Origin of the sequence: Petroclostridium xylanilyticum (genome assembly GCF_002252565.1) — a bacterium.
In the GTDB taxonomy this organism is placed as follows: domain Bacteria; phylum Bacillota; class Clostridia; order SK-Y3; family SK-Y3; genus Petroclostridium; species Petroclostridium xylanilyticum.
On record NZ_NPML01000011.1, the window covers coordinates 1 to 115343 of the forward strand.

General features: G+C 36.2%; 95 protein-coding genes, 19 tRNA genes, 4 rRNA genes, 1 pseudogene, 1 riboswitch and 1 other annotated feature (1 of these 121 running past the window's edge). Of the genes and pseudogenes, 17 read left to right on the forward strand and 102 right to left on the reverse strand.

Annotated elements, in window-relative coordinates; translation table 11 throughout:
- Positions 1–86 (reverse strand): 16S ribosomal RNA (locus tag CIB29_RS18865); the annotation flags it as partial.
- A gap of 949 nt (positions 87–1035) precedes the next feature.
- Positions 1036–1122: riboswitch (cyclic di-GMP riboswitch) on the forward strand.
- A gap of 222 nt (positions 1123–1344) precedes the next feature.
- Here CIB29_RS18865 and CIB29_RS05690 point away from each other — a divergent pair.
- Entirely contained in the window at positions 1345–3231 is a 1887-nt protein-coding gene (locus CIB29_RS05690) for a putative bifunctional diguanylate cyclase/phosphodiesterase (protein ID WP_094547681.1), read from the forward strand.
- A gap of 86 nt (positions 3232–3317) precedes the next feature.
- Here the strand turns inward: CIB29_RS05690 and CIB29_RS05695 are convergent.
- Positions 3318–3394: transfer RNA gene (locus tag CIB29_RS05695), tRNA-Arg, on the reverse strand.
- A 309-nt stretch (positions 3395–3703) separates the two neighbouring features.
- Between CIB29_RS05695 and CIB29_RS05700 the strand changes: the two genes are divergently transcribed.
- Positions 3704–5452, forward strand: a complete 1749-nt coding sequence (locus CIB29_RS05700) for an IS1634 family transposase (RefSeq protein WP_094547683.1) — start codon at positions 3704–3706, stop codon at positions 5450–5452.
- A gap of 156 nt (positions 5453–5608) precedes the next feature.
- Here the strand turns inward: CIB29_RS05700 and mtaB are convergent, their stop codons facing one another.
- On the reverse strand, positions 5609–6919 hold the full coding sequence (gene mtaB / locus CIB29_RS05705; RefSeq protein ID WP_094547685.1) for a tRNA (N(6)-L-threonylcarbamoyladenosine(37)-C(2))-methylthiotransferase MtaB: 1311 nt from the start codon (positions 6917–6919) through the stop codon (positions 5609–5611).
- 296 nt (positions 6920–7215) lie between these two features.
- On the opposite strand from mtaB, the gene CIB29_RS05710 reads away from it, so the two are divergent.
- On the forward strand, positions 7216–7443 hold the full coding sequence (locus CIB29_RS05710) for an HPr family phosphocarrier protein (RefSeq protein ID WP_094547687.1): 228 nt from the start codon (positions 7216–7218) through the stop codon (positions 7441–7443).
- Positions 7444–7494: 51 nt separating this feature from the next.
- On the opposite strand, the gene CIB29_RS05715 is transcribed toward CIB29_RS05710, so the two are convergent.
- Together CIB29_RS05715 and CIB29_RS05720 are read right to left on the reverse strand one after the other, a co-directional pair.
- On the reverse strand, positions 7495–8616 hold the full coding sequence (locus CIB29_RS05715) for a polysaccharide deacetylase family protein (RefSeq protein ID WP_094547689.1): 1122 nt from the start codon (positions 8614–8616) through the stop codon (positions 7495–7497).
- 5 nt (positions 8617–8621) lie between these two features.
- Entirely contained in the window at positions 8622–9275 is a 654-nt protein-coding gene (locus tag CIB29_RS05720) for a transporter associated domain-containing protein (RefSeq protein ID WP_094547691.1), read from the reverse strand.
- Positions 9276–9589: 314 nt separating this feature from the next.
- Between CIB29_RS05720 and CIB29_RS05725 the strand changes: the two genes are divergently transcribed.
- A complete protein-coding gene (locus tag CIB29_RS05725; RefSeq protein WP_094547683.1) occupies positions 9590–11338 on the forward strand; it encodes an IS1634 family transposase in 1749 nt (582 codons plus the stop codon).
- Positions 11339–11533: 195 nt separating this feature from the next.
- Positions 11534–11785 carry a hypothetical protein gene (locus CIB29_RS05730; protein WP_094547692.1) on the forward strand — a complete coding sequence of 84 codons (252 nt, stop codon included), beginning with the start codon at positions 11534–11536 and terminating at the stop codon, positions 11783–11785.
- Between the two features lie 25 nt (positions 11786–11810).
- Here the strand turns inward: CIB29_RS05730 and CIB29_RS05735 are convergent, their stop codons facing one another.
- Positions 11811–12539: a 4Fe-4S double cluster binding domain-containing protein gene (locus tag CIB29_RS05735; RefSeq protein WP_242965071.1), complete on the reverse strand. Its 729-nt coding sequence runs from the start codon at positions 12537–12539 to the stop codon at positions 11811–11813.
- Between the two features lie 103 nt (positions 12540–12642).
- Here CIB29_RS05735 and CIB29_RS05740 point away from each other — a divergent pair, with 103 nt between their 5' ends.
- Positions 12643–13185, forward strand: a complete 543-nt coding sequence (locus CIB29_RS05740) for a DUF4364 family protein (protein WP_157910219.1) — start codon at positions 12643–12645, stop codon at positions 13183–13185.
- Positions 13186–13221: 36 nt separating this feature from the next.
- On the opposite strand, the gene CIB29_RS05745 is transcribed toward CIB29_RS05740, so the two are convergent.
- The 5 genes from CIB29_RS05745 to CIB29_RS05765 form a co-directional block, all read right to left on the reverse strand.
- Positions 13222–13464 (reverse strand): hypothetical protein, encoded by a 243-nt coding sequence (locus CIB29_RS05745; RefSeq protein ID WP_094547698.1) that lies wholly within the window; start codon positions 13462–13464, stop codon positions 13222–13224.
- 56 nt (positions 13465–13520) lie between these two features.
- On the reverse strand, positions 13521–14726 hold the full coding sequence (ilvA, locus tag CIB29_RS05750) for a threonine ammonia-lyase (protein WP_094547700.1): 1206 nt from the start codon (positions 14724–14726) through the stop codon (positions 13521–13523).
- A 115-nt stretch (positions 14727–14841) separates the two neighbouring features.
- Positions 14842–14915, reverse strand: a tRNA-Gly gene (locus CIB29_RS05755).
- A 9-nt stretch (positions 14916–14924) separates the two neighbouring features.
- Positions 14925–14999: transfer RNA gene (locus CIB29_RS05760), tRNA-Gly, on the reverse strand.
- Positions 15000–15004: 5 nt separating this feature from the next.
- Positions 15005–15088, reverse strand: a tRNA-Leu gene (locus CIB29_RS05765).
- 295 nt (positions 15089–15383) lie between these two features.
- Here CIB29_RS05765 and CIB29_RS05770 point away from each other — a divergent pair.
- A complete protein-coding gene (locus CIB29_RS05770) occupies positions 15384–17132 on the forward strand; it encodes an IS1634 family transposase (RefSeq protein ID WP_094547683.1) in 1749 nt (582 codons plus the stop codon).
- 246 nt (positions 17133–17378) lie between these two features.
- On the opposite strand, the gene CIB29_RS05775 is transcribed toward CIB29_RS05770, so the two are convergent.
- From CIB29_RS05775 to modA, 4 genes are all read right to left on the reverse strand, one after another.
- Positions 17379–18137 carry an REP-associated tyrosine transposase gene (locus tag CIB29_RS05775; RefSeq protein ID WP_094547701.1) on the reverse strand — a complete coding sequence of 253 codons (759 nt, stop codon included), beginning with the start codon at positions 18135–18137 and terminating at the stop codon, positions 17379–17381.
- Between the two features lie 113 nt (positions 18138–18250).
- Complete coding sequence (locus CIB29_RS05780) at positions 18251–19333, reverse strand: sulfate/molybdate ABC transporter ATP-binding protein (protein WP_094547703.1); 1083 nt, start codon at positions 19331–19333, stop codon at positions 18251–18253.
- A gap of 6 nt (positions 19334–19339) precedes the next feature.
- The gene (gene modB / locus CIB29_RS05785) at positions 19340–20011 is read right to left on the reverse strand and encodes a molybdate ABC transporter permease subunit (protein WP_094547705.1); all 672 of its coding nucleotides are present in this window, start codon (positions 20009–20011) and stop codon (positions 19340–19342) included.
- The gene (modA, locus tag CIB29_RS05790; RefSeq protein ID WP_242965072.1) at positions 20012–20878 is read right to left on the reverse strand and encodes a molybdate ABC transporter substrate-binding protein; all 867 of its coding nucleotides are present in this window, start codon (positions 20876–20878) and stop codon (positions 20012–20014) included.
- A gap of 655 nt (positions 20879–21533) precedes the next feature.
- On the opposite strand from modA, the gene CIB29_RS05795 reads away from it, so the two are divergent.
- Entirely contained in the window at positions 21534–22490 is a 957-nt protein-coding gene (locus tag CIB29_RS05795) for a substrate-binding domain-containing protein (RefSeq protein ID WP_094547707.1), read from the forward strand.
- A gap of 329 nt (positions 22491–22819) precedes the next feature.
- On the opposite strand, the gene CIB29_RS05800 is transcribed toward CIB29_RS05795, so the two are convergent.
- The 5 genes from CIB29_RS05800 to prmA all read right to left on the reverse strand — a co-directional run bounded on the left by CIB29_RS05800 (position 22820) and on the right by prmA (position 25517).
- Positions 22820–22895, reverse strand: a tRNA-Ala gene (locus CIB29_RS05800).
- Between the two features lie 87 nt (positions 22896–22982).
- Complete coding sequence (locus tag CIB29_RS05805; RefSeq protein ID WP_094547709.1) at positions 22983–23360, reverse strand: hypothetical protein; 378 nt, start codon at positions 23358–23360, stop codon at positions 22983–22985.
- A gap of 30 nt (positions 23361–23390) precedes the next feature.
- The gene (locus CIB29_RS05810; protein WP_198543769.1) at positions 23391–23783 is read right to left on the reverse strand and encodes a response regulator; all 393 of its coding nucleotides are present in this window, start codon (positions 23781–23783) and stop codon (positions 23391–23393) included.
- Entirely contained in the window at positions 23764–24504 is a 741-nt protein-coding gene (locus CIB29_RS05815; protein ID WP_094547713.1) for a 16S rRNA (uracil(1498)-N(3))-methyltransferase, read from the reverse strand. Before CIB29_RS05815 ends, CIB29_RS05810 begins: the two co-directional genes overlap by 20 nt.
- A gap of 71 nt (positions 24505–24575) precedes the next feature.
- Positions 24576–25517, reverse strand: a complete 942-nt coding sequence (gene prmA, locus CIB29_RS05820; RefSeq protein WP_094547715.1) for a 50S ribosomal protein L11 methyltransferase — start codon at positions 25515–25517, stop codon at positions 24576–24578.
- A gap of 286 nt (positions 25518–25803) precedes the next feature.
- Between prmA and CIB29_RS05825 the strand changes: the two genes are divergently transcribed.
- On the forward strand, positions 25804–26997 hold the full coding sequence (locus CIB29_RS05825; RefSeq protein ID WP_094545964.1) for an IS4 family transposase: 1194 nt from the start codon (positions 25804–25806) through the stop codon (positions 26995–26997).
- 151 nt (positions 26998–27148) lie between these two features.
- On the opposite strand, the gene dnaJ is transcribed toward CIB29_RS05825, so the two are convergent.
- The 9 genes from dnaJ to gpr all read right to left on the reverse strand — a co-directional run bounded on the left by dnaJ (position 27149) and on the right by gpr (position 38317).
- Positions 27149–28285: a molecular chaperone DnaJ gene (dnaJ, locus tag CIB29_RS05830; protein ID WP_094547717.1), complete on the reverse strand. Its 1137-nt coding sequence runs from the start codon at positions 28283–28285 to the stop codon at positions 27149–27151.
- A 164-nt stretch (positions 28286–28449) separates the two neighbouring features.
- Positions 28450–30297 (reverse strand): molecular chaperone DnaK, encoded by a 1848-nt coding sequence (gene dnaK / locus CIB29_RS05835; RefSeq protein WP_094547719.1) that lies wholly within the window; start codon positions 30295–30297, stop codon positions 28450–28452.
- Between the two features lie 128 nt (positions 30298–30425).
- Positions 30426–31019: a nucleotide exchange factor GrpE gene (gene grpE / locus CIB29_RS05840; protein ID WP_242965074.1), complete on the reverse strand. Its 594-nt coding sequence runs from the start codon at positions 31017–31019 to the stop codon at positions 30426–30428.
- 22 nt (positions 31020–31041) lie between these two features.
- Positions 31042–32091 carry a heat-inducible transcriptional repressor HrcA gene (gene hrcA, locus CIB29_RS05845; protein ID WP_094547723.1) on the reverse strand — a complete coding sequence of 350 codons (1050 nt, stop codon included), beginning with the start codon at positions 32089–32091 and terminating at the stop codon, positions 31042–31044.
- Between the two features lie 106 nt (positions 32092–32197).
- The gene (gene hemW / locus CIB29_RS05850; protein ID WP_094547725.1) at positions 32198–33331 is read right to left on the reverse strand and encodes a radical SAM family heme chaperone HemW; all 1134 of its coding nucleotides are present in this window, start codon (positions 33329–33331) and stop codon (positions 32198–32200) included.
- Between the two features lie 182 nt (positions 33332–33513).
- Positions 33514–35322, reverse strand: coding sequence for a translation elongation factor 4 (gene lepA, locus CIB29_RS05855; protein WP_094547727.1), 1809 nt, complete (start codon positions 35320–35322; stop codon positions 33514–33516).
- A gap of 185 nt (positions 35323–35507) precedes the next feature.
- Positions 35508–35852 carry a hypothetical protein gene (locus tag CIB29_RS05860; RefSeq protein WP_094547729.1) on the reverse strand — a complete coding sequence of 115 codons (345 nt, stop codon included), beginning with the start codon at positions 35850–35852 and terminating at the stop codon, positions 35508–35510.
- A gap of 104 nt (positions 35853–35956) precedes the next feature.
- A complete protein-coding gene (spoIIP, locus tag CIB29_RS05865; RefSeq protein ID WP_157910220.1) occupies positions 35957–37267 on the reverse strand; it encodes a stage II sporulation protein P in 1311 nt (436 codons plus the stop codon).
- 69 nt (positions 37268–37336) lie between these two features.
- Positions 37337–38317 carry a GPR endopeptidase gene (gene gpr / locus CIB29_RS05870; RefSeq protein ID WP_094547733.1) on the reverse strand — a complete coding sequence of 327 codons (981 nt, stop codon included), beginning with the start codon at positions 38315–38317 and terminating at the stop codon, positions 37337–37339.
- A gap of 143 nt (positions 38318–38460) precedes the next feature.
- Between gpr and rpsT the strand changes: the two genes are divergently transcribed.
- Positions 38461–38727 (forward strand): 30S ribosomal protein S20, encoded by a 267-nt coding sequence (rpsT, locus tag CIB29_RS05875; RefSeq protein WP_094547735.1) that lies wholly within the window; start codon positions 38461–38463, stop codon positions 38725–38727.
- A gap of 28 nt (positions 38728–38755) precedes the next feature.
- On the opposite strand, the gene holA is transcribed toward rpsT, so the two are convergent.
- The 65 genes from holA to CIB29_RS06195 all read right to left on the reverse strand — a co-directional run bounded on the left by holA (position 38756) and on the right by CIB29_RS06195 (position 101371).
- Positions 38756–39769 (reverse strand): DNA polymerase III subunit delta, encoded by a 1014-nt coding sequence (holA, locus tag CIB29_RS05880; protein ID WP_157910221.1) that lies wholly within the window; start codon positions 39767–39769, stop codon positions 38756–38758.
- 3 nt (positions 39770–39772) lie between these two features.
- Positions 39773–42139 (reverse strand): DNA internalization-related competence protein ComEC/Rec2, encoded by a 2367-nt coding sequence (locus CIB29_RS05885; protein WP_094547739.1) that lies wholly within the window; start codon positions 42137–42139, stop codon positions 39773–39775.
- Between the two features lie 293 nt (positions 42140–42432).
- Entirely contained in the window at positions 42433–43137 is a 705-nt protein-coding gene (locus CIB29_RS05890) for a C40 family peptidase (RefSeq protein WP_198543770.1), read from the reverse strand.
- Between the two features lie 340 nt (positions 43138–43477).
- Positions 43478–44002 carry a GNAT family N-acetyltransferase gene (locus tag CIB29_RS05895; RefSeq protein ID WP_094547743.1) on the reverse strand — a complete coding sequence of 175 codons (525 nt, stop codon included), beginning with the start codon at positions 44000–44002 and terminating at the stop codon, positions 43478–43480.
- Positions 44003–44361: 359 nt separating this feature from the next.
- The gene (locus tag CIB29_RS05900) at positions 44362–44670 is read right to left on the reverse strand and encodes a hypothetical protein (protein ID WP_094547744.1); all 309 of its coding nucleotides are present in this window, start codon (positions 44668–44670) and stop codon (positions 44362–44364) included.
- A 236-nt stretch (positions 44671–44906) separates the two neighbouring features.
- Positions 44907–44982, reverse strand: a tRNA-Lys gene (locus CIB29_RS05905).
- Positions 44983–44987: 5 nt separating this feature from the next.
- Positions 44988–45064: transfer RNA gene (locus tag CIB29_RS05910), tRNA-Gln, on the reverse strand.
- A 176-nt stretch (positions 45065–45240) separates the two neighbouring features.
- Positions 45241–45317, reverse strand: a tRNA-His gene (locus CIB29_RS05915).
- A gap of 6 nt (positions 45318–45323) precedes the next feature.
- Positions 45324–45400, reverse strand: a tRNA-Arg gene (locus CIB29_RS05920).
- A 4-nt stretch (positions 45401–45404) separates the two neighbouring features.
- Positions 45405–45478, reverse strand: a tRNA-Gly gene (locus CIB29_RS05925).
- A 436-nt stretch (positions 45479–45914) separates the two neighbouring features.
- Complete coding sequence (locus CIB29_RS05930; protein ID WP_094547746.1) at positions 45915–48203, reverse strand: ATP-dependent Clp protease ATP-binding subunit; 2289 nt, start codon at positions 48201–48203, stop codon at positions 45915–45917.
- Positions 48204–48553: 350 nt separating this feature from the next.
- Positions 48554–49117: a stage V sporulation protein SpoVABEA gene (gene spoVAEA, locus CIB29_RS05940; RefSeq protein ID WP_094547751.1), complete on the reverse strand. Its 564-nt coding sequence runs from the start codon at positions 49115–49117 to the stop codon at positions 48554–48556.
- Positions 49118–49206: 89 nt separating this feature from the next.
- Complete coding sequence (gene spoVAE / locus CIB29_RS05945) at positions 49207–49560, reverse strand: stage V sporulation protein AE (protein WP_094547753.1); 354 nt, start codon at positions 49558–49560, stop codon at positions 49207–49209.
- A gap of 6 nt (positions 49561–49566) precedes the next feature.
- A complete protein-coding gene (spoVAD, locus tag CIB29_RS05950) occupies positions 49567–50589 on the reverse strand; it encodes a stage V sporulation protein AD (RefSeq protein ID WP_094547755.1) in 1023 nt (340 codons plus the stop codon).
- Between the two features lie 16 nt (positions 50590–50605).
- Complete coding sequence (gene spoVAC / locus CIB29_RS05955; RefSeq protein ID WP_094547757.1) at positions 50606–51055, reverse strand: stage V sporulation protein AC; 450 nt, start codon at positions 51053–51055, stop codon at positions 50606–50608.
- Positions 51056–51115: 60 nt separating this feature from the next.
- Complete coding sequence (locus tag CIB29_RS18500) at positions 51116–51271, reverse strand: hypothetical protein (RefSeq protein WP_157910222.1); 156 nt, start codon at positions 51269–51271, stop codon at positions 51116–51118.
- A 203-nt stretch (positions 51272–51474) separates the two neighbouring features.
- Positions 51475–52212 carry an RNA polymerase sporulation sigma factor SigF gene (sigF, locus tag CIB29_RS05960; RefSeq protein WP_423241291.1) on the reverse strand — a complete coding sequence of 246 codons (738 nt, stop codon included), beginning with the start codon at positions 52210–52212 and terminating at the stop codon, positions 51475–51477.
- A 36-nt stretch (positions 52213–52248) separates the two neighbouring features.
- Positions 52249–52680 (reverse strand): anti-sigma F factor, encoded by a 432-nt coding sequence (spoIIAB, locus tag CIB29_RS05965; protein WP_094547759.1) that lies wholly within the window; start codon positions 52678–52680, stop codon positions 52249–52251.
- Between the two features lie 14 nt (positions 52681–52694).
- Positions 52695–53030 carry an anti-sigma F factor antagonist gene (gene spoIIAA / locus CIB29_RS05970; RefSeq protein WP_094547761.1) on the reverse strand — a complete coding sequence of 112 codons (336 nt, stop codon included), beginning with the start codon at positions 53028–53030 and terminating at the stop codon, positions 52695–52697.
- Positions 53031–53179: 149 nt separating this feature from the next.
- A complete protein-coding gene (locus CIB29_RS05975) occupies positions 53180–55327 on the reverse strand; it encodes a methyl-accepting chemotaxis protein (RefSeq protein ID WP_094547763.1) in 2148 nt (715 codons plus the stop codon).
- A gap of 172 nt (positions 55328–55499) precedes the next feature.
- Positions 55500–56588 carry a tetratricopeptide repeat protein gene (locus CIB29_RS05980; RefSeq protein ID WP_094547765.1) on the reverse strand — a complete coding sequence of 363 codons (1089 nt, stop codon included), beginning with the start codon at positions 56586–56588 and terminating at the stop codon, positions 55500–55502.
- A 70-nt stretch (positions 56589–56658) separates the two neighbouring features.
- Entirely contained in the window at positions 56659–57951 is a 1293-nt protein-coding gene (locus CIB29_RS05985; protein ID WP_094547767.1) for a bifunctional folylpolyglutamate synthase/dihydrofolate synthase, read from the reverse strand.
- A 99-nt stretch (positions 57952–58050) separates the two neighbouring features.
- Entirely contained in the window at positions 58051–60687 is a 2637-nt protein-coding gene (locus tag CIB29_RS05990) for a valine--tRNA ligase (protein ID WP_094547769.1), read from the reverse strand.
- A gap of 12 nt (positions 60688–60699) precedes the next feature.
- A complete protein-coding gene (locus CIB29_RS05995) occupies positions 60700–60882 on the reverse strand; it encodes a hypothetical protein (RefSeq protein WP_094547771.1) in 183 nt (60 codons plus the stop codon).
- 39 nt (positions 60883–60921) lie between these two features.
- Positions 60922–61190, reverse strand: a binding site (T-box leader).
- Between the two features lie 84 nt (positions 61191–61274).
- Positions 61275–61352 (reverse strand) — tRNA-Pro (locus CIB29_RS06000).
- A gap of 114 nt (positions 61353–61466) precedes the next feature.
- A complete protein-coding gene (gene pgsA, locus CIB29_RS06005) occupies positions 61467–62033 on the reverse strand; it encodes a CDP-diacylglycerol--glycerol-3-phosphate 3-phosphatidyltransferase (RefSeq protein ID WP_094547773.1) in 567 nt (188 codons plus the stop codon).
- A 265-nt stretch (positions 62034–62298) separates the two neighbouring features.
- Entirely contained in the window at positions 62299–62724 is a 426-nt protein-coding gene (locus CIB29_RS06010) for an acyl-CoA thioesterase (RefSeq protein WP_094547775.1), read from the reverse strand.
- A 93-nt stretch (positions 62725–62817) separates the two neighbouring features.
- Complete coding sequence (pyk, locus tag CIB29_RS06015) at positions 62818–64572, reverse strand: pyruvate kinase (protein ID WP_094547777.1); 1755 nt, start codon at positions 64570–64572, stop codon at positions 62818–62820.
- A gap of 80 nt (positions 64573–64652) precedes the next feature.
- On the reverse strand, positions 64653–65615 hold the full coding sequence (gene pfkA / locus CIB29_RS06020) for a 6-phosphofructokinase (protein WP_479724519.1): 963 nt from the start codon (positions 65613–65615) through the stop codon (positions 64653–64655).
- A 63-nt stretch (positions 65616–65678) separates the two neighbouring features.
- Positions 65679–65876, reverse strand: a complete 198-nt coding sequence (locus CIB29_RS06025; protein ID WP_094547781.1) for a hypothetical protein — start codon at positions 65874–65876, stop codon at positions 65679–65681.
- A 45-nt stretch (positions 65877–65921) separates the two neighbouring features.
- Positions 65922–66155: a trp RNA-binding attenuation protein MtrB gene (gene mtrB / locus CIB29_RS06030; RefSeq protein WP_094547783.1), complete on the reverse strand. Its 234-nt coding sequence runs from the start codon at positions 66153–66155 to the stop codon at positions 65922–65924.
- Positions 66156–66348: 193 nt separating this feature from the next.
- Positions 66349–69843 carry a DNA polymerase III subunit alpha gene (locus tag CIB29_RS06035; protein ID WP_198543785.1) on the reverse strand — a complete coding sequence of 1165 codons (3495 nt, stop codon included), beginning with the start codon at positions 69841–69843 and terminating at the stop codon, positions 66349–66351.
- A gap of 233 nt (positions 69844–70076) precedes the next feature.
- A complete protein-coding gene (locus tag CIB29_RS06040; protein ID WP_094547787.1) occupies positions 70077–71141 on the reverse strand; it encodes an HD-GYP domain-containing protein in 1065 nt (354 codons plus the stop codon).
- A 201-nt stretch (positions 71142–71342) separates the two neighbouring features.
- Positions 71343–72299, reverse strand: a complete 957-nt coding sequence (gene whiA / locus CIB29_RS06045) for a DNA-binding protein WhiA (protein WP_094547789.1) — start codon at positions 72297–72299, stop codon at positions 71343–71345.
- 53 nt (positions 72300–72352) lie between these two features.
- Positions 72353–74335 carry an amylo-alpha-1,6-glucosidase gene (locus CIB29_RS06050; protein WP_094547791.1) on the reverse strand — a complete coding sequence of 661 codons (1983 nt, stop codon included), beginning with the start codon at positions 74333–74335 and terminating at the stop codon, positions 72353–72355.
- Positions 74336–74418: 83 nt separating this feature from the next.
- Entirely contained in the window at positions 74419–75597 is a 1179-nt protein-coding gene (locus CIB29_RS06055) for a gluconeogenesis factor YvcK family protein (RefSeq protein WP_242965076.1), read from the reverse strand.
- Positions 75597–76469: an RNase adapter RapZ gene (gene rapZ, locus CIB29_RS06060; protein WP_094547795.1), complete on the reverse strand. Its 873-nt coding sequence runs from the start codon at positions 76467–76469 to the stop codon at positions 75597–75599. Before rapZ ends, CIB29_RS06055 begins: the two co-directional genes overlap by 1 nt.
- 4 nt (positions 76470–76473) lie before the next feature.
- A complete protein-coding gene (gene murB / locus CIB29_RS06065; protein WP_242965077.1) occupies positions 76474–77391 on the reverse strand; it encodes a UDP-N-acetylmuramate dehydrogenase in 918 nt (305 codons plus the stop codon).
- Between the two features lie 206 nt (positions 77392–77597).
- On the reverse strand, positions 77598–78539 hold the full coding sequence (locus CIB29_RS06070) for an ROK family protein (protein ID WP_094547797.1): 942 nt from the start codon (positions 78537–78539) through the stop codon (positions 77598–77600).
- A gap of 13 nt (positions 78540–78552) precedes the next feature.
- Entirely contained in the window at positions 78553–79272 is a 720-nt protein-coding gene (locus CIB29_RS06075) for a phosphatase (protein WP_094547798.1), read from the reverse strand.
- Positions 79273–79387: 115 nt separating this feature from the next.
- Positions 79388–80329 (reverse strand): HPr(Ser) kinase/phosphatase, encoded by a 942-nt coding sequence (hprK, locus tag CIB29_RS06080; RefSeq protein WP_094547800.1) that lies wholly within the window; start codon positions 80327–80329, stop codon positions 79388–79390.
- A gap of 168 nt (positions 80330–80497) precedes the next feature.
- Positions 80498–80573 (reverse strand) — tRNA-Lys (locus CIB29_RS06085).
- Positions 80574–80587: 14 nt separating this feature from the next.
- A tRNA-Arg gene (locus CIB29_RS06090) sits at positions 80588–80664 on the reverse strand.
- A gap of 42 nt (positions 80665–80706) precedes the next feature.
- A tRNA-Thr gene (locus CIB29_RS06095) sits at positions 80707–80783 on the reverse strand.
- A gap of 7 nt (positions 80784–80790) precedes the next feature.
- A tRNA-Asp gene (locus CIB29_RS06100) sits at positions 80791–80867 on the reverse strand.
- 5 nt (positions 80868–80872) lie between these two features.
- Positions 80873–80948, reverse strand: a tRNA-Trp gene (locus CIB29_RS06105).
- Between the two features lie 151 nt (positions 80949–81099).
- Positions 81100–81176 (reverse strand) — tRNA-Ile (locus CIB29_RS06110).
- A gap of 8 nt (positions 81177–81184) precedes the next feature.
- Positions 81185–81259: transfer RNA gene (locus tag CIB29_RS06115), tRNA-Glu, on the reverse strand.
- Positions 81260–81264: 5 nt separating this feature from the next.
- Positions 81265–81340: transfer RNA gene (locus CIB29_RS06120), tRNA-Asn, on the reverse strand.
- Positions 81341–81347: 7 nt separating this feature from the next.
- Positions 81348–81464: ribosomal RNA gene (rrf, locus tag CIB29_RS06125) — 5S ribosomal RNA — on the reverse strand.
- Positions 81465–81749: 285 nt separating this feature from the next.
- A 23S ribosomal RNA gene (locus CIB29_RS06130) occupies positions 81750–84593 on the reverse strand.
- Between the two features lie 495 nt (positions 84594–85088).
- Positions 85089–86607, reverse strand: a 16S ribosomal RNA gene (locus tag CIB29_RS06135).
- 644 nt (positions 86608–87251) lie between these two features.
- Positions 87252–89123 (reverse strand): excinuclease ABC subunit UvrC, encoded by a 1872-nt coding sequence (uvrC, locus tag CIB29_RS06140; protein WP_094547802.1) that lies wholly within the window; start codon positions 89121–89123, stop codon positions 87252–87254.
- Positions 89124–89360: 237 nt separating this feature from the next.
- A complete protein-coding gene (locus CIB29_RS06145) occupies positions 89361–89624 on the reverse strand; it encodes an HPr family phosphocarrier protein (RefSeq protein ID WP_094547804.1) in 264 nt (87 codons plus the stop codon).
- A gap of 142 nt (positions 89625–89766) precedes the next feature.
- Entirely contained in the window at positions 89767–91035 is a 1269-nt protein-coding gene (locus CIB29_RS06150; protein WP_198543771.1) for a PDZ domain-containing protein, read from the reverse strand.
- 111 nt (positions 91036–91146) lie between these two features.
- Positions 91147–91746: an ECF transporter S component gene (locus tag CIB29_RS06155; RefSeq protein WP_094547808.1), complete on the reverse strand. Its 600-nt coding sequence runs from the start codon at positions 91744–91746 to the stop codon at positions 91147–91149.
- Between the two features lie 209 nt (positions 91747–91955).
- A complete protein-coding gene (locus tag CIB29_RS06160; protein WP_094547809.1) occupies positions 91956–92552 on the reverse strand; it encodes an XTP/dITP diphosphatase in 597 nt (198 codons plus the stop codon).
- 134 nt (positions 92553–92686) lie between these two features.
- Complete coding sequence (gene rph, locus CIB29_RS06165; protein WP_094547811.1) at positions 92687–93448, reverse strand: ribonuclease PH; 762 nt, start codon at positions 93446–93448, stop codon at positions 92687–92689.
- A 121-nt stretch (positions 93449–93569) separates the two neighbouring features.
- The gene (locus CIB29_RS06170) at positions 93570–94676 is read right to left on the reverse strand and encodes a GerMN domain-containing protein (RefSeq protein WP_198543773.1); all 1107 of its coding nucleotides are present in this window, start codon (positions 94674–94676) and stop codon (positions 93570–93572) included.
- Positions 94677–94878: 202 nt separating this feature from the next.
- Positions 94879–95865: a UDP-glucose 4-epimerase GalE gene (galE, locus tag CIB29_RS06175; RefSeq protein ID WP_094547814.1), complete on the reverse strand. Its 987-nt coding sequence runs from the start codon at positions 95863–95865 to the stop codon at positions 94879–94881.
- Positions 95866–95883: 18 nt separating this feature from the next.
- Positions 95884–97068 (reverse strand): galactokinase, encoded by a 1185-nt coding sequence (locus CIB29_RS06180; protein ID WP_094547816.1) that lies wholly within the window; start codon positions 97066–97068, stop codon positions 95884–95886.
- Between the two features lie 90 nt (positions 97069–97158).
- A complete protein-coding gene (gene galT, locus CIB29_RS06185) occupies positions 97159–98127 on the reverse strand; it encodes a galactose-1-phosphate uridylyltransferase (RefSeq protein ID WP_094547818.1) in 969 nt (322 codons plus the stop codon).
- A 97-nt stretch (positions 98128–98224) separates the two neighbouring features.
- Positions 98225–100129, reverse strand: coding sequence for an ABC-F family ATP-binding cassette domain-containing protein (locus CIB29_RS06190; RefSeq protein ID WP_094547820.1), 1905 nt, complete (start codon positions 100127–100129; stop codon positions 98225–98227).
- Positions 100130–100188: 59 nt separating this feature from the next.
- Positions 100189–100341, reverse strand: coding sequence for a hypothetical protein (locus CIB29_RS18505; RefSeq protein ID WP_157910223.1), 153 nt, complete (start codon positions 100339–100341; stop codon positions 100189–100191).
- Positions 100342–100465: 124 nt separating this feature from the next.
- Positions 100466–101371, reverse strand: a complete 906-nt coding sequence (locus CIB29_RS06195) for a LysR family transcriptional regulator (RefSeq protein WP_094547821.1) — start codon at positions 101369–101371, stop codon at positions 100466–100468.
- 151 nt (positions 101372–101522) lie between these two features.
- Here CIB29_RS06195 and CIB29_RS06200 point away from each other — a divergent pair, with 151 nt between their 5' ends.
- From CIB29_RS06200 to CIB29_RS18870, 3 genes are all read left to right on the forward strand, one after another.
- Positions 101523–102224 carry a TerC family protein gene (locus tag CIB29_RS06200; RefSeq protein ID WP_094547823.1) on the forward strand — a complete coding sequence of 234 codons (702 nt, stop codon included), beginning with the start codon at positions 101523–101525 and terminating at the stop codon, positions 102222–102224.
- A 244-nt stretch (positions 102225–102468) separates the two neighbouring features.
- Positions 102469–103623, forward strand: a complete 1155-nt coding sequence (locus CIB29_RS06205) for a sodium ion-translocating decarboxylase subunit beta (RefSeq protein ID WP_094547825.1) — start codon at positions 102469–102471, stop codon at positions 103621–103623.
- 12 nt (positions 103624–103635) lie between these two features.
- Positions 103636–103773, forward strand: coding sequence for an OadG family protein (locus tag CIB29_RS18870; RefSeq protein WP_094547827.1), 138 nt, complete (start codon positions 103636–103638; stop codon positions 103771–103773).
- Positions 103774–103970: 197 nt separating this feature from the next.
- On the opposite strand, the gene CIB29_RS06215 is transcribed toward CIB29_RS18870, so the two are convergent.
- The 5 genes and pseudogenes from CIB29_RS06215 to CIB29_RS06235 form a co-directional block, all read right to left on the reverse strand.
- Positions 103971–105587 (reverse strand): S-layer homology domain-containing protein, encoded by a 1617-nt coding sequence (locus tag CIB29_RS06215; RefSeq protein WP_094547829.1) that lies wholly within the window; start codon positions 105585–105587, stop codon positions 103971–103973.
- A gap of 283 nt (positions 105588–105870) precedes the next feature.
- On the reverse strand, positions 105871–106056 hold the full coding sequence (locus CIB29_RS06220) for a hypothetical protein (RefSeq protein WP_094547831.1): 186 nt from the start codon (positions 106054–106056) through the stop codon (positions 105871–105873).
- Positions 106057–106147: 91 nt separating this feature from the next.
- On the reverse strand, positions 106148–107680 hold the full coding sequence (locus CIB29_RS06225) for a YifB family Mg chelatase-like AAA ATPase (protein ID WP_094547833.1): 1533 nt from the start codon (positions 107678–107680) through the stop codon (positions 106148–106150).
- A gap of 174 nt (positions 107681–107854) precedes the next feature.
- A complete protein-coding gene (locus tag CIB29_RS06230) occupies positions 107855–109069 on the reverse strand; it encodes an RNA-guided endonuclease InsQ/TnpB family protein (RefSeq protein ID WP_094546563.1) in 1215 nt (404 codons plus the stop codon).
- Positions 109053–109424: pseudogene (locus tag CIB29_RS06235) on the reverse strand (MerR family DNA-binding transcriptional regulator). The gene CIB29_RS06230 and the pseudogene CIB29_RS06235 overlap by 17 nt, the downstream one beginning before the upstream one ends.
- A gap of 290 nt (positions 109425–109714) precedes the next feature.
- Between CIB29_RS06235 and CIB29_RS06240 the strand changes: the two are divergent.
- The 4 genes from CIB29_RS06240 (at position 109715) to CIB29_RS19635 (ending at position 112811) form a co-directional block, all read left to right on the forward strand.
- The gene (locus tag CIB29_RS06240; RefSeq protein ID WP_094547834.1) at positions 109715–110023 is read left to right on the forward strand and encodes a carbohydrate-binding protein; all 309 of its coding nucleotides are present in this window, start codon (positions 109715–109717) and stop codon (positions 110021–110023) included.
- Between the two features lie 152 nt (positions 110024–110175).
- Entirely contained in the window at positions 110176–110835 is a 660-nt protein-coding gene (locus CIB29_RS06245; RefSeq protein ID WP_341444383.1) for a DUF4397 domain-containing protein, read from the forward strand.
- A 144-nt stretch (positions 110836–110979) separates the two neighbouring features.
- Positions 110980–111978, forward strand: a complete 999-nt coding sequence (locus CIB29_RS06250; RefSeq protein ID WP_094547838.1) for a Na/Pi cotransporter family protein — start codon at positions 110980–110982, stop codon at positions 111976–111978.
- Between the two features lie 725 nt (positions 111979–112703).
- Entirely contained in the window at positions 112704–112811 is a 108-nt protein-coding gene (locus CIB29_RS19635) for an FMN-binding protein (protein ID WP_423241293.1), read from the forward strand.
- A gap of 75 nt (positions 112812–112886) precedes the next feature.
- Here CIB29_RS19635 and CIB29_RS06260 read toward each other — a convergent pair whose 3' ends face one another.
- The 3 genes from CIB29_RS06260 to CIB29_RS06270 form a co-directional block, all read right to left on the reverse strand.
- On the reverse strand, positions 112887–113810 hold the full coding sequence (locus CIB29_RS06260) for an SPFH domain-containing protein (RefSeq protein ID WP_094547841.1): 924 nt from the start codon (positions 113808–113810) through the stop codon (positions 112887–112889).
- A 12-nt stretch (positions 113811–113822) separates the two neighbouring features.
- Positions 113823–114269: an NfeD family protein gene (locus tag CIB29_RS06265; RefSeq protein WP_094547843.1), complete on the reverse strand. Its 447-nt coding sequence runs from the start codon at positions 114267–114269 to the stop codon at positions 113823–113825.
- Positions 114270–114778: 509 nt separating this feature from the next.
- On the reverse strand, positions 114779–115343 hold the 3' portion of the coding sequence (locus CIB29_RS06270) for a carbohydrate ABC transporter permease (protein WP_094547845.1). It continues 263 nt past the right edge of the window; the window shows 565 of its 828 coding nt (coding positions 264–828); its start codon lies beyond the right edge, outside the window — the gene reads right to left on this strand; it ends in the stop codon at positions 114779–114781.

Sequence of the window (115343 nt, forward strand, 5' to 3'; positions counted from 1 at the left end):
GTTTCCCTTCAATACCTCCGCTCGACTTGCATGTGTTAGGCACGCCGCCAGCGTTCGTCCTGAGCCAGGATCAAACTCTCAATATATGTTCACGGTTCACAGGTCACGGTTCACTGTTCACTGAACCTCTTCTGTCAACCCAATCTGTTCCCCGTTATATATTAATCGTTCAATTTAGCTCATAAACTATTACTAACTTACTTTATTAAGTACGCTAGGTTTACTCATTTTTTGTTCACACTTTCACTCTCACCGCTCACTTCTGTGAACTGTGAACCGTGAACTGTGAACTATAATCAACGAGAACCTCTTACGCTGTTTACTTTTCAAAGACCAATTCCTTTACCGCTCTCTCAAGCGACGAAATTTATGATAACATTTTATGTCGTCTTTGTCAATACTTTTTTTACTGGTATTTTATGGTTGATTATTGCATCCTTTTTCACTATATCTATTGATACTTATCATGGTTGTAATTATTTTATACCGGTTCAATTATCAAATCTAATTTTAATGACGTTTACATTATGATTATAAAGGCTGGTTAAACTATAAATCAAAAAGAACTTTAGTAAGGAGATGAGTAAGGAGATGGTTAACACGAAAAGATTGACTGTTGATTCAGACAAAATAAAAAGTGCAGGTTATGACATTGCTACAAGAACTTTAGAAATATATAGTTCACAGCAGTAAACGATTTAATAGTTTTTACTGTGAACTGTGAACCGTGAACTTATTGACTTTATCTGCCATGTAAAATCATTATCAGTAAATATATAATGCCAAAGATGATTACTTTAACTCCATTTTTCAAGAAGGTCCCTACCTTCGAAAAATCATAAAATGAATCTAACAGCATAATAAGGTCTAGGTAATAATAGAAAAAATGAAATGCATGTAAAAAAAGCAGGATTTTTTAGAATGGTGTCGAATAATTAAAAATTAGGACTACAGAATCAACTAATCTTAACTTATAATACTGAGATCCTATAAATCAAACCATGCAAATTAAAACTTTAAAAAGTTAATATAATATGTCGATAATAGCACACTTATCGAAAGATAGGGCCGCAAAGCTATGGGTCTAAAGAAAAATCTTTCTATGATTGCCAGGCTGCCGAAACATAGATCATCGTATTATTTAATACATGAAGGCACCTGTACCCACAGGTGCCTTCATTATATTGCTTAATATTACTTACATTTAATATAACTAGGACTATAAAAATATAACAGTAAATTTGAGCCAGCTATGAAGAGAGTTTACAGAAGATTTCTGTTGGTATAAGAAGCATTGACAAAAGGAAAAAGAGATAGTAGAAGACAATAAGAGGTGCGAGACTAATGGAAATATACGAAAAGATTAAGTCGAATCCAGTAGTGAAATATTTATTAATTTACATATCGAATTATTTACTTGATACCGGTATTTTAGTAATAACATTTAACCTTATATATAAAAATTCTAATCATTTAGGACTGATCAGCGGCATATTATTCGGCGCATTGTTAATTGCAGCACATCACTACCGCCGTCATTCACCTGTAAAATATGCTCTAGCAGCAATGGCTTTTATTTCTTTTATTTTATCAATATTGTTATCGAATTTTGCTGTTGAACAGCTCACAACGTTTATTTATTATATACCTATCTTGTATGCTTTCTTATTAAATGATATGCTTTCTGCCAGCATAGTTGGAATAACAATAAGTTGCATACTTGTACGGCATCCTCATGAATTGATACCATACAGGCTGCAAATTGATATGGCTCTGGAGATGGTTTTTATCTCAATTGCAACAAGCATTATTATTTATTTGATACGTAACTTAATTAAAGAACGTAATAATTACATAAAGATTAATGCTGAACTTGAAGAGGCAAATGAGAAGTTACAGCATAGTGTTTTTCATGATTCTCTCACAGGGCTGCCCAATAGGACTTTCTTTATTAATAGATTGGAGGATACTATTGCAGTTCAAAAAGCACATAATAATTATTTGTTTGCGGTCGCTTTTGTTGAGCTTGACCGTTTTAAGATTATCAATGATACTTTAGGACATAACAATGGAGATGAGTTATTATTTGAAATAGCACGAAGACTGAAAAAATGCTTGAGGAGTACAGATACTGTTGCCCGCCTGGGGGGTGATGAATTTGTAATACTGCTAGATGATATTAAAGATGTACGCGATGTTACTCATATGGTCGGTCGAATCATGAAAGAATTGGAGAATCCTTTTGATCTTTGCAGCCATAAAGTAATTATTACTGCTAGCATCGGTATTGTTTTGAGCAACAACGACTATAACCGGCCGGAAGAATACCTTCGTGATGCTGATATCGCTATGTACCATGCCAAAGCCCTTGGCAGAAACCGGTATGAAATCTTTGATTTGACCATGAGTCAGAATGTTCAAAGGTATTTAAAGATAGAGAATGAGCTTAGATGCGCGATTGAGCACCATGAGCTTCAAATTTATTATCAACCCATTATCTCCCTGCAAACAGAGAAAATTACCGGTTTTGAAGCATTGTTGCGTTGGCAACATCCTGAAATCGGAATGATTTCTCCAGCAGAATTTATCCCAGTGGCAGAAGAAACTGGATTAATCGTTTCTATTGGCAAATGGGTGCTTTATGAAGCTTGCCGTCAGATTAAAGAATGGCAAAAGCAAATATCTATGGATCCACCATTAACAATCAGTGTTAATTTTTCTGCTATACAATTAATGCAACCAGACCTTATCGAGCAAATAAAAAAAGTTTTACAAGATACAAATCTTGACCCTGGTAGTCTGAATTTAGAAATTACAGAAAGCGTAATCATAAATGACATTAATACTGCACAATCAGTCCTTAATCAGATAAGGAATTTGGGTGTTGGGATACATATAGACGACTTTGGCACAGGATATTCATCATTAAGTTATCTATATCAATTGCCTTTTGATGCGGTAAAGGTTGACAGATCCTTCATCAACCAATTTAATGATAACAACAAAAAAAGAGAATTGGTAAAGAGCATTATAAGTATGACTCATGGGTTAGGCATGAAAGTAATTGCAGAAGGAATAGAATCAATAGAACAAGCAGCACAACTTAGAGAACTTGAATGCGACGTCGGACAAGGATACTATTTCTATAAGCCTATGGATAGTAAGGCGGCTGAAAATTTACTTCGAGAATACTTAGATATTGCTACGCAATTTCAAACAAATCCGCAATGATCAAAATAGCCGTCTGCATTTCATATAGTCTGTCAGCAAACAGGGAAAATAAAAAAGTATCAAGGGATTACAGCCCTTGATACTACTGGCGCGCCCTGAGGGACTCGAACCCCCGACCAACTGATTCGAAGTCAGCGACTCTATCCGACTGAGCTAAAGGCGCATGAAGCTATCCATCAGATAGCTTATATATTTTAACAAATTTTTTGTCATTTGTAAAGTATTATTTTTTTCCAATGCGTGTATTTTCTTAATTATTTTTTACAATTGTGCCTGCAATAAAACCTTCTTTTCTCTCCTTCAATTGAACTTTCATAATCTGACCTTCTATGTCCGGGTCTTTGACAGTTGAATAAAGAAAAAATTCCTGAAAGCCTTGAAATAGGCTTATTTTTTTGTCAATTTTTTTATTTTTGTATATCGCACTTTCTCGCACTGTGTTATAATATAAGTATAGGAGGCGATATTATAAATGAGACTTAAGGTTACAAAATCTAAAAATTCTGCTTCGCTTTATGTTATTAAATCTATTTATAACAGCAAAACTCAATCAAATTCCTCCAAGATTGTAGAAAAGCTTGGTACAGAAGCTGAACTAAGAGAAAAACTCAATGGCGCAGATCCGTATGAATGGGCTAAAGAATATATTAGAAAATTAAATGAAAAGGAAAAAAAACAAACCCGAAAAATACTTGTTCCTTTTCAGCAGTCTAAAATTATTCCAAAAGAAGAGCAACGCTCTTTTAACGGTGGTTATCTATTTCTTCAAAAAATATATCACGAACTTGGACTTCACAAGATTTGCAAGGAGATTTCACGAAAGTATAAATTTGATTTTGACTTGGATTCAATACTTTCCAGGTTAATCTACGGTAGAGTGATCTTTCCATCCTCTAAACTTGCTACATATGAGCTTTCTAAAAAATTTATCGAGCAGCCGAATTTTGATTTGCATCAAATATACAGAGCTCTTGAATTCCTTGCTAAGGAGACAGATTTTATCCAGTCCTCCTTGTATGAAAACAGCCTGAAGGTTTCCAAAAGAAATACCGGTATTCTTTACTATGATTGCACCAATTACTTTTTTGAAATTGAACAGGAGGATGGCAACAAGCAATATGGTCCTTCTAAAGATCACAAACCCAATCCGATCATTCAAATGGGACTGTTTATGGACGGAGATGGAATCCCTCTGGCTTTCAGCATTAACAAAGGGAATATGAATGAACAACTGACTTTAAAGCCATTAGAAAAGAAAATTATTTCTGACTTTGAACTTTCTAAGTTTATTGTTTGCACAGATGCAGGCCTTGCTTCTGAAGATAATCGAAAGTTTAACGACAAGGATGGCCGGGCATTTATTACAACACAGTCTATCAAAAAATTAAAGGAACATTTAAAAAAATGGGCTCTTGCTCCAAATGGCTGGAAACTCCCGGGCAGCGATAAAACCTATGACATTTCCAAACTTGATGAAATGATAGATAAAGCTGCTCCTGAAGATAAAACGAAAATAAGGGCAAAAGTATTTTATAAGGAGCGCTGGATTAAAGAAAAAGATTTTGAACAAAGGCTGATTATAACGTATTCTATCAAATACAGGGATTATCAGCGTAAAATCCGCAACTCTCAAATAGAAAGAGCTCAAAAGGCAATAGAAAACAACCCGACAAAAATCAAGAAATGCAATGCTAACGATTACAAAAGGTTTATTACCAAAACAAGCTGTACTGCTGATGGAGAAGTTGCAGAAAACGAGATATACAGCATTGATTCTGCTCTAATCCAGAAGGAAGAAGCTTTTGATGGTTTTTATGGGGTTTGCACAAACCTTGAGGATGATGTATCTGAAATAATCAAGGTTAATCACAGAAGATGGGAGATTGAAGAATGCTTTAGAATTATGAAAAGCGAATTCAAAGCAAGACCTGTGTATTTAAGCAATGATGACAGGATTGAAGCACATTTTATTACTTGCTTTATATCTCTGATTATTTACAGGTTGCTTGAAAAGCGTCTGCATGAGGAGTTTACTTGTCATGAGATTATCTCCGGACTTCGAAATATAGAATTCTATAATACTCAATGTGAAGGCTATATTCCAACCTATACAAGAACTGATTTTACTGATGCTTTACATGATGCTTTTGGTTTTCGTACAGATTATCAAATTATTAGTACAAGTATGATGAAAAAAATTTTAAAAGAAACAAAAAAATAAAAAAAGTACGCACTTTTTGAACACGTGAAGAAAGCTTGAAACTTAGTTTTTTCAACCAGTTACAAGCTTTTTTTGTTTTCCAACTGTCAAACTTGGGATTTTAACAAATTTTTTGTCATTTGTAAAGTATTATTTTTTTCCAATGCGTGTATTTTCTTAATTATTTTTTACAATTGTGCCTGCAATAAAACCTTCTTTTCTCTCCTTCAATTGAACTTTCATAATCTGACCTTCTATGTCCTCGTCAGAGTGAGCCACTACTCTAATATAGTTTGGAGTCAACCCTTCATAGTACCCGTCTTGCTCTTTTACCTGCTGCTCAAATAAGACTTCCATCTCTCTGCCGATAAATTTATCACAAAACCGCTTCTCACTATTTGCCGACAGTTCGATCATAATCTTGCTTCTTCTCTCCTTTTCTTCAGGAGATACCTGGTTCGGGAAAGTTACTGAAGGAGTTCCCTTACGCGGCGAATATTTAAACACATGAACCTGCGCAAAGCTTATCTCATCAACGAATCGCTTAGATTCCTCAAATTCTTGTTCTGTCTCTCCCGGGAACCCAACCATCACATCGGTTGTAATAGCAACATCCGGGAAATTTGCCCTTAATCTATTAACAACCTCTCTATATTCTGCTGTTGTATATTTTCTGTTCATTCTCTTTAGCGTCGCATCACATCCGCTTTGGAGTGATATATGATAATGAGGGCATAATTTGGGTAATCGTGCAGCATTCTCCACAAATTCTTCTGTGAGGATCATCGGTTCAATAGAGCTTAGCCGCAGCCGTTCTATTCCCTCTATATCGTGCACCCGTTTAATAATGTCCAGCAAATTTGTATTCTTTAAATCTTTTCCATAAGAAGCAACATGTATTCCTGCAAATACAATTTCTTTAAACCCATTTTGTGCTAATTGCTGGACTTCTTCTACTATATCTTCGGGTTTTCTACTTCTCACCGGGCCTCTGGCATAAGGTATAATACAGTAAGAACAGAACTGGTTACACCCTTCTTGAATTTTTAAAAATGCCCGGGTTCTTTCTTTATATGCTGTTACTTTCATATCTTCAAATTCTCTGGTAGTCATGATATCCTGTACAACATTGATTTGTTCTTCCTGCTCTTTTATCTGGTTAATCAATTCAACAATCCTTGACCTGTCTTTTGTGCCAATAATAAGGTTAACTCCTTTAATCTTGCTTATTTCCTCCGCTGCCGTTTGCGCATAGCATCCTACAACGGCAACAATAGAATGCTTATTAAGTTTCTTTGCCCTTCTAATCATTTGCCGAGACTTTCTATCCCCAAGGTTGGTAACCGTACACGTGTTAATTACATACACGTCTGCATACTGGTCAAAGTCTGTTATCTCATAGCCTTCTTTCTCAAAAAGCTCAGTCATGGCTTCAGTTTCATATTGATTAACTTTACACCCAAGGGTATAAAATGCAACTTTTTTCATCATAGTACCTCTCATTTTTTGTAATAATATTGTTGCTATCATCGTAACGGTATAGAATTAACATTTTACATCTATCATGCCGTTACGATTTTATACTTTTCTACCTCCAAAAAATAATTTTTAATTAGTGAAAAGTATATATTTAGTATAATTAAATATCTTAATTATATTAAATTTTCATAAAGTTAACAATACACGATTGACTAATGTTTCAGAAAAAGGTATTATTAAAATTAAGATAAGTTTCCAATACATAACAAAAACAACAAAAATAAAATATGAAGGGAGGGCTTGGGATGAAAACTTTTAATATTATGTTACATTCCATTAATGATGTAAAAAATTTTGTAAATGTAGTAAACAAGTATGATTTTGATGTGGACCTTACATCTGGCAGATATGTTGTTGATGCTAAGTCAATTATGGGTATATTTAGCTTGGATTTAAGCAAGCCTATCAAAGTAGAAGTGCATAGTGATAACTGTGATGCATTTATAGAAGAAATTAAATCTTTTATCATCTGACTACAAAACAGCAAAAAGCTCGAACTAATTCGAGCTTTTATTTATTTTATCCTAATAAGTTATTACTTTTTTATTGCCTATCCGTTCAGGATTTAAATTGTTTTTTAATTTCTCAGGAAAGGATATCGTATTTTTATCTCCATCACTAATATATCTTTTATCCGGATTCTTATCAAAATAATCTAAATAATAATACATATCGTATTCCGAACCTTCACCAGCCCTCACTCTTAACATTTTCAACGGGTTGAAATCCTTATGTACCGGCGAAGGTGATGGCTTCCATCCAACCAACAGTATAGCATCATTTTTATATTCCACACCTTCATATTGCCCTTTTACAATATAATTGAAAGTGGAGTTAGCGTATGCACCAAAGGGCAAAGCAAGTGTATTTTGCGGATAGTTAGGAAAATACTCTTTCATTTTTTTAACATGTTTTCCTATCATTTTTTGAATGGTTGCAGGGTCTGCCTTACCTAAATTTGTATGCCCAAAAGTGTGATTACCTATATCCATTCCCAAATTCAGGAGATACTGCAACCGTTCTTTTTCGGTTCCCTTGCTTCCTGCAAAAGCAACATCATTAATATAAAATGTCCCTTCAAGACCAAAGTCAGGATACTGTTTATAAAACTCCTGCATAATCCCCACTGCTGAATTAGGATTTACAACCAGCTTTCCGTCTTGCTCTATCAAATTAAATTCACTGGCAGGCCCATCATCAAAAGTGAAAACAATAGGTGTAGTCCCGGCCGGGACATTAATATTATTTGTAATAAAATCATTCAGACTGATTAGACGGTATCCTTTTTCATATAGAACCTTTAGGTCTTTTCTAAAATTATCAAAAGTTCTGGTAAACTCTTGCTCCTTGTCCCCAAAATAATGATACATAATGACCATAATTTCGCCCAGTTCATTAGGAGGCTTTACTTTTTCATTGTCAACTTTTTGTGTTTCTTCAGGTTGTTCTACGACTTCCTTCTTTTCCTGAGCTTGGCTTTCTGTGGCACCCCTATTGCTATCTATATTCGTATCATTCTTTTCTGGTTCCTCCACTTTTGGGTTAGGAGTGACAGCCGGAAGAGATTGTGTTGTCTTACATGCTGATAAAGAAAATATTATAATTATAGCTGCTAATAAAATTTCAAATTTTTTCATATATAACATTCCGGTCACTCCTGAACATTCGTACTTTTTTTATTATTTGTAGGAATAACTTGAACTTTATCAATTGACCCATCTCTCATGCTGTAAATCCTAAGTGTTACTCCATCCAGGGCGACCGATGCCCTTTCAGATAGCTTTTTCCCTAATTTTTTCAATTCATTCGCCATAACTCCCGCAATAGTATTACCTAATTCATCGGGAATATTAACCGATGCAATTAAATTTACCTGTCTTACCGGAGTCGCTCCGCTGATTACATAACCTTCTTCATGGGTAAAACTTGAAGTATACAGAAATTTCTTTATACCAAAAAGAATAGCAATTGCAATGATACCTAATAATAGATCAAAACTGGTAGAATGGTCTACAATAAGTTTTCTTGCTATTGCAAATAATAAAACCTCTATCGCGCTGCCAGGTGTGTGCTTTGCGAGCATCTTGACAAACTCAATACCAATGATCAGCTGTAAAGCATATCCCAGGAAATCTTCATAACGAAATTCTACAGTTTCATTAAATATGCTTCCTGAAAGAATAACCAGATCTCTTACTAAACTGATAGAGGATATTACTATTCCTGCTAATATTAATACCGAAATATATATTTCGATAAAGCTGGAACAGGTAGAAACCCTGCTTCTCAGGTATTGCTTCATCATTCCTCCTCAACCTCCTTAATACAATTATGTTAACTTTAGCATTTATGTTATTTTTATTATATATAATGAAACTTTTAATTGTCCAGTACTAAAATTCAAATTTTAAGAGAAAATAATAATGTGGCAAAAATAATATTTATGGAGTGATTTAAAATGGCTGATGATATCTTTAGAAACGGGTCTTTGACAGTTGAATAAAGAAAAAATTCCTGAAAGCCTTGAAATAGGCTTATTTTTTTGTCAATTTTTTTATTTTTGTATATCGCACTTTCTCGCACTGTGTTATAATATAAGTATAGGAGGCGATATTATAAATGAGACTTAAGGTTACAAAATCTAAAAATTCTGCTTCGCTTTATGTTATTAAATCTATTTATAACAGCAAAACTCAATCAAATTCCTCCAAGATTGTAGAAAAGCTTGGTACAGAAGCTGAACTAAGAGAAAAACTCAATGGCGCAGATCCGTATGAATGGGCTAAAGAATATATTAGAAAATTAAATGAAAAGGAAAAAAAACAAACCCGAAAAATACTTGTTCCTTTTCAGCAGTCTAAAATTATTCCAAAAGAAGAGCAACGCTCTTTTAACGGTGGTTATCTATTTCTTCAAAAAATATATCACGAACTTGGACTTCACAAGATTTGCAAGGAGATTTCACGAAAGTATAAATTTGATTTTGACTTGGATTCAATACTTTCCAGGTTAATCTACGGTAGAGTGATCTTTCCATCCTCTAAACTTGCTACATATGAGCTTTCTAAAAAATTTATCGAGCAGCCGAATTTTGATTTGCATCAAATATACAGAGCTCTTGAATTCCTTGCTAAGGAGACAGATTTTATCCAGTCCTCCTTGTATGAAAACAGCCTGAAGGTTTCCAAAAGAAATACCGGTATTCTTTACTATGATTGCACCAATTACTTTTTTGAAATTGAACAGGAGGATGGCAACAAGCAATATGGTCCTTCTAAAGATCACAAACCCAATCCGATCATTCAAATGGGACTGTTTATGGACGGAGATGGAATCCCTCTGGCTTTCAGCATTAACAAAGGGAATATGAATGAACAACTGACTTTAAAGCCATTAGAAAAGAAAATTATTTCTGACTTTGAACTTTCTAAGTTTATTGTTTGCACAGATGCAGGCCTTGCTTCTGAAGATAATCGAAAGTTTAACGACAAGGATGGCCGGGCATTTATTACAACACAGTCTATCAAAAAATTAAAGGAACATTTAAAAAAATGGGCTCTTGCTCCAAATGGCTGGAAACTCCCGGGCAGCGATAAAACCTATGACATTTCCAAACTTGATGAAATGATAGATAAAGCTGCTCCTGAAGATAAAACGAAAATAAGGGCAAAAGTATTTTATAAGGAGCGCTGGATTAAAGAAAAAGATTTTGAACAAAGGCTGATTATAACGTATTCTATCAAATACAGGGATTATCAGCGTAAAATCCGCAACTCTCAAATAGAAAGAGCTCAAAAGGCAATAGAAAACAACCCGACAAAAATCAAGAAATGCAATGCTAACGATTACAAAAGGTTTATTACCAAAACAAGCTGTACTGCTGATGGAGAAGTTGCAGAAAACGAGATATACAGCATTGATTCTGCTCTAATCCAGAAGGAAGAAGCTTTTGATGGTTTTTATGGGGTTTGCACAAACCTTGAGGATGATGTATCTGAAATAATCAAGGTTAATCACAGAAGATGGGAGATTGAAGAATGCTTTAGAATTATGAAAAGCGAATTCAAAGCAAGACCTGTGTATTTAAGCAATGATGACAGGATTGAAGCACATTTTATTACTTGCTTTATATCTCTGATTATTTACAGGTTGCTTGAAAAGCGTCTGCATGAGGAGTTTACTTGTCATGAGATTATCTCCGGACTTCGAAATATAGAATTCTATAATACTCAATGTGAAGGCTATATTCCAACCTATACAAGAACTGATTTTACTGATGCTTTACATGATGCTTTTGGTTTTCGTACAGATTATCAAATTATTAGTACAAGTATGATGAAAAAAATTTTAAAAGAAACAAAAAAATAAAAAAAGTACGCACTTTTTGAACACGTGAAGAAAGCTTGAAACTTAGTTTTTTCAACCAGTTACAAGCTTTTTTTGTTTTCCAACTGTCAAACTTGGGATTATATATAATGAAACTTTTAATTGTCCAGTACTAAAATTCAAATTTTAAGAGAAAATAATAATGTGGCAAAAATAATATTTATGGAGTGATTTAAAATGGCTGATGATATCTTTAGAAATAAAAAAGATTTTGCACGCGCAGAATTTACAACTGAAGTATCGCCTCCAATGAGACCTTATATTAGTCCTCGAGAAGCAAAATCACAGAAGGCTCAATATGAAAGCGGTGGTGGCCCTGGACTTAGGAAAGATGTTAAAATTCCTATAAAATATAAAACAACAAGTAAACGCGCTCATGGTCAATGTATGCATAATCATGAAAAACACAGGTCCGACAGATTTGAATAATGTTTTTAAAACTATCCCCGAAAATTTAGGGGATATTCTTATTTTTTCTTTTATCTCCTTTGGGACATACTTTAATACAGACTCCACACACCGAACCTCTCCCTATATGTTGAAATTTTTCTTTCATATATTGGCTGCAGGCATGGGCATCTACGATATGTTCTCTTCCTTTTTCCAATTCCCACTCATTACCCCTGATTGCCATAGCCGGACACGCCAAACTGCATAAGTTGCAATTTTTACAGCTATTATCCTTACTTACAGATGAAATTGGCAGCGGCATATCTGTTAATATAGTTCCCAATCGTATTCTTGGGCCATAATCATGAGTAACAAGTAATCCGCTCTTTCCTATCCATCCCAGCCCGGCTAAAACAGCAGCTGTCTTATGCGGAAAAATACCCGAATAGCTTTCGGCAGCATCTTTAACGGTTTGTGATGCAGGTACGGCAATATACTGATATCCCCAATCTTGAAGCAGCAGGCCCGTCCTTATTGTAATCTGGTCTATAAGAGCATTTACAGTCCTATAGTGATGAAAATAAGTATAGGTAGGCATATTATCAATTTCATCTATAATCCTGTCCGAAAGCCTTACAGCAATGGAAATAGCATAAGGCAAATCTCTATATTTTTCATCGATACATTTGCTTATGTCCGCAAAACCTATTATTGAGGCACCCCAACTATGAATTTTATCCTTTAATACTTCTATTCTATCCATGACAACACCTTCCAATCTAATATTATCCAAAATTAAGCTAATTATAGACAGCTTGTTCAAAATATATTATAACATAAAATATTTTACTGTTATTACCAATCCATTTGTGTTATAATATTCTAGGGTGATGAAATTGATAAAAAATGATGTACATGATATAACAGAAAATAAATTAATATTGCTATTTATTCTTGATAAAATTAATATACCCTTAACAAACAGTCAAATAACCGAACTTGTTATGAAAGATTCTCTTATGAATTACTTCATTTTGCAGCAATATCTTTCTGAACTTATTAATGCAGCACAAATAATAACTTATGAAGAAAAAGATAAACAGTTTTATAAATTAACTCCCGGAGGGCGGATGACTTTAAGTTACTTCGAAAACAGGATACCCTTCAGTATAAGGGAAAAAATCCTCCAAACGATTTCGGAAAAGAAAAAAGATTTTAAACAATCTGCTGAAATAATCAGCAATTATACCCCTCGAAATGAGAATGAGTATATTGTTGAGTGCAAGATTATTGAAAATAGAACTCCTTTGATAGAGTTAAAGCTTAATGTAGGTACAAAAAAACAAGCCAAGCACATATGCGAGCACTGGAAAAAAAACTCTGAGCAAATTTACTCCCAGATTATTTCTGCCCTTACATTAGAACAAAATAAACAATAATTAGAAAGCCTGTGAATCTATTTAGTCACAGGCTTCTTAATTGAATAACAGTTTAGCTATGCACTTGTCTTCATCTGCAACCTTCAATCCTCTTGCCTTCACTTCCTTTAGAAGCTTTAGATATTCATGCTTTGCAAACTCAAACTTAAGTTTTGCAATTTTTATCTTGCCGTAGTCATCATTAACATCTTCCAGGTACATCTGAAACAATTTACATTCTTTTACTGACCTATCCAGCTTTGATAATAATTCTTCATCTGAAAGCAAACTGTCTTGCATATTAGTTCCCTCCTTCCATTACACACTTATTCATTATATGCAGCTAACCCTAAAAATTATACAATTATTTTGTAACCTTTTTCCTTAAGAACGTTTTGTACTTTCATTGCATGCTCCCTATCCCTTGTTTCCAGGATCATATCCACCTCTGCGTCCCCCAGTTCCAATCCTTCTTTTTCCCGGTTATGAACAATGGATACGATATTTACTTTCAGCTGCTCTAATATACTGATCATTCCCCTTAACTGCCCTGGTTTATCTTGCAGTATTGTTTTAAGCTCAACCTTTCTACCACTCTTTACAAGACCTTTATCGATAATCATCGAAACAAGATTTGTATCGATGTTTCCCCCGGTAGCAATCACTACTATTTTTTTACCCTGCAAATTAATTTTTTTATGAATTACTGCAGCTAAAGACGCCGCCCCTGCACCTTCGACAATGTATTTGGCACGTTCCAGGTATAACAGTATTGCATGGGCAATTTCATCTTCAGTAACCACCTCAATATCATCTACATACTTACTAACAATATCAAAAGTAATACTTCCGGGTGTTTTCACTGCAATACCGTCAGCTATTGTACTGGCTGTGTCAGTTGTAATGATTTTTCCCGCTTCTATAGAGCGCCGCATTGAATCAAAGTTCTTTACTTCTACCCCGATAATTTTTACCTTAGGGTTAATATTCTTAGCTGCAATGGCAACCCCGGAAATTATTCCTCCCCCTCCTATTGGAACAACGATTGCATCTACATCGTGCATATCTTCAAATATTTCTAATCCTATGGTACCTTGCCCTGCAATGATATGGGGATCATTAAATGCATGGATAAATGATAAACCTTCTTCCTGTTGCATTTGTTTAGCTCTTTCAAAAGCATCATCATAAGTAATGCCATGCAAAACAATTCGAGCACCATAATTTTTAGTCGCTGTAACCTTAGCTAGGGGGGTAGGTTCTGGCATAACAACCGTGGATGAAATTCCGAATTTACTTGCAGCTAGAGCTACACCTTGCGCATGATTCCCTGCAGATGCTGCTATAACTCCATATTTTCTCTCTTGTTCCCCAAAACTTGAAATTTTATTATAAGCACCCCTGATTTTAAAAGAACCCGTCTTTTGCAGGTGTTCGGGTTTAATATAAATATCGTTACCGCTTATTTCACTAAAAGTTCTGCTGGAGACAAGATCGGTTCTATGTACAATTCCTTTCAGCTTTTCTTGAGCTTCTTTAATCATTTGAAATGTTACTTCCATACTATCCTCCCCATGCCGGCCTAAATTTACTAACTATTTATCTATCAATATATGCAAAAATTCAAGGAATTAAACCCAAAACAAAAAAAACTCCGTTACCACTAACGAAGTTTAATGGAGCGGGTGATGGGAATCGAACCCACGCGATCAGCTTGGAAGGCTGAGATTCTACCATTGAACTACACCCGCGTATTCAATTGGAGCGGAAGACGGGATTCGAACCCGCGACGTTCACCTTGGCAAGGTGACGCTCTACCACTGAGCCACTCCCGCTTATTTGGTGCGGGCGGAGGGACTTGAACCCCCACGCCGGTGGCACTAGATCCTAAGTCTAGCGCGTCTGCCAATTCCGCCACGCCCGCATTACAGTATTGTTTTCATCGCTGTAATCTCTAGCGACAAAGATTATTATACACGGATCCATATTAGTTGTCAATATTTTTTTTAATTTTTTTTTTAAGGAAAGGAAATTATAAATTTTAAAGTGTTCAGGCAAACAAAGGGACAGCAAACAAAGCACGGGTCTTTGACAGTTGAATAAAGAAAAAATTCCTGAAAGCCTTGAAATAGGCTTATTTTTTTGTCAATTTTTTTATTTTTGTATATCGCACTTTCTCGCACTGTGTTATAATATAAGTATAGGAGGCGATATTATAAATGAGACTTAAGGTTACAAAATCTAAAAATTCTGCTTCGCTTTATGTTATTAAATCTATTTATAACAGCAAAACTCAATCAAATTCCTCCAAGATTGTAGAAAAGCTTGGTACAGAAGCTGAACTAAGAGAAAAACTCAATGGCGCAGATCCGTATGAATGGGCTAAAGAATATATTAGAAAATTAAATGAAAAGGAAAAAAAACAAACCCGAAAAATACTTGTTCCTTTTCAGCAGTCTAAAATTATTCCAAAAGAAGAGCAACGCTCTTTTAACGGTGGTTATCTATTTCTTCAAAAAATATATCACGAACTTGGACTTCACAAGATTTGCAAGGAGATTTCACGAAAGTATAAATTTGATTTTGACTTGGATTCAATACTTTCCAGGTTAATCTACGGTAGAGTGATCTTTCCATCCTCTAAACTTGCTACATATGAGCTTTCTAAAAAATTTATCGAGCAGCCGAATTTTGATTTGCATCAAATATACAGAGCTCTTGAATTCCTTGCTAAGGAGACAGATTTTATCCAGTCCTCCTTGTATGAAAACAGCCTGAAGGTTTCCAAAAGAAATACCGGTATTCTTTACTATGATTGCACCAATTACTTTTTTGAAATTGAACAGGAGGATGGCAACAAGCAATATGGTCCTTCTAAAGATCACAAACCCAATCCGATCATTCAAATGGGACTGTTTATGGACGGAGATGGAATCCCTCTGGCTTTCAGCATTAACAAAGGGAATATGAATGAACAACTGACTTTAAAGCCATTAGAAAAGAAAATTATTTCTGACTTTGAACTTTCTAAGTTTATTGTTTGCACAGATGCAGGCCTTGCTTCTGAAGATAATCGAAAGTTTAACGACAAGGATGGCCGGGCATTTATTACAACACAGTCTATCAAAAAATTAAAGGAACATTTAAAAAAATGGGCTCTTGCTCCAAATGGCTGGAAACTCCCGGGCAGCGATAAAACCTATGACATTTCCAAACTTGATGAAATGATAGATAAAGCTGCTCCTGAAGATAAAACGAAAATAAGGGCAAAAGTATTTTATAAGGAGCGCTGGATTAAAGAAAAAGATTTTGAACAAAGGCTGATTATAACGTATTCTATCAAATACAGGGATTATCAGCGTAAAATCCGCAACTCTCAAATAGAAAGAGCTCAAAAGGCAATAGAAAACAACCCGACAAAAATCAAGAAATGCAATGCTAACGATTACAAAAGGTTTATTACCAAAACAAGCTGTACTGCTGATGGAGAAGTTGCAGAAAACGAGATATACAGCATTGATTCTGCTCTAATCCAGAAGGAAGAAGCTTTTGATGGTTTTTATGGGGTTTGCACAAACCTTGAGGATGATGTATCTGAAATAATCAAGGTTAATCACAGAAGATGGGAGATTGAAGAATGCTTTAGAATTATGAAAAGCGAATTCAAAGCAAGACCTGTGTATTTAAGCAATGATGACAGGATTGAAGCACATTTTATTACTTGCTTTATATCTCTGATTATTTACAGGTTGCTTGAAAAGCGTCTGCATGAGGAGTTTACTTGTCATGAGATTATCTCCGGACTTCGAAATATAGAATTCTATAATACTCAATGTGAAGGCTATATTCCAACCTATACAAGAACTGATTTTACTGATGCTTTACATGATGCTTTTGGTTTTCGTACAGATTATCAAATTATTAGTACAAGTATGATGAAAAAAATTTTAAAAGAAACAAAAAAATAAAAAAAGTACGCACTTTTTGAACACGTGAAGAAAGCTTGAAACTTAGTTTTTTCAACCAGTTACAAGCTTTTTTTGTTTTCCAACTGTCAAACTTGGGATTATACACGGATCCATATTAGTTGTCAATATTTTTTTTAATTTTTTTTTTAAGGAAAGGAAATTATAAATTTTAAAGTGTTCAGGCAAACAAAGGGACAGCAAACAAAGCACAAAAAAGCAAACAAAGGGACAGGTAACATGTTTGGTTTATGCTTTGAATATTTTATGAACTGTCAAACCAGTAATTCTTGAGATTTGTCGCAAGCTTACGCCATCATGCTCTTTTAATTCCTTTAAAATCCGAAGTTGTGTTTGTTCGTTTTCGTTTTGTATTTGTATAGCATCAATCCCATATTTGTTTTTTACTATCGCCCTTAACTCTTCATCCGAAACTCTGCCAGGTTTCTCTTCCATTTCCATACAAACATCATTATTTGTTTCGTTAGTGAACCTGATAAAAGATTCAATTTTATTATTATTTCCTGAAATAAGTTCTAATCCAAATTCAATGTCTACTATTCTACATTCCTTGGTATACTCATGATAACTGCTCCATTTGTATTCTTCAAGAGACTTTACAAGTCCCGCTTTCAAAGGATTTTGGTGTATATATCGTAATACTGTTAAAAAATAATTGTCATCTTCTACAGGCTCGCTTTTAAATCGTTCCTGAAATAAGTGCCCACATCTTTCATATTTCCAATTATACCAGTAAACATATGACGAACTAATTCTCTTCATAATTTGTGAAAGTGCTTCCTGCTTTTCTTTGAGCAAGATATGCACATGGTTACCCATCAAACAATACGCATATATTTCGTATCCGCATTTTTTCTTATATTGTCCCATTACTTGAATAAACTTTTCCTTATCCTCATCATCTTCAAAAATGCTTTGACGATTTATGCCGCGTAAAATGATGTGATATATTCCGCTCTCGCTTTTTAATCTTGCTGTTCGTGGCATATAAAATCACCCCGAATTTAACGTATCAGAAATCCAGGGATTTGTCAAACATATTACCTGTCCCTTTGTTTGCATTTCATGGATTTCTTTTTATCCATAAGCTTATTTCCCCTTTAATTACACTCATTTTGCTCGCTATTTACCAAAAAAATTCTATCTGCTGGTATATGTAACATGAGCTTTTTGCATTTACAGTTTGTTAAATGAGGACAATTATATTTTGATACTTCTACCTGAAAAATGTTGCCTCGACAATTCACGATTATAGTTGTTGAGAAAATTCCCTCTATTTTCTCAATAACTTCACATTCAAAAGTATTCGGCTCATTTGTAAATTTCGAGGATATTCGTAAATCATGTGCACGGACTCCGGCGACCATTTTAGGTTGAAGTTCTGTTGCCGTTTTTCTGGCTCGCAGCACAAGTTCCTTAGATTTTATAACCAGGTATCCATCTTCTTCCCCAAGCAAATCCACATTTAAAAAATTCTTACAGCCCGTTATTCTTGCAGCCGTTAAGCTCGATGGAGAACGGATAATTTCTTCCTTTTGTCCTATTTGAAGCGTTTTCCCTTTATCAATAATCAATATTCTATCGCAAAGCCGGTATGCTTCTTCGATATTATGCGTAACAAGCAGCACAATCCCGTGATAATTGTTACGAATAATGCTTAATAATTCGTCTTCTAGTAAATATTTTGTATTACTGTCAATGGCTGAAAAAGGCTCGTCCAAAAGCAGCAATTCCGGCTCGGTTATTAATGTCCTGGCAAGGGCGACCCTTTGCTGCTGTCCTCCCGATAATTGCGAAGGATAATGGTTTTCAAGGCCGGAAAGCTGCATTTTACCAATCATTTCAACAATCTTGTCATAACGTGTTTTTTTATCCAGGTGCTTAACACCATAAGCAATGTTTTTATATACCGTCAAGTGTGGGAATAGTGCATAATTTTGAAACACATAACCGATATTCCTTTTTCGTGGAGGTATATTGACTTTTGCATCAGAATTAAACAACTCTTTTCCGTTAAGCTTAATCTGTCCTTTATCTGGACTATATAGTCCGGCAATGCACTTTAGGGTCAAACTTTTGCCACAACCGGACGAACCAAGTATCCCCAAGACTCCCCTATCGCTGGAAAAAGAAGATTGTAACGTAAAATTACCCATCGTTTTATCAAAAGATACTTCAAGCATTTGCCATCACCCCTTCTTCATTTTCTTTTCCAGTCGATTGACAATATATAAGACAACGATAGAAACACTTGTCATAACGATTACTAGCAGATTTGCCATATCCTTGTTTCCTGCCTGTAATGCATCGTAAATAGCAATCGGCATTGTTAAGGTTTTATCGGGAATACTTCCGGCTACCATCAGTGTTGTACCAAAATCCCCCAAAGCCCTGACAAAAGACATAGTAATTCCTGAAATAATCCCTCGCCAGGCAATCGGTATCATAATGGTTAAAAATATGTTCAGTTCGTTTCTTCCCAATAGTCTTGCGGCATTCAAAAAGTCTTCGTTTATTTCCGACAAAGCGGTTTTGGAAGCTTTTATCAAATACGGTATGGACACAACTGTAGATGCAATAATTGCCCCCGTAGGTGTAAACACTATCATAATATCAAACTGCTCTTCGAGAAATTTACCGACCCAGGACTGCCGACCAAGCAGCACCAGCAAATAATAGCCTAGTACCGTTGGTGGCAATACAACAGGTAAATTCGTCAATGTATCAAAAAAGTCCGATATTTTTCCTTGCTTACGGCTTAAAAAATATGCTATTGGCAAACCGAATAGGATGCTGATACAGGTTGCTGTAACCGCTACACGAAACGATAAAAACAACGGAAAGAGATTAACATTACTCATCTACTTTATCTCTCCAGGTAGAACAAAACCATATTTTTTCATGATTTCCCTTCCCTGCTCTCCATTAACAAATTTAATAAAATTCCGGGCTTCTTTCTCCAGTTTCGTTCCTTTTACAACAGCCATAGCCTGTTTTAGCGGTTGATGCATCTTATCGTCAATAAGTAGAAAATTTACTTCATCTTTATTGACAACCGATAATGAAATAAATCCAGCCTCAACGTTACCTGATTTTATCAATGTTAATGTATCCTGAATATCCTTGCCATAGACCATTTTATCCTTTAACTTTTCCCATAAGCCCAATGATTCCAGAGCCTGTTTTGCAGCCAAACCGTAAGGTGCATGTTCTGGATTCGCCATTGCAATTTTTTTAAAATCCGTCTTTAACAAATCACTAACTTCTTTGACTTGTAGAGGGCTTCCAACCTTTGTCGCTACACCAACACGGCCGATCGCGTATAATTCTTTAGTATCAGCAATTATTTTATCTTTCTCTATTAAATCGTCCACGAACTTAATGTTTGCAGAAGCATATACGTCATAAGGTGCACCGTTTTCAATCTGTTCTCTCGCAGTCCCAGACGATGAAAATATCAACTTTAATTTATCGCCTGTATTTTTTTCATAAAGGTCTCCAATTTCTTTAAATGCGATTACTAAATCGGCAGCAGCAGCAATCGTGAGTTCTGTTTTGTTATCTTGTGTTGTGTTGTTTGTACTTTTTTCAGGCTGCATCGTACTTGTTTGATTTTTCGTTGAGTCAGTATTTTTTGTAGAGGTAGTCGCTGACGAACCACACCCACTAAATAATACAGATAAAGAAAACAAGCAAGCAAAAATTGAAACAATAGACTTTCTTAACATAATTGACCACTCCTTATAATTTATTATCGTGTCGCTATATTACAAAATACACGACATTGAAAGTATGGGTATTTACTTTATAAGGCAATTACGAAAGTTAATAGTAAAATCTTTTTTACGTTTCTCATTGTAAGCCCTCCCGAAAATTTAAAATTCTAAAATTTCATATAAAAAAATGATGAAATCATGACACCCATTACAAGGAATGCTATAATCTCATCATTGAGGTTTCTTTATGCATACTGTCCAGACTTCATCTGAACATAACAAAGTTTTACATGACATTTTTTATTAAGTTGTAACGTTTTGTTCTGTTTTGTTATGTTTTATTATATACAATTTAAAGTGGAAAGTCAATAGAATATGAATAAAAAAAATCAAAAACTTTCATAATTTTTAATTAATAAACTTTCAACATTGGCATACCTTTGCTTTTTTGGTTAACTTGCGTTTTAGTTATCATCTTTAAATATTAAATCGGCACGAATATACATTGTTACTTGCATATATAATTCCCTCTTCATTAAATTATTTGCTTTTATCATTCTTAAAGTATATAATATATGTACGAACACCACGTAATATATTGTAATACAATTTTATATAATATTGTATCTATTTATATCAGTTTATGTATAACGAGAGGAGAATGATTATGAATGATAGTTCAGCATTAACACCTCAAGAAGTAGCAGATAGATTGAAAATTGCAAAAAATACGGTTTATGAACTCATTAAACGAGGCGAATTGAATGCATACAAAGTTGGCAAAAAGCTAAGAATAGACGCAAAAGATGTTGATGAATATAAAAATAAAACAAAAAGCATTAAAAGCAATCGTTCATCGGACACGACTCACGATAAGCCAAGGGTAAACTTCTTATTCTGTGAAGAGCCGACTCGAACCAGCGGTTTTGTAATATGCGGTCAGGATATCATGCTGGATATTTTATCTCGATATCTCCAGTTTCATCCTAACGGTGTACAGGCATTACGATCCTATATAGGAAGCTATAATGGCCTTTATGCGTTATACCATGGCAATGTTCAAATAGCTGCTGTCCATTTATGGGATGGAGACACGGGACAATACAATGTTCCTTTTGTCAGAAGAATGCTTCCGGGAGTTCCTGCAGTAATCATCCATCTCGCTTGCCGACTGCAAGGTTTTTATGTTGCCAAGGGTAATCCCAAAGGAATAAAAGGTTGGGAAGATCTGCAAAGAAAGGATATAACCATTATTAACCGTGAAAAAGGAAGTGGAACAAGAATCTTGTTAGACGAGCACTTGAGAAAGCTTGGAATTCCATCCAATAATATCAAAGGGTATGAACGCCAAAGTACATCTCATCTTGCTATTGCCAGCATCGTTGCCCGAGGAGGTGCAGATATCGGGATTGGAAACGAGAAGTCGGCATTGCAAGTAAAAGATATTGATTTTATTCCTCTTCAAACCGAAAGATATGAGCTGGTAATAAAAAAGGAGGACATGGGAACCCCCCCTTTTGATGCTGTCGTCGAAATACTCCGTTCCCAAGAGTTCAAGATGGAACTGGAAGGAATAGGTGGGTATGACCTAACAGAAATCGGTAAAATCGTTGCAGAAACATAGTCAGAATTATATACTAAAACATTGTTTGCCTTTGTAGCCATAGTGGTTCTTGTAAAATTTCGCAACAGTAATGCCAATAAAAAGCCAAAGTGCAATCGGTTTAAAAAAAGAGCCTAGAATGCGTATCAGGCTCTTTTCCTCATGGAATAATATATTAACGTTATATTCAGCTTAACTACAATCCATGCAACCAGTACATCTAACAAACAAAGGGACATAACAAACAAAGGGACAGGTAACGCGTTTGATTTAAAATCACCCGGATTTAATCTATCATATAAATCTTAAAGTGTTGTCAAACACATCACCTGTCCCTTTGTTTGGCTGCATGGTGGAGATAAGGGGATTCGAACCCCTGACCCCAACACTGCCAGTGTTGTGCGCTCCCAACTGCGCTATATCCCCAAACACAATAAATATATTACCATAAAACAAACTTTTTTTCAATACCCCGTTAATTTTTTTAGTACACAGAATAAAAAATATAAAAAATTATTTTGCATTTATCTTATAAAGGTTGTATGCAAAAGTTACAACTAAATATGCCGCGATAAGTATCCATAAAACATATATTGCATAAATTACATAAAAATAAATGGCAATACTACTTAAAGAGACTATTAAGGAAAATATAATATAGGGTAAAAGATTATTAAGTAAACTTCTATTGGTATAAATCTTCCAGCCAAGCACAGCAGTCACAACAACACCAATAATACAAATTGCTATCATGATCTTGGGCATTGCTAATATATAGCTGGTATGCATATATCCGTTAAAAATGAACCATAATACGATAGATGCTAGAATTGAAAATGCAGTCACAAACAATAGCCTATTAATAATTGCATCTTTTTCTCTTTTTTTCACTGAAACCTCTCCTTTATCTGTCTCATGAATCTAAAGGGACAATACATTTTTTATTGCTTGTAATACTCTAGACTTTTCAAATGGCTTTACAATAAAGTCCCTGGCACCACTCTTTATAGCATCAATAACTATGGATTGCTGTCCCATTGCTGATACCATGATAATCTTTACACCGGGACAAACTGCAAGTATTTCTTTAACGGCTGTTATCCCATCCATATCCGGCATAGTAATATCCATCGTTATAATATCAGGGTTATGTTTTTTAGCTTGTTGAATTGCTTCATAGCCGTTTCTAGCTTCGCCTACCACTTTATAATTCTCTTCTTCCTCTATCATTCTTTTAAGAAGTGTTCTCATAAAAATTGCATCATCAACGATTACAAACCTTACCTCATTCAAGTCACATGCCTCCCAGTTCATACATCAATATTGCCAAGACAGCTGCCCCAGCAGTCTCGGTTCGCAATATTCTTGGTCCTAAACTTACTATGTTTAAATTTGCCTCTTGAGATTTTCTAACTTCATCATCATCAAATCCACCTTCAGGACCAATAAAAATTCCAATATTTTGTCCCTCGGTACAAACTTTTAATATATTTTTTAAAGAATTAGAATATTCTTTTTCATAAGGCATTAATTTTATATCCATGGTTGACATCTGTTTGATAGCTTCTTCAAAATTAATTGGATAAGCAATGTGAGGAACTTTCCCTCTATTACTTTGCTTTGCAGCTTCATAGGCTATTTTTTGCCATCGTTCAACTTTATTCTGTTCACTCTTTTTATCTTCAATTTTAACAACCGTCCTCCGAGTAATAACAGGTACAATTTTACCAATCCCTAGCTCGGTCGTTTTTTGAATGATGTATTCCATTTTGCCCGCTTTAGGAATCCCCTGATATAGCGTAACATAAACAGGCGGTTCACTAATAGAATCAGAACTATCCAGAATTTTTGTTTTAATTTCCTTTTTGCCTACTTCTTCAATGCGTGCTGTATAATCTTTTCCATTTCCATCACAAATAATTATAATATCATTTTGGTCCAATCTCAATACTTTTGTTATATGATTTACATCTTCGCCATGAATAAAAATATTATTACCTTTAATCTTTTCAGGTTCAACAAAAAATTTAGGCATACAATCACCACTCTTAATTCTGCATAACAAGCCTTTAATTCAAATAATAACCCTAAGAACAGGCTATTGTACTATTTGTCATACGTTACTGCTACGGCTGTCCATTCACCCATAGATAATTCTTGGTTTAGGACAAAACCATTATTCAATAAACTGCTCTTTACTTCTTCATATCTATCTCTGATAATACCGGAAGCAATAAATACTCCACCCTCTTTTAAGTACGGAATAACAATATCAGATAGTGATATAATTGCATCAGCTATAATATTTGCAACAATAATATCAAACTTTCCTGATACAACATCTAATAGATTTCCATTCTTTACTACTATTTTTTCACTTACTCCATTGAGTTTTGCATTTTCTTTCGTAACTTTTATTGCATTCTCATCAATGTCCACAGCGGTACATGACTTCGCTCCCAATTTTAAAGCCGTAATTCCCAGGATCCCACTTCCACAGCCGACATCCAATATGTCCATATCTATATTAACATATTTTTCTAGTATTTGTATACACATTTTCGTAGTTTCATGTGTTCCCGTTCCAAAAGCCATTCCGGGATTCATTTCAATGATAATATCCTTCACATCTTGCTGTTTATATTCTTCCCAGGTAGGCTTGATTACCACTTTATTACCGATTTTTACAGGTTTATAATACTTTTTCCAGTTATTGGCCCAGTCTTTTTCAAAAACTTCGGAGAGTTCTATTGTACCCTTTCCAACATCAAAATACCTAGCAGTATTTTTTAACTTTTCACTTAATAATGCCAATTTCTCATGATAGTTAGTTTCTTCTGATAAATATGCCCTAATAGTCACTTGATTTGGATCAACATTTTTTAACGTTTCATCCATATAATCCCAATCAGTTGGCTGCCTGTTGTTTTCCATTAGATCTCTAGGGTCTTCAATATACAGACCTCCTACACCCATGTCATACATCAACCCTGCTACTGCTTCACTTGCTTCGGGTGTAGTTGTAACTTTTACTTCTATCCACTTCAAGTCATAACGCCCCCATTTAAATGAATTAACAATTGATAATTGAGAATTGACAATTACGTTTCTCGAATTCTAACATCTCAAACACAACATACTTTATACTGTTTCTAATTGCCAACAAAATATACAATTCTAATTCTCAATTCTCAATTCTTATCAGTATTGTTGCATAAAATTTTTTAGCAAAAATCAACGGTAATAAATACCTGTTGGTAAAATGAAAACTCCTTGTTAATATTAGTGGTAGTACCCAACCAACCACATTCTATTAACGAAGGAGTTAACAAACATGAATGATTGTACTACAGTTTTTGAAACTTTAAAAGGCTTTTTACCAATGAACTTACTGGAAAAAGCCGTTGACGAAACCGATGCAGACCACGGAACCAAGAAATTTACTGTTCTTCGGCAACTGAATACTATGATGTATGCACACTTGGTCCAGAAAGACAGCCTTAGGGATATTGTTACAGGTATTATGGCTGACCAGAAACTCCAGAAATATACTGGCACAATAAGTTTTTCACAGCTATCCCGCAAAAACAGCGACCGTGATCCGGATGTTTTTAGAAGGATATTTGAAGCTGTTCTTGCTAAACTTAAAAAGCATCACGGTATACGTATCATACCTGGTAGCTGGGGCACGCTAAAGATACTGGACGCTACTATAATAAGGCTTTGTATCTCTCTCTTTCCCTGGGCTGACTATCGGGAAACTAAAGCTGCAGTCAAGGTGCATACCCTGTACGATGTTCTTTTAGGTTACCCGGATCAGATTATAGTGACAGAGGGTATTATACATGACAAAGAGAAGATGGATTCCCTTATTACCAAACCCAACATCACATATATATTTGACCGCGGCTATTTAGACTACAAAGAGTTTGACAGGTACTGCAAGGAGGATATATTCTTTATCACAAGGCTTAAAAAGAATGCTGTAATGGAGTTAGTTAGTATAAACTCAATATCCCAGGGAGGCCCTGTACTATCTGATAAAGAAGTAATTCTCGGTGGCTTTTATACAAAGATGCAGCACTCCTTGAGAGTTGTGGAAGTAATCGACTCTTCTACAGGTGAGCCCTTTTATATAGCCACAAACCGCTTTGACCTTACAGGTGAGGAAATAGCTGAAATCTACCGTCTAAGATGGCAGATAGAGCTATTCTTTAAGTGGATAAAGCAGCATCTTAAAATCAAGAAGTTTTATGGTACCAGTTTTAATGCAGTCTTAAACCAGATTTACACGGCATTGATTCTGTTTTGCTTGTTAAAACTCATGCATATTCTGGTGGGTACCAATCATAACTTCTTGGAGATGGTAAGACTCATTGCAGGCGGACTGTGGAATACCATTGCCTACCTTAAAAAGTCTCTATCCACTGTAAAACCTCCAGGTCGCAAACGAAAGCGGTTTAATTGGAAGAGAGAGTACGTTGATTTCTACATCCAGTGTATGTTTGGTAAGGTTTCGTCATATTAAGTTTTTAAATTTAATATTGTTAGGCTTAGGTGGTCACTCCCCTTTTCTCTAACGTTAACCATAATTTTCTTATGGGTGCAGGTTATACCTGTAAATTATTACTATTGATTTTTGCTAAACTTTTATTTGCAACAATACTGAATTCTTATAATTATATTCCCAACACGCCCTTCATCTTCTCAAAAAAGCCTTTTCTTTGTTCATGGGTGTCTTCGCTTTCGAGTTCAGCAAATTGTCTTAGAAGTTCTTTTTGTTTTTCACTGAGATTTTTTGGTACTTCTACAAGCACTTTCACGTACTGGTCTCCCCGTCCATAACCTCTGATGTGAGGAATTCCTTTGCCCTTTAATCTAAATATCGTACCTGATTGGGTAGCTTCAGGAATAGAATATTTTACTTTTCCGTCTAAGGTTGGTACTTCTAATTCCGCCCCCAGAGCGGCTTGAACAAAAGTGATAGGAATCTCACATATTACATCCGTACCCTGACGTTGGAATAGAGGATGTGGCCTTACCTTTATGGAAATATACAAATCTCCTGAAGGGCCGCCTTTTACTCCTGGGTCTCCCTCTCCCCTTAAAGAAATAGTCTGTCCGTCATCTATCCCCGCAGGAATATTCACCTTTATTTTTCTTGATTTACGAATTGCACCTTTCCCATGGCACACGGTACATGGGTTTGAAATAATTTTCCCCTCGCCATTACAGTGATCACAAGTTCTTACATTTACAAACTGTCCAAAAGGTGTCCGCTGTTTATATTGTACCTGACCGGTCCCCTTGCATACGGAACAAGTTATTGGACTTGTTCCCGGCTTGGCTCCGGTTCCATGGCACACGTCGCAATTTTCCATCCTGAATATATTAATTTCTTTCTCCACGCCAAAAGCTGCTTCCTCAAAAGATATTTCCAGGCTGCTCTTTATGTCTCTACCCTTCTGGGGGCCATTTCTTCTGGCAGAAGTTCCAAACCCGGTCCCGCCAAAAAAGCTTTCAAAAATATCGCCCAAATCAAAATCGCCAAAGCCTCCACCGAATCCGCCACCTCCAAAACCATTTGGATCGGTTCCCGCATGGCCGAACTGGTCATATCTAGCCCTCTTTTGCGAATCACTTAAAACTTCATAAGCTTCATTGACTTCTTTAAATTTTGCTTCTGCTTCCTTATTTCCAGGATTTACATCGGGATGGTATTTTTTTGCCAGTTTTCTATATGCTTTTTTTATCTCATCGTCAGATGCACCTCTACTTACACCCAAAACCTCATAATAATCCCTTTTTTCAGCCATTTTTACCACCTTTCAAAAAATCACTATAAAACAACAACTATCACCCATTATCAGCTCTACGTTATTATACCATAATGTTATCTAGGCAATCAAAAGGACTAAAGCCAATGAATGGCTTCAGCCCTGCATAATTTAACAAGCAAAGAATTTAAGTAGCTGTTTTATTATTTATCGTCATCCACAACTTTATAATCTGCATCGTAAACATTTTCGCCATTAGGTCCCTGGTGAGCTTGGCCTTGAGCTCCCGGATTAAAGCCTGCCCCCTGCTGAGGTCCGCCATGCTGTTGGTATAGCTTTGCAGAAATTTCGTAGAATTTTTGAGTTAAGGCTTCGGTTGCTTTCTTTATTTTCTCAGTGTCCGTTCCTTTTAATGCTTCTTTTACTTTATCAACTTCAGCCTGTATTTGAGATTTTTCTGCCTCGCCTATCTTGTCCCCTAAATCCTTTAAAGTCTTTTCAGTTTGATATACGATAGAATCGGCATTATTTCTAATATCAACCTCTTCTTTTCTCTTCTTATCTTCTGCAGCATATTTTTCTGCTTCTTTTACCGCTTTTTCAATTTCTTCATCACTCAGGTTAGTACTTGCGGTAATGGTAATCTTCTGTTCATTACCGGTCCCTAAATCCTTAGCTGATACATGAACAATACCATTCGCATCAATATCAAAAGTAACTTCGATTTGAGGTACTCCTCTTGGTGCCGGCGGAATTCCGGTAAGGTGGAATCTACCTAACGTTTTATTATACGCCGCCATTTCTCTTTCTCCCTGTAGAACGTGGATTTCTACACTTGTCTGACCATCGGCAGCAGTGGAGAAGATCTGGCTCTTCTTAGTAGGAATAGTTGTATTTCTTTCAATTAATTTTGTAAATACTCCTCCAAGCGTTTCAATACCTAATGAAAGCGGAGTTACATCCAGCAGCAATAGGTCTTTAACTTCCCCGCCCAGTACACCTGCCTGGATAGCTGCACCTATTGCAACACATTCATCAGGATTAATTCCTTTATGTGGTTCTTTATTGATCAATCTTTTAACCGCATCCTGTACAGCAGGAATTCTTGTAGAACCTCCTACCAATAACACTTTGTCAATTTTATCAGGAGACAAGCCTGCATCTTGAAGTGCTCTTCTTGTAGGTTCCATCGTTTTCTCTACAAGGTCAGCAGTCAGTTCATTAAATTTCGCCCTTGTTAAGGTAATATCCAGGTGTTTTGGTCCGCTGGCATCTGCAGTGATAAACGGCAGGTTGATGTTGGAAGTTGTAACACCGGAAAGCTCAATTTTAGCTTTTTCTGCCGCTTCCTTCAATCTTTGAAGGGCCATTTTGTCATTTCTTAAATCTATACCATGTTCTTTTTTAAACTCTTCAGCAAGATAATCTATTATTCTTTGGTCGAAATCGTCTCCTCCCAGACGGTTGTTACCGCTGGTTGCCAGAACTTCAAAAACGCCATCTCCTATTTCCAGTATAGATACGTCAAAAGTACCTCCACCAAGGTCATAAACCATTATCTTCTGGTCATGGTCCTTATCTAATCCGTAAGCCAACGCCGCTGCAGTAGGCTCGTTGATAATTCTTAATACTTCCAGACCCGCAATTTTACCAGCATCTTTTGTTGCCTGCCTTTGAGAGTCACTAAAATAAGCAGGAACGGTAATAACAGCCTGGGTTACAGGCTCACCTAAGTAGCTTTCCGCATCTGCTTTTAACTTCTGCAAAATCATTGCAGAAATTTCCTGAGGCGTATATTTTTTATCATCAATTTGTACTCTTCTATCGGTACCCATATCCCTTTTAATTGATATAATAGTTCTATCAGGGTTTGTAATTGCCTGTCTCTTTGCTACCTGACCTACCAATCTTTCTCCAGATTTTGTAAATGCTACAACAGAGGGAGTTGTTCTTGCACCTTCGGCATTTGGAATAACTACAGGTTCTCCACCTTCCATAACTGCAACACAAGAGTTGGTTGTTCCTAAGTCAATACCTATTATTTTTCCCATGTCTATTTACCTCCTAAAGTAAAATTATTAGAATCAAAAATATTCTTTAATGTTTATTTAGCGTTCGCGGTTCACAGAAGCCCAAAAGCAACCACCTGCGAACCATGAACCGTGAACTGTGAACTGTTTTAATTTGCCACCTTGACCATACTATGGCGAATAACCTTATCTTTTATCTTGTAGCCCTTTTGAAACTCCTCGACAATGATATTTTCACCAACTGACTCATCCTCTATATGCATAACCGCATTATGAAGTTCAGGGTTAAAAATTTCGCCTTTTGCCTTAATTTCTTCTACCCCTAGCTTCGAAAGGGAGTCATTAAACTGCTTTAATACCATTTCTACCCCTTCTAGAAGCTTGGCAGAATCCACACCTTCTTTACAAGAATTAACAGCCCTTTCCAGGTTGTCTAAAACAGGAAGCAGTTGAGAAATCGTATCACCTACAGCATCACTATAGATGTTTTCTTTTTCCTTTACCGTTCTTTTCTTATAGTTATCGAACTCAGCCATAGTGCGCTGCAATATACCAAAATACTCTTCACTTTTTTTTGTCTGATCTTCAAGTTGAGCTTTTAATGCCTCGATGTCTTCATTTTCTTGAGAGGCTGTCTTTTCACATGTTTCAGTATTTTCAGCTTTATCCACCTCTTCTTCATTCATATTTTCCTCTGTGCTCTCTAAGTTTTGATTTTCAACATCTGCTGTCTTTTTATTCATTATTCCCCATCCTTTGCTATTTTTAGTCAGACTTGCCTTCATAGAATAATTTCATTAGGATACGATTAAAATTCTCAGTTAAATATTCTAATGAAGAAATTGTTTTGGCATATTCCATCCTGGTAGGACCTATAATGCCAATCACGCCCACAACCTTGTCACCTATGGAATAAGTAGATGTGACCAGGCTGCATTCCTTCATTTCCGAAAATTCATTTTCCCTGCCTATCATGATATTTATTTTATTGCCGTTATAAGTGCTGCTAAGAAGTTTATGCAGATTTTTCTTTTGCTCAATAAAACTGAAGAATTCCTTTGCTTTTTCAATATCATTATATTCTGGGAAATTAAAAATATTGGTAGTGCCTCCCAGATATATATCAGAACGATCTATAGCTGCAATGGTATCAGAAATATGATCCAGAATGGGCATGAGCATCTCTTCATTAGAACGCATCTCTTTTCTAATTTCCTGAATTTTTTGCAAATTAATTTGCTCTATCGTTAAACCTGCTAATTTATCATTTAAAATAGCAGTAAGCTTATTTAAAAAATCAACACCAACCCCATTTGAAATCTTAATAGTCTGATTCTTAACAACTCCGGTATTCGTAATGATAACCAGCAATGCACTAAAAGAATCTATTGGTATAAGCTGTAAATGCTTAATTGAACTTCTTTTCATCTGAGGTGTTGAGACAACAGTGGTATACTGAGTAAGCTTGGAAATTACATAAGATGCCTGCTGAATAACCTGGTTCAGTTCCTGGATCTTTAATTCCATAGCATGTTGAATTTTTTGAATTTCAGACACTGTAAGTTGATATTTTTTCATAAGCTGGTCTACATATAATCTATATCCTAAATCAGAAGGTACTCTACCTGCTGAGGTATGCGGTTGCTCAAGATATCCCATCTCCTCAAGGTCTGCCATCTCATTGCGGATTGTAGCAGAACTAAGACCTAACTCATGCTTTTTTGCAATAGTACGAGATCCAACCGGTTCAGCAGTACTAATGTAGTCATCGATAATTGCTTGAAGTATTTTTCTTTTTCTTTCTCCTAATTCCACTATAATCACCTCAACTTTGTTAGCACTCTAATGCAATGAGTGCTAAAATCTATTTTTAAAATATCACTTGTGTTTTCCTTTGTCAAGAGTATTTTTTATTTTCATCCTAAATAAATTCTACAAAAATTTGATTGGACACATCTAATCCCCGCCTGGTCAACCTGTATTTGTCGCCTTGCTGTTCCACTAAGCCTAATCGGACAAATTTATTTAACTGGTTTCCAAATACAGAATTCAAGTCTATATTGAACCGTTCCAAAAATTCTTGTGCACTAATCCCCTCTAATAATCGAAGACCAAGAAACATGTATTCAGACATCTTATCTTCAATGTTTAATTGTATTTTTTCCGCTATAGGAAAATTATTTTGTCCTGTCTGTTTAATATATTCCTGCGGAGAATTTATGTTAGAATATCGCTCTCCATTGAGGTAAGAGTGTGCACCGGCACCTATGCCTATATATTCTTTAGCTTTCCAGTATATCAAGTTATGCCTGCATTCGAAACCCTTTTTTGCAAAGTTTGATATTTCATAATGATTATAGCTGTGATGAGTTAACATCTGTACTGCTTTATCATACATACTCCGGTCTGTTTCTTCATCGGGTAGGTGAAGCCTGTTATTGTGATAATCATCATAAAATTTTGTACCCTCTTCTATTTTAAGCGCATAACAGGAAACATGCTCCGGGCCTAATTGTATTACATTATTCAGGGTAACTTGCCATTGCTCCAGGTCCTGTCCAGGCAAGGAAAACATTAAATCGATATTAATGTTATGAAATCCCTCCTGCCTGGCAGTATAATAATTCTCTAAAAACTGATTTTTGGAATGTATCCGCCCAAGTGCTTTTAATTGCATATCATCCCACGACTGCAAACCTATACTTAAACGGTTTACACCGCACTGTTTCAATACCCTTAACTTTTTCCTGGAAAGGGTTCCGGGGTTGGACTCTATAGACACTTCACAATTAGCATTAATTTTAAACGTATCAAAGCAATTCCTTAATATATTTTCCAATTGTGTTTCTTCCAGGCATGTAGGAGTACCTCCGCCTATATAAACGGTATCTACTATAATATTATCCAGCTTATCTTTATAAAGATACATTTCTTTGATAAGACAATCTACATAATCGCCTTTTACATATTCAAGTCCTGAATAGGAATTAAAATCACAATAATAACATTTTTGAATACAAAAAGGGATATGAATATATAATCCTAATCTTTTCATAATTTTTCCCACGACATTAGTCAAATTCTATATCTATATATTTACTGATAATGATTTTACATGGCAGATAAAGTCAATAAGTTCACAGTTCACGGTTCACAGCAAAAGCTATTAAATCGTTTATTACTGTTAACTGTTAACTGTTAACTGTTAACTGTGAACTGTGAACCATATATAATATCTTAGTCTAACTTTAATACTGACATAAATGCTTCCTGAGGGACTTCAACCGTACCTACCTGCCTCATTCTCTTCTTTCCTTCCTTTTGCTTTTCCAGCAGTTTCTTCTTCCTGGTGATATCCCCGCCATAACATTTTGCCAGCACATCTTTACGCAATGCTTTTACCGTTTCCCGTGCAATTACTTTATTGCCTATAGCAGCCTGTATAGGTATTTCGAAAAGCTGCCTTGGGATGGATTCCTTTAGTTTTTCCGCAATTCTTCTGCCCCTGGTGTATGCTTTTTCACTGTGCACAATAAAAGATAATGCGTCTACTACCTCACCATTTAACAGTATATCCAATTTTACAAGGTCAGATTTTTTATATCCCAGCAATTCATAATCAAAAGAAGCATAACCTTTTGTCCTGGATTTTAAAGCATCAAAAAAGTCATAGATAATCTCATTTAACGGAAGCTCATAGGTTAGTACGGCCCTGCCCTCGTCAATATAACTCATATCTTTATAAATTCCCCGGCGTTCCTGGCATAATTCCATAATATTACCTACATATTCAGTAGGTACCATAATAGAGGCTTTTACTATGGGCTCTTCCATATAATCAATTTCAGTTGGAGGAGGAAGGTTGGTAGGATTATCTACATTAATTATTTCTCCATTTTTCTTAATTACTTTATAGATTACACTGGGCGCCGTAGTGACAAGGTCGAGGTTGTACTCCCTCTCTAACCGTTCCTGGATAATCTCCATATGCAAAAGTCCCAGGAACCCACACCGGAAACCAAATCCCAACGCTATAGATGTCTCAGCTTCAAAAGTGAGGGAAGCATCGTTTAATTGGAGTTTTTCAAGGGCATCCCGCAAATCATCATACCTTGCTCCATCTGCCGGATAAATTCCGCAAAACACCATGGAATTAACCTTTTTATATCCAGGCAAAGGTTCAGCGGCAGGATTTTGTACTGTGGTTATGGTATCTCCCACTCTTGTATCTTTTACGTTTTTAATACTGGCTGCAATAAATCCTACCTCTCCTGCTAAAAGCTCGTTAGAATTATGCAATCCATTTGGCTTAAGATAACCTACCTCCGTCACCTCAAACTCTTTACCGGTAGCCATCATCCTTATCTTTGTTCCCGGGGATATACGGCCTTCTTTTATCCTTACATATGCGATGACCCCTTTATAGCTGTCATAATAGGAATCAAAGATTAGTGCCCTTAAAGGCGCGTCTTCCGCTCCCCGCGGTGCCGGGATTTTTTTTACGATTTGTTCCAGAACATCATCGATTCCTATACCTTGCTTGGCTGAAATCAAAGGAGCATCCTCTGCAACAATCCCTATGATATCCTCTATCTCCTTTTTTACAAAGTCAGGACGGGCACTGGGCAAATCAATCTTATTGATTACAGGGACAATTTCCAGGTCATGGTCCAATGCCAGATAAGTATTGGCCAGCGTCTGGGCTTCTATTCCCTGCGCGGCATCTACTACTAAAATTGCTCCTTCACAGGCGGCCAAACTTCTTGAAACCTCATAATTAAAATCCACATGCCCCGGTGTATCAATCAGATTGAGTATATACTCTTCTCCATCCTGAGCTTTGTATACTAATCTAACTGCACGAGCCTTGATAGTGATTCCTCTTTCCCTTTCCAGTTCCATGTTGTCCAGTACCTGTTCTTCCATTTCTCTTTCAGTAAGAACCCCGGTCCTCTCAAGCAATCTATCCGCTAAAGTTGATTTACCATGATCTATATGAGCTATAATTGAAAAATTTCTGATTTTATCTTGTCTATTATCAGCCATGAGTAGAAAATTCCTCCTTTAAACGATAACAAAAATCTCAATTTAGTCCAGTATATCCGAAAATATATTTCAATGCAATATTATAGCATATCAGCATTATTTTTGTCAGTAACAACCTTAATTACCACAGCTTTAAAAATTAAATTAAAAAGCTGTTAAACAACAAAAAAGGTGCATTATAGCACCTATTGAGTGTTTGTGACTGCCTTTGTACAATCATTTAATCCTGACACGAATTTTTCAACTCTTTTGTAAGAATTATCAACCCATATGGATAAACTTTTAAAATCTTTTTTTAAATAGCTAAGATTAACCTCCATTGGATAATTCATAAAATTTAATATATATATTGAATCAGCTGTTTTTACCAAACTGACGATTTTTAATTCATCCTCTACTCCCAACATTGAATTAACAGCATGGTCAACTGTTACTAATCCAACAACTAATATTGCAAGGCTAGCAAGAATTGCAAGAAACAACAAGCGTTTATTCCGTCTTCTCCGCCTGTACAATTCCAGCCTGTTCATATGTGCACCTCCAAAAATTTGTCCTTGGTCATATTTTTCCCTTTATGGCATATGTAATACAATAGTAGTTATGGTAACACAGGAATTTATTACCCAAAATTAAGTCACTTGATTTCTCTAATCACTTCAGCAACAGTTTTAGCTATATATTTGCTGCTGGCAAGTGCCTCCTCTAAAGTATTACCATTGCTTCCGACTTCTATAATGATAGAACCTGTTGTTGTATGCTGGTTATACCTGTATGGTGCTAAGTTAATCGGCCTTGCTAATCCAGGATATAGTTTTTGAAATTTGTCCTGTAATCTTAATGCAAACTTAAGATTTTCTTTCCAATTAGGATGTTTTAATCCTCCCTGGTCTGTCCCTACTACCAACATCACCTGCGCAACTTTTTGTTTCTCAACCTCAGCCGTTACTTTCAGTTTTTTACCATCCGGGAAAATTAATGCATCTCTATGAATATCCAACACAATCTTTATTGAAGGATTTTTCTTCAGTTGAGACTCTATCGTTTCCAGTGCCTTTCTATAAGAACCGTTATAGGAAGGATAATCATGGACCGTTTTATCATGAATTACCGATATACCGGCAGCTTTAAGATTTTTAGCTATTTCTTCGCCCACCCTTACAATATTATACCTGGAATTCTCTGTCCGGTCAGGATCGCTTGGAGTATAGTTATTTTGTTTTGTTGGAGTAAATGCTTCTGAGGTGTGTGTATGTATAATCAGTACATGCGGACCCTTGCCCGATATTTTCATTTTTAAATCTTCTTTCAACAATTCCGAAATATCAATTTTTTGATTTGCTTCATTCTTTACATATATACCATCTGAAAATTCATATCCCTTTTTATCAGGAGAACTGATATTTACATCAGTAATATTCCTTCCTTCTTCTTCTCCCTTGTCCTCACTGTCAGAAGTATCTGCCGTGGATGGAATGTCATCATTCTTTTCTTTAGGATTAGGTGCTTGCGCCGGTTCAAGTACTTCTTTTTTCGATGGCAAATTAAAAAAAGAGCTCTCATTACTGGTAAATGCCGCAGCAATAATCTGGGGTTCATGTTTCTTCATCATTAAAATTTGACCACTGATAATGGTTATAGGATTTTTAATGTCAAAGCCTGTAACAAACTCTGTAAACCATCTTATATCTCTATCATCAGTAATAATGCTTTTTTCTTTGTCACAGGTTACTTTAATAATAGGCAATACGTTATTAATATGCGATTTCAGAAAGTCTCCCTCTACTAACTTTGAGGATTTTATTTCTTTTAGAACCAACTGCTTATTTATATAAAAATTAATTTTATTGGTGATGATCAATGCGTTTGAAAACAAATAGAATGCAATTATCGTTAATATTATAGTAACTGTCAATCTTGTTTTATTTACTGTTCTTATCCTTATCATATTTTTCCCCCGCTTTTGTACACCCATTCAATTAATGATATTCAAAAACAGGGGGGTTTATGAATAAATTTAATGTACGTATCTGTTCACATCTTCAAGTCCTATTCCCTCATGAAGTGCAATGTTTATGCCATTGGCAATTACTTTGGACACATCTTCAATGATTGTATCTACTTCTTTTGGTGTTACCATTAAATTTCCGATATAAGGTGAAAGGATCTCTTGAATAAGGGTGAATTTTTCATTCTTATCCATATTTTTTAGCATCTCATAAAAAGCTGATCCTTGTTCTACCTGCTTTAACATGGAGTCAATCATAAGGTCAATCGTATCATTCGCCATAGTTGCAGCATCTACTACTGTAGGAACACCTATCGCTATAACCGGTACTCCCAGCGTCTGTATTGTTAATCCCATTCTCTTATTTCCTACCCCTGAACCCGGGTTAATTCCGGTATCAGCAATCTGAATGGTAGTACTAATTCTATCCATTCTCCGGGAAGCAAGAGCGTCAATGGCAATCACCAAATCCGGCTTTACTCTATCTACGATACCTCTAATGATTTCTCCTGTTTCTATTCCTGTAAGACCTAATACCCCGGGTGCAATCGCACAGACCGGGCGCACCCCCTCATCTACCTGCTCCGGGATATACTCAAGCAGGTGCCGGGTAACCATTAAACTTGAAACAACTTTCGGGCCCAAAGCGTCAGGAGTAACATTCCAGTTCCCCAACCCTACTACCAGTACCGTAGCTTTTTTATCAATTTTTACTATGTTAAATAACTCTTTTGCAAATACCTTACATACTTCTTCATGTAAATCAGGATCATTTTCTCTTAATCTCGGTACCTCAATGGTAATGTAGTTGCCCATTGGTTTGCCCATGGCTTCCACACCGTCTAAAGATGTAATCTTCACTCTTGTTACCGAAATATCTTTGCTGCCTTCAGTTACTACCTCTACACCAGGAACCTCTGACTCCTGTTGAGCATTTTGCTTATACATCTCCCTAGCTTCCAAAGCAAGATCTGTTCGAATACTATACATGTCAACTGCCTCCAATATTCATATAATAAATCATTATTAAATTTTGCTAATGATTCATTTTTTATACTTAAATAGTCCTTGCTTTTTTTATACTTTCATGTTAAAATAAGCTTTGTGAATTTAGAGTACTGGAGGTGAGTATATTGCCTAATATTAAATCAGCTATGAAAAGAGTTAAGGTTATTAAAGTGAAAACTTTAAGAAACCAAATGATTAAATCTGCTTTAAAGACTTATATCAAGAAATTTGAGAATTCAGTTGTTGAAGGAGATATAGAAAAGGCAAATGCAGCTTTTAAAATGGCTGTTAAAAAAATAGACCAGGCTGTTGCAAAGGGTACTCTACATAAGAATACCGCAGCCAGAAAAAAATCTCAACTTTCACGTAAACTTAAATCATTGAGCGCATAAAAAAACGTACTTTCGTAAGTACGTTTTTTTATACCATTTTTCTGTTAGATCCGCATTTTACCATAAACATATGGAGAGCTACCCATTCATTCATCTTACTGCTTTTTATATCACTATCCGCTTTCAAACATTCTTGTATCATGCTGTGGAGATATTGGACAGAAAAATTCTGAGCATGTTTAATGTATTTCTTTACTGCAAAATGCGGAATGTGAACCCTATTTGCAATACTTTCAGCGGTTGCACCTTCTTTTAATAAAAGCTTTACTTTTAATATGTCATAAAAATGCTTTGATAATAAGGATATTATTTTTACGGCCGGTTCTTTCAAGGTTATCATATCATTTAAAAGTTCAAAGGCAAGTTGAGTGTTATTATCCATAATTGCATCAATCATATTAAAAACTTTGCTCTCTACCGACTTAGTACACACTGCCTCAATATCCTGCCTGCGTATCGTCTCCCTGTTGCCACAATAATGCACCAGCTTATCTATCTCGTTTTTAATGCTTGTCATTCCGACATCGCAGTGCTCCAGCAAATAATAGATATCTTCTTTTTCAATTTTCTTTTTATATGAAGTAATTACCCGGTTTACCCAGTTAACCAGGTCCACAGTCTTTTGATATTTAAAATCCAAAATCAATCCTTGCTTTTTTACCAGGTTAAACAGCTTACTTCTCTGGTCTATTTCTTTTTCATAGAACACAAGGCAAATATAGGATGGCATATCTTTCAGATAGGTTTCCCAAAATTCTTTTTCCTGGGCTTTCGGAGATTTAAAAATTCCACTATCTTTTATGACCACCATTTTATATTCTGACATTACCGGTAGGGATTCAATCCCGTCCTGCACCTGCTGTAAATCAATATTTTTCCCTTCATAAAAACAAAAATTAAAGTCCTCAAAAGATTTATCCACGATTTTACTTTTCAACTGGTTGTAATAATACTCCTTTAAGAAGTCTTCTTCACCAAAAAACAGATATATATTTGAAAATACTCCATCTTTCAATTGTTTTTTTAATATATCTACACTCAATATTTATTCACCTTCTTTAAAGACCTTTATATTCTTTATTACTTTACCATCTGTTATAAACGTAACAGTGCCATTTATATCTGTCCGGTATATACTTATCTTGTTATTTTCCAGGCGCTCCAATACTTGCCTGGATGGATGCCCAAAATTATTTCTTCCTACAGATATGACAGCATATTCAGGAGAAACCTGTCTTAAAAATTTTTCCGTTGAAGAAGTATCCGAACCATGATGCGGCACTTTTAGCACATTCGCAGTAAGCAATCCACCACATTCTGCAATATACCCTTCTGCCTCTTTTTCAATATCTCCTGTCAAAAGGAAAGAAACACTGCCATATTGTAATTTCAAAATAAGGGATTTATTATTTTCATTTAATAGCGGATTCTTTACCTGATTCATCCCAGGTCCTAATACCTCCACAACCACCTTGTTATCTATCTTGAGCTTATCACCTTTGGATAAATAGTATATTGGAACCAGCCGATGATTAGCATTTTCAACCAAATTCTTTTTTAATTGATTTTCTTCTTCGCGTAAAGGCAGCATCAAAGTTTTTATTAACATATTTTCAAGCATGGTGAGTATTCCTTCCGCATGGTCATCGTGATAATGGGAAACAACAGCCACATCTATACTCATGACTCCTCTTTTTAATAAATACGGAATAACGATGTTTTCCCCTACATTATAATCATTTCTACCTTCGCTGCCTCCACCATCAACCAGTATCGTCTTACCACCCGGACATCTTAAAAAGATACAATCTCCCTGCCCCACATTGACAAAGGTAACTTCCAGGTTATTCTTTTGCCAAAACTGAACTACTACCGAGGAAATAAATACAACTATCAATAGAAAAAATACAGATCTAAATTGAAATATATTTTTTGTTCCTTGTAATAAATTATACAGCATAAATAAAATAAGTAAATAAGCAATAACAAAGAAAAGATCCGGACTGGGGACTGCAAGCGTGGCAAAGGGTAGATTTGCAAACAAGCTTGAACTAAACAAGATGAACTTTAATAGGACGTAACTGAATCCTGCAATAATATAGCCAGCAACTGCATTTATACTACCTAAAACATATAATATTACCCCTGATATGAGTACAATGGACGTAAAGGGTACTACGATAAGATTGCTGACAATGGAAATAAGTGAAACACCGTTAAAATGATATGCAACAATAATTACTGTACCTATCTGGGCGGCTATTGATGCAGCTGCAACTTCTCTTATCCACTTAGGAAGTACACCCAATTTCGAATAGATAGGTTTGTAAAATAGAAACAGTGATAATGTAGCACAAAAGGATAACTGAAAACCAATATCAAATAAAATGATGGGGTTATATAATAAAATCGCCAGTGCCGAAAAGAACAATGAAGTATATGCATCAGCTTCCCTATTCACCAAATACGATAATAAAAAAATAATAGCCATAATACTTGCTCTTAATACCGAAGGTGTGCACCCTGTTATGAAAATAAACAGTATTATAAAAATTATACTGATTACTTTGCTCAAATATTTATTAATATTAAACAAGCCCAGTAAATATGTAATTCCTGTTAAAAGGATAGCTACATGCATTCCTGAAACTGCTACAAGATGAGAAAGCCCGCTTCTTGAAAAGTTTTCTGTCATCTTTTCTGAAAAACCGGTACGATCACCTATTATAATACCTTTAAGTAAAGCCGCTTCGTTTTCAGGCAAAAATTTATTGACCGTTCGAGTAATAGATTGCCGTGAACGGTAAACAAATTCTTCTATAATATTAGTCCTCATAAGAACACCTATTTTTTTAATCTGATATGGTGCGGCATAAGAAACAGCATGTATCCCTTTTGCATTTAGATAATAATTATAATTAAAGCCTCCTTCATTAAAAGGTTGGGGAGGAATATGCAATTCATTTCTTACCTGTAGAATATCTCCATATTGGTAGATTGGCGTTTTATTATTACCAAGACAAATCAGCTTAACTTTTGTATGAATGGAATACCAATTGTTATTAAAATGTACCCTGCTAATTCTGACTGTATATTCAATTCTTTCTTTTTTTACAACGGGCTGTTCAATGACCTGACATGTAAAAGTTACTGGTTTATCGACAAACTGCGCGATAGGCTTTAAATTGGTGTTGCTGGCTATTTTAAATTGTATTGTTCCAACAGCCAACATACAAACAAACAGCATTGCAGGAAAAAGATTTACCGTATTTCTGCTAATTATAATTTTAACAATACAGATAAGTAACGCAATAAAAACTAATACTATTGACTGTTCAATACTGATATACTGTGCTGAAAAAACGCCTGTAATATACGAAGCTGCAGCCCAACAAAGAAGTCTTTTCAACATAAATCCCCTCAAAAAGAACAAAGGCACATCGTTTCATCCGCACAGTTTCGAGGTAAAAAACTTCCAAGGCTTGTGTCAGGCAGGCGCAAACTCGCTTCGCTCAAACAGTGCGCCTGCTTCTCCGACAATACGCCCAGAAGTTCTAATACCTCTCCACAATACGGGTCTCACAATTGCGCACCTTTGTCCGCAGTTTTTTTGCACAAGCTATATTCTAATAGACAAAAAGACGTTTCTAAACGTCTTTTATCCAACCTATAGGTACACAAAAAATTTAGTTTTAATTTAAGTTATTACTCCGGGATAATTCTTCTAGCCGTTATGTACTTTCTCTGATAGTAGCCTTCATTTAAGCTATCATACTTAACATCAGAACCGGGAGAAGATGCATGTATGAATTGATTATCCCCTACATATATGCCTACATGATCAATATATCCGGTCTTAACATTCCCAAAGAATACCAAATCTCCAGGAGCCAAATCTTTTTTATCAACTTTTTTACCGTGTTCTGACTGGTCATGAGCAACCCTATTGATATTAATTCCAAAATGTTTAAACACATATTGTGTAAATCCCGAACAGTCAAACCCCTTTGGAGAAGTTCCACCGTACTTATAGGGAACTCCTAAGAATTTTTTGCTGAAGCCAATAATATCGGCCGCAAGAGAACCGCTGGTACCTCTATCGACTTGTCCACCTGAACGTGAAACTTCCGGATTTCTTATGGAAATGTACGCTCCATGCATCCATCCTTCTACATTATCATTATAGCTTATTTTTATCCATTCATCAGATCGTCCGAGTACCTTAACTTTTTCACCACGGTAAAGTTGTCCCAAAACTTTGCAGGAAGTATTTGGCTGTTCCCTGATGTTAACACAGCTGCCAGTAACCACTCCATAAGCAACTTCCTCAGCAAAGGCTGAAATCGTAATGAAAACAGAAAATACAACCAGCATTACAACAAACATCATCATTCGCTTTAATAAATTCATCGCCATACCCCCGCATCTTTTGTGACAAAATCTTATAACTAAAAGAATTACAATATTGGGTTAATATATTCCAAAACTACATTTTGCAACAAAATATAGTTTTCTAATATATTAAAAAAGTTATTACAAAACTGTTACAAAATTATTATATACTTCTTTCAACATACTGTCAAACTATTTTTAATATTTTCCATAAAAATTTTTTATTTCTATGATAATAGTTCACAGTTCACAGTAGTAAACGATTTAATAGCTTTTACTGTGAACTGTGAACTTATTTGACTTTATCTGCCATGTAAATCATTATCAGTAAATATATACATAAATAAATATATTACATTCATATCTCTTTCTTCATTAAGATGACGTCCTGTTCCTTCCCATTTAATACAATGTGATTATGCATCTTTCTTAAAGGCTCAAATTTATTATTACACCAAAATCGAATTCCTTCACTATTTTCCATAATTACAGAAATATAAATAGTGTTAATGCTATGATAAAGTTTAAAGTAATTAGCAACGATATTCAGGCTTTTCTTCCCATATCCACAGCCCTGATAATCACAATCTATTAAAAAAGAACTAATCCATACAGCATTAGCCTCTTTCTTCTTTAATCTTCCTTTCATTAGACCTATCAAACAATTATTGCGTTTTAGATAGATTCCCGCGAAAAATTCACTCTCACAATAAAGAACTTCCAGATACTTTTCTACAAGGTTTTGCAGGGATATAGGCTTATCAATACCTGTTGCATATTTATATTTCTCTGTCATATTATACCATTTAAGTATCGCGGGTAAATCACTTCTTTTTATGTCTTTTAAGATAATATCCTCACAATCTATATTAAGTGAAAGCATCTTATCACCTTATCATTTAGAAGTATCTATTTAATCTGTTGTGCTAGTTCACCTATACGGAAAGAATATAGTGGAAAGGCTTAGAGCCTGTTAATGCAGCGGAGGAGAAGCCGCATCACCTGCTTGAGCGATTAGCGAGTTTGATGTCTCTATTGGGGACATTCCTCGACGAAGGAGAGGTGTGTCCCCTGACCTTAGCCGCAAATTTACAGGCTCTTAGCCTTGGAACTTCTTAATTCTTAAAGTGTAGGTGAATTAGCACAACGCATTAATTATGTATGATATCTATCGTTTTTAGTAAAACAATGGAATAGTCAGTAATATTTTAAAAAAACTCTGTTCACAATGAACAGAGTTTTTTATGAACTCAAGGCATCTTCCAACCAAATTGATCCAATCTCCAAAGCTCTATACAGACCTTCTCTTTCCGCCTTCTTCACGACCTTTTCTTTTCCTCTCAGCGCGGGATTATTAATTTGTAGTTCTATTGAAACCTTTGTTGCCACCTTTAAATTTTTTATCACTTTAGATTCCTGCACCTTCATGGTAATTATGTATTTATCATCATGGTTTCCATAGTATAGCATATCTCCTTTACGAGTCAAAGGCTTACCTTTGTACATTAATCCCTGAACTTTTTTTGTATTTTTATTCTCTTTTGCTTCCATTCCATCATCCCCTACTGTTTATTTAAATTACTTCTACTAACAACATATATCTAGTTGACAAAAAACTGACTTAAGAAATACCAAGCCAGTTTACGATACCATCTATCGAAATTATGTACAAATTACACCAACTTTATCCATTAACAACAATATACCATAATCTTTCCATGGAGTAAAGGGAAAAAATAACATAATCAACAAAAAAACTTCACCGCAACATTTAGCAGTGAAGTCTTTGGTGAGCCATCGGCGATTCGAACGCCGGACACCTTGATTAAAAGTCAAGTGCTCTGCCTGCTGAGCTAATGGCCCGTAGATGGCTGGGATGGCAGGACTCGAACCTACGAAATGCCAGAGTCAAAGTCTGGTGCCTTACCGACTTGGCTACATCCCAATATTTTAATTAATAATTAACAATGAATAATGAATCAAAAACATACATTTCTAAACTTAACATAGTACACATAATAGCAAAAATTATTTATATAGTACTTTTATTTCTACTATTTTTCATATCAGTTATATAAATTAAAACTATTAATTATTAATTATTCATTATTAATTAGTTTATGGGGTGGATAATCGGATTCGAACCGATGACCTCCAGAGCCACAATCTGGCGCTCTAACCAACTGAGCTATACCCACCATACATGGCGCGCCTGAAGAGATTCGAACTCCTGGCCCACTGCTTAGAAGGCAGTTGCTCTATCCTGCTGAGCTACAGGCGCTTATTGGAGCGGGTGATGGGAATCGAACCCACGCGATCAGCTTGGAAGGCTGAGATTCTACCATTGAACTACACCCGCAAAATTTAAAACACTTTTTTCGACTGACAATTTCAGATTATAACACTTTAGATGTTGTTTGTCAACACTTTTTTCATCTTTTTTTATAACTAGCCAACTTTAAAGCTAAATATTATAATTTTAAAGTTGATTAATTTCATCGATAACTACATTAATCATTTTTAATTTTAATATTTGTTATCAATATAATTATCATTTAGCTAAGTTATAATTACTTAACTAAGCTCTGAAACAACCAGCGAAGACTAGTATAGCCTAAACAATCTACAAAGTCAACCCTAAAAATAACTTTTATATTAAATTACGTCGCTCTTTCTTGCTAATAATCAATTTAGTTCAGCATATCTACATTATATGCATATTTTATTACAAGTTCACGCTTCACAGTTAATAGGAAGCATCAGTTCCGTATCGTCCCTGTGCTTCCCTCTTTTAGTCAGTTAATTAGAAATTTCAACTCATTATCTATAGCATCAATTAGCACACTGTTTCCAGCTTTACACTCACCTTTTATTAACAAATCAGCTAATCGATCTTCAATCATTCGTTGAATAGTTCTTCTTAAAGGCCGGGCGCCATATTTTGCATCATACCCTTTTTGTAGAATACACAATTTAGCTTTCTCCGAAATTTCTACTTTTATACCTTTCTCTTTTATCTCTTCAATAAGTTCGTCTACCATAAGTTCTACAATTTGAATCAATTCTGATTCGGATAATTGATTAAATATAATTATTTCATCAATCCTATTTAGGAACTCCGGTCTGAATATTTCTTTTAAAATGCTTCTGGCTTTACTGTCAAAATCCTTTTGGCTGCCAGTTAAAAATCCATAATTTCCGGATTTAACGTCAGAACCTGCATTAGATGTCATAATGATGATGGTGTTTTCAAAACTAACGACTTTACCATGGCTGTCTGTAATTCTTCCGTCTTCTAGTATTTGAAGCAGGATATTAAACACATCATGATGCGCTTTTTCAATTTCATCCAATAAAAGCACAGAATAAGGTTTGCGCCTTACCTTTTCGGTTAATTGCCCTGCCTCGTCATACCCTACATATCCGGGAGGTGCGCCAATTATTTTTGAAACAGAATGCTTTTCCATATATTCCGACATATCAAGTCTGATCAATGCTTCTTCACTATCAAATAACTCTTGAGCTAGTGCTTTAACCAGTTCGGTTTTTCCTACACCTGTAGGTCCAACAAATATAAAGGAAACCGGTTTTCTCTTTTTCCTTAACCCTGCTCTATTCCTTCTAATAGCTCTGGCGACGGCACTGACAGCGTCATTTTGCCCAATAATTCTTTTGTGTAACCGCTGTTCCAGGTTAAGCAGTTTTTCAGATTCCAATTCAGTAATTTTTTGTACCGGAATTTTTGTCCATGCTTCTATGACATAGGCAATATCATCGACAGTTAAATATACCTCTTCATTATTTTTTTCAAGCTCTCCAATCTTAGAAATCAATATACATTCCTTTGTTTTTAAGTCAGCAGCTTTCTGATAGTCTTCTATTGAATCCGCAGAAACAGCTGTTTCCTTCTCTTCTTGAACCTTTCTTAACTCCTCTTTTAATGCTGCCAGCTCCACCAGACCCGTATTCTTCAAATTAGCCCGCGAACCTGCTTCATCAATAACATCAATAGCTTTGTCAGGCAAGAACCGGTCTGTAATATACCTTTCCGATAATATAACTGCATGCTTTATAACTTCATCAGAGATTTTTACCTTATGATAATTTTCATAATAGTCTTTTATTCCTTTTAAAATCTCTATTGATTCATCTATACTTGGTTCATCAACCAATATAGGCTGGAATCTTCTTTCCAATGCGGAATCCTTTTCAATATGTTTGCGATATTCCGTAAGGGTAGTTGCACCAATTACCTGTATCTCTCCCCGTGCCAATGCAGGCTTGAGAATATTAGCAGCACTCATTGCTCCTTCCGCTTCCCCGGCACCAACGATATTGTGCAGCTCATCAATCACAAGTATAATATTTCCTGCATCCTTTACCTCTTCGATAATGCTTTTCAGCCTTGCCTCAAACTGTCCTCTGAATTGTGTACCGGCAACGATTGAGGTAAAATCCAGCAGATATATTTCACAGTTATAGAGTTTTGCAGGAACTTGTTTTTCAACCACTCTTAGAGCTAATCCCTCTGCAATAGCTGTTTTTCCTACACCAGGCTCTCCTAATAATACAGGGTTATTTTTCGTTCTCCTATTCAAAATCTGTATAACCCTGTCAATCTCTCTATGCCTGCCCACTACCCTATCAACCAAACCATTTCTGGCTCTCTCAGTTAAATTTACTCCAAAGCTGTCCAGAAATTTTTTCTTCTTATTATTTCTCTTTTCACTCACCTTTGTTTTTGTAGACTTTTCTTCTTTAGATGGCGTATTATTAGAATTCTGATTGTTTTCTACTCCATCTTGTTTATTAAACAATTTATTAATAAATGAAAAGGGACTGTTGACATCATTAAATTGACCCGTGATATCTAGCTGGCCATTCATTAGATATTCGGTCATCTGGTTATTAAGGTTGTCTATTTCCTCTTCACTTATACCCATTTGGTCCATAAACTGGTTTAGAGGCTTGATTCCAAGCTGTTTTGCACAAGACAGGCAAAGACCCTCATTCTTCTGTTTATCCCCTTCCAGCTTAGTAACAAATACTACTGCTATATTTTTATTACATCTTGAACATAACATATATTCTACTCCCCTATAATTCCTCTCTAATATAAAATTCTAACTGCATTTCCAATTAACGCCCATACCGCAAATGCAGTACAAAAAGTGATGAAAATGTGCTTAATCATAAGCTCAATCTTTACTTACAAGATATTATATCATATATATGCAACATAATTCAAATATGTCCAAAATTTAGGGCGCATTTAATATTTTTGAAGAATATTATGGAAAGAACGTTGCGGAAAGGCTTAGAACCTGGAATAATATTCTTCAAAAATAAAGTATACGCCCCAAAATTTAAACCAGTTGGAATTCCAACTGGTTTTATACAAAAATATTGACTTTTTATCGTTTATAATTGCTGTCTACTGCCTGTATCCATTAGCTTTTAGTATTTCTTGCAGTGCAGCAGTAGTGATGGGTGCTCCAATATTTATATCATCCTTTCCATCCATCTTGCCAGGATCTCCTATACCTACGATAATGGGTACTTTTACTTCCCTTAGAACACTTAAAGTATCTCCATTTAATCCTGCAGCAAACAAATTATTTCCATATTTATCTACAGCCTGGTAAGTTTTTTTACCATCCTTGGTAAAGGAACAATCTACTTTGACATTGCTTCCTTCTTTCCCATTTGAAGCTACAGCTACAATTCCCAGCACTTCTATATACGGACTCTTGATGATTTCTGCCATGGCAGTCTCACCCCGGCCTTCCCCCTCATCCCCACAATCATCTACCATCACTACCACGGGGTCATGGGCTGCTTGCTTAATTTGCTCTATAATTTCCGTGCCGGAAAGAAGTGTAGGATTTCCGGCAGAACGTGATATACATCTCCCACCGATATTTCGTGCTGCAGTTTCTACGGCCCTTTGTGCTACCGTATCTCCATCAGTAACCAAAATAACTTTTCTTTTATTCAAATGTGCGCCTCCTTATAATACCAATGAGTGGGAAATGAGGTTCCGCATTCCCATTTTCCCCACTTCCCACTCTTTGCCCTCACTATTCATTATTTTTCTTTTGGACTAAATATTAGAGCAATAATATAGCCGAAGAAAATTGCTCCAGCTATTCCTCCAGCAGTTCCGGTAATTCCCCCGGTAAAAGCTCCGAGTAAACCGATTTCTTTTACTGCTTTCATCGTTCCTTTCGCCAGCGAATAACCAAATCCCAATATTGGAACAGTTGCTCCTGCCCCTCCAAACTTTACTAAAGGCTCATATATGCCTATAGCTGTTAAAACAACTCCTAACGTTACAAATAAAACTAATATCCTTGCAGGTGTGATTTTGGTTTTATCAATAAGAATCTGTCCGACAGCACATATAGAACCACCAACAATAAAAGCTCTAAAAAACTCCATATTTTATCACCCCAATGTATTTTGAATAGTAACAGCATGTGCAATTCCAGGAATGGACTCACCCTGTTGTGAACTGGTAGGGCTCATCAATGCCCCCGTTGCAATAAATAATATCTTGTTAAGGCTACCTTTTGTTAATTCATGATACAAGTAGCCGGCTAAAACTGCTGCAGAACAACCACAGCCGCTTCCTCCGGCATGGGTATCCTGCCGTTTGTTATCAAATATTTTCAATCCACAGTCGGTAAATTGCCTGCTAATGTTACAACCTTTTTTTTGTAAAATATCTTCGGTAATTTCTTTACCAATCTGGGCCAAGTCTCCAGTAATGATTAAGTCGTAATCATCCGGAATAAACCCTGTATCTTCAAAATGGGTAAAAATAGTATCTGCAGCTGCAGGTGCCATCGCTGCTCCCATATTATTAGCATCTTTAATACCTAAGTCTACAATTTTACCAGTTGTAATATGTGTTACATAAGGGCCATTCCCCTGATTTGACAAAACTACAGCACCAGCACCTGTTACGGTCCATTGAGAAGTTGGAGACCGCTGTCCTCCATATTCAAGTGGAAATCGGAATTGTCGTTCTGCCGAACAAAAATGGCTGGAAGTGGCTGCTACTGCATAATCCGCAAATCCACCATCTATAATCATTGCTGCCAGGCTAAGAGACTCGGCCATGGTTGAACATGCTCCATACAATCCAAAAAAAGGAATTTCCAATTCTCTAATACCAAAGCTTGACCCTATACATTGATTGAGCAGATCTCCGGCAAAAATGTAATTCATATCCCCTAGAGACATATTAGCTTTTGTAACTGCTTTGATCACCGTTTCTCTAAGAATCTTGCTTTCTGCCTTTTCCCATGTTTTTTCTCCCCAATAACCGTCATCTAGTATTTGATCAAAATAATCTTTTAATGGTCCTTCCCCTTCCTTTTTGCCTACAATAGAGGCTGTAGAAATAATAGAAGGAGGATATTGAAGTTTCACAGTCTGCTTTCCCAATCTTTTAGTTGTTGTCATTGGTCCTCCCCTCCTATTATCTTAAACCTACAAGAAAATATATGATGCCTGCTACAATAGAAGCTGTTATCCCATAAACCAAAACCGGCCCGGCAATAACAAACATTTTGGAAGCTACACCCAGAATATATCCCTCACTCTTGAACTCTATAGCCGGTGAAACAATGGCATTGGCAAATCCAGTGATAGGCACAATGGTCCCAGCTCCAGCGTATTTGGCAAGACTATCATAAAGGTCTAACCCTGTAAACAAAGCTCCCAACAATACCATTAAAATTGCCGTAGCACCAGCCGTCTGTTCTATATTAAGACCCCGGGATTTAAAATAATTGCTAATGATTTGCCCTACAATACATATTAAGCCACCTACTACAAATGCCATAATTGTATTTTTTACAATAGGAGAGTTAGGCGACTTTTTTTGAACATATTTTTCATATTCTTTTTTTGTGAATAGTTGCTCCATAAAAATTCTCCTTTACTATTATCATAAAGTTATTTATATTATCGAAAATATGATTTTTGTTTAAGCAGTGTAAAACTCTTTTGAATATACAAATACTCCTCTTGATGGAATTTTGTCATTCATTTTTTTTACACTCAATACCCAGAAGGCCACTCCTATTAAAATAGTTAGAATAATGATTGGATACACTGCTTTTTTAAGTGTAACTCTGTACATTTTTTTCACCTCAATAAAAATTATTTTACTTTTGAGATTTCTTTAACCCTCCAGTTTTAACAAATTTTTTTATTTCTATTATATTATTTGAAAAGTCAGTTATTAATATTCAAAAAAAAGTCCGCCAGTTAATAGTTAATATCCCATAAATTTGAATATTTAAAATTTCTAATGGTCTAATAACTATAAACTACGAACCAGTACTAACCAGCACTAATTTTTTTTCTCATTTCATTTAATATCTTTTTCTCTATCCGAGAAACCTGGACCTGTGATATTCCTAATATGCTTGCAATCTGAGTCTGTGTTTTTTCCTTGAAATATCTTAAAATAATAATTTGTTTTTCCCGTGGCTTGAGAGTGTCCAACACCTGTCTAAGCGCAATTCTATTAATTACCTTACCTTCATCATCACTACCTTCATCGATCCTGTCAATTAATAAAATTGGTGAACTGTCTCCTTCGTGCAAGGTAGCATATAATGATTCGGGTGTGCTCCCGGCATCCATCGCCAATACTAAATCTTCCGCTTCAATATTCAGCTTATCAGCAATTTCATGTACAGTTGGTTCTCTACCCAGGCTTTTTGTCAGCATTTCTTTTACTACCCTGGCTTTATTTGCAGTTTCTTTAAGAGACCGGCTTACTTTTATGATACCATCATCTCTTATAAACCTTTTAATTTCTCCAATAATCATAGGAACTGCATAAGTAGAGAATTTTACGTCAAAAGCATTATCAAATTTCTTGATCGCTTTTATCAAACCAATACATCCAATTTGAAATAAATCATCCGGCTCATATCCTCTATTTTGAAATTTTTTTACTATACTCCAAACCAACCCTATATTGCTTTCAATTAATATTTCCTGTGCATCCTTATCCCCAGCTTTAGCCCTATTAATAAGTTCCAGAGTATCATGGTCTATTCCCTGATTCAATACAATCACCCCTATTCATTTCTAGGTCAAACCTATTTACCTGGAACTGTTAATCTTTTTTATCATTTTTACTCTGGTTCCTTTATTAAGTTCCGATTCAATCTCGACCTTATCCATAAATGTCTCCATAACTGTAAAACCCATACCTGAACGTTCCATTTCGGGATGGGTAGTAAAAAGGGGTTGACGGGCCAGTTCAACATTTTCGATCCCTTTGCCGTCATCCTCAACAATAATTTCAACAAAATCATCAATAATTTTACATCCTACTCTTACATATCCTACTGAATTTTCATAACCATGTATAATAGAATTCGTAACTGCCTCAGAAACAGCTGTTTTTATATCTGCTAATTCTTCAATGGTAGGGTCCATTTGTGAGACAAAAGCCGCAACTACAACCCTTGCGAAACTTTCATTACTGGACTTACTTAAAAACTCTACCTTCATCTCATTTGTTATTTGCATTACTTTTATCCCCCTCATATTTCTTTTAATGCATCCTGCACATTATTAAAAACAGGTACTATCTTATGTAATCCCGAAATAGTTATTACCCTTTCAACTTGAGGAACCAAATTTGCTATATATACTTTCCCGTTTAACTTTTGTATATATTTATACCTTCCAATAATTACGCCAATACCTGAACTATCCATAAAATTCAGTTTTTCAAAATCAAAGATCAAGTTTTTTATCTGGTTTTTATTTATTTCCCTGTCAATTTTTTCTCTGATTTCTACGGAAGTGTGATGGTCCAATTCACCTTCAATTCTTGCTATTAGCGTCCTGTTAATAGTTTGAAAACTTACCTGCAAGTATAACCCTCCTTATCTTTTGTGTGCTGTGCAAAGTATATATTCTACATATAATTGGAATCTCCTTCCATGAAAAAAGTCTTGTTTTGTAGAATGCAAAATTTTTTTAACGACAAAAAACGACAGATGCAATCTGCCGTTTTTTAGATTCAGATTTTAAATTTATCCATCGACTGCCCCAACTGCTCTACAACCTGGGCAAGCTGCTTAGCTAGCTCGGCCAATTGCTCTGAAGATGATGTTTGCTCCTCACTTGTTGCCATTACTTCTTCCGTAGACGCAGCTGCCTGCTGGGCAACCGATGCTATACTGCTGATAGCAAGTGTAGCTTTGTCTTTATATTCATTAATATCGCCTATAGCAATGTTAATATTTTCAATCTGTTCAATAATTGATTCCATCGCTTTGGCAATATCTTTAAAAGCATTATCTGTTTGTATAACTGATGCTTCCTGCTCTTTGAATATTTCATCTGCTTTATTAACTGCATCAACAGTAATTTGTGTTTCTTTTTGAATATTTACAATAATTTCGCTGATCATTCTTGTAGCATCCTTAGACTGTTCCGCAAGCTTTCTTACTTGATCTGCAACAACAGCAAATCCTCTGCCTGCTTCTCCTGCTCTTGCAGCTTCAATAGCTGCATTAAGCGAAAGAAGGTTGGTCTGTTCACTTATATTCTCAATCACTTTAACAATCTTTATTATTTCTTTAGCTCTACCGCTTAAACGGTTAATGTTACTCTTTATTGTATTAGACATATGTACAGATTCTCTTGTCTTTTGATTCAATGCAGTCACTGTATCAACTGCAGCACTACCCACTGCTTTTGTATTATTGGTAACATCCATTACCACTCTTATGTTATCTGTTACTTTATTAATTTTATCAGCCAGCTGGCTGATCACCAGCGTACTGCTTTCTGCCTCTTTTGCCTGTTCATTAGTGCCTTTCGCTATTTCTTCAACAGCAGTAGAAACCTGTTCTGCTGCCAGCGCTGTTTGGGCTGCTACTTCCTTAATAACTTCAGTATCGTTTATAACTGTTTGGACTACCTGCCGGGTATCGGTAATTAGCTGTCTAATATTCCCAATCATAATATTGAAACTTTTGGAAAGCCTGCCCATCTCGGTTTGTCCGTCCAGTTCCGAAACTACGGTTAAATCCCCCTGCTCAGCCTTTTTCATGAGTCCAACAATGCTGTGTATAGGATTGGATATGCTTAATGAAATCATTATTCCTATAAAAACCGCAAATAATGCGCACACTACGCTTACAAGCACCGTTGACCATCCAACAGCATACATTTCTTCCATTAATGAATTCATGGGTACTTTAGTGATAATTTTCCACCCATTTGTACAGGTATTAAAAGCAATCAGCTCATTATTTTTCACAAAAATGCCCGATTCATTTTCCCCAAAGATATTGTCTATATAATTTTCCTGAAAATTTTTTCCTATATTTTCCTTTAAGTGATGTGAAATAATGGAATGGTCAGTCCCCAGCATCATAATTGTTCCGTTTTTTCCCAATTCCACACCGTCGTAAATAGTACTTATCACAGATTCCGGAATTGCAACGATTAAAGTTCCTGCATCTTCTGCCTTTACGACATTAGTAAGCTTTCTCATTACGAAAATTTGTGAATAATCCCCGTTTAAACCGGTAACCCATACCGCTTTTCCACCTGCTTCACGCACTGCTTTGTAAGTTTCACTCTTTTTGAATTCATCACTCAAAAAATATTTATCAAGACCGGGTATAAATTCATTTGAAATTTTTTCTCCATTTGACTTTATCACCATGATGGATTTAATGTCTGGAGATGAAAATATAATGGAAGAAAGTACATTTTCTATCTTTCTGGAATCTTCTATTTTTTGATACATATTATCATTAGAATATGTTGTTGAAATAATTTTCATAACTTCATAATTCCCTAATATCATCATGGTTGCTTTTTCAACCTCAAGTATTTTTGAATCAATATTATTCTTAACCTGCTTTAAAAGCTGCTCTGAGAATACACCTACTTTTTTTTCAACAGTCTTTCTTGCACCGGAAAAAGAAAAAGCTCCTACAATTGTTAATGGCATTATACTTAATAGAAGGAAAAATATGATAAGTTTGGTTCTAATCTTTAACTTTGACTTCAATCCTATATTAATTCCCATATGACTTACTGCTTTTAAATTGAACGGCGAGAAAGGCTTAAAATTTAATTTACTAAACAACTTTAACTGCCTGAATTTCGCAATCAGGTTATTAACCTGAGAAACTATACTTTTTTTCATAGCTTGCCACTCCTCATCTGTTATTCAGTTAGGAATCAAGAGCTAAAAGGCTGGAGTTAGAAGAAATTCACTGCCCAGCCGCTCTTAATTCGAAACTTTTTTAGAATTTTTATACTAAAAATAATATTCGACACAAATGATGATTATCCTTCAATTTTTTCCACAAAATGTGTTAATTTTTTTGCAATTCATTCAGCCTGTTTGCTGCATATTTGGCGTACTTACTGGCAGGAAAGTAATTTATTAATTGGTTATAATAACTTGCAGCATTGATATTATCCCCTTGAAACTGGTAACATTTAGCTATAAGATAAAGGGCATACTGGTATTGGTCATTTTTTATATTATAACCCAGCACCTTATTAAAAATATCTATCGCTTCTCCATACTTTCCTGCTTTATATAAGTTATAGCCTTTATAATATAATTCAGCAGCAAGCTGAGGGATTATTTTTTCATATAATGCCTGGTATTTTTGTTGTTCTACATCATTAAATTTAAAATCCTTTAGTGACAATATCCCCTCTGCAGCTTTTTCTTTATCACCATTATTGATAAGTTGTTCAATTTCCAACAATTTTTTAACGTTACTTAGATATTTGAATTCATTATCTTTTTCCTCTAGCTGCTGCTTCAGTAATTCAATATTTTTTTGAGCTGTAGAAAATTCCGACTTATATAGGTCAATCTTTTCTTGATAATCACTTTTAATGCTGTTTGAGCGGGAAACCTGAGCATCGCTATGCTGTCTGAGATTAGCCAAAGAACTATAAAAGAAAATGTACGACACAAGAACACCTGCAAAAAAGATAACACTGATTTTCAAAAAACTTTTTTGAAATCTACTTAAATCTATTTTTGGCTTAAAGAGACTTTGAGAGATTAATTTATTCTTATTCTTTCCCCCTTTTTGCTTCAGTTCATTGATATACTGTAAGTATTGATGCGCTCTTGCAATATAATCATCACTGTTAATTATACTTTTTAGCAGTTCCTCAGCTTGTTCCACCTGCTGTCTCAATATGTAACACAAACTTAGCAAAACTTTGGCTTCCATAAATTCCGGATAGATGGAAATAGCTTTTTTAAGTTCAATTGCGGCTATATCGTCACTTTCTGACCGTATGCTTTCAATAGCCTGGTTATAAAGCTCTATTGCTTTTCTTAAACCATCAGAATCTATACTGTGGTTTGTAACATCAAGCACATCCAGTTCCCTAATAAACGAGAATCTGCTTAATTCTTTTTCTACGTCCAACATAGCACCTCACCCTCTCACTGCAATATTCGTTTTACTATAAGTATTCAACAACGAGAGGGATATTCCTTCTTTATTTGTAAGATTCTTTTAAAAATTTTCGCACAATTCCTATTAAATATAGAGACCCGCAACAACATATAACTCCATCTTCTTCAGTCCTATCCATAGCTAATTGTATTGCCTTTTTTATATCTGCTTCTACAATTACTTTATCACAGTATCTCCTGCTAATCTCTCCTAATTCCTCGGCAGCTAATGCCCTTTCACTTTGAGGGCATGTTGCAATAAGTAATTCTGCCCTTGAAGCTATTTCAGGTATGCATTTTCCATATTCCTTATCACGCAGCATTCCTACAATAAACGTTATCCTTTTGTTTGTTAAATATTTATGTATGGCTCTTTTAAGAGCACTAACTCCTGAAATATTATGAGCACCATCAATGATAAATAAAGGATTGGTCCCTATGATTTCAAACCTGCCCGGCCACCGTACATTTTCCATACCTGCTCTTATATCTTCATCTGAAATAGTAATACCATAGCGGCTTTTTAATATCTCTATTACTGTTATGGCAGTACCTGCATTAAGAACCTGGTGCTCTCCCAAAAGATACATTCTTAGTCCTGTATAATTGCTAAAACTAAATTCCGTTCCCTGCAGAGTATCTGAAATAATTTTTACTGATGTTTGATCTGCTTTAAGCACCTCGGCTTTTTTTTCTTTAGCAACTTTCTCTATAACTTCTATCACACCCGGCTCCTGTTCAGGATAAACAACCACCAGACCATTTTCTTTGATAATTCCACTTTTCTCAAAAGCAATCTTTTCAATGGTATCTCCCAGCTTGTCCATATGGTCCATGCTTATGGAAGTAATCACCGAAACTAAAGAAGTCTCTATAACGTTTGTAGCATCAAAACGTCCACCCATCCCTACTTCCAGGACAACAAAATCACACTTTTGTTCATAATAGTATTGAAATGCGATTGCAGTTACGATTTCAAATTCTGTTGGGTGGTTGTACCCTTGGTCCACCATTTCTTTAACAAGCTCTTTTATCCTGGAAGTTATATCAGCTAAATGCTGCTTATCAATATTTTGGCCGTTTATTTGTATTCTCTCAGTAAATTCTTCAAGATATGGGGAAGTATACATTCCTGTTTTGTAGCCCGCTTGTGTTAAAATACTGGCTATCATGGCAGTTGTAGAGCCCTTTCCATTTGTCCCGGCTATATGTATGTATTTTAATTTTTTATGAGGATCTCCCATTCGGCGCAGTAAATTTGCAATGTTATCCAGACCCAATTTTGATCCAAATTTTAAAGTACCGTGTATATATGCCAGCGCTTCTTCGTAGTTCATATAATTCCCTCGCTTATTGTATAAAATAAGTTCACAGTAATTGTAAGGGCAGACCCGTTGTCCGCCCTTACAATCCATGAACTGTGAACTATAAATATATTACTTCAAACTCTTTAACCTTTCAACAACCTTTGCAAGCATGTCAGCATACTTCTGACCCTTTTGCCGTTCTTCTTCCACAACATGTGCCGGTGCCTTTGATACAAAACCGTGATTGTTAAGTTTGCTGTTTACCCTTTGCACTTCTTTTTCAAGGTTCTGTTTTTCCTTTTCCAGCCTCTCTATTTCTTTTTCCCTATCTACCAGATCATCCAGAGGAATAAACATTTCCGCCCCTTCTACCACTACAGATACAGCATCCTCAGGAATATCTTCCTTCTGAGCTGATAGTATCACTTCAGATGCCCCCGCCAACCTTTCAAAAAAGACTTTACCTTTTTGGAAGGTTTCTACATTAGCCGTTACTACATACAATTTCGCTTTCCGGGAAGGAGCAACATTCATTTCAGCCCTGATATTTCTTATACTTTTAATTGCAGCCATAATAACACTCATTTGTTTTTCTTCTTCAACAAAATTATACTGCTCATGATATTTAGGCCACGCCGAAATCATGATGCTTTCACCTTCATGAGGTAAATGCTTCCATATTTCTTCGGTAATAAATGGCATAAAGGGATGCAATAATTTTAATGTATTTGAAAGCACATAAGTCAATACATATTGTGCTTCAAGCCTGCTGGTTGACTGCTTGTCATATAAGCGCGGCTTAACCAGCTCAATATACCAGTCGCAGAATTCATCCCAGATAAAATCGTACAGCTTTTGTACTGCAATACCCAATTCAAATTTATCAAGATTATCTGTTACCTCTTTTACAAGGTTGTTATAACGGCTGAGAATCCATTTGTCTTCCAGCGTCAATTTTTCCAGCTCAGGAAGTTTGTTTTCATTGATCTCCAGATTCATTAATACAAATCTTGAAGCATTCCATATCTTGTTGGCAAAGTTCCTGCTTGCTTCTACCCTCTCCCAGTAAAATCTCATATCATTTCCCGGGGAATTTCCTGTAGCAAGGGTAAATCTTAGCGCATCGGCACCGTATTTTTCTATTACTTCAAGAGGATCTATACCGTTTCCTAAAGATTTACTCATTTTTCGTCCCTCGGAATCACGGACAATTCCATGGATAAATACATATTTAAAAGGCTCTTTTTTCATATGTTCCATTCCAGAGAAAATCATTCTTGCTACCCAGAAAAAGATAATATCATATCCGGTTACAAGAACACTGGTTGGATAGAAATAGTTCAAGTCATCCGTTTCTTCAGGCCAGCCAAGAGTAGAAAACGGCCATAGGGCTGAACTAAACCAGGTATCTAATACATCGGGGTCTTGAATAACCTTCCCCCCACATTTTGTACAACCGGTGATATCCTCTTTAGAAACAATCGTTTCTCCACAATCTTCACAATAATAAGCAGGTATCCGGTGTCCCCACCACAACTGTCTTGATATACACCAATCATGTACATTTTCCATCCAGTTCAAATAAATTTTACTGAACCGGTCCGGAACAAATTGAATGGTGCCATCCTTAACAACCTTAATAGCAGCTTCTGCTAATGGTTTCATCTTGACAAACCACTGTTTGGATGTGATAGGTTCTACAGTAGTACCGCATCTATAACATTGTCCCACGTTATGGACATGGTCTTTTGTTTGCAGTAACAAGCCTGCCCCTGTTAGGTCTTCTATAATGGCTTTCCTTGCTTCATACCTGTCCATTCCTTCATATTTGCCACCATGATGATTAATGGTTGCATCATCGTTCATGACTTTAATCTGAGGAAGGTTGTGCCTCATACCAACTTCAAAGTCATTAGGGTCATGGGCAGGGGTAATTTTTACCGCTCCGGTACCAAACTCTTTATCAACATATTCATCGGCAATAACCGGAATTTCTCTATTTACCAGCGGCAGTATCAGTGTTTTTCCAATAAGGTGCTTGTATCTTTCATCTTCGGGATGTACGGCAACTGCTGTATCCCCCAGCATTGTTTCCGGACGGGTAGTCGCAATGGTAATAAATTCATCGCTATCTTTTACGTAATACTTGATATACCAGAAGTGTCCTGCCTTTTCCTCATATTCTACCTCTGCATCAGAAAGGGCTGTAACACAGTTCGGACACCAGTTAATAATCCTGTTACCCTGGTAAATAAGCCCTTTCTCATATAAATTAACAAATACTTCCCTTACCGCTTTGGAACAACCCTCATCCATTGTAAAGCGTTCCCTTGACCAATCACAGGAACTTCCTAATTTTTTTAGCTGGTTGATGATCCTGTTACCGTAAGTATGCTTCCATTCCCATACCCTTTCTAAAAATTTCTCTCTACCTAAATCATAACGGCTTAATCCTTCTTCTTTTCTCAACATCTCTTCAACTTTTATCTGAGTTGCAATTCCGGCATGGTCAGTGCCAGGTAACCACAAGGTGCTATACCCCTGCATCCTCTTCCATCGAATCAGAATATCTTGTAAGGTTTCATCCAGTGCATGGCCCATATGGAGCTGACCGGTAACATTTGGAGGAGGAATAACAATGGTAAAGGGTTCCTTGTCAGGGTCTACTTCTGCCCTAAAATATCCTTTTTCCATCCACTCATTATATAATCTCTCCTCTACCTGCTGAGGATCATAGGTTTTTGCAATGTTCTTAGCTTCTTCCATAAATCGTGCCTCCTACTTTCTATAAAAAATTAATATCATACCAATAACTACTATGAGTAAACCCGCAATTTTCAAAACAATCAACTGTTTTTCATCCGGATTACTGCCTTTTATAATTTTATACAAAAAGTCGGCTTTGTAACCAATCAATGCACCTGCTGCCAGTAACAAAAACGCCAATATGTCTATAATCATCCAACTCCTCCATATATAATTAAAACCCCCGTCCTTCACTTGAAGGACGGGGGTATATTCCCGCGGTACCACCTTTATTCTCATGCCAATTCCACTACTCTAAATCATGAGCTCTCTATAGATGTGTGCTTCTAAAAAGTCACACATTCACACAGCATTAACGGAACCACCGTCACAACCTACTATTCACTTCAGTCGTGAAACTCCAGAGCTACCTTCAGCACCCTTTTTCTAGAAAACCTTCCAGCCTGCGGGTTTTCCTCTCTTAAGAACAGCCAGTGCATACTCTTCTCTTTCATCGTTGATATGGTTTTTGCTTTAAATTTCCATTTCTCTGCAACTGCTTATTTTTTTGTTTTTACAAGAACCTTTGTAATACGTTTCTAAAAGATTGGTCGGAGTGGTGGGACTCGAACCCACGGCCTCTTGGTCCCGAACCAAGCACTCATACCAAACTGAGCTACACCCCGACGAACATATACTTGAAATTATTTTTTTTAATAGCTTAAATAGATTGATTACCTATCACTATTTTTACATTATAAAGTATTCTAAAGAATTTTTCAAGATTTACTTTTAAAATCTTATTTGTTTTTTTCACTTCTATTTGCCATGTTAAAATTATGCTTATGAGAAAACTTTATCTGTTTAAAATTTAGGCTATATCTTACAAAAGCAAAAACTCCACTGCCTACTGCAATCCCTATCAAAAATGTACTCTGCATATCAGATGTATCCAGGAGTATAATAGCCAGAATCGCTAAGTAAAATAAAACAGTTGCAGCTTTACCATACCATGTAGCACTAACAACAATCTCATCTCTATAGAGTAATATACTTCCAAGCACCATAAGTATTTCTTTTGTCAGAATAATATAAATTGCCCACAAAGGCACAAGCCCCCTATACGTCAGACAAAATATTACGGTAAGCTGCATAAGCTTGTCTGCTAAGGGATCTAATAATTTTCCCCATTTTGTAATCATGTTGCATTTTCTTGCAATATATCCATCTAAAACATCAGTCACACCGGCAAATATAAATATAATTGCAGAGATAAAGTAACTATTTTCCAAATCAGAAAAGAAAAAATATACAAAAACCGGAACAAGCAAAAATCTAATAGTTGTCAATATATTTGGAATATTCAACGAATCACCTCAAAAATAAAATTATAGCATAAACTTTATAATTTCATTTTACATTATATATTATACTCATATATAAAGTAAAGATAGATATAGGGTGGATATTTTTTAGTTGATGAATATTATTCCAATCTCTAAGCCTTTTCACAACGTTCTTTCCATAAATATTCATCAACTAAATTAAATACACCCATAGAGATAAAAAATAAGATAAAATAAGATTAAGTATCTATAACATAATACAGTATTTATAATAAACGTTTAATCTTTATTCTTCAGTTGCAATCAATACCTTTAGTTTCTCCCACAAATCTTTATTTATCTTTTTTAAATTGATTGGTTTAAATTCCCTGTTCACAAATGCATGTACCGTTTTCCCTGCAGCTAACAGCTTATGGTCTCTATCTCTAATAACTTCATAACAGAAGGTAACCCGGACATTCCCCAACTCCTGTATCCACGTCCTTATAGTCAACTCATCCTGGTATTTCGCTCCTTCTTTGTATATACAGCCGCTCTCTATAAGTGGAAAAAGAATACCTTGACACTCTATATCCCCATAGGACATCCCTGTTTGCTCAAAAAATTCCGTCCTCCCCACCTCAAACCAGGAGTAGTAGTTAGAATGATGTACGATTCCCATCTGGTCAGTTTCGACATATCTTACCTTGATTTTCGTCTCGTTAATATACATAGTTAAACCTCCAGTATATAGTTCGGAGTTCGGGATTCGGATCCCAGAAATTCTCATTTATGTAGTTTTTAACTCCGAACCCCGAACTATAAATTATAGCACTTTCGTTACTCCACTATATACTAGGCCCCTTGAACTGTCAATAGTAACGGTAGTACCACTCTTTAGTATTTCTGTTGCCTCTTTTGCTCCCGTAATCACAGGGATATCAAGAGTCATGCCTACAATTGCAGCATGGGAGGTGATTCCTTCTTCTTCTGTGATAATTCCGCTCGCTTTCTTGAGAATGGGCAGGAGTTCATTGGAAGTTGAACTAATAACCAGTATATCTCCTTCATTAAATTCTCTTAGTGCCTGTTCAGCGCTCTTTGCAACACACACATTTCCACTTACCGACAAATTATTTACACCGCTTCCTTCTACTAACACATGACCAACCAAATGGACTTTTAAAATATTGGTAGTACCGCTTATGCCTACCGGCATACCTGCTGTAATCACTACAAGGTCACCATTTTTTACAATCCCTGATTGTACAGCTTTTTCAACGGCATGCTCAAATAAATCATCAGTTGTTACCTTTAATTCCGATAAAAAAGGATAAACACCCCATGAAAGCGCCAGTTGCCTATAGACCTTTTCAGAAACTGTAGTTGCTATAATTGGGCATGCCGGTCTGAACTTTGAAACCATTCTTGCCGTATGCCCCGATTTGGTTACAGATATGATTGCTGCAGCACCCAGGTCATGGGCAGTGGTACAGGTGGCATGGCTTATAGCATTCGTAACATTAGGTAATAAATTAAATTGTGTGATTGCAAATCTTTTTTTGTAGTCAATTGAATCTTCGGTCCTTCTAGCTATTCTTGCCATTGTTACCAGACTTTCAACAGGATACTTACCGACTGAAGTTTCCCCCGAAAGCATAATAGCACTGGTTCCGTCATAAATCGCATTTGCAATGTCCGTAGTCTCTGCACGGGTAGGTCTCGGATTTCTAATCATCGAGTCCAACATCTGAGTTGCGGTAATTACCGGTTTACCTGCCTGGTAACACTTCTCAATTAGCATTTTTTGAATGACAGGAAGCTCTTCCAGAGGAATCTCAACACCCATATCACCTCTGGCAACCATAATACCATCGCTGACTCTTAAAATATCATCTATGTTTGTGACGCCCTCACCATTTTCAATTTTGGCAATAATCTGAATTCCTTTCCCGCCATTTTGCTCAAGTATTTTCCTTACCTCCAACACATCTTGGGCTGTTCGAACAAAAGAAGCTGCAATAAAGTCAAAATCATTCCTTATACCAAACAATATATCCTCTCTATCCTTTTCACTAATATAAGGTAATTTGATGGATACACCCGGCACGTTTACACCTTTATGGTTGCTTACCTTGCCGCCATTTTGGACTTCACATTTGATGTCGGTATCACTGACTTCTTGTACTATTAATTCAATCAATCCATCATCTATTAATATTCTATTTCCACTTCTTACATCTTGCGGGAGATTTTTATAGGTAATAGATACGATTTCTGCATCACCCTCAATTTCTCTGGTGGTTAGAGTAAATATTTGTCCTTCTTTTAATTCGACAACATCATTTTTGAAGTGCTTAATTCTTATTTCAGGCCCTTTAGTATCCAACAACAAAGCGACAGGTACCTGCAATTCATCCCTTATTTTTTTTAATGCATCTACTCTCTTTTGCTGGTCATCATGGCTGCCATGAGAAAAATTCAGCCTTGCTACATTCATACCTTTTTCTATAAGCTTTCTCAATACGTTGATGTCATCCGTTGCTGGCCCCAGAGTACAAACAATTTTAGTTTTTCTCATAAGTAATAATGATCTCCTTTCAAAAATGAAGAGTGAAAAGTTATACTCTTCACTCTTTAACCTAACTATTATTAATATTACTACATTGCCAATATCTTTGCAAGTTCTACCATATCCTGATCAACAGTCTTTGTCATATTTAATGCTTCTACAATATCAAAATCGACTATTTTGTTATCTTTCATAGCGATAACTCTGTTTCCGATTCCATCTTTAAGCAGTTGTACAGCCTTAGCTCCCATCTGACTGGCAATAACCCTGTCCATTACAGTAGGGCTTCCACCTCTTTGAATATGTCCTAAAATAGTTGCCCTGGCTTCAATTCCGGTTTCAGCCTGAATTTTCTTTGCCATTTCAACGGCACCACCAATACCTTCAGCTAAAATAACAATGTCATGCTTTTTGCCTCTGTGCTTTCCTTCTATAATAGGTTTTATGATATCCCTATGAAAGTCAAATTCTTTTTCCGGAATAATAATTGCTTCAGCACCGGTAGCAATACCCGCATGTATTGCAATATATCCCGCATGCCTGCCCATTACCTCAATAACACTGCATCGTTCATGGGAGGTGGCCGTATCTCTGATCTTATCGATGGCATCCTTTACAGTATTTAAAGCAGTATCAAATCCGATGGTATAATCGGAGCATGCGATATCATTATCAATGGTTCCAGGAATTCCTACCGTCGGAACACCTAAATTGCTTAAATCCCTTGCGCCCCTGAAAGAGCCATCACCGCCTATTACGACAATGCCGTCAATTCCAAAAATCTTGGTAATGGTTACAGCCTTATTCAAACCGGCTTCTGTAGCAAATTCAGCACTTCTGGCAGTTTGTAGTATAGTACCTCCCCGGTGCAAAATGTCTGAAACTGACCTCAGGTTCATTTCAAAAATATCTCCATTAATGAGACCATTATATCCTTTTCTTATGCCCATTACCTTAAGTCCGTAGTGGATCCCTGCACGTACAACGGCACGAATAGCAGCGTTCATACCTGGAGCATCTCCACCACTGGTTAATACACCTATTGTCTTTATTTCTGCCATAAATATCCCCCTCAATAGTTATTTTAATTAATTAATAAACTTTTTAAAAAAGGGTTAAAACCCTGTATCAATAATAATGCTGTGTGCTTCTTCTACTTCCGATTCAGGAACAAGCACCTCATAATAATTATCGTTATTATCTAAATTTTTGCTTATAGGCCGTATCTTTACCAACAACCCTTCTTTTTCCAATACCTGCTGCAGTTTTATAACAATTTCTTTACTCTGGGCCATATAAACTACAGTCCACATAATAACACGCCCCTCCTCAACATGCTATGCCCAAAGGAAGACATACTATTCACCAACATTGATAACACCATGCTTACAGTATATCACTGCTTTTCCTCTTACTTTCATTGCAGAAGTGTTTTCGGTAAATTGGGCAATATATACTTCTCCTTTGTCCAGTTTTTCGGTATGATGAAATTTGGTATCTTTTCCTCTTGTCAACCCGATTATATTTACACCATTTTCTTCCGCTTTTACTATAATATAGTCTCCTGATATACTATTATATTCTTCACTCATATAAAACACCTCGCACTAATATTATATTATTTTAGTATAAAAATCAATACATTTATTGATTTTGGGTGCATTTAATTTAGTTAAAAAATATTGTTATAATAGGCTCTAAGCCTTTTCGCAACGTTCTTTCCATAATATTCTTCAACTAAAAATATACGCCCATTGATTTTTTCATGTTAAGTTCTAACGCCTATTAACCGCAGTCTACAACTTTTATGCACTCATCTCCTACAATATTTTTTAATTCTGTAATTAAAAGATCATTCAAATTGACCCACATATCCCTGGAAGCTACAGTTATTTTCTCATTTTCTTCAAAGTACACATACACCGGGGTATCACCATTAAAAAAACGTAAAACCGGAGTTACCCTGTCTAATATGTTATTATTTTTACTCCTGATTTTTATATATAATTTTTTAGCCTTACTAATCATCTTTAATGGCATTATTTCTTCACATAATATTTTAGGCTGCTCTTCCTCCCGTATGCTTATTCTTCCTTTTATTGTAACAATATTATCTTCTATAATATAATTGTAATATTTGTCTAAAATTTTCGGAAATACAATTACTTCTATAGTACCAAATAAATCTTCCAATGTAATAAAGGCCATAAGACTATTATTCTTTGTTGTCTTTGTTTTCTTGCTAATGATAATTCCACCTAAAATGACTTCAGTCCCGTCGGCTAAAACTTTAGTGCTGTGATTCAAATTAGTTTCTGATATATTTTCTTCTAAAGATAAAATGTCTGCAGTTGTCGCATTGATAACCTGATCTAATTGGATCCGATACGGATCCAGAGGGTGCCCTGAAAGGTATAATCCAATAGTCTCCTTTTCCATGGATAACAGCACCTTCACAGGATATTCCTTAATTTGAGGCAAATCATCATTCACTGAAAAATTATGCCTGCTGTTAAATTCGTTACAAAACAAAGAGATTTGTCCGTCAAGATTTCTCTTTTTGTTTTGTCCAATGCTATCTATAATTTTTTCATACACCGCCATCAATTGGGAACGATACACCCCAAAGCAGTCAAATGCACCACATTTTATCAGACTTTCTATCAGTCTCTTATTAAGGTCTTTTTCACTCATTCTTTCACAGAAATCCCTAAAGCTTTTAAAGGCTCCTCTTGTTGTACGTTCTTCAACTACATCCCTGATGATGTTTCTCCCTACATTTTTAACTGCGACCAGTCCAAACCTTATACAGTTACCCGACACAGTAAAACCATCATAGCTTTCGTTAATGTCAGGAGGTAAAAGTTTAATACCCAACCTTTTACATTCTTGAATATATTGAGACACCTTTGTACTGTTATCCAGAACACTCGTAAGCAGTGCAGCCATAAATTCTGTAGGATAATAGCATTTTAACCATGCAGTCTGGTATGCGATAACTGCATATGCAGCAGCATGCGATTTATTAAAGGCATATTTGGCAAAATCCATCATTTCATCAAATATTTCCTCTGCCACTCGTTCCTCTACACCTCTTCTAATTGCTCCGGGAAGAATCACCTCTCCTGTTTCATCGACAATCCCGTAAATAAAGTTATTTTTTTCTTTTTCCATTACGTCGGCTTTCTTTTTTGACATGGCACGCCTTACAAGGTCTGCCCGGCCTAAGGAATATCCTCCTAATTCCCGCACAATCTGCATAACCTGTTCCTGGTAAATGATACAACCATAGGTAACATTTAAGATATTTTCAAGCAGAGGATGCTTGTATCTTATTTCATGAGGATTATTCTTATTCCTTATATAACGTGGAATCTGGTCCATCGGTCCGGGTCTGTACAGGGAGATACCTGCAATGATATCCTCCAATGACTGGGGTTGTAGTTCTTTCATAAATTGCTTCATTCCTGCACTTTCAAGCTGGAATACTCCCTCCGTATAACCCTGGCACAAAATTTCAAACACCGGTTTATCGTCAAAACTAATACTGTTAATATCAATTTCTATGTTTTTCGATTGCTTAATCATATTAACAGCATCTCGTATTACCGTTAATGTTCTCAGACCTAAAAAGTCCATCTTTAAAAGGCCTAATTCCTCCAGCGTTCCCATAGGAAACTGGGTGGTTATATTGTCATCATTTTTTTGCAAGGGTACATAGGTGGATATAGGTTCTTTAGAAATAACGACGCCTGCCGCATGAGTTGATGCGTGGCGTGGAAGTCCTTCAAGTGCTTTCGCCGTATCAATTAACTGCCGAACTCTTTCATCATTTTCATACATTTTTTTCAAATCACTGTTTACTTCAAGTGCCCTATCAATGGTCATACCCAGTTCAAATGGAATATGTTTTGCTACAATATCTACATCTGCATAGGGTATATTAAGTGCTCTACCCACATCTCTGATGGCTGCCCGTGCTGCCATGGTTCCAAAGGTAATTATCTGTGCAACTCTATCCTCACCATATTTCCCTATAACATAATCAATAACTTCCTGCCTGCGTTCATAGCAAAAATCTATATCTATGTCAGGCATGCTGATTCGTTCAGGATTAAGGAACCTTTCAAACAAAAGATTGTATTTTATGGGATCAATATTGGTTATACCCAGACAATAAGATACCAGGCTTCCAGCTGCAGATCCCCTGCCTGGTCCGACCATAATTCCATGGTCCCGGGCATACTTTATAAAATCCCATACGATGAGGAAATAATCTACATATCCCATATTCTTAATTACTTCAAGTTCATAGTTCAGCTTGTGCTGAATTTCTGGAGTTATTTCCCCATATCTGGCTTTTAACCCTTGCTGGCATAAACCGGCCAAATAGTCAAAAGGTTCTATGTTGTCTGGAACGTGATAAGAAGGCAAATGCAACTTTCCAAATTCAAATTCTACATTGCATCGCTCGGCAATCTTTACAGTGTTTTCTATTGCTTCTAATGCAAAAGGAAATAATTCCACCATTTCTTCTGCTGATTTTAAATAGAATTCTGAAGTTTCAAATTTTAACCGGTCTTCTTCATCTACAGTTTTTCCCGTTTGAATACATACTAAAACATCCTGGTTTTTGGCATCTTCTTTGCTGATATAGTGAATATCGTTAGTAGCAACCAAACCGATGCCTGTTTCTTTTGAAAGCTTAACAAGCTGCTGATTTACAATGCGTTGTTCGTGAATACCATGGTCTTGCAATTCTAAATAAAAATTATCTTTACCAAAAATACCGGCATACTTATATGTCAATTGCTTTGCCTGTTCATAATTACCATTTAGCAAAGCCTTCGGTATATCTCCTCCAAGACAGGCACTAAGAGCAATAAGGCCTTCATGATATTTTTCCAGTATTTCAAAGTCTATTCTCGGTTTATAGTAAAAGCCCTCGGTAAAGCCTATAGAGACAATATTCATGAGATTCTTGTACCCTGTAATATCTTTTGCTAAAAGGACAAGATGCCCCTGGTTTCCATCTAATTCGCTTACTCTATCATGGCGCGAACGTGCAGCCGTATATACCTCACAACCTATAATAGGCTTAATACCTTCTTTTTTCGCTTCCTTATAAAATTCAATAACACCATACATTACGCCATGGTCAGTAATAGCAATACTATCCATTCCAAGATCTTTCGCTTTTTTTACCAGGTCTTTAATTCTACATGCCCCATCCAGCAGGCTATATTGTGTATGCACATGCAAATGGACAAATGATTTCATCATGCCTAATCGCCTTCCTGATGTGTTCTCTAGTTATTATTATAATGTATTTTGCCCAAAAGAAAAAGATTAAGATTGAGAAAATATAAAGCTCATAAATAATCTCAATCTTAATCTCAAGCTAAAATCACCCTCCATGGTGATTTTCCGGCTGCAACATTCCATACATGGTGCTGCTTATCCGTCACAATGCATGTAAGATATTTAGTGTTATTTATATAGTTCTAAATGAACTATATTTCACACGTATCTACTATCATTATATTTAACCTTTTTGTTAGATCTATTTCTGTAAAAGCATCAGCTTTTTGCCCATTATTATTATAGATAATACGGACAATTGGCCTTGTTGGTAATTCTCTATTAACGTCCACTATAATACCTTTTGCTCCATCACTAAGTAAGACCCCTGTTCCCACAGGGTATAATGCAATATTTCTTACAAAACATTGTAGAATAGTCTTGTCAAACTGTTGTGCACCGAGCGCAGTAATATATTCGATTACTTCATGGACTTTTATTTTTTTTCTGTACACTCTATCGGATGTTAGTGCATCATAAACATCAGCAATAGCTACAATTCTGGCAAATAAATGAATATTTTCACCTTTGATCTTAAGAGGATAACCACTTCCATCAAATCTTTCATGGTGTCCAAGTACAATATAAGCTGAAGAAGCACTGATGTTTGGATTATCCTTTACCATTTGATATCCTAAAACCGTATGCTGTTTTATTTTTTCAAATTCATCATCTGTTAACTGGGACGGTTTTTTTAGAATCTCTTCTGGGATAACCACTTTGCCAATGTCATGCAATAAGGCACCAACTCCCAAATCCCTTAACCTTAGTTGATTAAGTCCCAGCCTGATTCCAGTAATAAGGGAAAGGACGCAGACATTGACCGAATGGGCAAAGGTATAATCATCCACAGTTTTCAAATCACTAAGATTTACTAAAATATCTTTATTTTCCAGTAATTCATCAATAATTCGGTTTACCATACTCTTGACCCGATCGGAAGTAAAATGAGAAGTGGTTTTACACTCATCCATAATATTTTTAATTAAGGCTTTTGCTTCCACACGGGTCCTTTCATTGATAACATCTCTGACATCTATATCTTTTGAGATTTCATCCTCTATATATATTTCTGATATATTGCAGTCTTTTAAACGGTTAATATATGCTTGCTTAAGTTCCATACCGGCACCTAGTAATATATGTCCGTTTTCTGTATAGATGGACCTTGCCAGCTTCATACCACTTTGAACGTTGCTTAATGATATTTTTCTCATTTGTTTCCCCCAGTTAATTGGTACAATAAAGCACGAAATAGTCCGGTCATACCATTATCATAAAGTCTAAAATATCATATTTTTCTACAATTATTTACAGCAATTTTAAAATATCATAGATACTTTATAAATACAAGAGGAAATCCTATAAAACCTCTGGATTTTGTAAAAAATAGTCCTTTAGACCCATGTAAAAAAACACTATTTCTTATGGGCATTCTGCAGGTTTTCTGCAATATTTTGTAACTTTCTTAGCCTATGGTTAACCCCTGACTTTCCGATAGGAGGATGAAGCATTTCTCCTAATTCCTTTAGACTGGCTTCCTTATATTCTAATCGCAATCTGGCAATTTCCTGTAAAACTGCTGGTAATTTCTCCAATCCTAAAGTATTTTGTATAAATTCTATATTTTGTATTTGTTTTAACGAGGCATTTACAGTCTTCTCCAGATTAGCTGTCTCACAATTCACCATGCGGTTTACATTGTTTCTCATCTCTTTCATAATACGTATATTCTCTAATTCCATCAAAGACTTGTGTGCTCCTATTATATTCAAGAAATCAACAATGTTTTCACTTCCTTTAAAGTAAATAACATAATTAGATTTCCTTAAGATTGTTTTGGCCTGAAGGTCAAATTGTCCAAGAAGATCACATACATCCTTGCTTAAAAGATAATGGTGGGTTACCAATTCCAGATGATATGTGCTTTCAGGATCGGTTATTGACCCCCCTCCTAAAAAAGCCCCTCTTATAAATGCTTTCTTACAGCATTCCCTATCAACCATATGGTTATTTATTCGAAAACATATCAAGTTTTCATAGTCTCCTCCACTGCTAATTAATCTCAACTCTTTAAGAATTCTACTTAGGTTCTCTTTATCCTTGACATATAGAGAATAACTATTCATATGCTTAGGTGACCTATTCTTTTTTATATTTATAATTGTATGAACTCCAAAGGTCCATTTGGTCAGGTTAAATACCCTTCTTGCAACCGAAGCATTTTCAGTACTAATCTTTAAATAATTTTCATCAGTTCCATTCTTAATTATACCTGCAAAACAAATAATCCCCGCAAGTTCAGCAATACAACAACAGTTACCATCTTTTTCTAATCTGCACAATTCATTCTTTGTTCTAGAAGAGAAAGACATTTCCTCACCCCCAATTATGAAACGCTCTTTCCATAATATCATTCAAAAATTTTTTACTGGTAATTTGGTCTTTCATTAATTAATAAAATGTCTTCTACGTAAGCCCTCAGCACCTCTGCTACTCCCCATGCCTGTGCGAAACAACCCCGTGGGATATTGGGCGGATTACCGTCAAAGATTTCTGATATTGAACCGACACAGGCATCCTTTAAATGGTCTTTGAAGGGGCGTATCAAATTAAGGCAAAATTGCCTGCTTTCTTCAGAATAATTATAAGTTTTTCTGTAAGCAGTAATAAAATGTCCAATCAACCAGCTCCATGCAGTCCCCTGATGGTAAGCTGCATCTCTCTTAAACTGGTCACCTGCATATATGCCAATATATTCATTATTAAGGGGTGATAAACTTCTTAATCCATATGTAGCATAAAGTTGTTGTAACACAACATTCACTACATGACGGGCTTTTTCCCCTTCAATGATTGGAAAAGCAAGACTCATAGCAAAAATTTGATTCGGTCTTATTTTATCATCCTTTCCTTCTTCATTAACAATATCAAATAAACACTGTTTTTTCTCATTCCAAAATTGCTTTTCAAAAGATATTTTTACTCGAGAGGCAATTTCAAGATATCTGAAATTATTTTCACCAAAGTACCCTGAAATATGTGCCATAATATTTAATGCATTATACCATAATGCATTAACCTCTACCGCTTTGCCATGGCGGGACGTTACAACCCAATCACCTATTTTTGCATCCATCCATGTGAGCTGTATTGCTGAGCTTCCTGCACTAATTAAACCGTCATCATCCATTTTTATATTGTAAAGAGTTCCTCCTGCATAAGAGTCAATAATTTCTTTAAGTCTTTCATATATGTTTGTCTTTATAAACTCATAATCTCCTGTATATTGTAAGTATTTATAAACGGCATGAATATACCAAAGGGCAGCATCAACCGTATTGTACCCAGGTTCTTCGCCAGCGTCAGGAAACATGTTAGGAATTAGCCCATGTTTTATATAATGTGAAAAGGTGTATAAAATATTTTTAGCATCATCATATCTTTTTGTTACCAACGTTAACCCTGGTAATGAAATCATAGTATCTCTTCCCCAATCGGTAAACCAGGGATAACCCGCAATTACAGTTTTTGAATGGGTAGATTCACGATAAACTATGAAATTATCACATGCTTTTACCAGACTGTTTACAAAATCATCTTGATACCCTGCATTGTTGACCAGTGAGTTTATCCGGTTTAACTCAGCTTCTATCACTCTATTTCCATCAAGTTTTTCCTGTTGTCCGATGCCAGCGGTAATGGTAATATACTTTTCTTTACCAGGATTAATTTCCACTTCAAATAATCCCGGTATATAATGATCCTCGATAGAGTGCAAACCTCTTTCCCGTTCAATGGCATAATCCATATTGTAAAAATATAGATCATCCTGCTTTATATACCTGCCTTCACTAATATTCAAGAATATATCAATATCATAATACTGAGGCCTTACAACAGTCCCATTCTCTTCCTCTCTCTGTTCAAAATTTAAATAACTTTTGGAGGAATTAAAATGATAATCTCTGAAGTTAACTAATGGGGCTATTTTTAGTTTGCAACCCCTCTCACCGGGAATAATTTTATACATAATGATAATCTTATTTTCTCCATAAACCATGCATATTTTCTTCTCTATAAAAATATCTTCCACATTATAAACATAAGTAGGTATTGGGTCCATTATGAATCTCTGCTGATATAAATATCCTTCACTAATATGTCCGATGGTTTGATTGGTATATAAATTATATGAAATACCATTTATAATTATACTTTCATCCAATTTTGAAAGAATAAGATGTCTCATTACAGGCGGTTTTAATGAAGCTATAAGGAGACCATGATATCTTCTTGTATTAGCACCTATAATAGTAGACGAAGAGAAACCTCCTATTCCGTTAGTCAGCAGCCATTCCCTTTGTATTCCCTGTTCAAAAGTTCTCCAGCTATCCTTTCCAAATTCCATGCCGTCCTCCACATGTTGAGATTAAGATTGAGATTGAGGTTTTGCATTCACAATCCTGATGTTCAAAAATCTTAATCTAAACCTCAATCTTTCTTCTTTAATCTATCTTTTACATAATAGTAATCTATTATTCTTCTCTTATCTTTATATAGAACTTCGTTTAATACCAAGCGGGCAATAATTCTTGCAAGCTTATCTGTATCATGTCTTATATACCCATTAGAAGTACTTAAGATGTCTTTTTCAATTAACGTTATGTTTTCTTCTTTAAACTTGTTTTTATCTACTACCACAGCTTGTGCTCCATCGTCCCTGTATTTACTTAATAATTCCTGGGGGATTGATTGGGTATTCACAATACAATAATCAATTAATCCTTTACCTACATGTTCCTCAATTGCAGCAACATGATCATGAGCAGTATACCCCTCTGTCTCACCAGGCTGCGTCATAATATTACATACATATAACTTAAGAGCCCTGCTGTTTTTTATTGCTTGGGCTACACCTTTTACGATAAGGTTAGGCAAAATACTTGTATAAAGACTTCCGGGGCCTATGACAATAATATCAGCTTTGGAGATCGCTTCCATTACATCGTTCAGTGGTTCCACATTTTCCGGAATCAGATATACCTTTCTAATACGGCTATTATACATCCTCTTTTGTTCTGCAATTTTTGACTCTCCACACACCTCTATTCCATTTTCCAACAGTGCACACAGTTGTATATCCTGAGAGGTAACAGGAAGTACCCTCCCGGTAACTGCCAATACATCACTCATCCTTTGTATCGCTTCTTCAAAACTATTAGAAATACCGTTCATAGCTGCCAGAAACAAATTTCCAAAACTTTGGCCTTTTAAAGTTCCTTCTGTAAATCTATATTGTAATAGCTGTTTCATTATTGGTTCAGTATCTGCCAAGGCTAAAATACAATTTCGAATATCTCCTGGAGGCAGCATTCCTAAATCCTGTCTTAGGATACCCGATCCACCTCCATCATCCGCAACGGTAACCACCGCAGTCAAATTTGATGTATAAAATTTTAATCCACGCAACATGGTAGAAAGCCCTGTGCCCCCACCCAGAGCAACGATCCTGGGACCTTTTACTGTTACGCTTCTTTCATATACAAGGTTTCCTATCCCATCTTCATCAATTGTAATTTTTATTTTATTATTTTTAAATACGTTTTTTATGCTCTCCCGCCAATACGTTATTCCTTTGCTTATGGTCTCAAACCCCCTGTTAAAATTCACTATTGTCCACCTCTATTATCTTTTTCAATATCCCTATGATGAATAATAGCTCTATGATTTTTTTCAATAAGGTATTTATATAAGGCTTCTGCAATTGTTACTGAACGATGCTTTCCCCCTGTACAACCAATAGATATTACCAGTTGCGATTTACCTTCTTCTATATAGTTGGGTATGAGAAACTCTACCAGATCCTCAAGCTTTTTAAGAAACTCATTCGCTTGCGGCCACTTAAGTACGTAATTTCTTACATCCTCATCTTGTCCGGTATGGTCTTTCAACGAGTTTATATAATATGGATTGGGGAGAAACCTTACATCAAATACAAGATCTGAATCCAACGGTATTCCATATTTAAAACCAAAAGATAAAACAGTGATAATAATACCTTCAAACTGTTTCCCCTCAACAAATATACTGGTTAATTGTTCTTTTAACTGGCGGGCCAGTAAATTTGAAGTATCAATGATATGGTCTGCCCTGTTTCTTACGTCCTGCAATAATTTCCTTTCGGCTTCAATTGCTTCAACAATTCTGCCCTCAGAAGCCAGCGGATGCTTTCGTCTGCTTTCTTTATATCGTTTAATCAATACTTCATCACTTGCTTCTAAAAATAGAATTTCATACATATATCCCGCTTCTGTTAAAGAATCCAGTCCATTGAAAAGTTCGTTGAATAAATCTCCACCTCTTATATCAATTACAAGCGCCACCTTCTCTATTTTCCCCTGGGATTGAAAGCATATTTCAGCAAACTTTGGTATCAATGCCGGTGGCATATTGTCAACGCAATAAAATCCCAAATCTTCCATGCATCTAATTGCCTGGCTTTTTCCCGCCCCTGATAATCCGGTAATAATTACGAACCTCATTCGATCACCTCTCACCAATTACTTTCACTTCTGTATCTAACGCTACACCAAACTTAGACTTTACTGTTTCTTGTATGTATTTTATTAAATCTAGTACATCCTGAGCTGTTGCATTTCCTTTATTTACAATAAAACCACAATGTTTTTCTGATACTTGAGCTCCTCCAATGCTGTAACCTCTTAATCCGCTGTCCTGTATAAGCTTTCCAGCATAATATCCCTCCGGCCTGCGAAAAACACTTCCGGCACTAGGCATTTCCAGCGGCTGTTTGTCTCTTCTTCTCTTATTTAAATCATCCATTTTTTCTTTAATACTCTTTTTATCGCCATATTCAAGTTTGAGTCTGGAACTCACTACTATTTTATTTGTTCCCTGAAATATACTGGTCCTATATCCAAATTTATGCTGCTCTCCTGCCACGGTGCAAAATTTTCCATCCTCATCGATATATTTTGTTTCAATTACAACATCTTTCATTTCACCATCATAGGCCCCTGCATTCATTACTACTGCACCACCCAGTGTACCTGGAATACCCGAGGCAAATTCCAACCCGGTTAATCCATTTTGCAATGCTGCATGAGCCAACTTAGAAAGCAGAACCCCTGCTTCACACTCTATATAATTTTCATATACTTCAATCTTATTTAGGAAATTTACGGTTTTTATAACAACCCCTCTTATTCCTTTGTCTGTTACTAGCAAGTTAGAGCCATTTCCCATAAGAAAATATTCTATGTTTTGTTCTCTGCATAATCTGACTGTTTGGGCTAATTGTTCATAGTTTTGGGGCAGCACCATTATATCTGCACAACCTCCAATTTTAAAGGAAGTATGATTTTTCATAGATTCATTTTGAAGTATATTTTTTTCACTTATAATGGTGCTTAAACTTTCTATAAGCTCATTATACCTCTCCACTCTCCACCCTCCACAAATTTTCAGTTTTAATTCCTTAATTTTAGCCTATCATTTTATTGTATCCTTACAGTCCCTAATATATTACTACTAAGATTGAGATTAATTGTTTTATCAATCATATCCTTTGCCTTAATCTCAGTCCTATTATACCAAAAAAAAATGTATATAGGATATCCTATACACATTTTTTTTGAGAAACCTTCAAACTACTTACCCAGCATGGCTGCACCTATAATCCCTGCATCATTACCCAACTGTGCAATCCTAATCTCGGTTTGTGGAATATCTTTGCTGTATACCTTGTCTTTAACCAGTTCTCTTAGCGGTTTAAGAAGATAATCTCCCTCTTTGCAAATACCACCGCCGATGACCAGCATTTCAGGCTGAAAAGCATTTATTACATTAACAATACCTTCTGCCAAATATCTTATATATGTCTCTACTACCTTTTGGCCGACCGGGTCTCCTTTTTTTGCAGCATCAAAAGCAGTTTTACCACCTATTTTATCTAAGTCTCCGTCTACCAATTTATTTATTATTGAATCGGGGTTTTTTACCGCCGCTTCCCTTGTCTGCCGGATTAAGCCTGTTGCAGAAGCATAAGCTTCCCAACATCCTTTTCTCCCACATGTACACTGTTCACCATCCATCACGATAACTGTATGGCCCAATTCTCCACCGGCATAATTAAACCCGCTATAAATCTTTTTATTAATGATAATGCCTGAGCCAACTCCTGTACCAAGCGTAATAGTAATAGAGTTGTTTACATCTTTTGCAGCACCTGCTACTGCCTCAGCAAGAGCAGCACAGTTAGCATCATTCTCTATATACACAGGTAAATCAATATATTTTTGCATTTCTTCCCTCATTGGAACATTATAAAACTGAAGATTATTGGCATAGACAAGAATACCCTTCTCATTGTTTGGTGTTCCCGGACTCCCTATACCGATAGATTTGATATCCTTTAATTGGTATCCTGCATCTTCTATTACCTTTAAAGAAAGCTGCGCCATATCTCTAATGATCTCAGAGTAGTGTCTGGAAGCATTAGTCGGAATACTATCTTTGTGAATAATAGTACCGTTTTCATCAACTAAACCCACGGCAATATTTGTTCCACCTAAATCAATACCAATATACATTACATATCCCCCTTTATATAATAATATTTTTCCTTTTTTTCAGGTAATCTAATAATTTCTGCGCTGAAGTATTCATAATTAACTCTTCAGGCATACCTACCTCTTCTAAAAGCTGATATACTTTATCAAATTTCCCAACATCAAAGCTGATATGTGCATCACTACCGACTACGATTTTTACGCCCAGTTCCTTACATTTTTGTGCAATAATTTTGCAATTTATCTCACTTCCAGTCCTAACCAAAAAGGAATGGTTATTTATTTCTACTAATTTATCAAAATCTTTTACACATCTCAACACTTCATCGAAGTTGTAAGTAAATACTGGATTACCACTATGACCTAGAGCATCAACATAAGGATTTTCAATAACTTTAATCCATGCATGCGTATGCTGTTCTATCGTGCCAGGCTTTATACACACATCATGGAAACTGGCAATAACCCAATCAAGTCTTCTAAGATACTCTTCAGGCATGTCAATGTTCCCATCCATATCAATGATATTTGCTTCTACACCTCTCAGAATTTTAACCCCATAGATCTCCCTCGGTACTACCTTCAAATTTCCAAAATGCCATAAATGAGGTGCATCGACCATTGCTACGCCGTGGTCAGTAATTGCAATCATTTCTAATCCTTTCTTTGCTGCCTGTTCTGCAAGTTCCTGAATTGTACTATAAGCATGTCCGGTAGCAACGGAATGACAATGAGTATCAATTAATAGTTCCAACTTATCTCCTCCATTAAACTATATTGAACGCACTAAAGATCTTACATTAACTTCTGTATTTGCATGCGCATAGCAGTTATACCTCCAATGTAAAATCATTATCGCGTTATATACATTATAAACTATTCTTTTCAATTTCCTCCATTAGTCTTTGATTTAATTCTTCCGCAGCATTGTAACCCATCTTTTTTTGTCTATTATTCATTGCTGCAACTTCTACAATAACAGCAAGGTTTCTTCCAGGCCTTACCGGAATCGTGAGGGAAGGTACATTTATCCCTAATACATTGGTATGTTCATTCACTAATCCTAATCTGTCATAATGCTTATTTTCTTTCCATAATTCAAGATGAATAATCATATCAATTTTTTCTGTATCTTTAACGGCACCCATACCAAATATCTTCTTTACGTCTATTATTCCGATTCCCCTGATTTCTATGAAATGCCGAATAATTTCCGGAGCACTTCCAACCAATGTTCTTTCTGATACTTTTTTTATCTCCACAGCATCATCAGCTACTAAGCGATGCCCCCTTTTCACCAATTCAATTGCTGTTTCACTCTTGCCAACACCACTTTCACCCAAAATTAAGACACCTTCACCGTATACTTCAACCAATACACCATGTTGAGTAATTCTTGGAGCAAGCCAGGTGTGAAGATATCCAATTAGACTGCTCATAAACCTGGAAGTAGAATCTTTTGCTCTTAAAATTGGAGTTTCATATTTTTTTGCTGCTTCTATCATTTCAGGGAAAATGTCTAAGTCTCTGGTTATAATTACAGCAGGTATCTTTTTTGAAAAAAGTCTATCGAAGCTTTCATATCTCTGCAATGATGTAAGATTTTGTAAATATGTGGTTTCAACCTTACCGATTATTTGAAGCCGATTATTATCAAAGTAATCAAAGAAACCTACTATTTGAAGTCCAGGTCTGTTAACATCCGTAGAGATAACCTTTATTTCATTGCTCTTTTCATAATTCATTACATTTTCCAGATGAAATTCATCAATTATTTGCTGCAAGGTAACAAAAAACGAAGGACTATCCAAAGCTTTCCCCCCTGACACTAGTATTATCAAAACATTATTATATACCTTTTTAACAAATTAGGAAATAGTAATTTTGGAAAAGTTCAAAATTATATCAATTTTTTATATAACAAAATCTTTACATTGCAAAAAAAGAGAAAACCTTGCAGTTTTACTGCAAGGTTTTCTTGGTGCACCATCGGGGACTCGAACCCAGGACACCCTGATTAAGAGTCAGGTGCTCTACCAACTGAGCTAATGGTGCATATATTAACTTAATGGCGCGCCTGAAGAGATTCGAACTCCTGACCCACTGCTTAGAAGGCAGTTGCTCTATCCTACTGAGCTACAGGCGCTCAAATCAGTTATTATTTAGCCACTAAATTAATTTTCAATAGTGGAGCTGATGAGCGGGATCGAACCGCCGAACCTCTTCCTTACCAAGGAAGTGCTCTGCCTACTGAGCTACATCAGCAAAACATTGGCGACCCGGAAGGGGCTCGAACCCTCGACCTCCAGCGTGACAGGCTGGCATTCTAACCGACTGAACTACCGGGCCGTATTTGGCAGGGGCAGTAGGATTCGAACCCACGACACACGGTTTTGGAGACCGTTGCTCTACCAGCTGAACTATACCCCTGTATATTTAATTAATAATTAATAATACATCATCCATTACTTATGCAATATTATAACATATTATTTTATAATACTCAAGAAAAGAAATAAGTAAAAAATCTCTTATAATCGCATTAATTATTCATTATTAATCATTAATTGTTAATTGATACTGGTGGGCCTTCAGGGACTCGAACCCCGGACCAACCGGTTATGAGCCGGTTGCTCTAACCAACTGAGCTAAAGGCCCTAAAAAAGTGGTGACCCATAGGGGACTCGAACCCCTGTTACCGCCGTGAAAGGGCGGTGTCTTAACCGCTTGACCAATGGGCCATATATGGCTCCTCAAGTAGGACTCGAACCTACGACCCTGCGGTTAACAGCCGCATGCTCTACCGACTGAGCTATTGAGGAATATCGGTTCCGGCAACGACCTACTTTCCCGGGAGGTCCCCCTCCAAGTATCATCGGCACGATGGAGCTTAACTACCGTGTTCGGAATGGGAACGGGTGTGTCCTCCATGTCATTGTCACCGGATAATTCAACTGTGTCTAGTTCACAGTTCACGGTTCACAGTTTTTATCTCGTTTCCCCTTGAATTCTTAACCTGCTCTTTTAATTGCCTTAGGTACTCTTTCTTGTTCACCAGCATGTTCCCCATTCACCTTTCTACTGTGAACTGTGAACCATGAACTGTGAACTGTTTCATGTACCCTCAAAACTATACAATGTAAAACATGAGGTTTTTGCAAAAACCTTCTTCATATATTCTTTCCCGCAATTAACCTCGTCTTTAATAATTATTCATTGTTAATTGCTTTCTTGGTCAAGCCCTCGGTCTATTAGTATCAATCAGCTGAGTGCATTACTGCACTTACACCTTTGACCTATCTACCATGTAGTCTTCATGGGACCTTACTAGCTTTTGCTATGGGAAATCTTATCTTAGGGGGGGCTTCACGCTTAGATGCCTTCAGCGTTTATCCCTGCCGCACTTAGCTACCCAGCTGTGCACTTGGCAGTACAACTGGTGCACCAGTGGTGCGTCCATCCCGGTCCTCTCGTACTAAGGACAGCTCCCTTCAAATTTCCTGCGCCCGCGACAGATAGGGACCGAACTGTCTCACGACGTTCTGACCCCAGCTCGCGTACCGCTTTAATGGGCGAACAGCCCAACCCTTGGAGCCTACTTCAGCTCCAGGATGCGATGAGCCGACATCGAGGTGCCAAACCTCCCCGTCGATGTGGACTCTTGGGGGAGATAAGCCTGTTATCCGCAGTGTAGCTTTTATCCGTTGTGCGACGTCAATGCCACTCTCTTACCGCCGGATCACTAACTCCAACTTTCGTTACTGCTCGACCTGTCCGTCTCGCAGTTAGGCTAGCTTTTGCGTTTACACTCTTTGCGCGATTTCCGACCGCGCTGAGCTAACCTTTGAGCGCCTCCGTTACCTTTTAGGAGGCGACCGCCCCAGTCAAACTGCCCACCTGACAGTGTCCCATACCCGGCTTACGGGTACTGGTTAGAATTTCGGTATCTCAAGAGTGGTATCCCAACGTCGACTCCATATACACTGGCGTGCATATTTCTTAGTCTCCCACCTATCCTGTGCATGAAATACCAAAATCCAATATCAGGCTGCAGTAAAGCTCCATGGGGTCTTTCCGGCTAGTCGCGGGTAACCAGCAGCTTCACTGGTACTACAATTTCGCCGGGCGCGCTGTTGAGACAGTGCCCAAGTCGTTACGCCATTCGTGCGGGTCAGAACTTACCTGACAAGGAATTTCGCTACCTTAGGACCGTTATAGTTACGGCCGCCGTTTACTGGGGCTTAAGTTCAAAGCTTCGCTCTTCGCTAACCTTTCCCCTTCACCTTCCAGCACCGGGCAGGCGTCAGCCCCTATACGTCGTCTTTCGACTTAGCAGAGACCTGTGTTTTTGCTAAACAGTCGCTTGGGCCTATTCTCTGCGGCCTGGTCTCCCAGGCACCCCTTCTCCCGAAGTTACGGGGTCAATTTGCCGAGCTCCTTAACAACGCTTCTCCCGTTCGTCTTAGGATTCTCTCCTCACCTACCTGTGTCGGTTTGCGGTACGGGCACCTCACCAATATGCAAGCTTTTCTTGTCAGTGTAGATTCATCTGCTTCGCTACTTGTTTTCGCTCCCTTTCGCCACACTCTACCAACGGTGTGGTCAGACTATCTTCCTGCGTCCCTTGCATACTTTTCGGCTTCGGTGGTTACGGAATTTCAACCGTATGTGCATCGACTACGCCTTCCGGCCTCGCCTTAGCTCCCGACTTACCTTGAGCGGACGAACCTTCCTCAAGAAACCTTAGGCTTTCGACGATTATGATTCTCACATAATTCTCGCTACTCATTCCGGCATTCTCACTTCTATCTCGTCTACACGTCCTTTCGGTCATGCTTCTGCCTACCATAGAAAGCTCCCCTACCATACTTGCGTATCCAAAGCTTCGGTATAGGTTTTAGCCCCGTTACATTTTCGGCGCAGAATCACTCGACCAGTGAGCTATTACGCACTCTTTGAATGAATGGCTGCTTCTAAGCCAACATCCTGGTTGTTTTAGCAACTCCACATCCTTTACCACTTAAACCTATTTGGGGACCTTAGCTGTTGGTCTGGGCTGTGTCCCTTTTGACTATGAAACTTATCTCCCATAGTCTGACTCCCGGACATCATCTCTATGGCATTCAGAGTTTGATAGGGTTCGGTAACCGGATAAGGCCCCTAGCCCATTCAGTGCTTTACCTCCATAAGATTAATCCGAGGCTAGCCCTAAAGCTATTTCGGGGAGAACCAGCTATCTCCGAGTTCGATTGGAATTTCTCCGCTACCCACAGCTCATCCCCCACTTTTTCAACAGTGGTGGGTTCGGACCTCCACGAGACTTTACTCCCGCTTCATCCTGTCCATGGGTAGGTCACCCGGTTTCGGGTCGTATGCATGCAACTTTATGCGCTCTTCACACTCGGTTTCCCTACGGCTTCGGTGCTTAACACCTTAACCTCGCTGCATACATACACTCGCCGGACCGTTCTACAAAAAGTACGACGTCGCACTTAAATGTGCTTTGTCTGCTTGTAAACACAGGGTTTCGGGTTCTCTTTCACTCCCCTCCCGGCGTGCTTTTCACCTTTCCCTCACGGTACTTTCCTCTCTCGGTCATTAGGTAGTATTTAGGCTTGGGAGGTGGTCCTCCCTGCTTCCCACCGGAGTTCACGTGCCCGATGGTACTCCGGATCCTGATGGCTCACTTTTGCTTTCGCATACAGGACTTTTACCCCCTGTGGTCTACCTTTCCAGGTAGTTCTGCTAGCTCCTGTGATGCACTGTTCAGTCCTCAACCCCAAAGGTATTTCTACCCCTGGTTTGGCCTTTTCCCCTTTCGCTCGCCACTACTTAGGGAATCGATGTTTCTTTCTTGTCCTCCGCCTACTTAGATGTTTCAGTTCAGCGGGTATTCCCCCGCATAGCTATGGATTTACTATACGGTGACCGGATATTGCTCCGGCCGGGTTCCCCCATTCGGATATCTGCGGGTCTTAGGCTATTTGCGCCTCACCGCAGCTTTTCGCAGCTTATCACGTCCTTCTTCGGCTCCTAATGCCAAGGCATCCACCCTGCGCTCTTTCTAGCTTGACCATTTGTTTTAGTGTGGAGTGGGAAGTGGATAGTGGGGAGTTCCCTCCTCCAGTCCTTACTTCCTTATCCTTCACTGATTGAACATTCTGGTGTTCTCCTGTTTTTAGAATTATATGAGTAAAGTTTGCCTTTGAAATTACAGTGTAATACAGTGTTCTCCACTGCAGTTACCCTATGATCTTTTCCTCATGTCTTTACATTGTTTAGTTTTCAAGGTACATTGTCAGTGAGGAGTGTGGAGTGATTAGTGGGGAGTTTCCCCTTCTGCTACTCTGCACTTCTACACTACTATTGAAAAACCTTTTATTAGCTTCATGCTTTCATGGGTAATGGTTTTCTCCCCACTCCCCACTATTCACTGTCCACTAATGAATTGGTCTTTCAAAATTAAACAGCGTAAGCGTTCTCAGACATTACTTATCGTAATGTATCGACCATAGGATTCGTTCCTTACTTTAATAATTATTAATTATTAATTGGAACTTCTCTCTTTAGAAAGGAGGTGATCTAGCCGCACCTTCCGATACGGCTACCTTGTTACGACTTCACCCCAATCATCGGCCCCACCTTCGACTGCTGCCTCTTCCGTTAGCTCACAGGCTTCGGGTGTTGCCGACTCTCATGGTGTGACGGGCGGTGTGTACAAGGCCCGGGAACGTATTCACCGCGGCATGCTGATCCGCGATTACTAGCAATTCCGACTTCATGTAGGCGAGTTGCAGCCTCCAATCTGCACTGGGACTGCTTTTGGGGATTTGCTCCACCTCACGGTCTTGCTTCCCTTTGTTGACAGCCATTGTAGTACGTGTGTAGCCCAGGACATAAGGGGCATGATGATTTGACGTCGTCCCCACCTTCCTCCGCTTTGTCACCGGCAGTCTCGCTAGAGTGCCCAACTTAATGCTGGCAACTAACAACAAGGGTTGCGCTCGTTGCGGGACTTAACCCAACATCTCACGACACGAGCTGACGACAACCATGCACCACCTGTCTTACCGTTCCTTACGGCACTCCCCTATCTCTAGAGGATTCGGTAGATGTCAAGCCCTGGTAAGGTTCTTCGCGTTGCTTCGAATTAAACCACATACTCCACTGCTTGTGCGGGCCCCCGTCAATTCCTTTGAGTTTCAACCTTGCGGCCGTACTCCCCAGGTGGGATACTTATTGTGTTAACTCCGGCACAGAAGGGGTCGATACCTCCTACACCTAGTATCCATCGTTTACGGCGTGGACTACCAGGGTATCTAATCCTGTTCGCTCCCCACGCTTTCGCGCCTCAGCGTCAGTTACAGTCCAGGAAGCCGCCTTCGCCACTGGTGTTCCTCCTAATATCTACGCATTTCACCGCTACACTAGGAATTCCGCTTCCCTCTCCTGCACTCAAGATATGCAGTTTCAAATGCAGCCCCGGGGTTGAGCCCCGGTATTTCACATCTGACTTGCTTACCCGCCTACACGCCCTTTACACCCAGTAATTCCGGACAACGCTCGCCACCTACGTATTACCGCGGCTGCTGGCACGTAGTTAGCCGTGGCTTCCTCCTTAGGTACCGTCATCTTTCGTCCCTAAAGACAAGAGTTTACGATCCGAAGACCTTCTTCCTCCACGCGGCGTTGCTGCGTCAGGGTTTCCCCCATTGCGCAATATTCCCCACTGCTGCCTCCCGTAGGAGTCTGGGCCGTGTCTCAGTCCCAATGTGGCCGGTCACCCTCTCAGGTCGGCTACTGATCGTCGCCTTGGTAGGCCGTTACCCTGCCAACTAGCTAATCAGACGCGAGGCCATCTTATACCGGATTGCTCCTTTGGTCATCACGACATGCGTCCTGATGACTTTATGCGGTATTAGCACATCTTTCGATGTGTTATCCCCCTGTATAAGGCAGGTTCCTCACGCGTTACTCACCCGTCCGCCGCTAAGGTATCTTAGGTTTCCCTTCAATACCTCCGCTCGACTTGCATGTGTTAGGCACGCCGCCAGCGTTCGTCCTGAGCCAGGATCAAACTCTCAATATATGTTCACGGTTCACAGGTCACGGTTCACTGTTCACTGAACCTCTTCTGTCAACCCAATCTGTTCCCCGTTATATATTAATCGTTCAATTTAGCTCATAAACTATTACTAACTTACTTTATTAAGTACGCTAGGTTTACTCATTTTTTGTTCACACTTTCACTCTCACCGCTCACTTCTGTGAACTGTGAACCGTGAACTGTGAACTATAATCAACGAGAACCTCTTACGCTGTTTACTTTTCAAAGACCAATTCCTTTACCGCTCTCTCAAGCGGCGAAACTCATTATACCAAATCAAAGTTTGTTTGTCAACAACTTTTTTCTGATATTTTTTATCACTTCTTACCGAAGCGACAAATGCTATACTAACATAATCTTTTTAATCTGTCAACACCTTTTTTATTGGTATTTTTAACCGCTTTCCTTGGTGCGACTTTCATATATTAACATAATCTTTTATTCATGTCAATATATTTTTCAACATATTTTTTGTTGTTATTGCTGTTTTGCAACAGTTTTAATAATATAGCATATTTCATTTATAGACTCAAACAACTACATGACTAAATTTTTGTCTTCATTATGACGTATCTTAATTTATTACACTAATGTTCCGTTTTACTCTATCGCACTACTTGATTTAATTATTTATTTTTAGCATGAAAATAATTATAAACACTTTCAGCTGACCGTTTATCCATACCTTCTACCTGGGTAAGCTCGTCAATGGTGGCCATTCGTATCTTATCTATAGACTTAAAATGTTGTAATAATTTTTTTCTTCTTACACTACCTATGCCATCTATAGCTTCCAACTCTGATTGTATGATTTTTTTACTTCTCAATTTTCTATGATAAGTGATAGCCACTCTGTGTACTTCATCTTGGATCTGCGTAAGAAGTCTGAACGCACTGCTATCAACAGGTATATTGATTTCCAAGTCTTCTGTTGCAGCTGCTCTAGTCCTATGACGGTCATCTTTCACCATTCCGAAGACGGGAATATTTATCCTCAATTCATTTAAGATTTCCTTGACAGAGCTAACATGCCCTTTACCACCATCTACTAATATTAGATCCGGCAGCTGATAAAATTTTGCATCCTCTTCATTCAATTCACCACTTTTTATTAAATCACTTTCTTTGTTTGCACGCTTAAATCTTCTATATAGTATCTCTTTCATGCTGTCATAGTCATTTGGCCCTATTACCGACTTGATCTTAAATTTTCTATAATCACTATTTGACGGTTTGGCATTTTTAAATACAACCATGGATCCGACACTTTCAATTCCACCAGTATTAGAAATATCGTAAGCTTCTATTCTATACGGTAATTTTTCTAACGACAAATAATTTTTTAGCTCTGTTAAAGCACTTTGTACAAATTGTTTGTCCTTCCTTAATTTCCCTTCAAACTGCTGCAACGTTTCTAATGCATTTTTTGCAACCATTTGTATCAGCTTTTGCTTTTCACCTTTTCGCGGTACTGTTATATAAACTTTTGAACCACGTCTGCTTGTTAACCAGGATTCAATAATAGAAGCTTCATCAATATCTTCCTGTAAGACTATCTCCTTAGGAATATAGGAAGTGCTGTTATAAAACTGCTTTACAAAAGATGTCATTACTTCCTGACTTTCCATTTGAGAAGTTCCATCAATGATAAAATGCTCTCTTCCTATTAATTTTCCGCCCCGAATAAAGAAAACCTGTACGCATGCCTCGTCTTCCCCTGCTGCAAAAGCAACAACATCCTGATCGCTTAAAGTAGAAGATATAATTTTTTGTTTTTCTGCAATTTGTTTGATATTATTAATTTTGTCTCTTATACTTGCAGCTTTCTCGAAATCCATCCTTTCAGCCGCCTCATGCATATCTCTTGTTAATTTATCTATTAATGCGTCCTGTTTACCGTCTAGGAATGCACATATATCTCTAAACATTTGCCTGTAAGATTCTTTATTGATATTCCCCTGGCAAGGAGCCAGACATTGCTTGATATAATAATTGAGGCAGGGCCTTTCTTTTCCTATATCTCTTGGAAACTCTTTTTTACAAGTTCTTATCCAAAATACCTTTTTTATCAAGTCAATTGTTTCTCTAACTGCCGTAGTGCTGGTATAAGGCCCAAAATATTTTGCTCCATCTTTTTCGATTTTACGTGTTATAACAATTCTCGGATATTCTTCATTCATGGTTACTTTAATATATGGATAATGTTTGTCGTCCTTCAATAGTATATTATATCTTGGTTTATGCTTCTTTATTAAATTGCATTCAAGCACTAATGCTTCCAATTCAGAATCAGTAACAATGTATTCAAATTCCGCAATATTTGCAACCATAGATTGTACTTTAGGAGAATGATGTTTTGATGATTGAAAATACTGTCTCACTCTATTCTTAAGAATTTTTGCCTTGCCGATATATATTATGTTTTTATCTTTGTCTTTCATTATATATACCCCGGGACTGTCGGGCAGTTTTTTTAATTGTTCCTGAATATCAAACATACGGTTCCCTCCTTTTACTATTATCATATATTTTTTATTTTTTTTCCACCTATTTTTTCTATATATAGTTCACGGTTCACAGTTAACAGTAGCAAACAATTTAATAGCTTTTACTGTGAACCGTGAACTTATTTACTTTATCTGCCATGTAAAATCATTATCAGTAAATATATAGAAAATAGACATAAAAAAATAACCTCATTCACTCGAATGAGGTTATTTTTTATGTCCGCTTTATTACTCTGCAAAATTAGAATTAATTAAGTTAACCATCGCATTTACTGCATTTTCTTCGTCAGCACCGTCAGCAATTATTGTGATTTGAGTCCCTTTTGAGATTCCAAGAGAAAGAACTCCTAATAAGCTCTTAGCATTAACCTTTCTTTCATCTTTTTCTACCCATATACTTGACTTGAACTCATTAGCCTTTTGAATAAAAAACGTGGCTGGCCTAGCATGGAGCCCTACTTGGTTTTGTACCACCACTTCTCTTGATATCATAACACCGCTCCTTTTCTATGTTTTAACGTTTATAAAAACAATATTATAGATATGACATGAAATGTAAAACACTAAAAATGTACTTTCTATTTACTTATATATTTTAGAATACTAAATATTACGTATTAAGTCAACAATTATTTCATTTTAATTTTTTGATGACTCTACTTAATAAGCTCCTATTTTCCAAAGTTTGCAATACATTCGATACATTTTCATCTCTAGGCACTGTAATTATTCCTAAACCAGCAATTCCATCCGGATAGCTTTTATGCTCAAGCGTTAAAGTATTTGATTCATCCCTTAAAATATCAACCCATATAAAGGTGGGATAATCACTCAATATAGCATCAATACCCTGGTCTGTCATTACCTCTTTATTATTGATTCGTAGTATAATGTCTCCCGGAAGAATTCCCATATGTGCACCCGGCCCGTCTTCAACAGTATCCAAAATTCTTACACCTTTCTCAGGTACCGAAAAATAAGCATTACCGTTTTTCTCTTTCTTTATCCAATATAAGATTAGAAGTTCATGTGCAATGGGCGCAAATAGTGCTGCAATATATTTTAGATAATGAAAAGTAGAGGATGCAATTGAGAGTCCTATTAATATTATACTATACAAACTCAAATATGTTGCTGATTTTTTAGCTTTTCTTTTTGGTTGGTCAGTAATCACTACTTCTGAGTAACCTAAAGCGGCTGGTACAGGTAAAATGCCAAAAAGAATTGCTTGATTTTCCAGAATATCCGGTTGTTTCATCAGGGGCCACCAGTCCGGAGTGTTTATATTAACCACATCAGCAGGCATATCTGCTTTTAGTATTATATTTAATACTAGTAAAGTAATAGGAATTGGCCAAAATTTTTGTATAGAAAAAGCACCTACAACCTTATTCTTATGTCTTACAAAAACAGGGACTGCGTTTTTATAGCCATGACTCCAGATAAGAAATGCTTCGGTAAGATGAAGCAAGCCTACTAGCGCAAGTAGTCCGCTAACATCAATATCAGGCCACCCGAAAATGAGGTTAGATAACGCAAGTATTCCCCCTGCATAAGAAAAACATAGATATCTTACATTCATAAGAGCCAGTATAATTACTACTATCCAAAGATACATCAAGCTGCCGTTATCTATACGGATATGTATACCTGCGAAATTTATAATTAAGCTTATAATAAAACCAGCCAAAATACCATACATTACAGATTCAAATACTAGCTCGTGTAAACTGGATTTTGACTTAATTAAAATATTTTGTTCAAAGTTTATTATTCTTTTATAAAATATATAAATCAGAAAAATTATTCCTATGTATAAAGGTTGTAAAATACCAATCGTAAAATACATACTTACTACTTTAATAATACCTACTGCATCTCCAAGTGAAAACAAAAATTCCATCTCCAATCGAACCACTAATTATTCATACTATATTATACTATATTATACCATATTATTCATAATTAAAAAATACTATTCAAACTATTTAAGCAGGCCGGTAAGCCTGCTTAGTCATCTTTTAAGGATTTTTTTCAATGGTGTTACTATTGCTATTGTTATAATTACCGCCGCTATAATTTCCGGAATACCGTTGGTAACTGCTATTCCGGCCATTATCTTTCCTACCTTACTTACATCCACCTTTTTTAATTCTGCAAAGGGAGCTGCATATAGTAAGTAAATCATTCCTAAAACCCCGATAGTATTAGTAGCTGTGCCTATTGCAGCAGTAATACCTATTTTTATAGAGTCATACTTTAAGCTTATAAATCTATAAGCATAGTATGAAACAATACCAATCAAAACTCTAGGTAAAACAGATACTAACGGATTTAGGAAAGCAAAAGACAGAGGGGTAGGCATCATCATATTTTGAATAATACTAAAAATGCCAAATAATAACCCAACTAATGCCCCTACAACAGGTCCCTCAATAATAGCTCCAATAATAACCGGGATGTGCATTATGGTGATTTTGGCAGGCAAACCCGGTATTATTAAAAAACCCAGTCCAGACTGCCCCAGTACTACGGTAATAGCGGTAAGTACACCTACAACAGTGATTTGACGGATGCTGAAAGTCGCAACACCCGCGTTTTGTGATGATTTCATTTGATACACCTCCGTTCTTATTCCCCTAAGGGATACAAGTCGCAGCTAATCCATCACAACAATTATCTGCAGTTCGGTTTCTAATGAATACCGACTTAGAATTATTTTACCACTTCTTAAGTACTTATGCAATAATGAGTTAAATTTGGGCGTATATTTTATTTTTGAAGAATATTAAATGCGCCTTTAAATTGATTCAAATAAGAAAACTACAAAGAAATGTACTTTTTTAGCTCCTCTTTTAACATATTTAAAGCTTTCGCCCTATGACTTATCTTATTCTTAAGCTGCGGGTCTATTTCCGCCATCGTCATTCCGTACTCAGGAATATAAAATAAAGGGTCATAACCAAAGCCATTTTGTCCGGCTGGTTGAAAATTAATAATTCCTTCACATTCACCTCTGGCAACGATTTTTCTGCCATCAGGAAATACTGCAGCTATTGCACAAACAAACCGGGCTGTACGTTTTTCAAAGGGGACTCCTTCAAGTGCTTTAAGCAATTTATTGTTATTATCATAATCCGTAGCATTTGGACCTGCATATCTTGCGGAGTATATGCCTGGAGCACCATTTAGGTAGTCTACTTCCAGCCCTGAGTCATCCGCAAGAGTAATTTCCTTAGATATATTCATAATTTCTGATGCCTTTTTGACGGCATTCTCTTCAAAGGTAGTCCCATCTTCTACTACATCAATTTTGATATTAAGTTCATCTTGAGAGACCACCTGTATCCCTAAATCCTGTAAGATTTCAGTAATTTCCTTGATCTTTCCTTTATTTTTAGTTGCAACAACCATTCTCATCTTCTGTTATTCCCCCACCTGGTTTTTATTTACATATTACCTGCCACGCCGGGCACACCCGGCACAAATAATGATGAAAACTGCTAAAACGGACTTTTTTTGTGGTTTCGGTTTTACTCCCCACTCCCCACTGTTCACTCCCCACTATTTTCATCTTGATATTCCATTTTTGATAAAATATCTTGTACTGCTTGCTTTTGAATATTAATTAACTCCTTTATTCCCTGTTCCCCTAAAGCTAACAGTGCATTAAACTCTTCCTTTGAAAAGGGTGATTCTTCCCCTGTACCTTGGATTTCTATAAACTGGTTTTTATCATTCATAATAATATTCATATCCACTTTCGCATGGGAATCTTCCCCATAACACAAATCCAGAAGCACATTTTCTTCTGCCACACCCACGCTTACTGCTGCTACAAAACTATTGACAGGGATTTTTTCTATAGTTCCAGCTTCAACCAGTTTATTTAATGCATCCAATAATGCAACAAATCCTCCTGTAATAGATGCTGTCCTTGTCCCTCCATCAGCCTGTATGACATCACAATCAATAGTGATGGTCCGTTCTCCCAGCATTGAAAGATTTACCACAGAACGCAGAGCTCTTCCGATTAATCTTTGAATTTCAGAAGTTCTTCCGTTTAACTTTAAGCGGTTAATATCTCTTACATTTCTTTCTTGGGTTGCACGAGGGAGCATTGAGTACTCTGCTGTTACCCATCCTTCTCCCAAACCTTTCTTAAAGGGGGGAACTTTTTCCTCTACCGTTGCAGTGCAAATCACCTTAGTATCTCCCATTTCAATAAGGACTGAACCCTCAGCATATTTTGTAAAATTTCGGGTTATTTTCACCTGTCTTAATTGATTGTTTTCTCTTCCGTCAATTCTAGCCAATATTTTCATCCTTTCTAAATTAAAAAGTATTAACGCTCACGCGGTAATATAGCACAAAAAATGATAAACGCATCCCTTCTTCCCGCGAGCTCCAAACTCCGAACTCCGAGCTATTTTTATATTAAAATTGATTCGCATATAAAGGTACCTCTAATACATCTTTTCCCTTATTCTCCCCTAAAAATTCCAATGCCTTACCGTTAACATTTATCTTAACCTTTTTTACTTTTCCAAACTGTTTAAAGCACAGGGTAATCTGTTTTAACATTGTATCAAAACTGGCAGTAGAATGGGTTGCATTTAAAATTTCATCATCAAAATTAAGTATTACTGTTTGCCCATCAATTTGAATGCCTTTTATCCCCAATTTTTTAGGCACATAGGATTTTAACCCCTTCCCTTCAATTTCACCCTTGATAAGTTCATTCAAGGTTTTCATATACCTGTCAATATCACTGGTTGGTTTGTTAATAGGCCTGCTAACAGGAATATAGTACATATATTTATTATTAACTAGTTTAGTAAAATAAACTTCTACATGTTCTTTATTTGAATCTACATTGTTTTTGTTATCCATAAAACTATTAATTCTTTGCCTTGTCAGTGGTAAATCAACAGCACTTCCAAACTTCAATGTTTTTAATTTTTCACCATTTTTCAAAATTTGAACACTTTCTATTGTATCAAATTCTGTTAATGTGTATACAAGACAGTTAAGTATATTTTTTTCCTTTTGTTCTGTATCATAATCCAATATGCGGTCATTAAAATCAACTGCAGCAATTCCATTGTTAATGGTCATTCCCATTATACGTGTCCCTCCAGGCAGTACAGGAAACAACCCTACTCTGCCAATATCTTCTCTTATTACAGGGACATCTACAAGAGAGTATATTGCTGCTTTTCCTATACCTTGAATCCTGGCAGTCTTTCTAGTAACCGGAATCAGCAATCCATCAGCATCCTGATAGTAAAATGTTGTATAACGCATGTCATCAGAATTATTATTTTCCAACGGTTGCGTTGAAGAATTGGCTTTGTTTTTATCACCATTTTCATTATCTTGAATAATTTGATTGTCACTGTTAGCAGGCTTTTGTTCATTTACCGCATTTTTTTTCGCTGCGTCATTTTCCTTATAAACTTCCTTACTTTTTCCATCTATTATATTACACCCTGAAAAGAATGCCATACATATTATAATAAATGTAACAAAAATATTCCTCATACATTTCCCTCCTAAATTTAACTTCATTACATTTTATTAGTAATTATGGACATGTATGAAGAAATTTTGTCCGTTTTATCTATAATAATTTATAATGGGGGTAGGTAGCATAACAATATTACCATAACTATGTAAAAAATAAAACCACTATACTACATTTTTTTGTGGTATAGTGGTTTTCAGTACGTAATTTTGGATAATACTAATCATTAAATCCATTCGGGTGGTTCTTATGCCAGTTCCATGCCGTTTCTATTATTGTCCTTAAATCATTATACTTAGGCTGCCAATTTAACTCTCTTTGAATCCTTTCTGAAGATGCGACAAGAATTGCAGGATCTCCCGGTCTTCTAGCAGCAATAACCGCTTTAATATTTATTCCCGTTACCTCTCTCGCAATCTCAACAACCTCTTTTACAGAAAATCCCGTTCCGTTTCCAAGATTATATACATCGCTATTTCCGCCATTGCGTAATTTTTTCAGAGCCAGTATATGCGCCTGAGCCAAATCGGTTACATGAATATAGTCTCTAATGCAGCTTCCATCAGGGGTGTTGTAGTCATCACCAAAAATACTAATAGCTTCCCTTTTTCCAAGTGCCACTTGCAGGATAATAGGTATCAAATGACTTTCAGGGCTATGGTCTTCTCCTATTTTTCCGCTAATATGGGCACCAGCTGCGTTAAAATATCTTAAAGAAGCGTATTTAATTCCATAGGCATTGTCCGCCCATTTTAAGGCTTTTTCCACAGCTAATTTCGTCTCTCCATATGGATTAGTTGGCTGGGTCTTATCAGTTTCTAAAATAGGAATGTTTTCCGGTTCACCATAAGTAGCAGCAGTAGATGAAAATACAATCCTATTTACTCCACATTCTTTCATTTTCGTAAGTAATTTTAATGTAGATACAACATTATTATTATAATATTTTAATGGTTCACCTACACTTTCCCCCACCAGTGAATCAGCGGCAAAATGAATAACTGATTCAATCTCATTTTCCTTAAATACCTTATCTAAAAATTCATCATCTCTTAGATCTCCCTGGTACAATTTTCCACCCAATACCGCAGCCTTATGACCTTTTTGAAGATTATCCAATACTACTACTTCCTCATTCGCATCAATTAGCTCCGCAACAGTATGACTGCCTATATACCCTGCTCCTCCAGTAACTAAAATCGCCATCGCAATACCTCCAGTCTGTTATTTTATTTCCTTTCCGCCATCTCCAACTTCAGAAACATAAAAAGAGGCCTGAAGTCCTACTCGTTCAAAATAATTTTTTCCTACCTGTTCAATGAATTTTTCAACTGCCTCTTCCTTTACAATACTTACTGTGCAGCCGCCGAATCCTGCTCCGGTCATTCTTGAACCGATCACTCCCTCAATTTTTAAAGCTTCTTCTACCAGAGTATCCAGCTCTACCCCGGTAACTTCATATAGGTCTCTTAAAGAATTGTGAGAAGCTATCATTAGTTTGCCAAATTCCGCAATATCATCCTTGTTCAAAGCTTCTACAGATTTCAACACTCTATCATCTTCAGAAATTACATGTTCTACTCTTTTTCTCACCACTTCATCTTCAATAAGGTGTTTGTATTGTTTAAACTGTTCATAGGATATCTCACCCAGACACGATGCTTCTGGTAAAACATTTTTAAGTATTTCCAACCCTCTTTCACACTCACTTCTTCTTTCGTTATATTTGGAATGTGCAAGGCTTCTTTTTTTATTGGTATTTGATATAACAATCTTATAACCTTTTAAATTTAATGGGACCAACTTGTAGCTCAAATCTTTGCAATCAAGAAAAATGGCATGGTTTGCTTTACCCATTGCAGAAGCAAACTGGTCCATGATACCGCAGTTAACACCCACATAGTTATTTTCTGCTTTTTGGCCTATTTTAGCCATTTCAACCATATCTACTTCCTTATTAATGCCATTTGCTTCATTACCCAAAGTGACTAATGTCAGAGCAGTCGCAACTTCTATTGCCGCCGATGAAGATAATCCGCCTCCATGGGGAACAGTGTCATCGTAAAGCAGTTCACAACCTGTAAGCTGATATCCGGCTTTTTGCAGTTCATCCGCAACGCCCAGCTGGTAATTCCCCCATTCCAACTTTTTATATTGCTCCAGTTGATCAAGCGAAGCTTTTACTCTACATTCTAAATCAGTAGCTGCCAAATGGACCTCCCGGTCCTTTCTCGGCCTTGCTATAATGGTAGTCTTCATCGTTAACGCTGCCGGGAATACATACCCACCGTTATAGTCGGTATGTTCTCCAATTAAATTCACTCTTCCCGGAGATGCGAATACCCTTAAATCCTCTTCAGCACCTCCATAAATCTCCACAAACCTTTTTTTCAAATCTTTAATTTCCACAATACTACCCCCAATTTATTAATTGAGAATTGAGAATGCAGAACTATGAATTTTCCCCTTCCTAATTCTCAGTTCTCTAATTTCAACTTTTCATTTACTTAAAAACCGTTTGTACGCTTCACGCAGTTCTTCAGCTTTCTCTTCCGGTGCGGTTGGATTACAGTGAGCCCATGCCCCTGTTTCACTGGAAGCATTAAATTTTTGCTTTTCAGCTGATCTCATTGGTGGGAAAAATTCTATATGAAAATGATAATATTCGCTAAAGTCACCGCTATTTACAGGGTCCTGGTGCATACACATCATATATGGAAATGGATAGTCAAACAAAGCATCCATGGTGCCGGCAGTTTCTTTGATGATCTTTGCTAAATTATATTTCTCAGAATCACTAAACTGCGTTAAATTTTGCTTATGCTTTTTGCTGGCTATATACATCCCATAGGGATATTCTGAGAAAAACGGCAGGAAAGCAATAAAATCTTCATTTTCAATGATAATCCTTTTGCCGAATTCCATCTCATCTTTGATCATATCACAGATAAGACAGGAGTGTTTGGTGTCATAATGTTCTTTACATGCTTCAAGTTCCAACTCAAGCTTTTTAGGAATAAATGAGTAACCATAAATTTGCCCATGGGGATGAGGCATGGTAACACCTACAACTTCACCCCTATTTTCGAATATGAAAACATATTTGATTTTTTCATCCTTTTTCATTTCTACAAACCGTTCTGTCCACAGGTCAACTAATTTTTTTATATGGTCAACAGGAAGCTCCGGTAATGTCACAGTGTGTTCCGGAGAGTATAAAATAACCTCACATTTACCATATGCTTCCCGGGTTTTATAAATGTCAGTCGCTACATCATCTGGCACAGGAGGATCCTGGGATAATGCCGGAAAATCATTATCATACTTATATACTTCATAATGTTCCGGAACCTTGCCTGAACCTGGACAAAACGGACACCAATCTTTCGGCATCTGCGGTCTATTCTGACGGTGTGACGCAATCATCACCCAATCTTTTATCAATGGATTCCAACGTAATTCAGCCATAACAACACTCCTTAAACACTTTTTTAATTAATTTAATTAAGTATCTATATCCATTATATAATTATATTTATCCTTAGTCAATGAAATTTTCATGTACTCATGTACTTTGTATATTTTCCCATTCAATATATAGTTGTTCTAATTTTTCCTTTAAACAAGCAATTTGATTGGTGATTTCCAAAGCTTTTTCATGGTCAGAAAATACATCCGGTTTGCATAGCTCCTCTTCCAAACTCTGCATGGCAGCTTCACAAGAGTATATTTCTTCCTCTAAATTACTAATCATTTTTTGGAGTTTTCGTTCATTGGCTTTCTTTTCTTTTTGTTTTAGATATTCTTCTTTAGAAGAAACATCAGCTTTTGACGAGTTAGAATGATCGTTAATATTCAGTTTTTTCTTCTTTTCAAGATAGTCATTATAACTTCCAAGATATTCAATAATCCCTGTCGGAGATAATTCTAATATCCGGGAAGCAATTTTATTTATAAAATACCTGTCATGAGAAACCACTAATAAAGTACCTTCATAGTCGAGCAGCGCATTTTCTAAAGCTTCTCTTGAATTGATATCAAGATGGTTGGTGGGTTCATCCAATATTAAAAAATTAGCTTTAGATAGCATAAGTTTTACCAACGCCACCCTTCCCCTTTCTCCTCCACTCAGGGTTGATATGCTTTTAAAAACATCATCCCCTTTGAAAAGAAAAACAGCAAGGGCATTCCGAATTTCTGTCTGGGTTAATTGAGTATTTGCATCCCATACCTCATCAATGACAGTATTATTAGGATTAATATCTGATTGCTCCTGGGCATAATAACCGATAACTACATTTGTACCCCAGCTAATGGTGCCGCTATCTTTTTTTACTTTATCCAGTAATATTTTAAAAAGGGTAGTTTTTCCCGTTCCATTCCCACCTAGTAAAAATATCCTTTCCCCTTTTCTTACCCGGAAGTTAATACTACTAAAAAGATGGTTGCTGCCATAGGATTTGGATAGTCCTTCTACCCAAACAATCTCATTGCCACTATTAACCCTTGTTTGAAATTTAAAGCGGATGGCTTCTGGAAGAGGTTCCGGTTTATCTATTTTTTGCATTCTATCAATAGATTTCTGTTTACTTTCCGCAGTCTTAATATTTTTTTCCCTGTTCCACTGCTTTTGCTGTTCAATAATTCCCTGAATTCTGGAAATTTCTTTCTGCTGGAGATTATACTCCTTCCACTGCTGTTGTCTCATAATTTCCTTATGCTTTATAAAAAAAGAATAATTGCCGTTATAACAATAAGCTTTATTATTTTCTATTTCAATCGTTCTATTTGTAACTTTATCTAAAAAATATCTATCGTGGGAAATAATTATTACACTTCCGTTATAACCAAGCAGAAAATCCTCCAACCATTCCACTGCTTGTATATCCAAATGGTTGGTCGGTTCGTCAAGAAGCAGCAATTGAGGATTTTGAAGCAAAAGTTTTCCTAAGGCTACCCTTGTTTTTTGTCCGCCACTTAAGTTTTGAATAGGCAAGGAGAATTGATCGTCCTGAAATCCCAACCCTACTAATACTGCTCTGATATGACTGGTATATCCATAGCCGTTCTTCTCTCTGAATTTTTCACATAAATCTCCATGTTCCCTCACCAGCATATCCAACCGTTTGGTGTCTGTTTCGGTCTGTATTTGCTTTTCAAGGTTTTTTATCTTCATCTCCATTTCAATCAAAGGAGAAAATACCTCCAAAAGCTCATCCCATATGTTTTTTTGGGAATCTATTACACAATTTTGAGCCATATATCCTATTTTTAAATCTTTAGCCTTATAAATTTCTCCTGAATCGGGCGTTATTTCACCTGTCATAACTTTAAAAAGTGTCGATTTTCCTGCCCCATTAACACCCACTAACCCAATTTTATCGTTTTCCTGTACATTGAAAGAAATATCTTGTAATATATTAACTATCCCGTATGATTTTGATATATTGCTACAGTTAAGTATAATCATTATCCTGGACTCCCTTTTATAATTTCATCCCCTATTATAGCACATTTAAAATACAATATTTATTCTTCCTGAAATACAAATAGAAAATATGCAGCGTAAACTGCCATTAGCATTAATGTGAGTCCTACGCTGCTATTCTTTAATATGCCTAATCCCATAAATGTCATAATATTCAAAGGAACAAAGATTGTATATTTCTTTACCTTTTTCATTTTTATCACCCGCAAATTTCATATTAGCATTTCTTATGTCTTTTAATATGAACTTTTCTTCCGTATTTTCTACTTAACATATAATAGCACAATGGATTTGTCGAAGTAAGGTAAAAATTGTTGGCTAATCGGAAACAATTCGTCCAATTTTTTCCTTAATCGTCTGAATCATTACTTTAGTTGGAATGGTAAGATTTCTATCCTTATAATATACAAGGTTATATGGGTACGTCCACACTCTACCTTCTACACTAATTCTTTTAAGCATGCCCAATTGAATATCCTGTTTAACTGAGGTAAGGGGCACAATAGAAATTCCAAGGTTAGCTGCAACAGCATGTTTAATAGCATCTATACTTCCAAGGGTCATGGCAGTATTAAAAGGCAGCTTGAGATTCTTCTTCACAATTTTTTCTATAGCATTATATAAATTTGAATTAGATTCATGGGCGATATACATCTGGTTCGCTAAAAGTCTTCTATCGATATAGTCATAATTTGCAAGCGGGTGACTGGGTGAAACCACTAATACCATTAAATCATCTATCAACTTTTCAGCATAAAAACTTTTAGGCAGATCCAGCTCACCACCTATCACTGCAATATCAACCTGATTGAGCACCATCATACTTTGTATCTCATAAGTATTGCCTATATGAAGATTGGTTTTTACATTAGGATACTTTTCTTTAAATGTCCCCATAATATCTGGCAATATATATATTCCCGGTGTGTTGCTTGCCCCTATGTTAAGTTTGCCAAACATTTCTCCCTTTATAGAATGAATTTCTGCTTTCATTTCCTCAACCAAATTAAAAATCTTTTGAGAATAGGAATACAAAATTTCTCCGTACTGGGTAAGGTATATATTCCTCCCATACCTTTCAAAAAGTTTTAATCCCACTTCATCTTCCAGCTTCTTGACTTGCATGGAAATAGTAGGCTGACTTATGTGGAGTGCTTCTGCTGTTTTAGTAAAACTTAAATTCTGTGAAACGTTGTGAAACAGCCAGAGATGATACAGGTCCATATTATCACTCCTATAACTTTAATCTATGTATAATATAAAAACTATATATTTGCATTATAATACATGCGGCATTATAATGTAAATAGACTAGATAAACAAATTTTTAACAAAGACCCAATTTATAATTAATTTTGAAGGTGAGGAATTAAAAATGGATGCTATATTGGCAATTATCATCGGAGCATTACACATTACATTACTCAATCTAGTTTTAAGTGGTGACAATATTGGAGTTATCGCCCTTGCAATTAAGAACCTTCCTCAAGAGTATGCAAAAAAAGCGAGTTTAATAGGTGTAACAGCCGCTATATTTCTGAGGGTCATTTTTACATCTGCTGTCACTTTCATAATGGCGATCCAGTGGTTGCCTATTAAATTGGTTGGTGGCTTGCTTTTGATTAAAATCACCTGGGATCTCATAAAACCACAACACGAGCAAGAACAAGAACAGCACCATGTAGCAGTATCTAATAAATTCTGGGGTGCAGTCTATAGCATTATTATTGCAGATATCACTATGAGTCTGGACAATGTCTTAGCTATTGCAGGTGCAGCTAAAGGAAACATTGGATTGATAATATTTGGACTATTAATCAACATACCAATTATCTTTTTCGGCAGCCAATTTGTTGCAGACCTTATGAAGAAATACACCTTTGTTATTTATATTGGAGGTGCAATTCTTGCACATACTGCATTTGGAATGATATTAGAGGATAGGTTAATAGTTCCATATATTCCTCATATCATTGGAATGATGGTTCCATGGCTAATTGCATTCGCAACTCTTCTATACGGTGTTTATGTAATAAAAAAGCTGCCTCAGGCTGTTACCGATGCAAATGCAGAATAATTTAATAAATTTTATCTTGCTTTTTGGTCACATACAAACTATAATAGTTACTGAGGTATAAGGGAGTAGCTTACAGTTTGTACTGTTTAGTTGGTCGTCAGTACGGTATATCATATACCCGGTCAACTAATCATGTTTATGAAAGCAAGACTTTTACTGCGATTAAGGCGCAAGTAAAAGTTTTTTTTATGTCTAACTTTATCTAATTTTTATTTAACATTATTTATTTTCAAGGAGGTTCTCTATGGAGCAATTTGCACAACTATTTCAAGGGGTTATAGAATTCCACTGGCAATATTTAGTGATGTATGTCATAGGAGGAATTCTAATCTATCTGGCAATTAAAAAAGACTATGAACCAATGCTGTTATTACCGATTGGGTTTGGTGCAATCCTAGTAAATCTACCACTAAGTTCAATCTGGGAATATGAAGGCGCTCCCGGTGTACTGCAAATATTTTTTAAAGCAGGTATCTTAACAGAAATCTTTCCTGTACTTATTTTTGTTGCAGTTGGAGCAATGATTGATTTTACTCCCTTACTAAAAAATCCCAAGATGCTTTTCTTTGGAGCAGCCGCACAATTTGGTATTTTCTTTACCGTATTAATGGCACTATTTATGAATAAACTTATCCCTTCTTTAGGATTTGATTTAAAAACAGCTGCTTCCATAGGTATCATAGGTGCTGCCGACGGTCCAACGTCCATATTTGTTGCATCAAAATTTGCAGAGCGTTTAATCGGGCCAATTTCTGTAGCGGCATATTCATACATGTCCCTTGTACCTATCATCCAGCCTCCGGTTATTAGGGCGCTAACCACTAAAAAAGAACGAATGATTAGAATGGAATATAGGGAAGTAAAAGTATCAAAAACAGTTCGAATTGCGTTCCCTATCGTGATTACTATTATTGCAGGAATTATAGCTCCTATCAGTGTTCCGTTGGTTGGCTTACTAATGTTTGGTAACCTTATTAGAGAAGCCGGAGTACTGGAAAGATTATCTAAAGCTGCCCAAAACGAACTCGCCAATCTCGTAACCCTACTGCTGGGTATTACAATCGGCGCAACCATGCACTATGAAAAGTTCCTACAGAAGGAAACAATTATTATATTGGCAATGGGACTTGTGGCTTTTGTATTTGACACAGCAGGCGGCGTAATCTTTGCTAAAATTATGAACCTGTTTAGCAAGGAAAAAGTCAACCCAATGGTTGGAGCTGCCGGCATTTCAGCATTTCCTATGTCAGCAAGAATTATTCAGAAAATGGCAAAACAAGAAGATCCTCATAACTTTGTATTAATGCAGGCAGTAAGTGCCAATGTGGCTGGGCAGTTAGGTTCCATTGTAGCAGGTGGAATGGTATTAGCCCTTGTACCATGGTTATTATCACTATGAGGAGGATAAGAAATGGATCAGATTAATTTAGGTTTACAATTAATGGGCTATGGCCTTGCCGGAGTATTTTTAGTATTAATTCTGTTTTATGCAGTAATCAGATTGTTAGTTAAAATTTTTCCATATAATCCAGAGGAAGAGCAGGATTAGATCCTGCTCTTCCTTTTCTACTTTAGTCATTTTTGTTTCTCTTTTCGTGATGTTACTCCCTCGTTTCTGGTTTTATCATCTCCAAAGATATCGTCAGCAAATTGATCTAAACGAGAAGGTTTGCTTGCTGGGCAGCGTTTGTAGATATATATGCAAATAGCCCCTGTTTTCCAGTGGCTATTTGCAAATTGAATATATTAGTCTTCAATAGTGATTTCGACTATAGTATTGTTCACAATTTCAAATTTTCCTTTCTGACCTACTTTCAGGTCGGTAATCTCTTTATTTATAGCTCCTTCTATTGTAATATTTATATTATCACTTATTTTATATATGAACCTTTGGTTATTTACTTCTAATGCAAGTTCATATCCATTATTTGTTTGGGTTATGGTATCTATTTGGCCTTCAACCTGAAATTCATTATCTTCAGCATTGATTTCATAAACTAATCCATTTTTTAGTTCAAGTTCAACATCCATACCTTTTTCCAGATTACTAAATCTGCTTACATTGCCATTGATATATACCACAAAAATACTGGCATATCTATATTCTTGTATTGTGTTACCTACTTTGACCTTTATCGCTTCTCTTTTTACTTCCTGTATGGTTCCTTCTACTTCTTGTAAATTTTGTTCTTCTCTTTCCCTGTCAACATATATTACTCTTACTCTATTTTTGTTGTCAACTACTATTGCAACTCCATCATCTGCTTTTATCTCAGCAAAGCTTCCTTTAATATTTTTAAAGTATACTTCTGCATCATCTATTACTTCAAACATCAACTTCATTTTTTGATTTTGTATTGTGATAGTCCTTGGAGTGTTTTTATTTATATTAACTACAGTTCCGGTATATCTTGTAATAATCTTATCATTCTCGTCGTTTTCGTCTACTATCTCAATATATACTACTTCACCATCTTCAAATTGTAACAGTACTGTGGAGCCCAACTGTATATCCAGATAATTTATTCTGGCATCCTCGTCATATGCTATCACATCATCATCTATTTCAAAGGATTTTATTTGCCCATCTATTTTTAGCGTAATTTTATCTTCGTCTATTCGATACACTTCTCCCTTTATCTCATCCTCATCTATTTCACTATCCACCTTGTCGTCCACTCTCTGGAACAATACCGCCATTTCAGCTCTTGTTAATGTCCCCATTGGATTAAATCTTTTTTCATTGTCTCCCTGCATTAGTTTCATTTCATGAGAAAGATATACATATCCCACTGACCCCTGTGGCACTGCAGGTGCATCTACAAATGGCAATTCCTCATCCATATGTCTCTGTGCTTCCTCATCGTATCCCAAAGCTCTTATGACATATTTTGCTACTTCATGTCTCTTAGCAGGTTCTTGCGGATTAAAATACATCATATCCACGTCATCAAGTATGCCCTTTTCATATGCTACTGTGATATAGCCTTTAGCCCAGTCTGCTACTTCTTTTCCTTTATATTTTTTAGGAAGATTCGTAATATCTTTAGCCTCGGATTCCCACCCCATTATCCTTAGTGCCATTATAACTGTTTCCAGTTTTGTAACTGCATTTCGTGGGGCAAATATCCCATCCCCGTATCCCTTGATGAGCCCTTTTAGATTCATCTTTTCAATAGCCTGTTTAGCCCATGGAAAATCATCTAGGTCATCAAATATTTTTTTTGCAATGCCAGGAGGAAAATTAAATCCCTTTTTGGCCAGCCCTGGCGGCGCCCATTCTTTAGTACCTGCAAATACAGTCGTTGTACTTATTGATAGTGTTAAAGTAAAAGCTACAGCAGTAGAAATTAGTTTTTTCATCTCATAAAATACCTCCTTAATTGTTTTGTTATATTATTCGAATAATTTTCCAAATTTATAGGGAGTATTTTAAAGACTTATATTTTTGTAATATACTTGTAATATAGTTGTAACATTTAATTTGTTAACAATTTAACGTGTTGTGCTGGCTTAAGTATGATTCCAAGAACTAAGCTGCAAGGCCTGGAGTGTGTAAATTCGTCTCTAATGAGTTAATTTAGTTTTTATATAACTAGATTCTCAACTAAGAAACTGAAAAAATTCTTTTAACTCTTTCTTGCTCTCATCTGATTGGTTCTGCATCAGTGGCAATAATTTCACCTTTGCCAGCTTTAAATCTCAAATGATCTAACCGCTTGTTTATTTCATCTTCTAACTCTTTTTGCTGTTTGTAAAGAAGCTCTATTTGTTTTTTATTTGAAAAATAGTGAAACATCAATCCGTCGTTACTTAGCCTGCTAACATCCATTCCGGGTATCACTTCCTTATAATGATGCTGATACTGATGTCTTTTTTACATATTTTTCTACAAAAGTACAGAAAATATTTAGAGCAATATGTTATTTCCAAAATTTCCTATCCAAACTCCTATACTGTATTGCTTCAGCAAGGTGATAGGATTTAATGTCATTACTGCCGTCTAAATCTGCAATTGTCCTGGCAACTTTTAAAATTCTGTTATGTGCTCTGGCACTAAGTCCTAGCTTGTCAAAAGCCATCTTTAATAATTTTTTCTCTTCACTGCCAAGCTGGCAGAACATATTGATATGGGAAGGCTGCAATTGTGAATTAGAGAATATTTTACAATCTTTGTACCTTTCCAGCTGTATCTTTCTCGCTTTATCTACCCTCAATTTTATGTCTTTAGAGCTTTCAGGTCGTTCGGAAGATTCCAAGTTTTTATATTTTACGGGCGAAACCTCTACATGGATATCTATTCGGTCCAGTAGGGGACCACTCACTTTTCCAAGATATTGCTGAATTTGAAGAGGAGTACAGGTACATTCTTTTGTTTTATCACCATAAAATCCGCATTTACAAGGATTCATTGAAACAATAAGCATACAATTACAAGGATATGTTAAGGTAGCATTTACTCTTGAAATGGTTACTACACCATCTTCTAGAGGTTGTCTCATTACTTCCAGTACATCCTTCTTAAACTCAGGTAATTCATCAAGAAAAAGTACACCAAAATGAGCAAGGCTGATCTCACCGGGCTTGGGGATTTTCCCTCCACCCACAAGGCTTGCATTTGAAATGGTATGATGGGGGCTTCTAAAAGGTCTTGTAGTGATTAATGGCATATTTTGCGGCACCAGCCCCGCAATACTATGGATTTTTGTTACTTCTAAAGCTTCTTCAAAGGACATATCAGGCAGTATGGTTGGTAAACGCTTGGCAATCATTGTCTTACCTGAGCCTGGGGGGCCAATCATCAGGCAGTTATGTCCGCCTGCTGCAGCAACCTCTAATGCTCTTTTTACATTTTCCTGCCCTTTTACGTCGCTAAAATCAATATCATATTTATTATTTGGTAAAAAAAAGCTATCGACATCTACATAAAAGGTATCCAATTTTTTTTCACCAGTAAGATGAGTTACTATATCATACAGGTTATAAGCAGGATATACTTGTAATCCTTTTACTACAGCAGCTTCATAAGCATTTTGAGCCGGTAAGATTATTTTCTCTATACCATTCTTATAGGCCGTAATTGCTATAGGCAGCACGCCACTAATTGGTCGGAGCTCACCACTTAAAGACAACTCTCCTATAAACATATATCTATCTATATCATCAATCTTAATTTGCTCGGAAGCTATTAAAGTTGCAATTGAAATGGGCAGATCAAAGCAAGGGCCTTCTTTTTTGATATGTGCCGGAGCAAGGTTGATGGTAATTCGCTTTACAGGAAATTCAAGATTACAGTTTTTAATAGCTGCCCTTACCCGTTCCTTTGCTTCACGTACTGCGACATCGGGCAGTCCTACAATGTCAAATGAAGGTAATCCATTAGAGATATCTACCTCAACATCTACAATAAAGCCATCTACACCCATTAAGCCACAACTTTTGACTTTAGCTATCATAATTAAGTCCGTTATAAGAAACTTATAAAAAGTTATAAAATTTATAACTTTTATGTTCTTTTCCTTATTCCTAGAGTCCGCTTTCGGAATCCTACTTGCGTTTGGTATGACTCTCCAAAGGCTTAAATTCCGATGTGACGACACCGTACATACCAACATAATTCGTTAAGTGAATTATGCTGATTTTCCATATTTCATTAGATTTATAGCTGCATTTATATCTCTGTCATGCATTATTCCACATTCAGGACACACCCATTTTCTTGTTGATAAAGACATCTTATCTAAAATATATCCACATTCACTACATGTCTTGCTTGATGGATAATACCTGTCTGCTACTATAAACCTAATATGATTCCATTTACATTTATATTCCATTATTCTACGAAACTCGCTAAACATTTGTTCTTGTACGGATTTTGCTAATTTATGGTTTTTAACCATACCTTTAATATTTAAATTTTCCATACACACAAACTCTGGCTTGGCTTTCACCAGTTTAGCAGTTTCTTGATGTAAATAATTTGTACGAATGTCTTTTATTTTTTTATGGACTTTACGAATAAGGCACTCCAACTTAATAATGTTTTTAGTTTTCTTATAACGGTTTACACCTCCTTCTTTTTGTTTTTCATATTTTCTTGATAATTTACGTTGGAGTCTTTTTAATTTTTTATTTAATCTTCTTATTTCTTGACTCTTATTAATATTAGGTATTTTTCTACCATCATTAATTACTGCTAAATCTTTAACTCCTAAGTCAATGCCTATTCCATCTGAATACTTTTGGTTGTTGGTAGGTTTATAATCAATACTTACGGTTATAAACCAATTAAAACCATCAAATTTTATTCTTGGATTATAAAATTTTTCCGCTGTTTGTAATTCGATTCTATTTTCAGATAGTTTAATCCATCCTATCTTTTCAAGTTTTACTTTATCACCTTTAAATTTTAAATGTCCTAAATCTTCTCTGTGATAAAACCCTTGTTGTACATCTTTTTTGCTTTTAAATTTTGGATGTCCTTCTAAATCATAAACTGTCAATTGTCTACCTTGTCTTAATGCTTTTTTCTTAGTTTTTTCAGAATAATGTTTATTTTCTATTCTGAAAAAGTTTTTATAAGCTATGCATAAATCCTTTATTGCTTGTTTTGGTATTTGTGCTGAAACTTCATTTAACCAATTATATTCAGGATTTTTCTTTAGTTGTGTTAGTTCCTTTCTTAACTCTTCATCGTTTATAAACTTGCCACCGTTTTTAAAATTTTCTAATTGCTTAGATAAAGCCCAATTATAAGCCCATCGTGCTACATCTGCACATTTCTTTAATAAAGTCTTTTGTTTATTGTTAGGTAATAATTGTACTCTAATTGTCTTTATCATCTTCGGTCAACTCCTCAATCATTTTACGTGCTTTGTTTGCTCTTTTACCTTGAAGTTTACAAGAAAATACAGTTATTATTTGCACTAAATCTTCAACAAGTTCTTGTTGTTCAGTTTTTTCTGTACTATCTATTACTTCAATTTCACATCCATACAGATTAGATATATATTCCACCAATTCAAAACCAAATCTTAACAATCTATCTTTTTTAATATTTAATACTTGTTTTAATTGGTCATGCGAATAATATCTATATCCATTAGCACCTGTATGATGTGGAATAAGTAATCCTTTTTTGTCCCAGTTTCTTAATGTTTAAGGAGTTTTTCCAACTAATTTAGAAAACTCATGTATAGTATATACTTCACATTAACCACCTCTAATTGTATTAGACTATACTAAATTATAAATGTCAACATTAATTTATGACTTTTTATAACTTTTTATTAACTGTTGTCAACCTCCTGTTGTCTTTTGTACAATACGAAAATATGTTCTATTTTAAAGTAACAAACTTTTCCTTAATTGTCAATCAATTTATCGATTAATCTGCATATATTACAAAAATATAGCTAAAATAACTGATAGATAAGAGGCATAACACATTTAACAGAAAGATAAAATAATAGTTGGGAGGCTTTTAAATGGCAAATCAACCCTTTGAACAGAATGGCATTAAAATTACACCTGAAAATTTTAAATATGGTGACATGATTCGTATCACTTACGATGGCGAATTAGTTAAAGCAGGAGCTGACAAGATCTGGCTATACAATACCTTTAATAATGAATGGAAAACGGCCACTGAAGATGAGATGCAAAAAAATGAACAAGGTGCTTTTGAAATCAACTTACCTTTAGATAAACGGGGCTATCTGCAAATTGCTTTTAGAGATAGTGCTAATCATTGGGATAGTAACTATGGCAATAACTATAGCATCCAAGTTCAATAGTAGATAACCACATAAAATATGTACAAACATATTTTATGTGGTTATTAATTTTTAATATAGCCAGTTGCCTGCTAAAAACATTTTATAATTATGTGAACCTATCACCTTTCATCTGCATATAGTGTAGTAGAAATTTATGAAAGGTGTTGGTAATGATGTTTTATTATTATCCTTATTCTTATCCAAATAATTACTATGTCGCACAATTAACGAGATCTTATATTAGAGTACTTCACGCCTCTCCCGATGCGCCTGCAGTCGATATATACGCGAATGATAACCTAATCGCAAGAAATCTTACGTATAGAAATTTTACACAATACCTGGCTGTTTCTCCAGGAAAATATAACATTAAAGTATATCCAACTGGTAGAAGGGATAATCCTGTGTTGAATACTAACGCAGATATTCCAGCACAGTCTATTTTTACTGTTGCAGCTATAAATAGGCTTGCTAACCTAAGCTTACTTCCTATTAAGGAACCTATCATGCCTATACCTCCAGGTAAAGTTTATGTAAGATTTGCCCATTTATCTCCTGACGCACCTAATGTAGATATTGCTTTACCCGATGGTACAAAACTTTTTAAGGATGTTGCCTATAAAGAAGTTACAGATTATATTGCAGTTAAGCCCGGAACATATACTCTATATGTAAAGCCTGCCGGAACAGATAAAGCAGTTTTATATGTCCCTAATATAACATTAAGGCCTAACAGGTTCTATACAGTATATGCCGTTGGTCTTACAGGTGGTAATCCTCCTTTACAGCTTCTCATACCTTTGGATGGAAACTCTTATTTAAAGTTTTGAATAAAAAATTACCTTCTAAAAAATTAAGATAAGCAAGTTAATAGCCACTTAAGAGGCTATCGACTTGTTTTATTTTTTAAGTTCTATTTATAAAACCAATTACGTATCTTGATAACAGGAATTAAGTATTGAGGAGAATAACAAATGTCTAACCCTGCCATTATTATCTTATTTAATCTTATATGTGGTACTACAGCCTTAATGTACGGCGTAAATCTTATGGGCGAAGGGCTTGAAAAAAACAATACAAAAATGATCAAAAAAATATTAACAAAATTTACAAGCAATGTGTGGAAAGCATTTATAACTGGTACTCTGGTCACAGCATTGGTACAAAGCAGTACAGCCATTACAGTCATGACAGTAGGTTTTGTCAACGCAGGATTAATGCTGTTGCCTCAAGCAATAGGGATCATCTATGGTGCCAATATCGGCACTACAATTACTGCGCAGTTAATGTCTTTTAACCTAACCGATATCGCCTTTCCTGCTTTGGTTATCGGTTTTACAATTGCTGGTTTTTCAAAAAAGAAAACAGTAAAAAATGCAGGCCTCGCAATAATGGGCTTTAGCTTTATGTTTATTGGGCTTAGAGTTTTGAACGCCAGCGTCCCTTACATCAAAGAAAGTAAAGAAGTTTACAATTTTTTTAGAATTTACGGACAAAATATCTATATCGGCTTATTTATAGGAATGCTAACTACAATGTTAGTTCACAGCAGCAGTGCTACAGTGGGATTGACTATCGTGCTTTTCAATTCTCAGCTAATAAGTTTTGAATCTGCCATAGGCCTGACATTGGGTGATAATATCGGCACCTGTATAACTGCACAGCTTGCCAGTCTTCAAGCCAATATTGCCGCTAAGCGTACTGCCTGGGCACATACCTTGTATAATATTATCGGAGTTTTTATTGCTTTAATCTTCCTCTACCCTTTCACAAGGATTGTTGAATATATTACACTTGCCCTAGGACAGGATGAAACACACCTCATTGCAAACACACATACTATATTTAACATATTAAGTGCAATCCTATTTCTACCCATTACAAAGTATTATGTGAAGTTTATCGTAAAAATTATCCCGGAGCCATTATCTCCTTACATGGACAAAATAAAAGTCACAAAATATCCTGATTAAATAAAGATATTTTGTGACTTTTTTTCTTTATTCCACTTATTGATACTTTTACTGCAGATGTCCATCTGTAAACTTAAATTTATATCAAACATATCATTTCCATTATTATCCACAATTGTTGATAAGTCTGTGGATAACTATGTTAATACGCTGTTAACTTGTTGTTAGTAATTATTTACATACTATATGTAGTTTGATAGCAGCTTTTTTATCATCTAATTTTTTATTCAGACTATCTGTTGCATCAATACATTCTTCTACTCATTAATATTAATTATTCTATACTATGCAAGAACTTTTTTGATTATGCTAATTTTTTTCTTTCTTGTGTATGAAATTATTATTAACCGGATAAACTACTTGTGGGTAAGTATGTGCCTATTCCTCCTGTACCTGGCAACATAAATTCAAGAACGACAAACTTTACTTAGGACAGCATGGTCCTACATATTTGCCCGAATAGCATGGTTTAGATTACCTGCTTAGGTCATATACCTATGCAGGTAATTTACTTTGGAATGTCATTATCTTTCATCTCTTGTCTTAGAATCTGGAAGTCCCGTAGTTAATGGGAACAAAGTTTTAGTTTTTTAATCAGTATAAAAACTAAATAATTGATTATAACTAATCTCAAGGTATAGCTGCCATTTAACATTTATTGTTTTATTTGCAATAAAAAGTTATATACCGTTCTAAAGCAAGCTAGAAAAGATTTGGCAAACCAAATGCTTCAAAAACAGACATATGAAGTCGATTCCGTCACCGGCGCTACAATAAGCTCTATCAACTGGAAGTTAGCCGTCAAAAGGGCTTTAGAAAAAACTGTAAAATAAAAGTAAATCAACGTATATACAAAAAGCACTCTAATTAACGGTTAGAATGCTTTTTCAAATTACTATTTAATGCTATTATTCAATTTCTTTTTTATCCATAAGTTCTGTCAGTGATGCAGCTAGCCCCGCAAGCCCCTGGATTTCAGAAGGAATAATAATCTTTGTTGCCTTGCCGTCAGCAACCTTCTGAAGGGCTTCCAGACTCTTAATGGCAATAACAGCCTGATTCGGGTTGGATGCATTCAACATCTTCAAGCCTTCCGCAGTAGCCTGCTGTACTTTAAGAATAGCTTCCGCCTGCCCTTCCGCTTCTTTAATTGCAGCCTCTTTCTTAGCCTCTGCTCTCAGTATCGCTGCCTGCTTTTCTGCTTCTGCTTCCAAGATTGCCGATTCCTTTTTCCCTTCAGCAACTAATATTGCAGATTTTTTCTCACCTTCGGCACGCAGTATGGCTTCTCTTCGTTCTCTTTCTGCTTTCATTTGTTTTTCCATGGCATCCTGTATTTCTTTCGGCGGGATAATGTTTTTCAATTCTACACGATTAATTTTAATTCCCCAGGCATCGGTGGCTTCATCCAGGATGGATCTCATCTTGGTATTCACCGTATCACGGGAGGTTAAGGTTTCGTCCAACTCCAGATCCCCAATAATATTTCTTAAAGTGGTAGCGGTAAGGTTCTCTATGGCTGACATCGGGTTATCAACGCCATAAGTGTACAGCTTGGGATCGGTAATTTGAAAATAGACTACCGTATCAATCTGCATGGTAACATTATCTTTTGTAATCACAGGCTGCGGTGCAAAATCAACCACCTGTTCCTTCAGTGATACTGATTTCGCAACCCTGTCAATCAATGGAACTTTTACATGAAGTCCCACATTCCATGTAGTCATATAAGCACCCAGTCTTTCAATGACATATGCATGCGCCTGCGGCACCACTCTAATATTCGTCACAATTAGGATAAAAGCAATTACAATTAAAATTAAAATCCACATTAAATACTCCCCCTATCTTTCCAATTTTTTTACCACTAATTTTACACCTGAAATATCCAGAATCTCTACCCTTTCACCTTCCGGAATTTCTTGATTATCAGAAGACCGTGCAGACCATATTTGTCCCAGCACTTTTACCTGTCCTCTGCCGTTTGCAACATCAATCCTTTCGGTCACAACCCCCTTTTCTCCAATTAACCTGTCTGCATTTGTTCTTACCGTTCCAACTTTTAAATATTTTTTTATGATAGGCCGTGTGTAATATAAAAGTATTCCTGATGATAGTAGAAAAATAACAATTTGATATTGAAGAGAAAATCCAATTGCCGCACCTATAAGAGCAAGAAGTGCGCCAATGGCAAACCATATTGTTACTACCCCTAGTGTTACCGCTTCAATAATTCCTAAAACAATAGCAATAATCAGCCATAACATTACATGAGATATCCCCGGATACATAACTTAACCTCACCATCCTTATAACAGATCGGGAATAATAAAAAAGAATAGAACTCCAAATCCATTTTAAAATAATGAAACATCAAATAAATTCATTGATTTGGCTTTCATTCCTTATATATGTAGTATACCATTTATTGTAATAATAAACAAGTAAAACTACCACATAATTTTTATGCGTATACGTAGCCAAAAAGAACTTGTTAAAATTCGAAAAAATATTTTCCTTCTAATCGCTTGGCAGCCGCCATCAAGGACCATTGCCCAGTTCCGTATAGATTGATTTTATTTCTTCGTTATGTCCATTGTCGGAAGATACAGCATCTTAAGCAATGACTCATCTGTAGGAAATATGTTCCTTAATTCGGTAACCTTGCCAAGCTGCCTTAGGAAATACTGCTTTTATTGCTTCACTGAAACCTGTTAATTCATCTACTGATGCAAAGTTTAAATATTAATATTTCCATTTTCGTCTTATCCTCTGCTCCAAATTTGATAATAATAAAATTTTAGCTCTTTAAGCCTGATGTTGCAATTCCCTGCACAAAGAATTTTTGGAAAATCAAAAATATTATTAACATAGGCAATATAGATAATAACGCAATTGCCATTAAAGAGTTCCACTCAACATAAAACTGACCAACTAATGTACTCATCCCCAACTGTACGGTATACATTTCTTTTTTACTAGTTATTATGAGTGGCCATATGAAATCATTCCATCTCCACATGAAAGTAAAGATTGCTAATACCGCAATCAATGGTTTGCAGTTTGGCAATATAATCTTTATAAATATTCTGAATTCACTTTCACCATCTATTCTTGCTGCTTCAATGAGTTCATAAGGTATATCTTCCATAAACTGTTTGGAGAGAAATAATCCAAAGGCTTCTGCAGCTCTTGGTACCACCAAACCTGTATAGGTATTTAACCAACCTAAAGTTGAAACAATTATAAAATTAGGGACCATAATAATTTGCATAGGTATCATCAAAGTTGACACAACCAATATGAATAATATTTTTCTACCTTTAAATTTATGTTTCGCAAAAGTATATCCTGCCAACAGGTTA

What these genes read in the sequence shown, in the direction of transcription:
- CIB29_RS05690 (WP_094547681.1), top strand. Translation starts at nt 1,345, where the DNA reads ATGGAAATATACGAAAAGATTAAGTCGAATCCAGTAGTGAAATATTTA.
- CIB29_RS05700 (WP_094547683.1), top strand. Translation starts at nt 3,704, where the DNA reads ATGAGACTTAAGGTTACAAAATCTAAAAATTCTGCTTCGCTTTATGTT.
- mtaB (WP_094547685.1), bottom strand. Translation starts at nt 6,919, where the DNA reads ATGAAAAAAGTTGCATTTTATACCCTTGGGTGTAAAGTTAATCAATAT.
- CIB29_RS05710 (WP_094547687.1), top strand. Translation starts at nt 7,216, where the DNA reads ATGAAAACTTTTAATATTATGTTACATTCCATTAATGATGTAAAAAAT.
- CIB29_RS05715 (WP_094547689.1), bottom strand. Translation starts at nt 8,616, where the DNA reads ATGTTATATATGAAAAAATTTGAAATTTTATTAGCAGCTATAATTATA.
- CIB29_RS05720 (WP_094547691.1), bottom strand. Translation starts at nt 9,275, where the DNA reads ATGATGAAGCAATACCTGAGAAGCAGGGTTTCTACCTGTTCCAGCTTT.
- CIB29_RS05725 (WP_094547683.1), top strand. Translation starts at nt 9,590, where the DNA reads ATGAGACTTAAGGTTACAAAATCTAAAAATTCTGCTTCGCTTTATGTT.
- CIB29_RS05730 (WP_094547692.1), top strand. Translation starts at nt 11,534, where the DNA reads ATGGCTGATGATATCTTTAGAAATAAAAAAGATTTTGCACGCGCAGAA.
- CIB29_RS05745 (WP_094547698.1), bottom strand. Translation starts at nt 13,464, where the DNA reads ATGCAAGACAGTTTGCTTTCAGATGAAGAATTATTATCAAAGCTGGAT.
- ilvA (WP_094547700.1), bottom strand. Translation starts at nt 14,726, where the DNA reads ATGGAAGTAACATTTCAAATGATTAAAGAAGCTCAAGAAAAGCTGAAA.
- CIB29_RS05770 (WP_094547683.1), top strand. Translation starts at nt 15,384, where the DNA reads ATGAGACTTAAGGTTACAAAATCTAAAAATTCTGCTTCGCTTTATGTT.
- CIB29_RS05775 (WP_094547701.1), bottom strand. Translation starts at nt 18,137, where the DNA reads ATGCCACGAACAGCAAGATTAAAAAGCGAGAGCGGAATATATCACATC.
- CIB29_RS05780 (WP_094547703.1), bottom strand. Translation starts at nt 19,333, where the DNA reads ATGCTTGAAGTATCTTTTGATAAAACGATGGGTAATTTTACGTTACAA.
- modB (WP_094547705.1), bottom strand. Translation starts at nt 20,011, where the DNA reads ATGAGTAATGTTAATCTCTTTCCGTTGTTTTTATCGTTTCGTGTAGCG.
- modA (WP_242965072.1), bottom strand. Translation starts at nt 20,878, where the DNA reads ATGTTAAGAAAGTCTATTGTTTCAATTTTTGCTTGCTTGTTTTCTTTA.
- CIB29_RS05795 (WP_094547707.1), top strand. Translation starts at nt 21,534, where the DNA reads ATGAATGATAGTTCAGCATTAACACCTCAAGAAGTAGCAGATAGATTG.
- CIB29_RS05810 (WP_198543769.1), bottom strand. Translation starts at nt 23,783, where the DNA reads ATGAACTGGGAGGCATGTGACTTGAATGAGGTAAGGTTTGTAATCGTT.
- CIB29_RS05815 (WP_094547713.1), bottom strand. Translation starts at nt 24,504, where the DNA reads ATGCCTAAATTTTTTGTTGAACCTGAAAAGATTAAAGGTAATAATATT.
- CIB29_RS05825 (WP_094545964.1), top strand. Translation starts at nt 25,804, where the DNA reads ATGAATGATTGTACTACAGTTTTTGAAACTTTAAAAGGCTTTTTACCA.
- dnaJ (WP_094547717.1), bottom strand. Translation starts at nt 28,285, where the DNA reads ATGGCTGAAAAAAGGGATTATTATGAGGTTTTGGGTGTAAGTAGAGGT.
- dnaK (WP_094547719.1), bottom strand. Translation starts at nt 30,297, where the DNA reads ATGGGAAAAATAATAGGTATTGACTTAGGAACAACCAACTCTTGTGTT.
- grpE (WP_242965074.1), bottom strand. Translation starts at nt 31,019, where the DNA reads ATGAATAAAAAGACAGCAGATGTTGAAAATCAAAACTTAGAGAGCACA.
- hemW (WP_094547725.1), bottom strand. Translation starts at nt 33,331, where the DNA reads ATGAAAAGATTAGGATTATATATTCATATCCCTTTTTGTATTCAAAAA.
- lepA (WP_094547727.1), bottom strand. Translation starts at nt 35,322, where the DNA reads ATGGCTGATAATAGACAAGATAAAATCAGAAATTTTTCAATTATAGCT.
- CIB29_RS05860 (WP_094547729.1), bottom strand. Translation starts at nt 35,852, where the DNA reads ATGAACAGGCTGGAATTGTACAGGCGGAGAAGACGGAATAAACGCTTG.
- spoIIP (WP_157910220.1), bottom strand. Translation starts at nt 37,267, where the DNA reads ATGATAAGGATAAGAACAGTAAATAAAACAAGATTGACAGTTACTATA.
- gpr (WP_094547733.1), bottom strand. Translation starts at nt 38,317, where the DNA reads ATGTATAGTATTCGAACAGATCTTGCTTTGGAAGCTAGGGAGATGTAT.
- CIB29_RS05885 (WP_094547739.1), bottom strand. Translation starts at nt 42,139, where the DNA reads ATGTTGAAAAGACTTCTTTGTTGGGCTGCAGCTTCGTATATTACAGGC.
- CIB29_RS05890 (WP_198543770.1), bottom strand. Translation starts at nt 43,137, where the DNA reads ATGAATTTATTAAAGCGAATGATGATGTTTGTTGTAATGCTGGTTGTA.
- CIB29_RS05895 (WP_094547743.1), bottom strand. Translation starts at nt 44,002, where the DNA reads ATGCTTTCACTTAATATAGATTGTGAGGATATTATCTTAAAAGACATA.
- CIB29_RS05900 (WP_094547744.1), bottom strand. Translation starts at nt 44,670, where the DNA reads ATGGAAGCAAAAGAGAATAAAAATACAAAAAAAGTTCAGGGATTAATG.
- CIB29_RS05930 (WP_094547746.1), bottom strand. Translation starts at nt 48,203, where the DNA reads ATGTTATGTTCAAGATGTAATAAAAATATAGCAGTAGTATTTGTTACT.
- spoVAE (WP_094547753.1), bottom strand. Translation starts at nt 49,560, where the DNA reads ATGGAGTTTTTTAGAGCTTTTATTGTTGGTGGTTCTATATGTGCTGTC.
- spoVAD (WP_094547755.1), bottom strand. Translation starts at nt 50,589, where the DNA reads ATGACAACAACTAAAAGATTGGGAAAGCAGACTGTGAAACTTCAATAT.
- spoVAC (WP_094547757.1), bottom strand. Translation starts at nt 51,055, where the DNA reads ATGGAGCAACTATTCACAAAAAAAGAATATGAAAAATATGTTCAAAAA.
- CIB29_RS18500 (WP_157910222.1), bottom strand. Translation starts at nt 51,271, where the DNA reads ATGTACAGAGTTACACTTAAAAAAGCAGTGTATCCAATCATTATTCTA.
- spoIIAB (WP_094547759.1), bottom strand. Translation starts at nt 52,680, where the DNA reads ATGCAAATAACAAATGAGATGAAGGTAGAGTTTTTAAGTAAGTCCAGT.
- CIB29_RS05975 (WP_094547763.1), bottom strand. Translation starts at nt 55,327, where the DNA reads ATGAAAAAAAGTATAGTTTCTCAGGTTAATAACCTGATTGCGAAATTC.
- CIB29_RS05980 (WP_094547765.1), bottom strand. Translation starts at nt 56,588, where the DNA reads ATGTTGGACGTAGAAAAAGAATTAAGCAGATTCTCGTTTATTAGGGAA.
- CIB29_RS05985 (WP_094547767.1), bottom strand. Translation starts at nt 57,951, where the DNA reads ATGAACTACGAAGAAGCGCTGGCATATATACACGGTACTTTAAAATTT.
- CIB29_RS05990 (WP_094547769.1), bottom strand. Translation starts at nt 60,687, where the DNA reads ATGGAAGAAGCTAAGAACATTGCAAAAACCTATGATCCTCAGCAGGTA.
- CIB29_RS05995 (WP_094547771.1), bottom strand. Translation starts at nt 60,882, where the DNA reads ATGATTATAGACATATTGGCGTTTTTGTTACTGGCAGCAGGTGCATTG.
- CIB29_RS06010 (WP_094547775.1), bottom strand. Translation starts at nt 62,724, where the DNA reads ATGTATATTAACGAGACGAAAATCAAGGTAAGATATGTCGAAACTGAC.
- pyk (WP_094547777.1), bottom strand. Translation starts at nt 64,572, where the DNA reads ATGAGAAAAACTAAAATTGTTTGTACTCTGGGGCCAGCAACGGATGAC.
- CIB29_RS06025 (WP_094547781.1), bottom strand. Translation starts at nt 65,876, where the DNA reads ATGTGGACTGTAGTTTATATGGCCCAGAGTAAAGAAATTGTTATAAAA.
- mtrB (WP_094547783.1), bottom strand. Translation starts at nt 66,155, where the DNA reads ATGAGTGAAGAATATAATAGTATATCAGGAGACTATATTATAGTAAAA.
- CIB29_RS06035 (WP_198543785.1), bottom strand. Translation starts at nt 69,843, where the DNA reads ATGAAATCATTTGTCCATTTGCATGTGCATACACAATATAGCCTGCTG.
- CIB29_RS06040 (WP_094547787.1), bottom strand. Translation starts at nt 71,141, where the DNA reads ATGAGAAAAATATCATTAAGCAACGTTCAAAGTGGTATGAAGCTGGCA.
- whiA (WP_094547789.1), bottom strand. Translation starts at nt 72,299, where the DNA reads ATGTCTTTCTCTTCTAGAACAAAGAATGAATTGTGCAGATTAGAAAAA.
- CIB29_RS06050 (WP_094547791.1), bottom strand. Translation starts at nt 74,335, where the DNA reads ATGGAATTTGGAAAGGATAGCTGGAGAACTTTTGAACAGGGAATACAA.
- rapZ (WP_094547795.1), bottom strand. Translation starts at nt 76,469, where the DNA reads ATGAGGTTCGTAATTATTACCGGATTATCAGGGGCGGGAAAAAGCCAG.
- CIB29_RS06070 (WP_094547797.1), bottom strand. Translation starts at nt 78,539, where the DNA reads ATGTATATTGGTATTGATTTAGGTGGAACAAATATTGCCGTGGGTTTA.
- uvrC (WP_094547802.1), bottom strand. Translation starts at nt 89,123, where the DNA reads ATGTTTGATATTCAGGAACAATTAAAAAAACTGCCCGACAGTCCCGGG.
- CIB29_RS06145 (WP_094547804.1), bottom strand. Translation starts at nt 89,624, where the DNA reads ATGATATCAAGAGAAGTGGTGGTACAAAACCAAGTAGGGCTCCATGCT.
- CIB29_RS06150 (WP_198543771.1), bottom strand. Translation starts at nt 91,035, where the DNA reads ATGGAATTTTTGTTTTCACTTGGAGATGCAGTAGGTATTATTAAAGTA.
- CIB29_RS06155 (WP_094547808.1), bottom strand. Translation starts at nt 91,746, where the DNA reads ATGAAATCATCACAAAACGCGGGTGTTGCGACTTTCAGCATCCGTCAA.
- CIB29_RS06160 (WP_094547809.1), bottom strand. Translation starts at nt 92,552, where the DNA reads ATGAGAATGGTTGTTGCAACTAAAAATAAAGGAAAGATCAAGGAAATT.
- CIB29_RS06170 (WP_198543773.1), bottom strand. Translation starts at nt 94,676, where the DNA reads ATGAGGAATATTTTTGTTACATTTATTATAATATGTATGGCATTCTTT.
- galE (WP_094547814.1), bottom strand. Translation starts at nt 95,865, where the DNA reads ATGGCGATTTTAGTTACTGGAGGAGCAGGGTATATAGGCAGTCATACT.
- galT (WP_094547818.1), bottom strand. Translation starts at nt 98,127, where the DNA reads ATGGCTGAATTACGTTGGAATCCATTGATAAAAGATTGGGTGATGATT.
- CIB29_RS06190 (WP_094547820.1), bottom strand. Translation starts at nt 100,129, where the DNA reads ATGATTATACTTAACTGTAGCAATATATCAAAATCATACGGGATAGTT.
- CIB29_RS18505 (WP_157910223.1), bottom strand. Translation starts at nt 100,341, where the DNA reads ATGAAAAAGGTAAAGAAATATACAATCTTTGTTCCTTTGAATATTATG.
- CIB29_RS06195 (WP_094547821.1), bottom strand. Translation starts at nt 101,371, where the DNA reads ATGGACCTGTATCATCTCTGGCTGTTTCACAACGTTTCACAGAATTTA.
- CIB29_RS06200 (WP_094547823.1), top strand. Translation starts at nt 101,523, where the DNA reads ATGGATGCTATATTGGCAATTATCATCGGAGCATTACACATTACATTA.
- CIB29_RS06205 (WP_094547825.1), top strand. Translation starts at nt 102,469, where the DNA reads ATGGAGCAATTTGCACAACTATTTCAAGGGGTTATAGAATTCCACTGG.
- CIB29_RS18870 (WP_094547827.1), top strand. Translation starts at nt 103,636, where the DNA reads ATGGATCAGATTAATTTAGGTTTACAATTAATGGGCTATGGCCTTGCC.
- CIB29_RS06215 (WP_094547829.1), bottom strand. Translation starts at nt 105,587, where the DNA reads ATGAAAAAACTAATTTCTACTGCTGTAGCTTTTACTTTAACACTATCA.
- CIB29_RS06220 (WP_094547831.1), bottom strand. Translation starts at nt 106,056, where the DNA reads ATGGATGTTAGCAGGCTAAGTAACGACGGATTGATGTTTCACTATTTT.
- CIB29_RS06225 (WP_094547833.1), bottom strand. Translation starts at nt 107,680, where the DNA reads ATGATAGCTAAAGTCAAAAGTTGTGGCTTAATGGGTGTAGATGGCTTT.
- CIB29_RS06230 (WP_094546563.1), bottom strand. Translation starts at nt 109,069, where the DNA reads ATGATAAAGACAATTAGAGTACAATTATTACCTAACAATAAACAAAAG.
- CIB29_RS06240 (WP_094547834.1), top strand. Translation starts at nt 109,715, where the DNA reads ATGGCAAATCAACCCTTTGAACAGAATGGCATTAAAATTACACCTGAA.
- CIB29_RS06245 (WP_341444383.1), top strand. Translation starts at nt 110,176, where the DNA reads ATGATGTTTTATTATTATCCTTATTCTTATCCAAATAATTACTATGTC.
- CIB29_RS06250 (WP_094547838.1), top strand. Translation starts at nt 110,980, where the DNA reads ATGTCTAACCCTGCCATTATTATCTTATTTAATCTTATATGTGGTACT.
- CIB29_RS19635 (WP_423241293.1), top strand. Translation starts at nt 112,704, where the DNA reads ATGCTTCAAAAACAGACATATGAAGTCGATTCCGTCACCGGCGCTACA.
- CIB29_RS06260 (WP_094547841.1), bottom strand. Translation starts at nt 113,810, where the DNA reads ATGTGGATTTTAATTTTAATTGTAATTGCTTTTATCCTAATTGTGACG.
- CIB29_RS06265 (WP_094547843.1), bottom strand. Translation starts at nt 114,269, where the DNA reads ATGTATCCGGGGATATCTCATGTAATGTTATGGCTGATTATTGCTATT.